The sequence below is a fragment of the Bartonella tribocorum CIP 105476 genome (assembly GCF_000196435.1).
GTDB lineage: Bacteria > Pseudomonadota > Alphaproteobacteria > Rhizobiales > Rhizobiaceae > Bartonella > Bartonella tribocorum.
Map to the genome: position 1 here is coordinate 1037126 of NC_010161.1, position 115343 is coordinate 1152468.

A 115343-nucleotide genomic window follows, 5' to 3' on the forward strand; every position below is an offset into this window, starting at 1 on the left:
ATTTGCGTAAGAAAGAAGATTATTTTCGTTCGTTCCAGTCTCTTTAATTAACTCTTTGATTTGTTCAAGCATGTCATAAGAAATGAGTTGTACTGGTGTGGTATTATTAATACGAGCCGCTTCATCTTCTTCATAAATACCGGAAAAACCGAAAGCATAGCGTGCACATTGTATAGTTGCTTTATGACGTAACATGCGTGCTGGATATTTTCCCCATAGGTCACTGTTTTCTTTTTTACATTCCGATAAATATTCAGTGACCTCGATAGGATCTTTAATGCCTTTGAGACGAATAGCGCATTTGATAGCAATCAACTTACCGTCTTTATCGAGTTGATCTTGAAAAGTCATGCCATCGAATTGAGAATTAGATTTGATGATTTTAATCCACCCATCAATAGAGACAACAGGGATAATACCGCCGCCTTTTTTAGGGAATGCATAGATTTCTTTTGTTAATGGGTTTAATCCATAAGTATTGGCAACAGAGATAAAAGCAGCGAATTCTTCATCAGAGAAGTTATGATTGATACATGTTTTGATAATTGTTTTACGAAATTCATCATGAGAAAACCCATATTTTTTTGCCATAGTGGCTAATTGTGCATTTGTCATTATTGTTTCCTTGATTTGCGCGCAATTCCCCCGTGGCGTGAATCACGCTTGTGTTAAAAGTTGTTTGGTTTGGTTGTTAGAAAGGATTGTAATCCTCTGTTGAAGGTTTGCGGTTATCGCCAATCATGGCTAGTCCAGAAAGTTCAAAGTCTCCATAAACATTTACATAACCACAGACCAATACCTTGTCGTAAATTTTTGTATTTCCGTAGATAGATGCACCGCAGCAAGCTTTTGCATTTCCATAAATCTGCGCATTTTCATAAATCACTGTACCGGAAACACATGCGTTGTCGTAGATACGTGCATTATCGGAAACTTTAGCACCATTGGTAACCTGCGCATTACCAAAAACCTTGGCATTTTTACTAACTTGCGAGGCAACATCAACTATCGCATTATCACAAACTACAGCATCATCATAAACAGCGGACAAACCACGAACCCAACAATTTCCATTATGCGAGAGGTTTCTTTCGTGCTCTACAAAACCACCTAAATCACCAGCCTTTACATCTCCAAAATCTCTCAATGCACGAATGCGATAAGTTAACTTATTTCCGTATATCCAAGTTGTCTCATCAGTAAGTTCGTATTTTTTTTCCATGGTTTATTGCTTCTCACGATCTAAGATCACGGTGGATCCACTAATTTTACAATCTCCAGCAATGTCTACACGACAGCGAATATATGCTTGATTATAAATTTTAGCATTTCCGTAAACGTGTACACTCCCCCCTATAACAGAATTTTCATAAATCCGTGCATAGCCATAAATTTTGGCATTATCTCTAACAGAAGAACCACCAACTTCGGCATAATCGGAAACTTGTGCATTTTCAGAAACGAGTGCATTCCCATAAATCCGCGCATCACCATAAACTTTGGCATTATCATAAACTTGTGCATTGCCAAAAATCCAACAGTCTCCCTTATGGCTTAAGTTGCTCTCTTTTTGTATAAAACCACCAAGGTCACCTTTTTTGACATATCCAAAATCTTTTAATGCACGTATGCGGTGTAGAGTATGTCTATTAACTTCGATTGTCTCATCAGTCAGTTCGTACTTCTTTTCCATGGTTTATTTCCTTATTAATGCATGTTTTGTCGTTTCATTTCTTGAGACAGTACCCCCATGCCTTTTGTGGTAATTTTAGCAGCTGGTACGACTTTTTCTGTTCCTTCTGTTGTTTGAATGGTGTGTGTAGGACAATCCATAAGACCTTTTTGGATTTTATCTTGATAAGGCAACAAAGGAGCCCCGAAAGTGCGTCGATACACCCATCCTTTTTTCTGTAGGAACTGAATGAACTGTTTTGGTTGCATTTCGAGAATTTTAGCCGCTTCAGTAAGACCGAAGAGCCCATCAGAGCGTTGCAAGCTTTCCAAAGCCATTGCTTTTGGTTTTAAATATTCAATGATAGTATCTTGTTGATCTATTTGTCCTTGTAGGTAATTCAAAAAGCCCATCATAGCTTTTGGACTTGAATAGTCGATTTGTTGTGGTATTGCTGCCTGCTTTGCACGTCGCTCGCATTCGATAAAGTATAAACGAGCTTGTTTTCCTTTTTCATTACGCTCTACCATGGAAAGTTCTTTTGCCATGTCTAATGTGAGAGCATAATCTTTAGAGGGACGACCACCTTGGAGGTTTTTCCCCAAATTGGGAAAAACTATATAATCTCTGTTTTCGACAAAATCATATTTGTTAATGCGTTCCATAATCCAGTCTGCAAACTTTTTACCTACTTCTAAAAAGGCATGCAATTCACGTGCGTTGACTGTTTGAACGCTTTCTTCGTTAATGGTGTTATTTGTAATAGCAATAGGATTATCCATAAGTTTACTCCATCCGATAATTGAATAAGAGGAAAGAGGAGGGCGCTGTTAAAAACGCCCTCTGTAGTGTGTATAGTATGGGTAGTTTGGAATGACATCCGAAAGAGTTAGACGGTGCTGCTGTTCATAAGTACCGTAAGTTTCATCTTCATATCGCTGCTGTTCGATTTCTTCTAAAAAAAAATCGTATGCGGAGCTGTGTAGAACAAAGTCGTGAGGTATATTTCCATTGAAGCACTGTTCTTCACGTTCTTTAAGATAGCATTCGGCAAGATCTTCAGAAATATCTTCACAACGATTAGTTGTTGGTTCCACACGGAAGATTTGAACAGCATTATCGGCTTGGTCGATAAATTTGATCATATCACTTTCTTCTAAGAAAGGACCCGATTTAGCGAGATTTTGTTCTTCATTTTCGCAGATGACTAAGAGAATTTCATCAGAATTTATAAACACTGGTTTTTTCACAAATGCCTCCATACAGCCTATTGGCAATGGTTGTTTTTTACGATATGGAGTGAACATATTTTCGTTTTACGGTAATGTCAATATCAAAAATACCGTATTACGAAAATTATTTTATGAATATTTATCTAAATTAGTGTATTTTTTTATAGATATTTGGAGATTTTATGAAAGGTTATAAGATTGCAAAAAGAAAATTTTCACAATTATCAAATGAAGAAAAAATAGCAACTATCGCTTTTTTGATTCGATTAAAGTATGAAGAAACGCTAAAGTTGCCCTCCGTTCTTCTTCATTACAAGACGAATATAGATCATAAAAATCTTGATCTATTTTGCTTAAAGCAGGATACGGAGGATACTCCTTAAAGAAACTGTGTAGATTCACTAGCTCTTCTGCGGTGATATCACGGTAGGCTTTAGAGTCAGAGTCATCAATCGATAATAAGCGCGTAATAGATGATGGACTCAATCCTAAATGTTGCCCTAAAGCCTTACGGCTTCCATGCCCCATTTCATTTAATTTTTCATTAATCCACACTTTTATTAGCTTTTGAAAATCCATTTTATTTTTCTCTATTAAAATTATTAAATAATCAATGTTGCGTATTACGAAAATTTTGTTTATATTTGCGTAATACGTAAATATATGACAGAAAATTTTGGATTACATGATTACTCCAGCAGTTATGATTATAAAGTATTTAGGCGGTGCAAAGCGTGTGTCGTTGATTTCTCAATGCCATGTGTCTGCTGTTTATAAATGGACTTATCCTTTTGAAAAGCGAGAGGGTAAAGGCGGCATTATCCCAGCTAAATACCAAATTGTACTTTTAAATTATGCGCGTGAACATGGGATAGATTTGCGTCCCGAAGATTTTTTTTATCCCGAGCGCTTGCAGTCATTAATGCAAGAGCAACGCCCCCCATTGTCGAAAATTTGCAAGAGCTGCGGTGTTGATCCCACCGGCGAGACTTTGCAGCATTAAGGAGCTTATGATGGCTGTTAAAAAGAAATATGAACTAACAGATGAAACAATTGAAGTTAATGGACGTACTTTACACCGTATCCGCGCCTTAAGAGACTTTGGTGATGTAAAAGAAGGTGACCTTGGTGGTTTTATTGAAAAGGAAGGCAATCTATCCCATGATGGTAATTGCTGGGTTGATGGAGATGCCAAGGTTTTTGATGATGCTTGTATTTTTGGCAATGCCCATGTTAATGGTTTTTCTCATGTTTTTGACAAAGCGCGTGTTTATGGCAATGCCCATGTTCTTTTAGCAGCTGCGATTTATGGCAATGCCAAGGTTTATGGTAATGCTATGGTTTTTAGCAATGCCTATGTTTATGGTGATGCACGTGTTTACGATAATGCTCAAGTTTTCGCTCATACCCATGTTTATGGCAATTCCCATGTTTGTGGTTTTGCCAAGGTTTGTGGTTTTGCCAAGGTGTTTGGTCATGCCGAGGTTTCTGGTAATGCCAAAATTTATGGAAATGCAAAAGTTTGTGGTAATGAAGATTTTCGCGATAACGACGAAGTTTACATGCGTAAACACGTTTCACAGAGCACAAATGAAGCGCATAAGAATGATGACGGCAAGGCGCGTTTAGAGCTTGTACCGCCGTTGGCACTGCTTGAAATCGGTAAAGTATTAGATTTTGGAGCCAATAAATACGGCGCAAACAATTGGCGTCATGGCATGGATTGGAGCCGTTTTCACGGTGCAGCTTTGCGTCATTTATTAGCATGGTTTGGTGGAGAAAGTAAGGATGCTGAGAGTGATTTATCACACTTGGCACATGCGGTTTGTTGCCTTCTTTTCTTAATGGAATGCGAAGCAAAACAGATTGGTCGTGATGACCGGTTTAAAGAAGAAAAGTAAGTGAGGAGAGAGAGATGGGCTTAATTGCGCTTATTATATCTTGTATTGCTAATTGGTGTTCATTTTATGCGGTTTATCGCGCTTTTAAAGCCACAAAAAGGCTTAGACAAGAGATAGATGAACAAGATGAAATAATAAAAGAGCAAGAAAATCTCATTAAAAAATTATCTCGTTCTAACGTTTCTTATTGTGTGAATTGCAGTAAAATTATGTGCAAAGAAGCCGTTTAAAGCACCATTCTAAGAAAAAACAATCATTAAATACAGGTTTTAGATGATTAACACGCTTCTTTGTTTTGATCTAGGCACGAAGACGGGGTGGGCGATACGTGGAGGGGACGATAGTATCATAAGTGGTACGATGAGTTTCCAACCCCGTCGTTTTGAAGGCGGCGGAATGCGTTATTTACGCTTTAAGCAATGGCTTACAGAAATAAAGCATACAGCCGGTGGCATTGACGCGGTGTATTTTGAAGAGGTGAGGCGTCATGTTGGAACTGATGCAGCGCATGTTTACGGTGGTTTGTTAGCAACATTAACGGCGTGGTGTGAACATCATCAGATACCGTATGAGGGGATACCAGTTAGCACGATTAAGAAAGCGACGACGGGTAAGGGGAATGCGTCGAAAGAAGAGATGATAGAGGCAATGTGTATTAAAGGACACAAGCCATGTGATGATAATGAAGCAGATGCTTTAGCGATTTTACATTTAGTTAAAGAGAGGGAGATCTCAAATGATGTCCAGTAATAGTAATAAAGTGTCGTTTGTAAAATTTAGTACAGATCATTTTTTAAAGGATCTTATGGGCTTAAAAGCGACCGAGAAGGCTGTTTATACAACACTTGTGTTGCTAATGAATGATAGGAAAGCGCCTCTTGTAAATAATGCGTCTTATTTATCGAGTTGGTGTGGGTGTTCAATAAGAACGTTTCAAAAGACATTAGAGACTTTAATAAGCACGGATCATATCACGCGTTTAGAGAATGGTCGCTTATGGCATAAGTCACTAGCCTTTGATTTTGAGACAATAGATAAAGCTTCAAAAAACGCTTCGAAAGCAGCTTTAGCAAGGTGGAGTAAGAAAAGAGAGGAGGCAATACATGTCAACTAAGTTGCCATGGACGAGGCTTTTTGCAGACAAGTGGCTACTTGATCTTGCACATTTGCCTTCTTTTGAAGGTTTTATCTATGTGAAGTTGCGATTTCAGATGCTTCGCACTGGTGAACCGCTTACGAATAATTTTCGAGTGTTATCTTTATTGGCTGGGTGTTCAATTAAAAGATTTCAGAAAGCATTAGATCTTTTATTGGAAACTGGACATATCATTTGTTTAGAAGATGGTCGCTTATGGAATCCAGATGTTGAATTAGAATTAAATGATAGCAAAGAAAAATCAGAAGCGGCATCAAAAGCAGCTCATTCTAGATGGCATAAAACAAAAGGTAAAAATGACAATAATCATGTAAATGAAACCGCCTATGCGGATTGTATGCAGACCGCATGCGTTTCGCAATGCGACCGCAATGCCATTAACAATAACATTAACATATATAATAAAAAAAATAAAACTATCGTTTTATCAAAAAAAGAAACTGAATTTGAAGATTTAGAAACAACCGATTTGGTTTACGAACCAATCGAGTGTGATGATGTTGATAGCCAATCAGAGCTAATCGAAACGATAGAAACAAACCAACCACCCATTCACGAGCAAGAAAGCGTTCCTAAGAAAGCAAAACGAGCGAAAGCTAATCGAGAGTGTCGATTGCCTGCTGATTTCGAACCTAATTTGCAATACGCAATCGATCAAGGGTTAACGCATGAGGAAGCGTTATTAGAGTTCGAAAGATTTAAACTTCATTGGCAAGATAATCCAAATCGAAATGCTAAAAAAAGTGATTGGCAAAAGGCTTGGTACAAGTGGATTACACATCCAGAATATGGACTTTTAGCCAAGAAAAAGGAAAAGTTAGAAAGGGAAAAACAATATGCAAAACAACGCATTGAAAAAACAGAACAGCAGCGTGGATGGAGTTATCGCGTTGCACAGCACATGTCCAATATTAAAAATTCAGACAGTGTGTACAAATTTTTATTCGAGGATGATAACCGAACCACCATTCCATTGGAAAACGGGGCAAAAGCCACTGATTGCAGAAGCGGAGAGGGTTACTTCACTAGTCCATGATGCGTTGCAAAAGCTTGAGAAAAAAGCAACCGAAGAAGAAATTCAAACAACGTATCTTGTCCTTTCAAACGGACTTAAGAGCCCCATGGGATCAGATGAGAAAGCGACAGCACTTGCGTATCTCTACACTCTTGAAGGCATAAGCAGCTGGGTATTGCAAGCAGCAACCAAGAACGCTTTGAAAGGCAAAGCAGAGGGTTTAAACGCAACCTTTATGCCATCAACAGCAGATTTTTATCGCTATTGTGAAAAACTTGAAAGCGATATTCGCTACCAAGCCAATCGCATTCTTAAGAGCCTTGAAAAGCCAGAGATAAATGCAACGGATCAAAAGCCACCGGTATCATCAGAGCGCATTGAAAAGCTTCAAAGAGAGCTTGAAGAGGTTTTAAAAGGAATTGAAGATGAATAGCAAAATAGTGAAGTTTGGTATTCATATTGGATTAGATATGCGTTTAAATCGATAAAAAGGTACTGTACAGAGCGATTTTAAGATTTTATGATAGAAACCACATTGAAATTAAAAACGCTTCTGTACAGCCCATTTCGAGGTAAATAAACCCATTGGTAAAGTTATGGATTTAAGCAAGGGGATATTAAACCAAATGTTTTTAAAAAAACGTAAACAGCCTATTCAAAAGAAATTTGTTGCAACGGCGGTGGGGCATGCACCATGGGGATTAGGGGTGGCAGAGTATTTTTACAACCTTTATGAATACGAAGATGGTATGAGAGAATACGAGGAATTCGATGGTGGGCAGTATCAAGAGATGCCTAACAAAGTTGATTACAGTACCAAAGCGCAAGTGAAAGCATGGATATACGGAGGTGATTTACCAAAAAGCGTTTTGAGTTGTGAGGCATTGATAGATGAGGTGAATGCGAAAATTAAAAAACGTACAGTGAAATCAGTGAGAACTTATGATGATATAGACAGTGAACTAGAAAAAGCACTTGGCATTCAATTAGGTATTTATCAAAATGAAAAAAAGTGAAAAAAATAAAAAATACGTATTGACTTTAAAGAAAAGGTCGTTTATTAAGGTCGGCAAGTGCTGAAAACACTTAACGTTAAGCGGTTAAACCACGTAAGGTTTCTCCCATTTCTTAAAATACTGGCTTTCTTTTATGCTATCATTGGCATATAACGATTATGTCGGGTGTAGTCGCACCATACAATACTCTTTATGAGAAAAGTGTGACGACGGACTTAACGCCGTGTTTTCAACGCCCGGCGCCCTTATAGGGTGTCAATTGAAAACTTCATTACGTTAAGAAAGAATTTCAAATGAACAATTTAGTAACAATCAATAATGGTATTGCTGTCACAACTTCTTTTAAAATTGCTGAGGGAGTGGGTAATACGCATAAAACAGTTATACAGTTGGTTCGTAAAAATATTAAAGATTTTGAAGAATTTGGAAGGGTCGCATTTGAAATGCTACCCTTTAAAACGAAGGGTGGAAAACAAAAAAGAGAAGTTGCTATTCTTAATGAATCGCAAGCAACTTTACTTATGACATATATGCGCAATAATGACACGGTGCGTGCATTTAAAAAGGCGCTTGTCAAAGCTTTCTATGAATTAAAAAGCCAATCAACAGCTCGTGATTTATTTTCTACGGAGCATGATTTGTTTTCTTATGAAAGTTTAAAGGCTCCTGAGGGAATTGGTAAAGTTTTGGGAATGATTGCAGCGCGTTTATCGTATGTAAATGATTTACAAAAAGAGCTTGATCATTACAAATTGGTTACAACAGAAGCCAAGCGTGTTTTAACAAACGCTGTTGCAAAAGCAGCATAAAAAAACAGCGGCGGTGCGGGGGCGCCTTCTTTAAACCTCTTATTAAAAATTTATTCAAATGTTAGATTAGGGAGCTACCTATGACCACTAAAAATGTATCCAAAAAATATGAACTCACAGATGAAAGCATAAAAGGCAATGATAAAGAACTTAAAAGGACTATAACGCTTTATCGCATACGTGCTTTAAGAGATTTTGCTGATGTCAAGGCTGGGGATCTCGGGGGCTTTATCGAAAAGGAAAAAAACTTAAGTCATGATGGCAATTGCTGGGTCTATGATGATGCCATGGTCGCTACAGATTCTGTAGTTTCTGACAATGCGCAAGTGCGCAATAATGCACGTGTTTTCAGAAGTGCAAAAGTATCTGATAATGCTGTTATTCTGGATAATGCATTGGTTTTTCATAATGCTAGGGTTTTTGAAAATGCAAAAATTTGTGATAACGCCATGGTCAATGGCACTGTTAGTGGCAATGCTGTTGTTTGTAATAATGCAAAGCTCTTTTTTATCGCTTTTGTTTCTGATAATGCACAAATTTATGATGATGCTTGTGTGAATGGTGAGGTTTTTGGCAATGCACGTATTTATGGCAATGCAACGGTTTATAGAAAGCCTCGTACTGATGGGTGGGTTGATCATACATATGTAAACATTTATGGCAATGCCGTTATTAATGGCAATCAAAAAATTTGTGATGATACTGATGGTAGTGAACAAATTTTAGATAAAACAGCATAAATAACGGGGCGGGGGGCTTCTTTATAGCAAAAAAGAAAGCCGTGTCCTTTAAAGACGCGGCTTTTGTTTTCACAGGAAATATATACATCACACTAAATACATATTACACAAAACGTGTAAAAACACAAGCCTTAATATATAAAAACCGTATCAAAATGAATTGATACGGCTTTTATTTTCAAAACATCTCATTAGTAAGGAATTTGCTATAAACAAACTAACTAATAAATCACATATTTTGTGTATAAACGCAAGTTTATTTTTTCTCAATTTGCATCTTAAAATAGATCATGTTACCATTCATTTGCAACGTTATTATAACGTTGCATGTTAACCGTTCCTTAGGTTAAAAAACTTTTTAAGAATCGCTACAAAACAAAGCCGTGTCAATTAATTTGACGCGGTTTTTTTGTGTCTTAACGCTTGTAATTTTCCACATAATATACTACATATTGTATGACCTGAGAAATTGAAAAGTCGTGAAAGCCTTGTTATGTGTTTACGTAACGGGGCTTTCTTTTATGCTGGGGTTTGGTTTTCTTTATTCCATTTAAATGCATTAAAGCCGTGCCAATTTCTTGACACGGCTTCTGTTTTACAATGCATGAATGTTGTTTTGTTATTCGAAAGTATACGAACATTCCTTTTATTACACAAAACGTATCAAAATGCAATATCAAAACAGCTTTTAAAACTTAATCTTTTATGTGAAAATATCTTTTTTATCAATTGAAAACATTGTAAAAACACATAAAGTATGTTATGATCTTTATATCATTTAATGGAACTTACAAATATGCTTAATAAAGTGATTTTAATTGGTCATTTAGGTGCAAATCCAGAAAGCAAAACAATGTCATCTGGCGCCGAGGTGGTCAATTTTCGTATAGCAACATCCGAAAGCTATACAGATAAGGCTACCAATAAGAAAATAGACAAAACAGAATGGCATTCCATTGTGGTGTTTAATCCACATCTTGCAAAAATAGCGCTTCAATATCTCAATAAAGGCAGATTCGATATAATATCAAAAAATACAATGAAGTCAATAGCTTGTTTGTAATTATTTTATATGAATCCACTTAAGAATCCATCTTTTTATGCATGATTCATTTGACTATTTTTTATATAAGATTGCCATGTATGAATAGATCATAAAAAGCAAATCATGATGCAAATATTATAACGCATATAAACGTTCAAATGAAATGAAAAGCAGTTATCACTCATAACAGTTTATAAATCTTATGATACGTTTTTATCACAGCACAAATCACATTGTTTAAAATTTAGTCGTTTAGAATTGTCGATAACACACGTTTAAAGATTATATCTTATTTTAAAGATTGGATTGTTAATCACATAAAAGAGTAAATTAACGTTCGCCAAAATTGGCGAGCGCAAAATAGAGAGTTGTTATAACAGCATCGTCATAACACCGAACATTTTAAAGATTGCATAATTGCATAAAGGATTTAAAGACACGATTGATTTTATAACCACGGTATTTTTTTACCGGGGTAGAAATAAAGGTAATGAAAATCACAATGTTATATCTTATGAAATGAAAAGCCTTTTAATGAATATAGTGCATAGCTAGTTTTGAAGAACGGAACTGTTCGCTTCCATAAAAAAATGGAGGCGCATAATGCCATAGAAGTAGAATACTATATACCTTAGACATGGTATAAAAAACGTTTTAAAAGTTATCGTTTTAAAATATGAAACCAAATGAGATCTCCTCAAATTTGAGGGCATCTATTTTAGACAAAGATAAGCAAGTAAAATTCAAAACCGTTGTAACATCATAAGGCACAGGATTTACTTAATTTTGCTAGCCAAATAGAGCGATTAATTTGCAAAGAAGCTTTGTTTAAAATACGCTTATTATGAAAGCCTTTCTAAATGAATGTTTAAACGTTTGAAACGGATGTTTATAATAATTTTTAAAACCTTCCATTTGATAAAAGCGGTTGTTTATTTATCTTATGAGAGCTTGTTTTAAAAACCAGCGTTTGCAAATGTAAAAAGAACGTTTTTATAAGACATTCATTTAAGATGCATTTTCTTTTGATTGAATTGATAAAGCTACCAAACGTTTTGATTTGTTTGATAGGTTTTGATTTTAGATAATGTGTTATTTGAATTCACTCAGCTCGATTTTGAGCTTAGTATATTGAAACGTTTTAAAAGAAGCATTGTGATCATGGGCTTTGTTTTAAATGACCACCTCACAAAGGAGGGTGTTATGATTGATACGTTTGAGATTAACAAAAAGCGTTTATAGGCTCTCTCATTCAAAAGAGTGATTAAAGATCATACGCATTATTTACATTCCTTTTGATAAGTTTTCATATCTCAATAGAGCGCTTGTAATATAATACGTTTTGTATATATGAATTCATTACTCCATTTGGAATGATTCATAAGGGTAGACATTTGAAAGCCGCGTCATATCATTTGGCACGGCTTTCTTTTTGAATTCTCTCTTTTATGATGGGTTTATAGCCATAAAGAAGGCACCCCCATGCCTATTTTTATTCTGTTTTATCAATAATCTTAACGACATTATCGCTTTGATAAACCTCACAATTTTTGGGAACTAACTTTGCTTTGCTTTTTGTATTGATTGTTGCATTGCCATAAGCACGCCCCCAGATCGTTGCACAATGTAAGATTTTTGCATTGCCATAGACAGAGCCATAAACCTCACAAGAGCCCCCCACGCGCGCATTGCCATAGACCTTGCCATAAATCTTTGCACGACCATTAATCACAGCATAATTATAAATTTTCGCATGGCTATAAATACAAGCAGAGCCACAAACCCTAGCATGACCATAGACGCGGGCATAACTAAAAACCGTAGCATCATAAGAAACATGGGCATGGTCATAAATATGAGCATCAGCAAGAACGCGGGCAGCACCACTCACATGAGCATTGCCATAAACATTGCCATACACATGAGCACTCCCATAAACACAAGCCTGATCATAAATCTTTGCATATTGAGAGATAAAAGCCTTGCTATAGACCTCGGCATTGCCATAAACTAGACCACAGACTTGCGAATAATGCCGTATTTTTGCATCATCATAAACACGGGCATGACCATAGATACAAGCATCATCATAGACCCAGCAGTTACCATCATGGGATAGGTTAACTTCCTTTTCGATAAAACCACCTAAAGCACCCGCTTTTATATCATCAAAATCTCTTAAAGCCCGAATGCGATAAAGGCTTGTAATATTTCGCGTAAGAGCATGTTTGATTTTTTTGATTTCGCTGGTTAATTCGTATTTTTTGCACATAGGAGTACCCTCACAATCTAATGTGATAAACGTTTTCTAAAATTTGAAATGGAAAATTGGATTGGAAAGCAGGCGCCCCCACAACGCCCGCCGCTGCTTTATTGATTAAACCCAGACAATTTCTAACTCGCCATAAGGAGAGAGACGTTCAGTATAGGTTTTTATTTTAGTAGAGCCGCCGACATTTTCACGAATAACAGCAATGCCATGGATATGAGCATTTTCATAAATATGCACGTCATTTGCTATACGCGCGTTTTCATAAACCCTAGCATTGTCATAAATATAGGCATTATCATAGATAATAGCCTTGCCATACACATGAGCATTGCCATAAACACGGGAATTATCAGAAACAACAGCATTGCCATAAACATGCGCATTATCATAAATATAGCCAGCAGCGATAGCATTATCATAAACGCGGGCATGACCATAGATATGACCACAAGCGACAGCCTTGCCAAAAACCCTTGCGTTTTCATAAACGTGACCATTTTTAAACACAAGAGCATCATCATAAACCCAGCAATTGCCATCATGAGAGAGGTTATCTTCCTTTTCGATAAAGCCCCCCAAGGCACCAGCTTTAACATAAGAAAAGTCTTTTAATGCTTGGATACGATAAAGGGTATGATTACCAAATACACGCGTTTCATTTGTGAGTGCAAACTTTTTTTGCATAACACTATTCCTTTATAAAGAAGATTAAATTTTAAAATGAAATGTTTAAAGAGGGGCGCCCCCGCCGCGCCCGCACGTTATTTACGCAGCGTCTTTTCTAGACTGATTATCATCACAAATATCATTCGTAATTTTTTCACGGCTATTAACCACGGCATTACCATAGATTTGTACATCATGATCAATATTGGATTTACCATAGACCTTTGCATTTTCATAAATTCTTGCAAAGGACCCCACCCGAGCCGAGCCAGAAACCTTTGCATCATCAAAAATACTTGCAAAACTCTTAATCCAAGCATTACAAAAGACATGGGCATTGCCATAAATACACGCCCCCCCATAAATGCGTGATTTACCATAAACATGGGAATTCCCATAAACAAAGCCACTCACATGAGCATTTTCATATACACGGGCATTATCATAAATATGTGCACTAGGAGAAACATTAGCATTATCACAAACCATGGCATTGCCATAAACTAGACCACAGATCCTAGCATTGTTACTAATTTTTGCATTGTCATAAATGCTAGCATCATGACCGAATACCCATGCCTTATCACAAACCACAGCATTCCCATAAACTTTAGCTTCCCTAGCAATAATGGCATCATGATGTATTTTTGCATTTTCAGAAACGACGGCATTGCAAAAAACGGTAGCATTATCGTAAACCCAGCAATTCCCATCATGAGAGAGATTGCTTTCATTTTCAATAAAACCACCTAATGCCCCCGCCTTAACATCATCAAAATCTCTTAAAGCACGAATGCGGTGTACAGTAATCCCTTCAAAAGTATGATTTTCATTAGTCAATTCATATTTTTTAGATACAGTTATAGTGGACATAGGTAACTCCCTAAGTTTATATTTGATAAATTTTAGAATGAGTTGTTTAAAAGGGGCGCCCCCGCCGCGCCCGCGCGTTATTTACGCAGCATCATTTTCATATTCGCTATCATCGTCATAATACCATTCACAATCAGCATAATACTCATGACGGTAATAATCATCTTCACTTCCAAATTCTGGATATGCCTCATCCCAAATATGATCATCAGCAGTTAAAGAGGCAGCGCTATGAACATAAGAATCGCCAGAGATAAGAGCCCCACAAACCACAGCATCATCAAAAACACGCGAGCCATCACAAATATGAGCAGCGCCGCTTATTTTAGCATTGCCCCCGACATGAGCATCATCACAAATAACGGCATCATCACAAATATGAGCATGATTAGTGACGCGGGCGTTATCATAAATTTTAGCATTACCTTCAATTACAACGGCATTGCTAACATGAGCATTGCCATAAAGCTTTGCATTGTCCTTTAATAACATGCCTTCAAAAATAGCATTACCATAAATTCTTGCATTACCACAAACATCAACAAAAAAGCTTTTTACTTTAGCATTGCCTGAAACCCTTGCATTTTGAAAGACGCGCGCTTTGTCATACACCCAGCAATTGCCTTTGTGAGATAAGTTACTTTCGTTTTCAATATACCCCCCAAGATCGCCCGCTTTGACATCACCAAAATCTCTTAAAGCACGTATACGGTATAATATGAGACCAGTCACAAAATCCATTTCGCCAGTAAACTCATATTTTTTAGATGTTTTTTTCTTATTAACGGGGGTAATTTTTGATATATTTTTCATAATTAAAGCCTTGATGTTAATATTGTTTTGAAATTGACACCCTATAAGGGTGTCGGGCGTTCAAAACACGGCATCAAGTCCGTCGTTACACTTTTCTCATAAAGAGTATTGTATGGTGTAACCACACCCGACATAATCGTTATATGCTAATGTTAGCATAAAAGAAAGCCAGTATTTTAAGAAATGGGAAAGGTTGTTTCGTAACCTACCCGCTTGATGTTTAAGTGTTTTGATCACTTGATTATTTATATAACAAAATACGTATTTATTGTCAAATAATATTCTATCTTTTTTGATATTTTTTTGTATTTTTTTAGATACGTTGTGTATTGATAATATCTTATGCTTCTGAATTGCTTCTTTTATATTTATGTGCTTTTAAAGCTATATTATGGGCTTTCTGAAATGATTGAGTTATGTTTTGAATCTATACATTTATAATATTTAGAAACGCTCTTATAATGCGTATTTTTATCTTTATAACCTATCAATTTTTTCACTAAATGAATTTTAATTTTTTTGTGAATTTCTTTTATAACGCATTTGCAACTTAACAGCTTTTTATAGGGACCGTCTTTATAATCAATGATTTCATTTGCATTATGATTGTAAAACCTTCTTTATAACTGTTATCTGTTTTATAGCCATCGCATCATTTTTCATTTTCATAAGAGAAACAATAAATAGGATAATTGCGATTTATAGACTGTTATGAAAATATCTAAAGAGAGATTGATAATTATAGAGATTAGAAAAATCCCTTTTAATAGGCTTTTGTCAGTTGTGTCAGTTTTGTCAGTTCTTTTTAGACCCTCTATTATTTTTTTAAATGAGAAAAATTAAAAACATTATATATCAATATGTTAATATCTTTAAAACATAACTCATATCAAGAGTACAATCTTTAAAGATAACCCATGATGTGAATTGATTAAAACCTGTCAGTTATGTGTCAGTAAATTGAACCGACAAATTAGATTATTTTAGTAAGTCATTAAAACGTGTCTTATGAAAAGTGTATGACCTTTTAAAACCTTTCAAAAGATAGCTTGTAACTCATAAGAGATGCTATCAAGATCATTAGGTTATGAGTTTTGACGGGGTTTTGAGTTTTGAGGGTTGCTGCTATTATGTAAAAAAACGATAAAAATAAAAACATTATATTTCAATGGATTAATATTTTATAGACCTTAAAAAAACAACTCATATTGATAATACAACCTCTAAATTCAACCAATAATATACGTTTTGAGGGGGTTTTGACGGTTTTTACACCTTCAAAACCTATAAGTAATATAAGAAAATGAATATACATAACTCTCTTTAAACAAAGCTTTTGAAAACAATAAAGCACTCATTTTAGATTACGGTATAATCTCTTAAAGGCAATGTAAAAAAATCTAATTTTATTTAAGATGGGGTTTCTTAAAAGTCTTAAAGCAATCCAAAGTAGAGTATCTAAAAGTGCAAATGATTTCTTTTTAGAATAACGCATATAAACACTCCTTTTAAAGATTAGATGTAAGCAATTTATAAAGGGGGTATAGATTATGGTTATAAGCTCTATACCCCTTATGCGTTTATCATACCCATTATGTGAGCATGCTTTATAAGTTATTCAGTTTCTCTTAATACCAAATTTGGTAAGTTTTTTACGATTTTCATTGTTTCTAAACTTACGGTAATAACCTTTTGAAATAACTCTAGAGGGTAGGCAGGGTTGCCAACGGTTTCAACAGCATAGCGATTGGCATCATTAACAATACCACTCTTTTTATCAGTCTTTACACATTGACGTCCCATAACCCATTCAAGAGCGGGTTTACCATTGACGATATACTTATAAGCTTCAAGAGGGATATCTGTTATTGTGATATTGCTATTATAAATAACAGTGGTTTTATCTTTCTCTTTACCTGCTTTTGCGAATTTCATTTCAGTTACATAATAGAATTTTTCGGGATTAGAGATCTCTGTTTGTTTTGGATTGCCCTTTTTAAAGGTCACTGGATAAGGCTCTACATCTTCATAATTCACGTGCAGATGACCCAATTTACGCCCTGCTGTTACAAATTTCCAAAAATCATCAGCATTCTTTACACAAGGGATACGAGGTAATTCTTTAGAGAGGTTATCAGCATAACGAGAGCGATAATCTTTTGAATGAAGTAAACCGTAAACATAATAGAATAGATCATCTTTAGTGATAGTCTCATTAGGATAAGCGGCTTTAAAATGTGCTAATCCTTCATCAGTAATGGCATCACGCTTCTGTAAACCAGCTGTTGTGTTTGCTTCTGTAAATAAATGGGATTGGTTTTCACTTTTACTTTTTGAAACCGAAGTGTCTTCGTAAATATAACGTGGAAAACATTGACCACTCTCTATTGTAGTAAGATTAGGTATACTTTTAGCCATCAAAACAGAAAAACCACTTCTTGCGCCTATACCTGTAACTTGTATTACCTTATTTTCGACTACTTGCCCCATCGGAAATATACGCGGCATTTGGTAAGTTCTTTCATTAAAAATACGATTGTAATAGAGCCATTGCTTTGTAAAGGGACGATAAAGACTTTGAACTGAACAATTACTTTCAAATTCGGAAACTTTTCCTCTTACAAACTCTTCTTTTAGACTACTACTCCAACTGATTTTTTTAGCATCAACGTTAACAAAATTGTCTACAGCATTTTTACGTATCCTGCTATCAACATGCCCATAAGCATTATTAAAACGTTCTACTTCACTATTATAGAAAGCAATCGTATTAGTCATATTTTTTGCTAAAACTTTACGGCTTGAATTGTACGCCCAAGCATCACGATTGGTTGAAACTCCAAGAGAAAAATTTTCAAAAAGTTTTTTACCATGACCTTTTTTAACACCTAGAGCTAAGAACGCTTTGAAATTTTCATCACGTTGATGAATCCAATCACCATGTTCATCCGGCGTAATTGTTTGCCATTTTTGTTTACGCGTAATGCCATCAATACTACCAAAGAACTTGATTATCTTAAGTTTTTTTGTAGTAGAAAGATTATCTCCAATGTCATGATAGTAAATTTTACAATCTCCAGAAACACTAGGATTTTTGATAAATAGTGTCACAGCAATACCGGTCATACTTCCATTGCAAAAAATATTTTCTCCTTCTTGAGCAGTTCCATTGCTTAACATATTTTTACGTATATCCCCTCGTAAATTAAGCACATAAATACTTGTAAATTCTTTGGCTAAAGATTTTCGTAAGCCAGCCATTGTCGACTTTTCTATATAACCAGAGCCAGAAACAAAGCCGATTACCCCAGCATTCTCAATACGGTCGCTTGCCCAGCGTATAGCACGAATATAACTGTCATATAACTTTTGCGTACTAGTTGCTCTAGATTGAGCGGCGTAAGTTTCACCGATACGTTTATTTAATATGGGATAGGGAGTATTCTTTGCATTATCATTTTCATTTTTTTGTCCTACGGAATAAGGGGGGTTACCAAAGATAACTTTAATATTTAGATTTTTCTGAAGTTCCAAATATTCACTGTTTTCTTTAAACAATTCCTGTAGCAGATTTTTCTCTTCAAGCATCCGAAATGTATCAGTCAAACCAATATGCTTGAAAGGGATATACTCACCTTTCATAAGACTATGATAAGTCGATTCAATGTTAATGGCTGCTATGTAATAGGCAAGCAAAACAATCTCATTGGCATGGATATCATGACGGAACTTATATTCCATATCCTCTGGTTTGATAAGATCTGATTGTAATAGCCTTGTGATAAAGGTTCCTGTACCTGTAAAAGGGTCAAGAATAGAGACACCCCGTGAACCAAGGCTTTTTCCAAATTCATTCCGCAATACATCATCAACAGAATGAATGATAAAATCAACAACCTTAACGGGCGTATAAACAATTCCAAGCTTATCCGTGGTTTTTTTAAATGCCTTGGCAAAAAAGCTTTCATAAAGTTTGATAATAAGATTCTGTTTTGCATGAGTTTCCGTAATGCCTGCTGTACAGAACGTGACACTTTTGTAAAATTTATCAAGATCTTTCGTTTTCTCTTCGATATTGGTTTTATCCAGTTCCGTTAAGATCTTATCCATAGCTTGCGAAATGGCATTGTTCTGTACAAATTCATTACCGTCAAATAAAGCTTCAAACACGGGACGCGTGACAAGATGTTGGGCTAACATCTCAATCGCTTCCTCTTTTTTGATTTCACTGTTGACGTTGTTCTTTAATTCCTTATGAAAGGCATCAAAAGCATGAAAGGCTTCACTCTTTTCATCGGAAATCATATCTTTAAGATGATTGATATGGTTTTGAGCAATCTCAGCAACATTGTTCGCCCATATGCCCCAATAATCCGTGATTTTAAAACTATCCAGAAAAATGGCTTTGACAAAATCAAAAAATTCAGAACGGCGGAATAAGTCTCCTTGTCCTCCAGATACCGGTTGAGATTTTCTTTCTGCTGTTCCAATGGTATGCCCAGAACTTTCTGTTTTTGATGGTATCGAGATCTCATCAACCGTTGTGGTAAGCTCTTTTAATTCATTGGCACGCTTAATTTCTATAATCTCAATCGTATGGCTGCTATCTTGTCCTAAAGACATTTGATTAATCGTCCGTGCAAGTCTCTCATCATGAGAATGTAAAGCATCCAAAACTTGCCAAACAACACGGTATCTCTTATTGTTTTTTAAAGCCTTTTTGGCTTCTAAGTGTGAAGGAATGATAATAGGTAAAATGATATAGCCCGTTTTCTTATTTGGAGCACGACGCATCACACGCCCCACCGCCTGTATCACATCCACTTGGCTATTGCGCGGGTGTAAAAACATGATGGCATCAAGAGCAGGGACATCAATCCCTTCAGACAGACACCGAACATTGCTTAAAATCCGACAAACGTTTTGACCCGTATCTTCTTTAAGCCAATCCAATTCCTCATTGCGTTTTTTGACGCTTTGCGTTCCGTCGATATGTCTTACTTCACAGTTCAAAAAAGGAACGGTTTGAAGGAAATCATCAATATGAGATTTGATAATTTTATTGAAGAGCTTTGTAATATATTGAGAGGTGTTGATATCTTTGCAAAAAGCTAAAGCACATTGCATGGGCTCTGTATCATCATCATCGATAGCTGCTTGCTTATCTATTTTAGTCAGTGCTCTATAACAGCCAATAATTTTTGCCGCATCATCTAAATCAATTTCACGGTTTTCATTGGCAATAATCTCCTGTATGGCTGGTGTGATATAGGTTTCATTAATACCCAAGACCACAATCTTGTAAGGAGTTAAAAGTTCATTATCGACAGCTTCCGCGAAGGTATAATGATGGAGTTGTTTTCCAAAAAGCGTTTCGTCATCCATAGATGCGAGAACGGCATTAATCTCATCAGCGCGCCTTTTGGCAGTGTCACTAAAGATACGAGGCGTTGCTGTCATATACAAACGTTTCTTGCCTCGAATAATGCTGTTATCGTGAACCTTGATAAATTCGGATTCATTGTCTTCATTTCCCAATGAAGCCCCAGTGGTTCTATGCGCTTCATCGCAAATGATCAGATCAAATTCGGGTAAACCATGATCCTTTTGCGCATCCGAAATCACTTGGATAGAATGGTAAGTTGAAAAGACCACGGTCATTGCATCGGCTAGGTTTTCGCAAGCTTCTTTGGCAAGGGCTTGTGCATCTGTGGTAGCAGGGAGAACAAGATCTGATGTTTCCATGCCAACGATATCCTCTTGGTTTTTACGACGCTTGCCTACTTTCGTATCCGAACACACCGCAAAGGAACGCAACGAGATTTGTGCATCGGCTGTCCATTCACGGATTGTTTGCGAGACTAAAGCCAGAGAAGGAACCAAAAACAAAACACGCTTGCCTTTCCCAGCAAGGGTTTCTGCTATCTTCAAACTGGTGAAAGTCTTCCCCGTACCACATGCCATGATCAGCTTGCCACGGTCTGCTTCTTTTAAACCTTCACAGACTTTCTTGATGGCTTCTTCTTGATGGGGACGAGGCTTTTTTGTTGATTTCAGAACCACTTCTTTTTTTGTTGCAAATATTTGCCAATCTATCCGACTGTTTTCCATATGACGAAGGTCAATGCGATAAATGGGTATCGCTTGTCCTTTAATCATGGCATTCACATTGTCACTTAATTCCACTTCCGTGCTGTCAACGAGAAGACGATATTTAAAGATGTCTTTTCCAGATGCCGCGATAAAGCTATCAATATCCTTTTTACTGATCTGATGATCTGCTTGATAAAACTTACATTGAATAGCGACATAGCCCTCTTGATGACGAAGCTTGGCAACCAGATCAATGCCGATATCATTTTTATTCCAATCTTCACGTTCTTTCGCCCATTCATAATAGCTCTCAACTTTTTCATATCGCCCATAATGGAGAGGGTCATGCATAAGATATTTTGTCACAAAATCTTCAAACACTTTCCCCCGTAGAGCATTTGATGTTGCCTGTTCACGATAGGATTGTAAAAGGGAGCGTAAAGTGACGTGTTCATGATCAGAGTTAAGAGATTGCAGCATATTATAACAGAGCTCCGTTTTGGTATGAGAGGGTTAATTCTTTTCAAAAGAATCAAAATGAAGCTTATTAAATCTATTTTGAACGAATTGAGAAAAAATGCAGAAAAATGCATAAAAACGGATAATTTTTTTTCAAAATGGTTTTTTAAAGGTTGTTTATCCACAGCTTATGACATGGAATAAGATCAGCAAAGTAGTAAAATTTGCTATTCGTTTCACGGGTTAATCAAGACAAATGCGCTATGGGCTTTAAAATATCAGAATGAGTATTTTGATAGGTTTTGTCTGTTCTTAAAACCCCCAAAACCCCTACAAAACCCCTTTTTATATATATCATAGATTGTATTTACTGATTGTATTTAATATAGGTTGTTTCTTTAAAACATTAACATATTGAAATATAATAACTTTTGTTTTTGTTTAAAAAAATAAAATAATACGTACAAAAAGCCCCCCCAAAACTCATAATGGGGAGTGCTTTGAAGAGTTCACTGTTATATTGTTAATGTTCTATAAGATTTCCAAATTGCCTCAGTGTGATGTTTTATGGCTTGTCACTAAGGGATTCCATTCATAGCGTATGGTAGGGCGACCGCCTTGTGAGCTCTTGTCTCCAGAGATTTCACGAATATAGTTACAACGGCATAAAAGCTCTAAAGCTTGCTTAACGGCTCCATTATCTTTGAAACATTTCCAATCACGTTTATAAATATCCCTTGTTGTAAAAACATCGGGTAAACAATCACAACGTTCGACAATTAATTTTGCCCCCTCTGTTGCTAAGCTATCCGCCGCCGCATAGAGCCTTTTGACATGACTTAATAGATAACTTGTCCAACGCAAGGCTGTTGTGATGGCATAGGGTCCAATTTCTAAACGACCACCGTCAAGAAGTTCAAAAATCAACGCAAGGCTTGCTATGGTCTTAGGCATTTTTAAAAGATGCGATTGTAAACTTTCTGAGTGAGCCCTCCATTATGATTTTTTATTAAAGGAAAAAAATAACAGTAATCATTTCAGATTTACACAATGAAAGAAAACTTTTTAGTTTTTCTGTTAGTGATGAAAATGTATTTCAAACAATAATGAGTATGTTTTCAATTAATTTAAGTGATCCATAATTACATTTCGAATACGAATTTGGTATATACAAAAATGACTTTAGACTTAGCTAAATATTGCTATGAAGAATACAAACAGAACTAAGAAAATGAGAAATAAAGATTTTTTTGATTTTATGAAGAAAGAAATAGCATGACTAATATCCAGTAGAAATATTTCGTTTGGTAGTTTTGCCCTTCAAAAAAGCTATATAAACGAGAGATTTTCATTTAACCATTATTTTTAAAGATGTGTAAAAACCTTTGTTATAAGTACTTTATTGAGTTAGAAATCTATACCAATAGCTTTGGCTTGCATTTTTTCGTAGAGTTTTTGCATTGCCTTGATATTTTCTCTTCGCACATCAATAATCGATTTTTCAATAGATGTTAAACGCGCTTTGTCCAGATTTCCTAGTCGTGTATAATGGGATGCCATCGCTTTCCGTGCTTCATCATAAGGCAATCCGCCTTTTCGGTGCTTTGATAGACTATGTCCCCTATTTATCGCATCATATTTCTCAGGATTGGAAACTAGTTTTATGTGATCCTTAACAACACCTATTTCAATTAATGCTGTTTCAAGGCTACTAACCATAGCTTTACTATTAGCATACCGAAGCAAATCATCCTTTATAAAGTCACTTTCCGTATCAATAAGCAATGGTAAATCACCATTTTTACCAACATCACGAATATGATCACACAAATTATTTCGTACATTGTGTAATTTTTGAGATACTAATGTCTTTTCAAGGTCTTGTACTAGTACACTTTGTTGTAAAAAAAGCTTTTCTAATTTATCAGAAATGATGACCTCCTATTACAACCCCTTTATCTAACCAGTCTGGACCATATTCCTCATCAGCATTCTTTGTAGAAAAGCCCATATCACGAATAAATTGTGCTCCACGTTGATGTCTAAGATGTAAAAGTGCATGTGCTGGATATTCAGCCATTGCTAACCACTCCCACGTTGTTTTGCTATCATTCGCCTTAGAAGCTGCTTCTGCCTCGACCATATAGATACTGTTTTGAGGGAGACCACCTGCTCGTAACTCCTCACGTTCAGCATCAGTCATATAACTTTTGGGTAATTTCTTTTGCATAGGAAATTCCTTTCTGTAATCTGTCTTAAAATACTAATCTAATGGTTAGATCTGATCAATCAAATTTCCTATGAATTTTTCAATTTGTTGTTGAAATTAAATAAAATATCTGTTTTTATCTTTGATCATTTTGATTTTTTGTATAAAAGAAAATTATCGTTTTTTCTGATACTAATGTATACACTTAATTGACGTTCTTTATTGCACGTGACACAATTTTATGCATACTTACGGATTTCTCCTGATGGACAAGATACAGAAAATCAAAAACTTGGATTGTTAGAATAAGCTAACAAAAATGGTTTTGCTTCACTCCATATTGAATAGAAACTGTAAATAGAAGGAAAGCTTAGTGCTTTAATCGAAAAAACAGAGCAGGGGATTGTTATTGACATTTGAGTTTTTTGTATAGCCGATTTTCTCTTAATGTTTTAGAACTTCTTAAAGATGTTAGTGAGCGTAATTTATAAGGTAAGCCAATTTATTAAGGGATAACAGCCTATCATCATGAGCAGGGCAATGAGCAAGTCCATAACGCCCATGCCAACCTCCACACAAGGCATGTGTAATACCCCGCGCATTCTTAAAAGAACACATCATTTTAAATCCTATAACGTTGCGTCACAGGACGGATTGTGCTAGCTCTAAGGTGATGAGTTTGAGAAAGCCTTGTCCGTCCTTACGTGACAAGGTTTTTTTATGCCACGTCGTTATAACGTTGCTGTTTCGCTTGTTCGATTACATTCAAGAGATCCGATTGTAACCAACGGGATAAAAAACCAAATTTTAAAGGTTTTGGGAGAGAGCCATTGGTAACATGACGGCGAAAAGTTGAGACACTCATATGAAGCAATTTTGCACTTTCACGGTCTGTTAAAAGAATATCATTTTCTGTCATTCTAAAATCCTTTCATAATAAAAAATAGAACCAAATCATGCCTATTTATTAAGCACATTTTGGTTCATTTTTGAAGGTATTTTATTTATAGAAAACAATATTTTATCATACAATTTCTGATGTGATAAATTATGAGTCTTATTGAGAAAGAATGAGAGAGAAGAGAGAGAAAGTTATCCACAGATCATGGGGTTATGCACCCCATATTCTAAGATTGACCAGTGACATAAGCCGCCCATTTATCCATATAGACACGGCGCTGTTCTAGATAGTCAGTACGACGATAGGCACGCTCTACTTGTCCTCCGACCGTATGACTTAGAATAGTTTCAGCGACCTCATAGGGGGCATCGGTTGTTTCAGCAAGCCAATCGCGTAAACTAGAGCGAAAACCATGGGGGCAGGCTTCAATTTTATTTTTTCTCATGTAAAGATACATACACTTCTCAGCAAGGGGACCGCGACCTTTAGCAGAAAAAAAGAAATCATTACGAGAAAGCAAGCGCGCTTGTTTTAAAATTTCTAATGCTTCAGATGATAAAGGCACACGAAATTCTGTTGTAGCATCACGCTTTCCTTTCATATTTTCGGCAGGAATAGTCCAGATATCATCTTCAATCTGATCTTCACGAATATGACGTAAAGGATTTGTGCGAACGCCTGTCAGAATAAGCAAACGCAAAGCCAATTGTGTCATAGTTATTTTTTGACAAAGTGTTTTATAAAAAGCGGGCACATCTCTCCAATCCATTGCAGGTAAGTTTTTTATTTTATGGCGTTGTTTACCTAAGAGAGCGCGTGCTTTTTCGGTTGCCTGTAAATCAACATCCAACCCTAAGGCAGCCGCATGTTTGAGACAAAGATGAAGACGATTAAGAGCTCTATAAGCAGTTCCAGCTTTTGTATGCCAAATAGGGGCAAGTGTATTGCGTATCTCTGTTTGGGTAATCTCAGAAACGGGCAGACAGCCTAATTTGGGGAGAATATGAAGGCGTAATGGTAAAAACCAACTTCCATTCTTACCATCATTTTTTAATTCAGATTTCCGACTTTCAAAAGCATCTAAAGCAATGTCTTTTAAATAATGGAGATTGCTTATTGCCTCACGCTTTTGTTTCTCACGTTCTTTAATGGGGTCACGACCCTCATGCAAAACAGAACGCCATTGATTTGCTAATTCACGGGCTTTTTTTAAAGAAACGTTTCGCAACGCACCCAATCCCATTTCGCGGCGCCGACCATGAATGGTATAACGGTAAATCCATTGAGCACCTCCATCTTTACGCTTGTGAAGTAACAAGCCGGCACCATCATTATATTTGCCAGCCCCCAATGTTGCGACAGATCTTGCATTAAGACGGTTCATAAGAGCCATTTTTAAATCCTTTCTTATACAAATTTGATCCACACACTCATCCCACTTGTTATGTGCAAATGAGTGGTTTTGATTGATTCAAGATAAACAGATTTGAAATGAGAGAATCCTACGTTATTCTGGTCTTTAATTCCATATGAATAATGCTAAATTATCATTATAAATCAATATCTTGTCAAAGGCAGCAAAGTTTATATTGAAGGACAACTTCAAACGCGTAAATGGCAAGATAAAAACGGTATTGACCGGTTCGTAACAGAAGTCATTTTGCCTAAGTACAAAGGCGACTTAAAGCTCTTAGATGGTAAAAATGATGATAATCAAGAGCAATCATCCCCTTATGACAGAAGCATTTACAGACCTCTTGATACACCCCATACCGTTATGAATGATGATGTTCCTTTTTAAACGAAAGGCGGTGTTGTGAAAAAAAACAAGAGGGGACGCCCTAAAATAACAGGGCAGCTAAGAGAAGCCAATGGGCGTATATCACGTTGCAAAACACCTCGTGAAGCTGCTGATCAATTGGCAATAGAAATACGTGCAAAGCGCTTCGGCTTAACGCTATACGAGGCAAAAAATCCACTTTCTGGTTCTTATATAGGGCGGCTTTGCTTGCAAGGTGTGCTTACACAAGAGCAATATGACGCCGCGCAACAGTATTTACAGATAAGAAACAACTACCTTTGTGCAAAAGGATTGCCTAATGCGATTTATGATGATGTGTCTACAAATTCAGATCCAGATAGTTTTGAACAATGGGTTCAAAAAGCAACAAATCGCTATCAAGCCGTACAAGAGGCATTAAAAGAAACCCAATGCCTCTATAGACAGTATAATCTTCATGCTGCGCTACAGTACCTCGTGATAGAAGATCAAATGCTACCACATCTTGTGAACTCATTGCGAGTTGCTCTTAATGTGCTTCAGAAGCGTTTTGATTGTTAATTTAAAAATTTGTTAAATATCGCTTCCATTTTTCAAAAGTGCTATATCTCACAGGTGGTCTTACATGTTCTTTGGGCATCATTTCAAGGTATACGTTTCTCGCAATAGCGCACATCATTGCTGTGTTTTGAAAACGAGTGAGTTCATTTTCTACGATCATTTGCTCTGTACGAATGGTTTGTTCTTTTCTACTAATGCCATTTGGAGAGTCTAAAAATTTTTCTGCGTATGCAAACATTGGATCATTAAAGTTGGTGTCAAATTTTGCTTTGAAGAAAATATGTTCTATATAAGCCCAATGTTTTCTATATTCCATTCCGTTAGCTTTAAAAGCTTCCAGTCTTATTGTTAAGTCATTAAATGTAAGTGTCGGCATACTTTTATCACCTTGCCATAAATCGGCAAAGCGCCCACAAAAAACAAGCAATATGTGATAATGTTTGAAAATATTAAATTCTGGAGGATTGTTTGGTAATGTTATTAAATACTTCCAAAATGGGCTATTATCATGGGGTATGTCTACAGTCTCTTCCATCTGCGTTTTTAAAAATTTTATCGATTCTTTTGCTTTTGCTAATTTCTTGTGGTATTCTAAGTTTTTATAATTTTTATGCACATATTCTTCGTAAAGTCTATCGTATTGTTCTAAACTATCTATGCTAGTATAGCTTGATAATACTGATATCGAAAATAAAGCTATAAATATTACTACGAGCATTATGGATAATAGCTTCATTATTTAATCCTTTAAACTATCATAATTAACGCTGTCTAACAGATTCCCTTTGAAATTATCAATATGTGTTATTTTTATGTTGACAAAGTGTTTCAAATCGTATTTAATGACAAATACGGCACTGGTCGTACTGTATCTAAATGAGGGTGTGGTACAGTCGAAAATCCCCGCATTTGCGGGGTTTTTTATTATCTGGAGGGTGTATTTTATGACATCACAAAATACAGAACAGATTTCTCAAACAAAGAAAAAATATAAACCCCCTAAGGCAGGAATGGGGCGGGTTAAAGGTGTACCCAATAAGAATACACATTGTAAATAAAAACACAATAAAGTCAATATGTTATTTGCAATTATTTTATATGAATCCACTTAAGAATCCACACTTTTATGCATGATTCATTTGACCATTTTTTATATAAGATTGCCATGTATGAATAGACCATAAAAAGCAAATCATGATGTAAATATTATAACGCATGTAAACGTTCAAATGAAATGAAAAGCAGTTATCACTCATAACAGTTTATAAATTTTATGATACGTTTTTATCACAGCACAAATCGCATTGTTTAAAATTTAATCGTTTGGAATTATCGATAACATACGTTTTAAAGATTACTTCTTATTTTAAAGATTGGATTGTTAATCGCATAAAATAACAAATTAACGTTCGCCAAAATTGGCGAGCGCAAAATCTAAAGAGTGTTATAGCAATATTAGATCATTCTATAAGAGGGTAATCGTTTGAAACTGTTATAAGGTAAATTGTATCAAAAGATACGCATTTATAGAAAATAGAGATCATATAATTTTTCCCCAAATTGGGAAAAACCTTTAAAATGGCATTAAAGAAATTAACTGTTTGAAGCATTCATAAGCTTATAGGATTAATTCATAAAGATTGCACAAAGGATTTAAAGACAAGATTGATTTTATAACCACGGTATTTTTTTACCGCGGTAGGAAATAAACAGATAATGAAATTCAAAACGTTATATCTTATGAAATCAAAAGCCTTTTAATGAATATAGTGCAAGCAAGTGAGCAAAAAACATTTTAAAAGTTATAGTTTAAAAATACGAAACCAAATGAGGTCTCCTCAAATTTGAGGGCATCTATTTTAGACAAAGATAAGCAAGTAAAATTCAAAACCGTTGTAACATCATAAGGCATAGGATTTACTTAATTTTGCTAGCCAAATAGAGCAATTAATTTGCAAAGAAGCTTTGTTTAAAATACGCTTATTATGAAAGCCTTTCTAAATGAATGTTTAAACGTTTGAAACGGATGTTTATAATAATTTTTAAAACCTTCCATTTGATAAAAGCAGTTGTTTATTGTCTTATGAGAGCTTGTTTTGAAAAATTAACGCTCGTAAATGTAAAAAGAACGTTTTTAAAAAAGATATTAGTCTAATAGGCATTTTCTTTTGATTGAATTGATAAAGCTACCAAACGTTTTAATATGTTTTGATTTTAGAAAATGCGTTATTTGAAATTCACTCAACTCAATTTTGAGCTTAGTGTTTTAAAATGTTTTAAAGAAGCATCTTGATTATGGGCTTTGTTTTAAATGCATCTCTTTAAGATAAAGACATTCTCATTCAAAAGAGTGATTAAAGATCATATGCATAATTTACGTTCCTTTTGATAAGTTTTCATATTTTTAATAGAGCACTTGAAATATGATACATTTTTTATATATGCATTCATTACTCCATTGTAGGTGGTTATTTTTATCATAAGAATCATTCTTTGAAAGCCGCGTCATATCATTTGGCACGGCTTTCTTTTATGAATTCTCTCTTTTATGATACGTTTATAGCTATCAAGAAGGCGCTCCCATACCTATTTTTATTCTGTTTTATCAATAATCTTAACGACATTATCGCTTTGATAAACCTCACAATTTTTGGGAACTAACTTTGCTTTGCTTTTTGTATTGATTGTTGCATTGCCATAAGCACGCCCCCAGATCGTTGCACAATGTAAGATTTTTGCATTGCCATAGACAGAGCCATAAACCTCACAAGAGCCCCCCACGCGCGCATTGCCATAGACCTTGCCATAAATCTTTGCACGACCATTAATCACAGCATAATTATAAATTTTCGCATGGCTATAAATACAAGCAGAGCCACAAACCCTAGCATGACCATAGACGCGTGCATAACTAAAAACCGTAGCATCATAAGAAACATGGGCATGGTCATAAATATGAGCATCAGCAAGAACGCGGGCAGCACCACTCACATGAGCATTGCCATAAACATTGCCATACACATGAGCACTCCCATAAACACAAGCCTGATCATAAATCTTTGCATATTGAGAGATAAAAGCCTTGCTATAGACCTCAGCATTGCCATAGACGAGACCACAGACTTGAGAATAATGCCGTATTTTTGCATCATCATAAACACGGGCATGACCATAGACACAAGCCTCATCATAGACCCAGCAATTGCCATCATGGGATAGGTTGACTTCCTTTTCGATAAAACCGCCTAAAGCACCCGCTTTTATATCATCAAAATCTCTTAAAGCCCGAATGCGATAAAGGCTTGTGATATTTCGCGTAAGAGCATGTTTGATTTTTTTGATTTCACTGGTTAATTCGTATTTTTTGCACATAGGAGTACCCTCACAATCTAATGTGATAAACAGTTGATAAAATTTGAAATGGAAAATTTATTTTGAAAGCAGGCGCCCCCGCCGCGCCCGCATTTTATTTACGTTACATTAGGTTAGACCCATACAATTTCTAACTCACCATAAGGAGAGAGACGTTCAGTATAGGTTTTTATTTTAGTAGAGCCGCCGACATTTTCACGAATAACAGCAATGCCATGGATATGAGCATTTTCATAAATATGCACGTCATTTGCTATACGAGCGTTTTCATAAACCCTAGCATTGTCATAAACATAAGCATTATCATAAATAATAGCCTTGCCATAGACATGAGCATTGCCATAGACACGGGAATTATCAGAAACAACGGCATTGCCATAAACATGCGCATTATCATAAATATAGCCAGCAGCGATAGCATTCTCATAAACGCAGGCATGACCATAGATATGACCACAAGCGACAGCCTTGCCAAAAACCCTTGCGTTTTCATAAACGTGACCATTTTTAAACACAAGAGCATCATCATAGACCCAGCAATTGCCATCATGAGAGAGGTTATCTTCCTTTTCGATAAAGCCCCCCAAGGCACCAGCTTTAACATCAGCAAAGTCTTTTAATGCTTGGATACGATAAAGGGTATGATTACCAAATACACGCGTTTCATTTGTGAGTGCAAACTTTTTTTGCATGGCACAATTCCTTTATAAAGAAGATTAAATTTTAGAATGAGATTTTTAAAGAGGGGCGCCCCCGCCGCGCCCGCGCCATTATTTACGCAGCGTTATTTTCAATAATCTTTACAACGTTATTGCCTTCATAAACCTCACAATTTATGGGAACCGAACATAAACCGCTATGTCTTTTTATCCTTGCATTGCCATAAACATTACCTCTAATCACGATATAACTAGAGATTTTTGCATTGCCATAAACAGAGCCATAAACATCAGTATGACAGCCCACGCTAGCATTCCCATAAACCTTGCCATAAATTTTTGCAGCGCCACTGATAACAGCATGATCATAAACCACAGCATTCCTATGAATACGAGCGCTTCCTGATAATTTTGCATTGCCATAAACCCGCGCCTGATGATAAACCCAAGCATTATAAGAAAGATGCGCATTGTCATAAACATGAGCATTTGCATAAACGCGGGCGTGATCACAGACATGAGCATTGCCATAAACAAAGCCCATTATAATAGCGTTATTAAAAACCTTGGCATTTTCATAAATATGGGCAGGATTTAAAACAAGAGCATCATTATAGACCCAGCAGTTGCCATCATGAGAGAGATTGTTTTCACTTTCAATAAAGCCACCCAATTGACCAGCTTTAACATCATCAAAATCTCTTAAAGCACGAATGCGATAAAGAGTTTGATTATTAAATACACGTGTCTCATTTGTGAGTGCAAACTTCTTTTGCATAACACTATTCCTTTATAAGAAGATTAAATTTTAAATGAAATGTTTTAAAGAGGGGCGCCCCCGCCGCGCCCGCGCATTATTTACGCAGCGTCTTTTATAGACTGGTCATTATAGACAATTTCTTTACTACAGACTTCAATATTATTGCGAACCCAAGTGTCACCTTTGATAACCGCATTGCGAAAAATCTTTACATTTGGAAAAATACAAGCATATCCGGAAATTTTCGCATTATCATAAATTTTTGTATCATTAAAAACACAAGCGTAATAATGAACATGAGCATTACCAAAAATATGAGCATCCGGATAAATACGTGCAAAGCCATACACATGAGCATTGCCATAAATATGGCCAGCCACAACCGCCTTGCCATAAACCCTTGCATTTTCATAAATACAAGCAATATTGTTCACATGGGCATAACCACTTACAACGGCATTATCGTAAACCCTTGCATTGCTATAAACCTTAGCTTTACCGCCAACCCAACAATTGCCATCATGGGATAAATTACTTTCACCTTGTATAAACCCGCCTAACTCACCTTTTTTGACGTCTCCAAAATCTCTTAAAGCTCTAATTCTATGAAGTGTTTTAAAGCCAACCTCTATTGTTTCACCTGTAAATTCGTATTTTTTTGCAGGCTCTTGTTGATTAACAGGCGCGGTTGCATTTGAAGATATAATGGGGGAGTTTTTTGATATATTTGTCATATTTAAATCCTACATGATTTAGTGTTTTCAATTGACAGCCTATAAAGGCGCCGGGCGTTGAAAACACGGCATGTAGTCCGTTGTTATGCCTTCCTCATAAGAGTATTGTATAGCATAACCACACCCGACAAAATCACTATATATGCTAACTAGAGCATAAAAAATAGTCAATTTTTATAACAGGATTAGGTTTATCGCAACCTCTTCGCTACATGTTTAGTGTTTTCATCACTTGATTATTTATATAACAAAATACGTATTTATTGTCAAATAATATTTTATCTTTTTTGATATTTTTTGTATTTTTTTAAATGCATTGTGTATTGATAATATCTTATGCTTATGAATTGCTTCTTTTATATTTATATGCTTTTAAAGCTATATTATAGGCTTTCTGAAACAATGGCGTTATTTTTTGAATCTATACATTTATAATATTTAGAAAGGCTCTCATAATGCGTTTTTTTAACTTTATAACCTATCAGTTTTTTTCACTAAATGAATTTTAATTTTTTTGTGAATTTTGTTTATAACATATTTGCAACTTAACTGCTTTTATAGAGATGGTCTTTATAACCAATGTTTTCATTTGCATTATGATTATAAAACCTTCTTTATAACTGTTATCTGTTTTATAGCCATCGCATCATTTTTCATTTTCATAAGAGAAACGATAAATAGGATAATTACGATTTATAGACTGTTATGAAAATATCTAAAGAGAGATTGATAATTATAGAGATTAGAAAAATCCCTTTTAATAGGCTTTTGACAGTGTTGTCAGTTTTGTCAGTTCTTTTTAGACCCTCTATTATTCTTTTTAAATGCGTAAAAACTAAAAACATTATATATCAATAGGTTAATGTCTTTAAAACACAACCCATATCAAAAATACAATCTTTAAAGATAACCAATGATATGAATTGATTAAAACCTGTCAGTTATCTGTCAGTAAATTGAACCGACAAAAGTGAGTGATTAAAGCGTGTCTTATGAAAAGCGTATGAAAGTAAAAACTGATTACGTTATCAAAATCCTTTTTATGAATTTTGTCAGTTCTTTTGAATGATAACCTTATGATTTAGAGAATTGATTACAACGTGCTTTTATGAAAGCATGTGACCCTTTAAAACCTTTCAAAAGATAGCTTATAACTCATAAGAGATGCTATCAAGATCATTATGGTTATGAGTTTTGAAGGGGTTTTGAGTTTTGAGGGTTGCTGCTATTATGTAAAAAAACGATAAAAAGTAAAAACATTATATTTCAATAGGTTAATATTTTATAGACCTTAAAAAAACAACCTATATTGATAACACAACCTATAAATTCAACCAATAATATACGTTTTGAGGGGGTTTTGACGGTTTTTACACCTTCAAAACCTATAAGCAAAATGAATATACATAACTCTCTTTAAACAAAGCTTTTGAAAACAATAAAGCTATCATTTTAGATTACGGTATGACCTCTTAAAGGCAATTCAAAAGAAGTGTATTCACTTTAAGAGTGGGTTTCTTTTTAGAATAACGCATATTAGGATTGTATCTAATCAACTTAACAAAAGAGGTATAGATTATGGTTATAAGCTCTATACCCCTTATGCGTTTATCATACCCATTATGTGAGCATGTTTTTAAGCTATTCAATTTCTCTTAATACCAAATTTGGTAAGTTCTTAACGATTTTCATTGTCTCTAAACTTACGGTAATAACCCTTTGAAATAACTCTAGAGGGTAGGCAGGGTTGCCAACGGTTTCAACAGCATAGCGATTAGCATCATTCACAATACCACTCTTTTTATCAGTCTTTACACATTGACGCCCCATAACCCATTCAAGAGCAGGCTTGCCATTGACTATATACTCATAAGCTTCAAGAGGGATATCTGTCATAATGATATTGCTGTTATAAATGACAGTTGATTTATCCTTTTCGGATTTTCCTTTCTCTTTAGCTGCTTTTGCGAATTTCATTTCAGTTACATAATAGAATTTTTCGGGATTAGAAATCTTTGTTAGTTTTGGATTACCTTTTTTAAAGGTCACTGGATAAGGTTCTATGCTTTCGTAATTCACATGCAAATGACCCAATTCACGTCCTGCTGTTACAAATTTCCAAAAATCATCAGCACTCTTTACACAAGGAATGCGAGGTAATTCTTTGCATAAATTATCAGCATAACGAGAGCGATAATCTTCCGAATGCAAAAGACCGTAAACATAATAGAATAGATCATCTTTTGTTATGGTGTCATTAGGATAAGCAGCTTTAAAATGGTCTAGACCTTCATCAGTAATAGCATCACGCTTCTGTAAACCAGTTGTTTGGTTTTCCTCTATAGAGTTTGTAAATAAATGGGATTGTTTTTCATTTTTACTTTTTGAAACCGTAGTGTCTTCATAAATATAGCGTGGAAAACATTGTCCATTTTCTATCACATGAAAATCAGATACTGTCTTAATCATAATAACAGAAAAATCTTTATTTGCTCCTATACCTGTAATTTGTATCACTCTATTTTCAACCGTTTGCCCTATAGGAAATATCCGCGGCATTTGATAAACTCTTTCATTGAAAACGCGATTATAATAAAACCACTGTCGTGTAAAAGGACGGTAAAGGCTTTGTGTGAAGCATTTTTCTTCAAGTTCAAAGATTGTTTCTCTTACCAATTCTTGTTTAACATTATGACTCCAACTGATTTTTTTGGCATTCGTATTGATAAAATCATTTACAGCCCTTGTACGTGCTTTATGATCAGCATGTACATAAGTATCATTAAAACGTTCCACTTCACTATTGTAGAATGCAATCATGTTATTCATATTCTTTGCTAAAGCTTCACGGCTTGCATTATATGCCCATGCATCACGGCTAGTGATAATTCCACAAGAAAAATTTTCAAAAAATTTTTTACCATGACCTTTTTTATCATCTTTATCACCTATAGCTAAAAATGATTTGAAACTATCATCACGTTGACTAAGCCAATCCCCATGCTTATCCGGTGTAATTATTTTCCAACCTTGTTTACTCCGTGTAATGCCATCAATACTACCAAGGGATTCTATTATCGTAAGCTTTTCTTTTCTCGTGAGAGAATCTCCAATATCACGGAAATATATTTTCCCATGTTGTTGAGATTCTGGATTTTTTACGAGAATAGAGATAGCAATAGGGGCACGAGAGCCTTCACCAAAAATTCCATCACCTTCTTTTTTACGCGGTTCTCCAGAAATTCGTGCATTTCCCCGTAAATGGAAAATATAAAGGCTTGAAAATTCCTCAACGAGGCATTTGCGTAAACTATCCATAGAATGTCCAGTAATAAAACCGGCATTTGTAACAAAACCAATAACACCACGGTCTTTTATACGGTCACTTGCCCAGCGAATGGCACGTATATAGCTGTCATACAGACCTCGTATAAGACTTGCTTTCGATTGAGCCGCATAAGTTTCACTGATCCGTTTATCTAAAATCGGATAAGGAGTATTTTTCGCATTATCGTTTTCACTCTTTTGTCCTATAGAATAAGGAGGGTTACCAAAGATAACTTCGATATTTAGTTTCTTTTGAAGTTCTAAATATTCACTGTTTTCCTTGAGCATACCGTCTATCAAATTTTTTTCTTTAAGCGTCTGAAACGTATCAGCCAAACCAATATGCTTGAAAGGAATGTAATCACCTTTCATCAATCCATGATAGGTTGCTTCAATGTTAATGGCTGCTATGTAATAAGCTAAGAGAACAATCTCATTGGCATGGATATCATGACGGAATTTATATTCCATATCCTCTGGTTTGATGAGATCTGATTGTAAAAGCCTTGTGATAAAGGTACCCGTTCCAGTGAAAGGGTCGAGAATGGAGACACCCCGTGACCCCAAGCTTTTGCCAAACTCTTTACGCAACACATCATCAATAGAATGAATGATAAAATCAACAACCTCAACGGGGGTATAAACAATCCCAAGCCTATCGGTGGTTTTCTTAAATGCCTTGGTAAAAAAATCTTCATAAAGCTTGATAATAAGGTTTTGTCTTGCTTGGGGGGAGGTAATCCCAGAGGCACGGAATTTCACACTGTCATAAAACTCTTGTAACTCTTTTGATACTTGCTTGATATTGGTTTTATCCAACTCAGCTAAAATCTTTTCCATGGCTTGCGAAATGGCATTGTTTTGTACAAATTCATTGCCCTCAAACAAAGCTTCAAACACGGGACGCGTCACAAGATGTTGCGCTAACATCTCAATGGCTTCCTCTTGCTTTATTTCACTGTTTAAATTGTTCTTTAATTCTTTATGGAAGGCATCAAAGGCGTGAAAGGCTTCACTGTTTTCATCAGCAAGCAGGTTTTGAAGATGGGTGATATGGTTTTGTGCAATCTCAGCAACATTGCCAGCCCAAATGCCCCAGTAATCGGCAAGGGTAAATTTCTTAGCCAAAAGGGTTTTAAGGGCATTGGGAAACTCTTTATAAAAGGGTAATCTTCCTGTAACACTATGAATGTATTTTTGTGGTTCATAGGCTGCTTTTCCAATCTCAAGCCCCGTGCTTTCTGGTTTCTCATAAACATAGATTTTATCCTCAACCGCTGTCATGCTCTTTAAGGCGCTAATCTCCAAAACATCACTAACGTCTTGCCCTAAAATCATCTGGTTAAGGGTGATTTCGAAATTCTCATCATGAGCAAGCAAAGCATTGATCACTTGCCAGACAACACTGTATCTCTTGTTGTATTTTAAAGCCTCTTCAGCAGAAATCCCAGCCGGCACCCCAACGGGTAAAATGATATAGCCTCTTTTCTTGCCTTTGGCACGGCGCATGATACGCCCCACCGCCTGTATCACATCCACTTGGCTTTTGCGCGGGTGTAAAAACATGATCGCATCAAGAGCAGGAACATCAACACCCTCAGAAAGACATCTTACATTGGTCAGCACACGACAAGTATTTTCCCCCGCATCTTCCTTTAACCAATCAAGGGCTTCATTGCGCTTCTTGGCACTTTGCGTTCCATCAATATGAGCAAAGGTACACTGAAGAGGCGGCGTCTCTTTATAGAGCTTATGAAGATTATATAATTCTTTCTGTATTTCTTGAGAATTGAATGTGTCACGGATACGTTCAGAAGTCTTGATATCTTTACAAAAAGCCAAAGCCCGACGCATAGGGTTAGGGTCATCACTCAGATCAACTTTTAGATCTATTTTGCTAAGAGCTTGATAACAGCCTATGATTTTGGTTTTATCATCAAGAGTAAGTTCATAATTCTCATCGGTCATCAGATGTTGAATGGATTCACTCACTTCCTCTTCATTAACGCCTAAGATAATAATCTTATAAGGAACTAAGAGTTCATTCTTAACGGCTTTTGAGAATGTATAGGTGTAAAGATTTTTTCCATAGAGGGCTTCATCATCCATAGACGCTAAAATGCCATTCATTTCATGGGCTTGTTTTTTAGCACTATCAGCAAAGATCTTAGGCGTTGCAGTCATATACAGACGTTTTTTACCCCGAATGATGCTGTTATCATGAACCTTGATAAATTCAGATTCATGCTTGTCTGTTCCTAACACAACCCCAGTTGTTCTATGCGCTTCATCGCAAATGATTAAATCAAATTCGGGTAAATCATATTCCTTTTGTGCATCCGAAATCACTTGAATGGAATGATAAGTTGAAAAGACCACCGTCATCACATCAAGAGAGGTCTTATTGGCTTTACGCGCAAGCTCTTGTGAATCCGTGGTCGCCGGCAAGACAAGATCTGATGCATCAAGACCAGATTCATCATCATGTTTGCCTTTACGACGCTTGCCTACTTGTGTATCCGAACACACCGCAAAGGAACGCAAGGGGATTTCTGTATCAAGGGTCCATTCACGGATTGTTTGTGACATCAAAGCAAGGGAGGGCACTAAAAACAACACACGCTTGCCTTTTCCTGCTATGGCTTCTGCTATCTTAAGGCTCGTAAAAGTCTTGCCCGTTCCACATGCCATAATCAGCTTGCCACGGTCTGCTTCTTGTAAACCTTCACAAACTCTTTCAAGCGCTTCTATCTGATGATCTAAAAGCTTTTTTTTCGGTTGCTCTTTAAGGACGGCTTGTCCTCGTTCTTTATAAGCGCCCCAATCGATTTGACTGTTTTCTAAATCAAACAGATTAATCTGTTGAATACGAACTTCTTGACCATCACAAGTGTTGTTAGCATTATCACTCCAATTGCTTTCGGTGCTATCAACGAGAATACGACGCGTAAAAATCTTTTTGCCTGAGGCAGCGATAAAGCTATCAATATCTTCTTTTTTAATGATGTGAGAAGCATCATAGCATTTACATTGAATGGCAGCATAGCCACCTTCATCACGGATTGTAGCCACCAGATCAATACCAATATCACGCCCATCTTCATCATGTTCCTTAGCCCATTCCAAATAAGTTTGAACCTTTTCGTATTCTTGGCATTGAAGAGGGTCTTCAGCTAAATAAACCTTTACAAGGTTTTCAAACAGCGTTCCCAATTCACGGGGTGATTTTGCTTGTCCGCGATAATATTCCAACAGAGAGCGTAGCGTGACATGTTCATGATCAGACTTAAGAGATTGCAGCATATTATAACAGAGCTCCGTTTTGGTATGAGAGGGTTAATTCTTTTCAAAAGAATCAAAATGAAGCTTATTAAATCCATTTTGAACGAATTGAGAAAAAATGCAGAAAAATGCAGAAAAACGGATAATTTTTTTCAAAAAGGGTTTTTAAAAGGCTACTTATCCACAGCCCATGACATGGAATAAGATCAGCAGAATAGTAAAATTTGCTATTCGTTTCACGGATTAATCAAGACAAATGCACTACGTGCTTTAAAATATCAGAATGAGTACTTTGATAAGTTTTATAGATAGGTTTTGTCGGTTCTTAAAACCCCCAAAACCCCTACAAAACCCCTTTTTATATATATTATAGATTGTATTTACGGATTGTATTTAATATAGGTTGTTTCTTTAAAACATTAACATATTGAAATATAATAACTTTTATTTCTAATTAAAAAAATAAAATAATACCTATAAAAAGCCCCCCCAAAACTCATAATGGGGAGTGCTTTGAAGAGTTCACTGTTATATTGTTAATGTTCTATAAGATTTCCAAATTGCCTCAGTGTGATGTTTTATGGCTTGTCACTAAGGGATTCCATTCATAGCGTATGGTAGGGCGACCGCCTTGTGAGCTCTTGTCTCCAGAGATTTCACGTATATAGTTACAACGGCATAAAAGCTCTAAAGCTTGCTTAACGGCTCCATTATCTTTGAAACATTTCCAATCACGTTTATAAATATCCCTTGTTGTAAAAACATCGGGTAAACAATCACAACGTTCGACAATTAATTTTGCACTCTCTGTTGCTAAGCTATCCGCCGCCGCATAAAGCCTTTTGACATGACTTAATAAATATTTTTCCCAATACAAGGCTCTTTCAAGGGCATCTCTATTGATTTCAAAACGCCCACCATCAGCCAGTTCAAAAATCAACGCAAGGGTTGGTATGGTTTGATTCATTTTCAAAAGATGTGCTTTTAAACTTGATGAGAAATGACCATTCTTTATTCTTTTCTGGAAATCTTCCCAGCATTCACGAAACATTTCTTGGGCTTCGGCAGAAAAGCGTATAGTTATCGGATATTTTGGTGATCCTAATGGTTTATCATAAAGAGAACGAAAAACCCCTTGATAACTTTCCCATGCCTTTTGATTGGGAGGTCTATCAATCCATAACTGCTCTTGTCGTTCATCGGGAAAGATCAGCATTTGAAACCGTTGCATAAGACCATCATCGTTTATTCCACGGTGCATGTCTTGAATAATGGGAATAATACGTGCAGGTTGAATACCCCCTATAATAGAGACAGTTGCATTGGGAATAAAAATGGTTCCCCGCCCTATACGGTCATAGGTGTATGACTTATTACCATTAAAAGCTGTTAGATAAAAAGAACGGTCTGATTGATATTCCTTTCTTGCCAGATTAGATAAAAAACCAGCCAGTTCATCACGAACCAACAAGAGACCACGGGGGTTTTCTTTTAAGAGTTCTCCAAGCTTTTCAACGGTCACATCATTGACGATAAGACGTCGTTTTAGAGAACTGTCATCTTCCTCACTTTCTTTGTGTTCAAGAGCTTGTGAAAGAAGAGCAAGGGCTTGTTCTTCGTCTTGATCTTTGAGTGCTTTATAGGCTTGTTTTTTCTTTTCTCGTTTATCTAATTCACTAAGAATCTCTTTTGTTTCTTGCTGTTTTTTCTTCTTTACCCACTCTTGATGCCATTCATCTTGAAAGGCATAAAGAGGTTCTAAAGCAGCGTCCATGGTACCTGTTTTCATGGTCGAAGGTTCCCCCACAATGACACCCCAGAGATTAGGAACAATTTTCCAATTGGCATGTTGTTTTGGGGCAACCCGCACGCCATTGCCAATAACAGCAGCCAAGGAACAGAGAGCAGAGATAGCAATAAAATCCATAGGGGCTTGTTGGCTATCCGCAACGTCATAAACATAGTTCATTAATGGCGTTGGCAACTGTAATAAGCTAAAAGGCTTGACGGGTAAGAGAGCCGTATTAATCGATTGCAATTCCCCCCCAACCATTTTGTTGCAATGCTTGTTTATAAAGAATGGCTTCTAAACAAGTATTTTCGTTTAAAGAGCCGTTATCATTATCATTTAAAGGAGTATTATTCTCTAAAATATTTTTGTTATCTTGTATCATGTTATTTACCTTAGAAAATAGAGGAGATCGTTAAATATGCATTATGCGGGGTTTGCCTCATAAGGACCTCAAAGGCTTGGCTATAAGCACGCGTAGCAAAGGTAAAATCAGCTAAAGTCTTTTTGATTGGTTGGCTTCCATAACACCCATGCCAAACCCCACGCAAAGCACGTGTGATGCCCCACGCATTCTTAAAAGAACACATCATTTTAAATCCTATAACGTTGCGTCACAGGACGGATTTTGCTATTGTGAGGGTGATTAGTTTGAGAAAGCCTTGTCCGTCCTTACGTGACAAGGTTTTTTTTATGCCACGTCGTTATAACGTTGCTGTTTTGCTTGCTCGATTACATTTAAGAGATCCGATTGTAACCAACGGGATAAAAAACCAAATTTTAAAGGTTTTGGGAGAGAGCCATTGGTAACATGACGGCGGAAAGTTGAGACACTCATATGAAGTAATTTTGCACTTTCACGGTCTGTTAAAAGAATATCATTTTCTGTCATTCTAAAATCCTTTCATAATAAAAAATAGAACCAAATCATGCCTATTTATTAAGCACATTTTGGTTCATTTTTGAAGGTATTTTATTTATAGAAAACAATATTTTATCATAGTTTTATTGATGTAATAAATTATGAGTCTTATTGAGAGAGAATGAGAGAGAAGAGAGCTAAAGTTATCCACAGATCATGGGGTTATTCACCCCATATCTTAAGATTGACCGGTGACATAAGCCGCCCATTTATCCATGTAGACACGACGCTGTTCTAAATAGTCCGTACGACGATAGGCACGCTCTACTTTACCGCCCACTGTATGAGCTAGGATAGTTTCAGCGACCTCATAGGGGGCATCGGTTGTTTCAGCGAGCCAATCGCGTAAACTAGAACGAAATCCATGGGGACATGCTTTTACTCCAGTTTGTTGCATGTATTGTGACATATTATTCTCACCGAGAGGACCGCGACCGGTTGCAGAAAAGAAGAAATCATTGCGAGAAAGCGGACGCGCTTGTTTTAAAATATCTAATGCTTCTGTTGATAAGGGCACACGAAATTCTGTTGTAGCATCACGCCTTCCTTTCATATTCTCAGCAGGGATAGTCCATATATCCCCCTCAACTTGATCTTCACGAATATGACGCAAGGAATTGGTACGAACCCCTGTAAGGATAAGCAGACGCAAAGCCAGTTTTGTTATGGTTGATGCTTCACAAAGTGTTTTATAAAAAGCCGGAACATCTTTCCAATCCATAGCTGGTCTATTAGTGACCTTATGACGTTGTTTTCCTAAGAGAGCTTTTGTTTTTTCTATTGCCTGTAAGTCAACATTCAATCCTAGAGCAGCCGCATGTTTAAGACACATATTGAGACGTTTCAGTGCAGCATGAGCAGCTCCAGCTTTTGTATGCCAAATAGGAGCGAGGGTATTGCGTATCTCTATTTGCGTAATCTCAGAAACGGGAACACAACCTAACTTAGGGAGAATATGAAGGCGTAATGGTAAAAACCAATCACTAGCCTTACCATCATTCTTTAATTCAGCTTTACGACTTTCAAAAGCATCTAGTGCAATGTCTTTTAAATAATGGAGATTACGCATTGCCTCACGCTTTTGTTTATTGCGTTCTTTAATGGGGTCACGACCCTCACGTAAAACAGCACGCCATTGATTTGCACATTCGCGAGCTTGTTTTAAAGAAACATCTCTCAAGGCACCCAAGCCCATTTCGCGGCGGCGCCCGTGAAGGGTATAACGATAAAGCCATTGAGCACCTCCATCTTTACGCTTATGAAGTAACAAGCCGGCACCATCATTATATTTGCCAGCCCCCAATGTTGCGACAGATCTTGCATTAAGACGGTTCATAAGAGCCATTTTTAGTCCTTTCTTATACAGTTTTTACCCACACACCAGCCCCGCTTTTGACGTGCAAGGGAATGGTTTTGATTGATTCAAGATAAACAGCTTTGAAATGAGAGAATCTTACGTTATTCGGGACTCTCATTCAATATGAATAATGCTAGATTATCATTATAAATCAAAGTGTTATCCAAATAAGAATACACGACTTTTGAAAGAGGCAATTCTTAAAGCGGCTGAATTGGCAGGCAATAAGTATGGGAAAGAGGGGTTAATCTCTTATCTCGAAAAGCAGGCAATAAGATGCCCTGCGGCTTATCTAGCGTTGCTTGGTAAGATCTTGCCTTTACAGGTAACAGGAGAAGATGGGGGGGCGATTAAGATCATAGGGCGTGTAGAAATTGCTCCTTTAATGAATGACGACAAGACAGATTAAGATTGTACCAAAACTTATCCCTATTTTTGCAGGGGATGCTTTGGTACGCGCGGCTTGGGGTGGACGAGGGTCTGGTAAAACAAGATCATTTGCCTTGATGGCTGCTTTAAAAGGCTATCAATTTGGTATGCAAGGGATATCGGGGACTATTCTTTGTGCACGTCAGTTTCAAAATTCGCTAGCAGAGAGTTCATTGGAGGAGATTAAGCGGGCGATTGAAGCCCATGACTTTTTAAGCGAATATTACAAGGTTGGAGAGGCTTCGATTAAGTCAAATGATGGTCGTATAGCTTTTCAGTTTTCTGGACTGGACCGTAATATAGCCAGTATCAAATCCATGGGGCGTATTTTGCTCTGTTGGGTTGATGAGGCAGAGCCGGTAACAGAAACAGCTTGGCAGACGCTTATACCAACTTTGCGTGAAGAGGGAGATGGGTGGCGAGCAGAGTTATGGGTGACATGGAACCCATTGCGAGATAATGCACCGGTTGAAAGTCGGTTTCGCTTTTCAGACAATGAAGCCATTAAGCGTGTAGAGATCAATTGGTCAGACAATCCGAAGTTTCCCAAGATCTTGAATGAAGCGCGGCTTGATGATTTGAGAAACCGCCCCGAGACCTATAAGCATATATGGGAAGGGGCTTATCTTACAGCGGTTCAAGGTGCTTACTATCAAAAAGAAATGTTGGCAGCGGAGCAAGAGGGGCGGATAGGGCGTGTTGCGCGTGATCCTTTAATGCAGATACGCGCCTTTTGGGATATTGGGGGCACAGGAGCCAAGGCAGATGCGACAGCGATATGGATAGCGCAATTTGTAGGCAGAGAGATTAGAGTGCTTGATTATTATGAAGCACAAGGACAGCCGTTATCAGAGCATATCGGTTGGTTGCGTCACAATGGCTATGAGAAGGCACTGATGGTCCTCCCCCATGATGGTGCGACCAGAGACCGTGTGCACAATGTGAGTTTTGAGAGCGCTTTAAATGATGCGGGTTTTGAAACGCAGGTCATTCCTAATCAAGGGGCTGGGGCTGTCAAAATGCGAATAGAGGCAGTGCGACGTATTTTGCCTTCAGTTTGGTTCAATGAAGAGACGACTGTAGCAGGGCGTAAGGCACTGAATTGGTATCATGAGAAATGGGATGAGAAGCGTAATATTGGTTTGGGAGCAGAACATGATTGGTCCAGTCATGGTGCAGATGCTTTTGGATTAATGTGTGTGGGGTATGAACAACCGATGCAGAGACAAAAGAGACAAGCTTATAGCGGTAGAGAAGCCTATGAGAGTACGTCATGGATGGCAGAATGATGGATGATGAAGAGCATTTAGAAAAAGAACATAATGCATCAGATCTGTCAACAGAAGGTTTGTTTCGCAAGTTAGTCAGTTGGTACAAAGAAGATGTGGAGCATGTGAACAAATGGCGTGAACACGCAAGGGAGGATTTTCAATTTTACAATGGTGATCAGTGGAATGATCAAGATTTAGCGGCTTTAAAAGAGCAACGCCGCCCCGTTATGACCTTTAATCGCATTGCCCCACTTGTGAATGCTGTTGTGGGTTCAGAACGCAACAATAAGCGCGAAGTGCAATTTATTCCCCGTCAAATAGGCAAGGCATTGCCCAGTGAATTGCTTACAGGGGCAGCAGAATGGTTTCGTGATATGGCACATGCGGAATACGCAGACAGTGATGCTTTCCAAGATGCTGTCATCTGCGGTATGGGGTGGACCGATACGCGGCTTGATTACGAAAATAGTCTTGATGGTGAACCGGTCATTACGCGTTTAGACCCTTTGAAAATGGTTTGGGATAGTGCGGCAGTGCAACCGAATTTAACGGATGCACAACGCATGTGGTATGTAGACCGCAAGCCATTAGACGTAGCCAAGCAAATGTTTCCCAAAGCTCATTGGAGTGAACTTAGTGCGGATTGGGCGCGTGATGGGGCTGCTTATGAAGGGGTTCATCATAATGATCTTGAAGCTTACGATGATGAGAAGGGCATTGATGTTGAAAACGGTCGACGGATGGTCACACTAGTGGAATGCCGTTGGTTTGAAAGCGAGAGATATTACAAGGCGCCCGATTTGGAAACGGGTGAACTTCGTGATTACAGCGAAGAGGAGTTTAAGCAGCTCCAATGCATGATGCCCGATATCCAAGGGGCGGCTTTCAATAAAAAGGTTGTAAAACGCGCCTTTTTAGGGAGAAAACTGCTTGAATGCCCTGATCAACCTTTGGTTCCAGCGGGTCAATTGGGTTGGGAGTGTATCACGGGGTATTTTGATAAGATAGAACGGCAATTTTATGGGGTTGTCCGTCCGACAAAAGACCCACAACGGTGGGCGAATAAATATTTTAGTCAGGTGATGCATATTCTCAATAGCCAATCCAAAGGTGGGATTATGGCTGAGAGGGGTGCATTTGAAGATGAGAGAGAAGCTGTAAAGAGTTGGAGCAGGGTAGATAGTATTACGGTTTTAAAAAATGGCGCTTTGGCAGGGGGTAAGATACAGCCCAAACCCGTAGCACAGTTTCCAACCGGTTTTTTCCAACTGTTTAATGAAGCGAAAGAAGCAATTAATCAAGTTACAGGTCTCTCACCAGAGTTTATTGGAACGAGAGAAGTTTCACAAGCAGGGATTTTAGAGGCACAACGGCGTCAATCCAGTCTTAACCTGCTTGCTTGTTTGTTTGATGGTTTGCGTTTGTATCGCAAAAGGCAGGGCAAGATCATTTTGCACCTGATACAGAATTATTTGTCTGATGGTCGCTTGGTACGGATATCGGGTGAGGAGAATGCGCAATATATTCCGTTGACCCGTGAAGCGGTAATGAGTGTTGATTATGATATTGTGGTGGATGATGCGCCCACCAGCCCGAATGAGAAAGAGCGGACCTTTGGCATTATCACGCAATTATTACCGTTGCTTCAAAATGCTGTTACACCGGATATTATGCTTGATTTGCTTCGTTACTCACCCTTGCCTGCGTCTCTGCTTAATCGTGTGAGCGAGAAGATGCAACAGCAGCAAATGGCACAACAAGCCCAGCAACAGCAAATGAATCCGGAACAAGAAATGAAGTTGCAAGAAAAGCAGCAGGATATTGCTGCTAAAAGTCAGATGCAACAGATGGATTTGCAAGGCAAGCAGATTGAATTGGTCATGCGTCAAGAGAGAGCAAAATTGGAAGCGGAATTGATGCAACAACGCATTATAAATAAAAATACAATAAAGTCAATATGTTGAGCGTAATTATTTTATATGAATCCACTCAAGAATCCACACTTTTATACGTGTTTAAATTGACCATTTTTTATAGAAGATTGCCATGTATGAATAGACCATAAAAAGCAAATCATGGTGCAAATATTATAACGCATGTAAACATTCAAATGAAATGAAAAGCAGATATCATTCATAACAGTTTATAAATTTTATGATACGTTTTTAATCACAGCACAAATCACATTGTTTAAAATTTAGTTGTTTGGAATTATCGATAACATACGTTTAAAGATCACATCTTGTTTTAAAGATTGGATTGTTAATCGCATAAAATAACAAATTAACGTTCGCCAAAATTGGCGAGCGCAAAATAGAGAGCTGTCATAACAGCATCATCATAACAGCGAACATTTTAAAGATTGCATAAAAAGATTTAAAGATAAGATGGATTTTATAACCACGGTATTTTTTTACTGGGGGAGGAAATCAAGGTAATGAAATTCAAAACGTCCTGTCTTATGAAATTGAAAGCCTTTATGATATAGGCAAGCAAGCGAATAGCAAAATCGTTATAAAGTTTGAAACGCTTTCTTTTAAGACTGGTCAATGCAAATTTGGATTGAGTGATTTTAGTCTCCTCAAATTTGAGGGCACCTATTGAGATAAAGATAAGCAAACAAATTTCAAAATCGTTATAACATCATAAGGTACGGAATTTTTCTAAATTTTTAGACAAAACGCCATTGTTTAAAGAATGCTCTATTCTAAAGATAACGAGCTTGAATTTGAGCTGGTTGATTTTTCCAACTCAAAATTGAGCCAGCTTATTTGTAAAAAGTTACATTTAAAGAAAAGTAAAAATACGCTTATGAGAACCTCTCTAAATGAATGCTTAAACGTTTGAAAAGTAAAATAAGATTTTTATAAGAAACGTTTGAAACGGATGTTTATAACAGTTTTTAAAGCCTTGCGTTTGATAAAAGCGGTTGTTTATTGTCTTATGAGAAATTGTTTTGAAAACTAATGCTCGTAAATGTAAAAAACGGATTTTGTTAAAGCTACCAAGTATTTTGATTTGTTTGATAGGCTTTGACTTTAGACAATGCGTTATTTCAATTTACTCAACTCAATTTTAAAGTCAGTATATTGAAACGTTTTAAAAGAAGCATTTTGATCATGTGCTTTATTTCAAATGACCACCTCACAAATGAGGGCGTTATGATTGATATATTTAATAGCAACGAAAAGCGTTTATAGGCTTTCTCATTCAAAAGAGTGATTAAAGATCATACGCATCATTTACATTTCTTTTGATAAGTTTTCATATCTCTAATAGAGCGCTTGTAATATAATACGTTTTGTATATATGTGTCATCACTCCATTGTGGATGATTAATTTTAATCATTAGAATCACATTTGAAAGCCGCGTCATATCACTGACACGGCTTTTTTTAATTCTCTCTTTTATGATGGGTTTATAACCATAAAGAAGGCGCCCCCCATGCCTGTTTTTTATTCTGTTTTATCAGTTATATTGACCACATTATCGCTTTCATAAACTTCACAATTTTTGGGAACTAATCTTACTTTGCTTCTTTTATCGAGCTTTGCATTGCCATAAGCACGCCCCCAGATCGTTGCATAATATGAGATTTTTGCATTGCCATAGACAGATCCATAAACCTCACAAGAGCCACCCGCGTGCGCATTGCCATAAACCTTGCCATAAATCTTTGCACGGCCATTAATCACAGCATAATTATAAATTTTCGCATGGCTATAAATGCAAGCAGAGCCAGAAACCTTGGCATGACCATAGACGCGTGCATAACTAAAAACCGTAGCATCATAAGAAACATGGGCATGGTCATAAATATGAGCATCAGCAAGCACGCGGGCAGCACCACTCACATGAGCATTGCCATAAACATAGCCATACACATGAGCACTCCCATAAACACAAGCCTGATCATAAATCTTTGCATATTGAGAGATAAAAGCCCTGCCATAGACCTCAGCATTATCACAGACTTGACCACAGACTTGAGAATAATGCCGTATTTTTGCATTATCACAAACGCGGGCATGACCATAGACGCAAGCATCATCATAGACCCAGCAGTTGCCATCATGGGAAAGGTTGACTTCCTTTTCGATAAAACCGCCTAAATCCCCCGCCTTTATATCATCAAAATCTTTTAAAGCCCGAATGCGATAAAGGCTTGTGATATTTCGAGTAAGAGCATGTTTGATTTTTTTTATTTCACTGGTTAATTCGTATTTTTTACACATAGAGATACCCTCACATAATAGATATGTGTTAAACGTTTTCTAAAATTTGAAATGGAAAATTGGATTGGAAAGCAGGCGCCCCCACCGCGCCCGCATTTTATTTACGTTACATTAGGTTAGACCCATACAATTTCTAATGAACCATAAGGAGAGAGACGCTCAGTATAGGTTTTAATTTTAGTAGACCCGCCGACATTTTCACGAATAACAGCAATGCCATGGATATGAGCATTTTCAAAAATATGCACGTCATTTGCTATACGAGCGTTTTCATAAACCCTAGCATTGTCATAAACATAGGCATTATCGTAAATAATAGCCTTGCCATACACATGAGCATTGCCATAGACACGGGAATTATCAGAAACAACAGCATTGCCATAAACATGCGCATTATCATAAATATAGCCAGCAGCGATAGCATTATCATAAACGCGGGCATGACCATAGATATGACCACAAGCGACAGCCTTGCCAAAAACCCTTGCGTTTTCATAAACGTGACCATTTTTAAACACAAGAGCATCATCATAAACCCAGCAATTGCCATCATGGGAAAGGTTATCTTCCTTTTCAATAAAGCCGCCCAAGGCACCAGCTTTAACATCAGAAAAGTCTTTTAATGCTTGGATACGATAAAGGGTATGATTACCAAATACACGCGTTTCATTTGTGAGTGCAAACTTTTTTTGCATAACACTATTCCTTTATAAAGAAGATTAAATTTTAGAATGAGATTTTTTAAAGAGGGGCGCCCCCGCCGCGCCCGCGCATTATTTACGCAGCGTCTTTTATAGACTGGTCATTATAGACAATTTCTTTACTACAGACTTCAATATTATTGCGAACCCAAGTGTCACCTTTGATAACCGCATTGCGAAAAATCTTTACATTTGGAAAAATACAAGCATATCCGGAAATTTTCGCATTATCATAAATTTTTGTATCATTAAAAACACAAGCGTAATAATGAACATGAGCATTACCAAAAATATGAGCATCCGGATAAATACGTGCAAAGCCATACACATGAGCATTGCCATAAATATGGCCAGCCACAACCGCCTTGCCATAAACCCTTGCATTTTCATAAATACAAGCCATATTATTCACATGGGCATACCCACTTACAACGGCATTATCGTAAACCCTTGCATTGCTATAAACCTTGGCTTTACCGCCGACCCAGCAATTGCCATCATGGGATAAATTACTTTCACCTTGTATAAACCCGCCTAACTCACCTTTTTTGACGTCTCCAAAATCTCTTAAAGCGCGAATTCTATGAAGTGTTTTAAAGCCCACCTCTATTGTCTCACCTGTAAATTCGTATTTTTTTGCAGGCTGTTGTTTATTAACAGATGCAGTTTCATTTGAAATGTTAGAGAGAATGGGGGTGTTTTTTGAGATATTTGTCATATTTAAAACCTAACTGTAAAAAAGTTTTCAATTGACAACCCTATAAGGGCGCCGGGTGTTGAAAACACGGCAGTTAGTCCGTTGCTACGCTTTTCCCATAAGGGTATTGTATGGCATAGCTACACCCGACATGATCACCATATATGCTAACTAGAGCATAAAAGATAGTCAGTTTTTAATAGGATTAGGTTTATCGTAACCTAGTCGCTAACTGTAAGTGTTTTCATCACTTGAGTATTTATATAACAAAATACGTATTTATTGTCAAATAATATTTTATCTTTTTTGATATTTTTTGTATTTTTTTAAATACGTTATGTATTGACAATATTATATGCTTATGAATTGCTTCTTTTATATTTATGCGCTTTTAAAGCTATATTATTGGCTTTCTTAAACGATTGCGTTATTTTTTGAATCTATACATTTATAATATTTTAAAAAGCTCTCATAATGCGTATTTTTATCTTTATAACCTATAAAGTTTTTTACTAAATGAATTTAAGATTTTTTGTGAATTTTGTTTATAACGCATTTATCATTTGAACTATCTTAATAAGCGCCGCGCTCTTATAACCAACGCATTCATTATGATTATAAAACCTTGCTGTTTTTACACCTTCTCTATAGCTGTTATGTTCTTTATAGCCATGGCATCATTTTTCATTTTCATAAAAGAAACGATAAATAGGATAATTACGATTTATAGACTGTTATGAAAACATCTAAAGAGAGATTGATAATTATAGAGATCAGAAAAATACCTTTTAATAGACCGTGTCAGTGTTGTCAGTTTTGTCAGTTCCTTTTAGACACTCTATTATTTTTTTTAAATGCGTAAAAACTAAAAACATTATATTTCAATAGGTTAATTTCTTTTAAACATAACGCATATCAAGAGTACAATCTTTAAAGATAACCAATGATATGAATTGATTAAAACCTGTCAGTTATGTGTCAGTAAATTGAACTGACAAAAGTGATCATTTTAGTAAGTCATTAAAACGTGTCTTATGAAAAGCATAGGAAATTAAAAACTGATTACGTTATAAAAATCCCTTTTATGAATTTTATCAGTTCTTTTGAATGATAACCTTATGATTTAGAGAATGATTACAACGTGCTTTATAAAAAGCATGTGATCCTTTAAAGCCTTTCAAAAGATGGTTTATAACTCATAAGAAATGTTATCAAGATCATTAGGTTATGAGTTTTGGGGGTGTTTTTTATACGTATTATTTTATTTTTTTAATTAGAAATAAAAGTTATTATATTTCAATATGTTAATGTTTTAAAGAAACAACCTATATTAAACACAATCCGTAAATACAATCTGTAATATATAAAAAAAGGGGTTTTGTAGGGGTTTTGGGGGTTTTAAGAACCGACAAAACCTATAAGTAAAATGAATATACATAACTCTCTTTAAACAAAGCTTTTGAAAAGGATAAAGCTATCATTTTAGATTACGGTATAATCTTTTAAAGGCAATGTAAAAAAATTTAATTCATTTTAAGAGTGGGTTTCTTAAAAGTCTTAAAGCAATCCAAAGTAGAGTATCTAAAAGTGCAAGTTTCTTCTTTTTAGAATAATGCATATTAGGATTATATGTAAGCAATGTATAAAGGGGGTATGGAGTATAAAGGGGTATAGAACCTATAGGTATAAGACCTTATACCCCTTATGCGTTTATCATACTCATTATGTGAGCATGCTTTATAAGTTATTCAGTTTTTCTTAATACCAAATTTGGTAGGTTCTTAACGATTTTCATTGTTTCTAAACTTACGGTAATAACCCTTTGAAACAATTCTAGAGGGTAGGCGGGGTTGCCAACGGTTTCAACAGCATAGCGATTTGCATCATTGACAATACCACTCTTTTTATCAGTCTTAACACATTGACGCGCCATAACCCATTCAAGAGCAGGTCTACCATTGACGATATACTCATAAGCTTCGAGAGGGATATCTGTTATGGTAATATTGCTATTATAAATAACAGTTGATTTATCTTTTTCGGATTTTCCTTTCTCTTTAGCTGCTTTTGCGAATTTCATTTCAGTTACATAATAGAATTTCTCAGGATTAGAAATTTCTGTAAATTTTGGATTGCCCTTTTTAAAGGTCACTGGATAAGGTTCTACAGTTTCATAATTCACGTGCAGATGACCCAATTCACGCCCTGCTGTTACAAATTTCCAAAAATCACCAGCACTTTTAACACAAGGGATACGAGGCAATTCTTTACATAAATTATCCGCATAACGGGCACGATAATCTTCCGAATGCAAAAGACCGTAAACGTAATAAAAGATGTCTTCTTTTGTTATAGTCTCATTAGGATAAGCCGATTTAAAATGCGCTACCCCCTCATCAGTAATGGCATCACGAACTTTCTTTTGTGCATCTGTAGTAAATAAGCTATGGTCGTGAGTTTTTTTATAATTAGAACATAATAGAAGCGGATAGCATCTTGCTGTTTCTAATGTAGCATAGTTAATTGGTTTATTTGTCATGAGACATGAAAAATCTGATCGATTTCCTATGCCCGAAACACAAATCCCAAGATTATCAGGCATATCTGGATTAAAAAACTGATGTGTTTGTCCTAACATGTCATTAAGAAATGATGATGTATAATGCCACATTGTTACAAACGGACTATAGAGAGCAGGAACTATTAGATGGGGTTCAAAGATTGCATCATCTCCACGTTTTAAACGAGAAATAAGAGTATCCGTCCAACTAATTTTGGTAGCATCATAATCAATAATATTTTTTACTGATATAGATGGGTTTTCAGTAACAAGACGTTTTTGTTCATTAAAAAATTTAATCGTTTTTTGAATAGAGGTACTTAGTGCGTTATTCGAAAAATTACAAACCCAAGAATCACGAGTTGATTTTATACCAAGCGATACTTCCTCAAATAACTTAGCATCTATTGGGGTATTCCTATTCCCCATAGGTATGAATTGATCAAAATCAGCAACTCTTTGCTTTATCCAATCACCATGTTTATCTGGTGTAATTATTTGCCAACCTTTTTTATTTCGTGTAATGCCATCAATGCTCCTAAATTTTTCAATTATCGTGAGCTTTTCTTCTCTATTGAGATAGTCTCCAATGTCACGAAAATATATTTTTCCATGCTGCTGTGCATTTGGATTTTTTACGAGAATAGAGATAGCAATAGGGGCACGAGAACCTTCACCAAAAATCTTACCACCTTCTTTACGAGAAATTTCTCCAGAGGTTCGTTGATTACCACGCAAATGGAAAATATAAAGGCTGCTAAATTCTTCAACAAGGCACTTACGTAAACCATCCATAGAACTTCCATTGATAAAGCTTGCATTTGTGACAAAGCCGATTACCCCAGCATTATCAATACGGTCACTAGCCCAACGAATGGCACGAATATAACTATCATAAAGTTTGTTCCGATTTATAATTTTTGTTGATTTCAATATATATTTTTCACGGATACGTTCATCTAATATGGGGTAAGATGTATTCGGATTATTATCATTCTCACTTCTTTGACCAAAAGAATAAGGAGGGTTGCCAAAAATAACTTGGATATTGAGCTTTTTCTGATGCTCCAAATATTCACTGTTTTCTTTGAACAATTTTTGCAGAAGGTTCTTCTCTTCAAGCATGCGGAAAGTATCGGTCAAACCAATATGCTTGAAAGGAATATATTCACCTTTCATGATACTATGATACGTCGATTCTATGTTAATCGCTGCTATGTAATAGGCGAGTAAAACAATCTCATTGGCATGGATATCATGACGGAATTTATATTCCATATCCTCTGGTTTGATGAGATTGGATTGTAATAGCCTTGTGATAAAGGTACCCGTTCCAGTGAAAGGGTCAAGAATAGACACACCACGTGATCCCAAGCTTTTGCCAAATTCATTCCGCAACACATCATCAACAGAATGAATGATAAAATCAACAACCTCAACGGGCGTATAAACAATCCCAAGCCTATCCGTGGTTTTCTTAAATGCCTTGGAAAAGAAATCCTCGTAGAGTTTGATAATAAGGTTTTGTCTTGCTTGGGGTTCGGTAATCCCAGAGGCGCGGAATTTTACACTGTTATAAAACCCTTGGAGTTCCAAAGACTCTTGCTTGATATCGGTTTTATCCAACTCAGCTAAAATCCTTTCCATGGCTTGTGAGATGCTATTGTTCTGGACAAATTCATTGCCCTCAAACAAGGCTTCAAATACCGGACGCGTCACAAGATGTTGTCCTAACATCTCAAGGGCTTCCTCTTGCGTAATACTGTCATTTAAATTGCTCTTTAATTCCTTATGAAACGCCTCAAAAGCACACCGCGCTTTGCCTTTCTCATCAGAAAGAATATCTTTAAGATGATTGATATGGTTTTGTGCAATCTCAGCAACATTGTTCGCCCAAATGCCCCAATAATCAGAAAGGGTCGATCTTTTAATCAGAACGGTTTTAAGTGCATTAGGAAATGCTGCTACAAAATTGAAGTTTGTTTGTCCATGATGAGTAGAAAGCGCTTTACGGATTGGAGAGACATTGCTTGCGCTTGCATGCTCTGGTTTTGCTTGAAGAGGGATATCATCAACAACCGTGGTGACATTCTGTATATCAATATTTTGAGAAACCGTTATAATCTCTAAAATAGGGCTGACATCTTGTCCTAAATTCATTTGATTGAGCGTTTTACTAAAATTCTCATCATGAGAAAGCAGCGCATCGAGAACCTGCCAAACAACACTGTATTTCTTATTGTTCTGTAAAGCTTTTTCGGGGTCAATCCCAGCAGGGACCCCAACGGGTAAAATAATATAGCCTCTTTTTTTGCCCGGAGCGCGCCGCATTACACGTCCGACCGCCTGTATCACATCCACTTGGCTTTTACGCGGGTGTAAAAACATCACCGCATCAAGAGAAGGAACATCTACACCTTCAGACAGACATCTTACATTGGTGAGAACACGGCAATGATTTTCTCCCATATTTTCTTCAAGCCAATCCAGTTTTCTTGACCGTTCTTTTGCGCCATCCTTCCCATCAATATGGTCCACTTCACAGATCAGAGGAGGCGTATCGGGGTGGTTTTGATAAAGTCTGTTGAAAATCCTCTTAACACCTTTTCCTTGAAAGGTATCACGGATCTGTTTAGAGGTCTTGATATCTTTACAAAAAGCCAAGGCACGACGCATGGGAGCCGTATCATCCCCAAGATCAGTTTTCAGATCCAGTTTGGCTAAAGCTTGATAACAGCCAACAATTTTTGTTCTATAATCAAGAAGAAGTTCATAATCTTTACTTGTGGTAGGCATCTCCATGGTTTTACTGATTTTCCCCTCATCAACACCTAAAACAATAATCTTATAAGGGGTTAACAGTTCATTCTTGACCGCATCGGTGAAACTGTAGGTATAAAGCACTTTTCCATAAAGCGTTTCATTATCCATAGAGGCTAAAACAGCATCAACCTCATCAGCACGCCTTTTGGCATGGTTACTAAAGATACGAGGCGTTGCTGTCATGTATAGACGTTTCTTGCCTCGAATAAGACTGTTATCATGAACCTTGATAAAATCAGATTCATTGTCCTCTGTTCCTAATGAAGCCCCCGTTGTTCTATGCGCCTCATCACAAATAATCAAATCAAAGGCTGCTAAACCATGATCCTTTTGTGCATCAACAATGACTTGTATTGATTGATAGGTCGCAAAAATAACACTCATCGCATGGGGAGAAGAGTTGCCTACTTTCTCGACAAGCCTAGAGGCATCGGTTGTCGCAGGGAGGGCTAAATCAGATGCCGATATTTCCCCATCATCCTCTTGGTTTTTACGACGCTTGCCGATTTGCTTATCGGAACACACCGCAAAGCAACGCAAGGGCACTTGTGCATCGGCTGTCCATTCACGAATGCTTTGTGACATCAAGGCAAGAGAAGGGACCAAAAACAATACATGCTTGCCAGTTCCTGCTATGTGTTCAGCTATCTTCAAACTGGTGAAAGTCTTGCCCGTTCCACATGCCATAATCAGCTTGCCACGGTCTGCTTCTTGTAAACCCTCACAAACCGCTTTGAGCGCTTCTTTCTGATGATCTAAAAGCTTTTTCTTCTTTTGCTCGTAAAGAACAATGTTGCCCGTCTTATCAAAAATACCCCAATCGATTTGACTATTGTCCATATCAAACAGATTAATCCGATAAACCGGAACCGCTTGCCCTTCAATCATGGTATTGGCATTTTCGCTTAAATCTCTTTCTGTACTATCAATGAGCAGACGGTATTTAAATCTCTTTTTACCAGAAATAGCGATAAAGCTTTCAATATCATCTTGGGTAATCTGATGATTGGTCTCATAAAATTGACAGCGAATAGCAACGTAATCGTCTTGATCACGAATTTTAGCCACTAAATCAATATCGGTGTCTGTATCGCTTCCTTTCCATCCCTTTTCGTCAGCGACCTCTCTATAAGTTTGAACCTTTTCGTATTCTTGGCATTGAAGCGGGTCTTGCGTCAAATAGGCAATGACAAACTTTTCAAAAGCAGCCTGCTTTTCTTGCTCTGATATCGCTTGTTCACGATAAGATTGTAAGAGCGCGCGTAAAGAGACATGTTTGTTATCAGAATAAAGAGGGTGAGACATAAAGAACGACTCCATGACAATATATTCTAAAGATCGATTCTCTTCAAAAGAATCAAAATGAAGCTTATTAAATCCATTTTGAGTAAATGGTAAAAAAAATGTAGAAAAATGCGAAAAAACGGATAATTTTTTTCAAAAGGGTTTTTTAAAGGTTTTTTATCAACAGCCCATGACATGGGACAAGATCAGAAAAGTAGTAAAATTTGCTGTTTATTTTATGGAAAAAAGACAAATGTACTACGTGCTTTAAAATATCAGAATGAGTATTTTGAAGTGTTTTACGAGGCACTAAAATAGTCTATTTTGTCAGTTCAATTTACTGACACATAACTGACGAGTTTTAATCAACCCATATCATTGGTTATCTTTAAAGATTGTATTCTTGATATGGGGTGTGTTTTAAAGACATTAACCTATTGAAATATAAAGTTTTTAATTTTCACTCATTTGAAAAAATAATTATAGGGTCTAAAAGGAACTGATAACACTGGACAAAACTCTTTCTATAAGATCACTCAGATCATTTTTTAAGAGAAAAATTCTTTGATGAAAATGCCATTAAATATAACTTATTAGAAAATCAAGACTTTGTTTGCTCGCCAAATTTGGCGAGCAAAGGCAGGAAAAAGAGTTTTGCGTAATTGTCTTGAAAGGCTCTCAAAGAGATTTCTTATTGTTTTATGCTGTTGTTTTTGACGACTGGATGTACTTGATAGTATGATGTCTCGTTTATATGCGTGTTGAGTGGCTTAAAGGAACTGGAGAGTGAATTTATCTCTAATGATTGATAAGTATATTGTAGCGTTAAACTGGGGATATTGAGGCTTAGACATTGACTTGCCAAACAATTTTGGTTACGGTTTTTCTAGCGTAAATGTGGGGGAGAGATCTTCAGCAGTTAAAATAAAGCAGGGTTTTGGTGCGGATTGTCTTTGAATACAGAGATGGACCCTGTTATTAGAAATCTTCATAGGATAATACCCATTTTGAATGGTGTTATCAAAGGTTCGTGAAGTTTTTTTTAACAATGCTTCATGAATGATAAAAGCGGGGCAATCTGTATTGTTATTCATCTTTTTACATTGGAAGAGTTTTTTAAGGTTTTTTCTTGCCTTAGTGTTGTTTAGCATGTTGAGTGGTGTGAGTGTTTATGCGCGGTCCCCGGCTGTTTTTCATTCTCCAACAGATAATTTTTCTCGCGGATATTCAGAAAAGCAGCAATTAGAAAGAATTGAGAATTTACGCGCCTTAACGCCTAAAGGCATTCCAATGCCTTCTGAAGGAAATCAAGGAGCACTTTGGGGGAGTGGGTACTGCTTTCCAATTCATGATATAGTTGTTGATGGGGTTTATCATATCAAGAAGAGCGCTATAGCAGCTGTAACAAATCCCTATGTTGGAAGATGTATCGGTCTTGTCGATATCCAGCTCTTAATCAAGCAGTTAACCAAGGTTTATTTGGATCAAGGCTATGTAACGGCGCGTTTTTATATCCCAGATCAGGATATCAAAAACAGCAAGGTGCTCAAATTTGTTGTGGTTGAGGGCAAACTTTCGGATATTTATTACAACGGTTTACCGGCTTCTTCTCATAATTATGTTGTTTGGAGTGCTTTTCCGGGTTTGGAAGGGCATATTTTGAATATGCGCGATATTGAGCAGGGGCTTGATCAAATCAACAGGCTTTTTTCAGGGCACGCTCAAAGCGAACTTCTCCCAGGTCGTGAAGAGGGTAGCACCATTGTGAATATTAACAATCAGCCTAGTAAAGCTTTCAAGGTTCGTGTTTCCCATGACAATATGGGACAATCCTCCACGGGTTATGCGCGTTATAGTGCAGGCTTAAAGCTCGAAAATATTTTAGGTCTCAATGATGCGTGGAATTTTAGCTATCAACGCAGTCAAACAGATTATTGGGGTGGGAGCGAACAAGAAGGACATAGCAATAATATTTCAGCGAGTGTGAGCATTCCCTATGGTTATTGGACCTTTGGTTTAAATGGCACTGTTTATAATTATCAAAGCATTATCCATGGCAATTTTACCGATATTGAGACGACGGGGGATTCCAGTGAGTTACATGCCAGTACAAGCAGGGTTCTTCACCGTGATAGTGTTTCCCTGACAACTTTGAATGTGGGGCTTTCCTATAAAAGAACCAACAACTACCTTCTTGGCAATAAGATAGAGGTTGGCAGTCGTCAATATAGTGTCGCCAATTTTGGCATTTCGCATTCTCGTCAGATGTTCGGGGGGACTTGGACCTTTGATGTGAGTTATTTGCAAGGACCTCCCCTTTTCCATTCTGTAAAGAAACATACTCCAGGAGCGGGGGATGGGGAGCCTCAATTTGCAAAATTTACCGGCACACTGAGTGTTATGACGCCTTTTAAGGTTGGTGAGTGGAATTTTCTGTTGAGCAATCTTTTGAGTGGTCAATATTCACCACATAATTTATTGGCTGCAGAGCAGATTTCGTTGGGAGGCACTTCCAATGTTCGTGGCACGCGCGAGAGTTTGATTTTTGGCAATAACGGTTTTTTTACCCGTAATGACTTGATGCTGAGAACCATTCCGTGGAGCAATAGTGCGACGCTCAAAAAGACTTTGGGTGAACTTCGCCCTTATGTTGGTTTGGACTATGGTCGTGTTTTTTCGCAAGCTTTGTATGGATTTACGAGTGAACAGCTTGCGGGTTGGACAGCAGGCATCAAGCTTTCAGGGGGGATGGTTTCTCTTGATGCCAGTTATTCCAGTATTTTCTGGAGCACAGTCAAACATAAGAAGTCAGGCACATTTTTAATGACATTAGCAATGGAACTTTAAGCGTATTTATTGGGGAGTTAAAGCATGGGACATGAGAAGAGAGAACAAAGAACAACTTTATTAAGCGTTTTAGTTTCTAGTACGATGCTCAAGAAGGTTTTATTGGGGGGGCTTGGTTTTTCTTGTTTGTTAGTCCCTTCAGCGTTACAGGCACAAATTGCCGTTGATGCGAGCGCAGGTGCAGGCTATCGTCCAGATATTGTGGCAGCGCCCAATGGGGTTCCTTCCATTGATATTGTTACCCCAAACAGCAGCGGTTTATCGCACAATAAATATAATGATTTTAATATTGGCAATGGAGGTGTGATTTGGAACAATCATGCGCAAGAAGTAGGGCAATCGCAATTGGGGGGTATTATGCCGGGCAATCCGCATTTGCGTGTTACCGGTTCAGCGAAGGTTATTTTAAATGAAGTGACCAGCAGTAAGCGCAGTGCCTTGAATGGTCCAGGAGAGGTTTTTGGGCGTCCAGCCGATGTGATTATAGCCAATCCCAATGGGATCAGTTGTGATGGTTGTGGGTTTATCAATACGCCCCATGCGACCTTAACCACTGGTGTTCCTGAAATTGATGCTTCTGGTTTTCTGAAAGGTTTTGTGGTACGAGGTGGGGATATCACTTTTGGGACAAAGGGCGCGAATTTTTTCTCAGGCAAGGGAGCGGTTGATATCGTTGATATTGTTTCTCGCACAGTGCATTTTGAAGGTCCTGTTGCGGGGAAGGATATTGGGGTTGTTGCTGGAACGGGTCGTTATGATTATGCTTCGCGTGAAATGAAAGAGCTCACCGATATCACTGGTAAACCAGAATATGCGATAGATGGTTCTGCTTTGGGGGCTCTTCAAGCGGATCAGATTAAACTTGTGGCAACCGAAAAAGGTGTTGGGGTTCGCATGCGCCATGATATGGCAGCCAATGCAGGGCAGTTACACCTTTCTGCGGATGGAAAAATTTCCCTACAGAGTGCTTTTGGTCATGGGGGTGTTGTTCTCAAGTCGAAAAGCCAGAGCATCTTGGCAAAACGCATCACTTCCAAAAGGCATGTTGATATTGCTGCAAAAAAAGATGTGACGTTAGAAACCGTTGGGGCGGATGGCCATTTTACAGCAGAGGCACAAGAAGGGCTTTTAACCATTGCAGGGCAAGCGACCTCTGGGGGCAATATGAAACTGTCTTCACGCGAAGCCATCAAAGTCTCAGGGCTAGGGTCTGGGGCTGATATGGCATTTGAAACGGGCGGTGATCTGACCCTTGCTGGCACTGTTTTGTCTGGGGGCAATTTAAAAGCCCATGCCGGTGGTGATATCAGGGCGGATCTTTTAGCTGGTGGGGTTGATATGGCAGCAACGGGGGCAGCAGGCAGTTTGATTTTGGGCAACCAAGGGGGCGTTGATCTCCAGAGTCGTCAAGGTGCGATAGCCGCGGAAAGCATTTATGGAGCGGGAGATATCACATTGGTTTCTCATAACGGGATTTCGGTTTCTCAAACAATCCTCTCTCATGATCATGTTGTCATTCATACCCAACCTGATGCTAGAGTTCATTTTGGACAACTGATTGCTTATGGAAAGGTAGATATTGATGGTGGAGCGATTGATTTTTCTTCGTTGATGGCGGGTGGAGATGCTGTTTTAAAGGGTGGCAGCCTTAATGCTGGCACCCTGATGACAGGGTTAGATTTTGTTCGCTCTCAGGTGAGCCCTTGGAATCCTACAGGTGCTCTTGTTTTTTATGATAAAGGTTCCCTTTCTATCACAGTACAAAGGGGGATAAAGGTTGGACATATTATCAGTGGTGAAAATATTGACCTTTTTGCTGGCAACGACATTTATTATGATCAGATCATAGGGTACGGCAGTGCAACATTAACATCGGTATCAGGAGGGATCAGTGTGGAGAATGTGCTGTCTGTTATGGGGGATGTGAGGTTGACAGCAAAGACACTGGATTTAAGCAATAATCGTTCTCATATTTACACGCCGCAAACGCTGTATTTAAAGGGGGATCATATTGATGTTTCGGGGAGTGAATTGACTTATGGTGGTTTGGACTTTCAAAGCACCAATGTCCTTGATATTCACCATGCACGGTTGCAAGCTGTGATAGATCAGGGGGGGACGGGAGATATTCTTTTTGTTGCACCAGGTGTTATGATTGATGAGACAACGTCGGTTTTAGCGGCACGAGATTTTGTCATCAAAACAGGAGAGTTGCACAATAGTGGTCAATTGGCAGCAGGTCAGAATTTAGCATTCAGCGTGACAGGGAATGCGACCAACAGCAAAACAGGTTTAATCTACGTGAAGGGCAATGGTGCTCTCAAAGTTGATGGGGCTTTGTTGAATGATGCTGGTGTCGTTATGGCAGAGGGTGATTTATCTTTCACCAATGCGGTGGGTACTGGAAAGAGCCTTTCCCTTGTCAATAAAGCGGGTTTAATTCAGGTAGGGGGAAACTTAAATATCCAAACCAAAACCTTGCAAAATGAAACCGATAGTACGCCTAAAATAGAGGAAAAAACTGAAGAAATTACCATCGCATTCGAAAAACCAGATAAATATAATTTTCTCGATGGTAGGCCATTATACCATGATACAAACTGGGATCGTTGGGGCAAAGGAAAGCTTTCTAAGAGAAAGCATGGGAAAGTAGGACCAAAACACTTTATATTTGAGCAACAACTTTGGAATAACAAAGAAGGAACCTATGGTACGGCAACTTTAAAAGATGGGACAGTCTATAAGGCATTTACTTGGGAACGTAATGCTCTAAAAGGAGACATAGAAGAATTTGTATGGAATGGTTCTCGGCGAAGAGGAGGATGGTTCGGGTCAAACAATAATAACTGGTCTCATATGACGGAGGAGACTGTCACGCAGACGTTTTCGCATAAACCGGCGGCTCAGGGGATGATACAATCTCACGGCAATCTGATCATTAACGCTGATAATATTGAGAATAACTATAGCATCATGAGAGCTGGGGGCAATGCGGATATCCATGCCGAGACGCTGACCAATGTAGGAGCAACAGCCTATAAAAATACCTTTATGCATTGTCATGCTAATACAGATGCTTATTGTTATGCCTATAACGCCGATGGCAGCCGCAATGGTAGCCTCGATATAGCCAATGGCAAGGATCGCCAGACTGGCTCGGAAGTTCTCGATACTGTTCCTGGTCTTGTTCAAGCGGGTGGCACGTTGAATTTGGTGGTCGATCAACTCAACAACAAGGCAGCGGAAGGGTCCATTACAGGGGATGCGCATTTTGAAGCAAAAGCAGCTGGAGGTAATCCACTGGAGGCGCTGAGTGGTTTGACTGGGGCTGGTGCTTTGTTTACACCAAAAGTGGATCTCAATGGTACAGAAGAACTAGCTGAGGGCAGTACTTTGCCTTTGCCAAAGCCCCAATCGGGCGGTGTTGGGGGCACGCTGCCCAACCAGAATTTCATTTATGAAACGCGGGCAGATTTCCTTGATGTCGGTAAGTTTTATGGTTCAGCCTATTTTTTGAACAGAATTGGTTATAAGCCAGATCGGGAGATTTTCTTCTTAGGGGATGCTTATTTTGAAAAGCAACTGATTGAAAAACAAATGCGTGATCTTGTGGGGCAAGGTTTGGGTAAAGGCTCCTTTATTCCAGGAAGTGATGCCATTGAACAAGTCAAAAGTTTGCTGGATGTCGGGGCAGACTATGCCAAAGCACACAATCTTGTTTTTGGTGAGCCTTTAAGTGAAGAACAATTGGCAAGTTTAGAAGCACCGATGGTGATTTATGTTCGTCAACAGGTCAAGGGCATGGATGTTTATGCACCGGTGCTTTATATCCCTGAAAAAGACAGAGCCTCCTTTGTTTCTGCTGGGGCTTTGATCATGGGCGATGATGTCAATATCACCAGCCCAAATACAAGCACTTCAACGATTATCAATTCAGGTCGTATTGCGGCAAATCACCAATTGAATGTGCATGGCGGGGATATTCTCAGTCAAGGGGGGCATTTTGCAGCTGGTGGTGATGCTGTTTTGCTTGCGGAGAAGAATATTCGTTTAGATGCAGGGCGCACAACGGTTGACGGTGTGGAGACTATTTTAAACACCAATGCCTTGTCTTCTGGGGGCAATGCGACAGTTCTTGCTAAAAAAGATATGACAGCCTCAGGGGTAAAGATCACCACGAAGGGTGATCTTGCCATGGTTACAGAAGAAGGTAACTTAACGATAGGCGCAACAGAAACCCATCACTACAGCCAGCATAGTGATGCCACCATGCACCAACAATCAGAAGTTAATTCTGGGGGCTCAACAACGTTTCTTTCTGGAAAAGATCTGAATATTTTAGGCTCTGAGGTTCAAACAAAGGATAATCTTTTCTTACAAGCAAAAGAAAATGTTTCGATTGATGCCACACGCAACAGTGCCAATAGCCATCGGGGGGATCAAACATCTCATGTTGCTGTGCACAATGGCTCTCATTTAAGTTCTGGAAAAGAGACCACTGTTCTCTCTGGAAAAGATATCCATGTTTCTGCGTCCGATATCGATGCGAAGGGCAATGTTGCTCTTGGTGCTCAAGGGGATATCACAATAGATACCAAATCCGATGAGATGGCGTATCATCTTCAGAATAAAAACCTAAAAGTGGATATGCAAGGCTCGCGAGCCGTTGGCTCTTCGATCAATGCTGGGGGTGATTTTACCGCTATTGCAGGGCAAGATGGCAAACCACATGATCTCACCATCACGGGCAGTTCCATTGCGGCTGATGGCAAGGTAGGGCTGAAATCCAGCAACGATATTCTCATCAACAATGCAGAAAATAGTTTACATTATGAGATGTCGTATCATAAAGAGGGGGGAGCATTTAGTAGCAGTAAATCTCAGCATAACAAGACTGATGCGTCCCAAGTTGTGGGTTCACTCATATCGGGGGGCAAAGGCGTTGCTCTTGAAGCAGCAAACAACACGGAAGTTGTTGCCTCGATGCTCACAGCCGGAAAAACAGGAGAAACGCCAGAAGACCAAACAAAAGCGGATATTAAAATTTACTCTGGTGGCAATATTCTCATCAAAGGGGCGCAAGAAAAGTATGATCAGCAAGCACAATCCTCAAAAAGTGGATTTTTGAGTAGCAAATCTTCCGATACATCTCAATCCCATACAACAACGGTTTCCTCTATTCTGGGGGCGACGGGCAATATTGTGTTAGACGCACAAGGGGATGCCACAATCACGGCTTCTCATATGATTGCCAATGGAGATATCAATGTGGCAGGACAAAGCGTGACGATTGATGGCATGACAGATCACCATGAGAGCCATTCAGAAACCCATAAAACAGGTTTTGGTGTGGGATCAGGCAAGGGCTTTGCTTCGATCTTTGGGAGTAAATCAAAGACAGAGAATGAAGAAAGTTTTGAACATCAAGGTTCTTCGCTCAATGGAAAAAATATCACCATCACCGCCAAAAAAGAAGATGTGAATGTGGTGGGCTCTGACTTTATTGCAGAGGAAAATATTAATGTTTCGGCAGTCCATAATGTGAATGTTTTGCCTGGTCACAATAGTCATAGCACCAACTCAAAGGAAGAACGTACAGGCTTTGGGATTCAGTTTGAAAAGAACAAAAGTGGTGTTTCTGTAGGGATTGGGGTTGCAGGCGCCAAGGATAAAGGCGATCAATGGGAAAAGTTCAATACAGCGTCCAATTTCAAAGCAGGTAATGATGCACAGTTTAATGCTGGCAATGATGTAAATTTACAAGCGACAAATGTTTTAGCAAATCGTGATGTCAACATTAATGCTGGAAATAATATCACACTATCGGAAAGCTATGATACCTCTCATGCACAAGAAAAGCATGAAAAGTTCTTTGCTGGTGTGACAGGTTCTGTCAATGTTGGCATTCTTGGTAGTGTACAAGATATAAGGGATGCCGGAAAACGTTTTGGTCATGGGGATACAAAACACAAAATCGGCAATGGTTTGCTTGGTGGTTTAAAAGGTTATGATCTCTATAACAAAGGCAAAGGCCTTTACAATGGGATAAAGGGTGGAGCAAGCAAAAGTGACCTTCGTAATATGGCGGATGTTTCAGCCAGCATTACGGCAGGCTTTAAGGCTGAAAAGGCAGAGGCCTCTTCTCAAGTTTCCACCGCGGTGACCACAACAATAGAAGGTGGGCGTTCTATCAACATGCATGCCAACAATGGGAGTATCCATGGTGTTGGCGCTGATCTTATCGCTGGCACAAACCCTCTGAGCAATGATGAACAGAGCGGGAATATCACCTTGGATGCAAAAGAACATATCCTCTTTGAAAGTGCGCAAAACACGCAAAGCACGAAAAACCATTCGCAAAATATTTCTGCAAATGTTGGTTACAGCTACGGGAGTGGCGGTTCTGGGTGGATGGGCAATGCTTCTTTTGGAAAAGGAAAGGGCTCCAGTGAACAGGTTCAACACAAGAATAGCCATATTATAGGCACCAGCACTGTTCATACCAACAGTGGGGGAAATACTACATTTGCAGGCGCCGTGGTTTCTGCAAACCGTGTAGAGATGAATGTTGGTGGTGATTTCACCATTACCAGCCTCAGTGATACGGGACAAAGTTCCAGCAAGCAAAACTCTGTTTCTGTTGGCTTTAATGGTGGAAAAAAGGATGATGTGGCGACAACCAATATTGCCTTTAACAAGGATAAAACCTCTAGTGATTATCACAGCGTTGTGGAACAATCCGGCATTAAAACCGGTGATGGCGGCTTTGATATTACAGTGGCGGGTGCAACAACCATGACCGGAGGTATTATCGGCAGCACCGCACCGGCGAACAAAAATAAACTGACTACAGGAACCATTAAAACGAGTGATATCACCAACAGTGCTGATGCTCAAGCTAACAGCGATGGGATTAGCATTTCTGCGGGTGGCCCCATGTATCAAGGCAAATACGGCGTTGGGAAAAACATTGTTAAAAATATCTTAGATCATGCAAAAGCCAAAGATTCAGAGGAAGGTTATACCAAATCGGCCATTAGTGATAGCACCATTGTGCTGACAAATGAAGCAGGGCAAAAGGCGTTGACGGGGCAAGATGTGGAACAAGCCATCGCCTCCCTTAACCGTGATACTGCCAACGCCCATAAGGGTGTACAACAGCTTGATGTTGCCAAGCTGGAACAAATCGTCCATGAAAACCGTGAAATGGCAATACAATTGCTGGAAGAAGGGTTTAAATACAGCGATGACTCCTATAGAACCATGTTTATCAAAGAACACCCCATCGCTGTGGTCGACCGTGATGAACAGGGCAATACAATCTATAAAACAGATGAAAATGGTGTACCTATAAGAGACGCTCGAGGACAAAAAATCCCTAAGTTTCATTATTTAACCGATGAAGAAAAGCAGCATTTGCAAGCCGGCTCTGATGGCAAGGTGCATGTGTCCTTTAATGGCATTTTTACTCCACCCTATGAGGCCGCTGTTTATGCAGAGCAACATGCAGAGAATAAAAATGAACCACTTTATTTTGTTGTGTTTCCAGAAGCCGATTCTGCTATTTCAGAGCTTCTGGTCGCGGGATACCAGAAGTTTCTGGAAAATAACTTTTGGGGTTTGACTAATTCAACACAAGAAGCAAAAGGTTTGATGTATAGCTATGGTCTTACAGGGTTAGAACTTTACGGCCATAGCCGTGGGACGATGACATTGGGGAATATGCTGAATTCTTTCAAACAAGAAGGTGTGCACGGGATAGCCAACGAAAATACGAATATCAATCTTTATGGACCAGCCTTTAATGTTTTAGTTGCATCCGGTCTGTTAGGGTATGTGAGTGATGGCAAACAAACCACGATTGGCTTTGATGGTCATAGATACGATTTTGTCAGCAGAATTATTGGAGGCAATGGCTATACCTACGAGACAATACCTGCTGGTAGTAACATGTTGAAAGAATGGTGGAGAGTGATCACAAATCCCGTAAGTCCCCATACTTGCCTTGGAGATGTGAGTGATAAGTGTAAAGTGCGCTATGGCTCATCTCATCGTGAACAAAAACCTTGAATTAGATCGTGGAGTAAAAAATGAAACAAACTATAAAACTATTAGGTGCTGTAACTTTGTTAGGTATTGCAGGATGTCAGTTTAATAAAACTCCTGGAGGGTATTTGAGCGCGTGGGAGAAAAATGGTGTTACTGATTTTACGGAGGTAGGAAAAGCCTTATTAGAATGTGGCATGCCAACCCCTTATGATGTCGATCCAGAAAACAGAAAGCAGAGCATCAATGCAAAAGCAACCATTTATGCTTGCATGCTTCAATCAGGTTTCCGTTATAAAGATGAAGAGGTAGCAAGAGCGGGTGGGTGGTGTTACACTTTTAGAGCCGAAAACTTGCCCATTTGTCGTCCAGGCGCTGTTGTTCCAAGGCCTAGTGTCAAAAAGCGCTTAAACAGCCCTTTTTGTAAAAAATATAAAAAAGCACCGGAATGCCAACCTTAAGCTATTTGTGGAAATCACAATCCCCACATTCATGTGTTCCCATGCTTGTACGGGATTGTTCCTTCAATTAATCCATTCAAAGAGGGGAAAAATGAAAAAAATCTTGAAATTATTGAGCAGCATGGCTTTTCTTATTATGGCTGGATGTATTAACCAACCTCCTCCATCAACTTTAGCATTATGGGAAAAACCAGGTGCCGATAAAGCGATGCTCCAACAAGCCTTGTCAAAATGTGGTTGGAAACCAGTCTATGCTTCTTCTGACAATATGGATTCGTATGCGAGTGAATTTGCTTCAGTTTATGAGTGCATGAAAAAAGCCGGTTTCCGGTACAAAATGCAAGATTCAAAAGGGATCTATTTTATCCCCCCTGTGAAAAGTGACTCGTTTTTAGTTAATTTGATGGTAGCTGGATATCAGCAATTTATGGACAATGACACTTTTGGTGTGACCAACAAAACGAAGAAGGAACGGGCTTTACTAGCGCATTTTGAGGATGAAAGAAAACATCAGCAAAAGACAAAAGCTTTACAAAAGCGACCATTAAAGCGTCCTACCCATCGTTAAAAAGGGCTCCAGTGAACAAGTACAACACAAGAACAGCCATATTATAGGTACCGGCACTGTTCATAGCAATAGTGGAGGAAACACTACACTGAATGGCGCCGTGGTTTCTGCAAACCGTGTAGAGATGAATGTTGGTGGTGATTTCAGCATTACTAGCCAGAGCGATACCGGAAAAACTTCCAGCAAGCAAAACTCTGTTTCTGTTGGCTTTAATGGTGGAAAAAAGGATGATGCAGCGACAACCAATATTGCCTTTAACAAAGATAAATCCTCTAGTGATTATCACAGCGTTGTAGAGCAATCCGGCGTCAAAGCGGGTGATGGTGGCTTTGATATTACAGTGGCGGGTGCAACAACCATGACCGGAGGCCTTATTGACAGCAGCGCATCAGCGGATAAAAATAATCTGACCACCGGAAGCATCAGTACCAGTGATATCACCAACAGTGCGCATGCTCAAGCCAACAGCGATGGGATTAGTATTTCTGCGGGTGGACCCATGTACCAAGGCAAATATGGTGTTGCAAAAAACATTGCTAAAAATGTCTTAGATCATGCAAAAGCCAAAGATACAGAGGAAGGCTATACCAAATCTGCCATCAGCGATAGCACCATTGTGCTGACAAATGAAGCAGGGCAAAAGGCATTGACAGGGCAAGATGTGGAACAAGCCATCGCTTCCCTTAACCGTGATACTGCCAACGCCCATAAGGGTGTACAACAGCTTGATGTTGCCAAGCTGGAACAAATTGTTCATGAAAACCGTGAAATGGCAACGCAATTGTTGGAAGAAGGGTTTAAATACAGTGATGACTCCTATAGAACCATGTTTATCAAAGAGCACCCTATCGCCGTGGTCGACCGTGATGAACAGGGACATATCCTCTATAAGACAGATGCAAATGGGGAGCCTATAGAAGACGCTCGTGGACAACCAATTCCTAAGTTTCATTATTTAACGGATGAGGAAAAGCAGCATTTACAAGAAGGTGCTGATGGTAAGGTGCATGTCTCCTTTAATGGCATTTTTACACCACCAGAGGAAGCTGCTGTTTATGCAGAGCAACATGCAAAGGATAAAAATGCACCGCTTTATTTTGTTGTGTTCCCAGAAGCCGATTCTGCTATCTCAGAACTTCTGGTAGCGGGATACCAGAAGTTTCTGGAAAATAACTTTTGGGGTTTGACCAATTCCACACAAGAAGCAAAAAATCTGATCTATCGCTATGGTCTTACAGGATTAGAACTTTACGGCCATAGTCGCGGGACGATGACATTGGGGAATATGCTGAATTCTTTAAAACAAGAAGGTGTGCACGGGATAGCCAACGAAAACACAAATATCAATCTCTATGGACCAGCCTTTAATGTTTTAGTTGCATCTGGTCTGTTAGGTTATGTGAGTGATGGCAAACAAACCATGATTGGTTTTGATGGTCATAGATATGATCTTGTCAGCAGAATTATTGGCGGCAATGGCTCTACTTACGAGACAATACCTGCTGGTAGTAACATGTTGAAAGAATGGTGGAGAGTGATCAGAAATCCCGTAAGTCCCCATACTTGCCTTGGAGATGTGAGTTATAAATGCCAAAAGTTTTACGGCACATCTCATCTAAAACAATTTCCTTTAAGTAAATCATGGAGTAAAAAATGAAACACATTTTAAAGTTATTAAGTGGAATAGTTTTGGTGAGTGTAACTGGGTGTAATATCGATAAACCTCCTCTAGGAGAGATAGCTACGTGGGAGAAAAATGGTGTTACTGATTTTACAGAGGTAGGAAAAGCCTTATTAGAATGTGGAATGCCAACCCCTTATGATCGCGATCCAGAAAGCAGAAAGCTCAGCTACAATGCAATAGCAACCATAGAAGCTTGTATGATTCAATCAGGTTTTCGTGATAAAGTGGGAGGGGGGACTTGGTGTGAAAACCATAAAGCCGAAAACTTGCCCATTTGTCGACTAGGCGCTGTTGTTCCAAGGCCTAGTGTCAAGAAGCGCTTAAACAGCCCTTTTTGTAAAAAGCATCCAGAACAATATGAATGCTATCCTTAAATTTTACTGTTGATGGAAACAATCCCCACATTCATGTTTTTAATGCTTGTGCGGGATTGTTCTCTCAACCAACAATCTCAACACTGTATGTGAAGCAGTATAACGTAGGGAATACACTTAGTAATCCTATAACGTTGCGTCATAGGATGGATTGTGCACTCTCTAGGATTGTGAATTTGAGAAAGCCTTGTCCGTCCTTACGTGACAAGGTTTTTTTATGCCACGTCGTTATAACGTTGCTGTTTTGCTTGTTCGATTACATTGAGAAGATCCGATTGTAACCAACGGGATAAAAAACCAAATTTTAAAGGTTTTGGGAGAGAGCCACTGGTAACATGACGGCGGAAAGTTGAGACACTCATATGAAGCAATTTTGCACTTTCACGGTCAGTTAAAAGAATATCATTTTCTGTCATTCTAAAATCCTTTCATTTTCAAAAAAATAGAAACAAATCATGCCTATTTATTAAGCACATTTTGGTTTATTTTTGAAGGAATTTTATTTATAGAAAACAGTATTTTATCATATAATTTCTCATGTGATAATTTATGAGTCTTATTGAGAAAGAATGAGAGAGAAGAGAGAGAAAGTTATCCACAGATCATGGGGTTATGCACCCCATATCTTAAGATTGACCGGTGACATAAGCCGCCCATTTATCCATATAGACACGGCGCTGTTCTAGATAGTCCGTACGACGATAGGCACGCTCTACTTTACCGCCTACCGTATGACTTAGAATGGTTTCAGCGACCTCATAGGGGGCATCGGTTGTTTCAGCGAGCCAATCGCGTAAACTAGAACGAAAGCCATGGGGGCAGGCGTTTAGTCCAGTTTTTTGCATATACCTTGCCATATTACTTTCACCAAGAGGAGCACGACCGGTTGCAGAAAGGATAAAATCACTTTTGGAAAGACAGCGAGCATGTTCAATCACTTTCATTGCTTCTGTTGATAAAGGTACGCGAAATTCTGTTGTAGCATCGCGCTTTCCTTTCATATTTTCAGCAGGAATTGTCCATATATTTCCATCAATCTGATCTTTATGAATATGACGTAAAGGAAAAGTACGAACGCCTGTCAGAATAAGCAAACGTAAAGCCAGTTGTGTTATAGCTGTTATTTGGCAAAGTGTTTTATAAAAAGCAGGAATGTCTCTCCAATCCATAGCTGGTATATTTTGTGCTTTATGGAGTTGTTTTCCTAAGAGAGCTTGTGCTTTTGTTACTGCTTGTAAATCAACATCCAAACCCAAAGCAGCCGCATGTTTGAGACAAAGATTGAGACGAATGAGAGCTCTACGCGCTGTAACAGCTTTTGTATGCCAGATAGGGGCAAGTGTGTTGCGTATCTCTGTTTGGGTAATCTCTGAAACGGGTAAACAGCCTAATTTAGGGAGAATATAAAGACGTAAAGGTAAAAACCAATCACAAGCCTTGCCATCATCTTTTAATTCAGCTTTACGACTTTCAAAAGCATCCAAAGCAATATCTTTTAAATAATGAAGATTGCTTATTGCCTCACGCTTTTGTTTATTGCGTTCTTTAATGGGGTCACGCCCCTCATGCAAAACAGAACGCCATTGATTTGCCAATTCACGTGCTTTTTTTAAAGAGACATGTCTTAAAGCACCCAATCCCATTTCACGACGGCGCCCGTGAAGGGTATACCGTAAAATCCATTGAGCACCTCCATCTTTACGCTTATGAAGTAACAAGCCGGCACCATCATTATATTTGCCAGCCCCCAATGTTGCGACAGATCTTGCATTCAGACGGTTCATAAGAGCCATTTTTAATCCTTTCTTATACAAATTTTATCCACACACAAATCCCGCTTGTTATGTGCAAATGAGTGGTTTTGATTGATTCAAGATAAACCGCTTTGAAATGAGAGAATCTTACGTTATTCGAGACTCTCATTCAACATACAAAACAGTGAATTATCATTATAAATCAATGCATTGCCTTGATGCAACAACGCCATGAGCTTGAACGGGAGCGTATTCTTAATGAACGAGCGCAAAATCAGATTATGCGGGAGAGAGCCGCAACGTACAGGGGAAGAAGCATTTAAGAGAGGTTAGAGAATGAATGCAGAAATGAACGAAGTGATGAATGAAGATTATAGGGTTGCAGCACCGGTTTTTGATGATGATGAGAGCTCTTTTGATGTTGATCATGAGGTCGAGACAGTTGAGAGTCATGATGCAACATCTCCAGAGCCGATTACAGAGCCCGTTGAAAAGCCTTCAGAAATCGTTCCTAGTATAGAGCAGCAACAGCGTGTGGAGCAAAAAGCTAATGAGGCGCGTGAAGCGCTTAAAAGGTTCTACGAAGCACAATCCCAAACGCCGAAAGTTGAAGGAGAAAGTGCGCCCCCAGACTTACGTGAGGACCCAATTCTCGCATTAACGTGGATGTTAGATAAGATTCAAAAGCAAGATGCGTATATTCGTGCACAGCAAGAAGAACAAAGACAAGCCATTGAATACCAAGAATTTAATGGACATTTGAACCAGTTTTTAGAAAGTTCTGCTGAAACTGCGAAGAAGAAGTACAGTGATTTTGATGCGGCAGCAAATTTTCTTTATGAAGAGCGTGCAAAGCAGTTGAATGCATGGTCCTCTGTTTATCCGGATTATGCACAAAAGAGCACGATAGATGCGATTATAGGGGATGAATTGCGTACAATTGTAGCAACTTGCGCCCAAAAAGGGATTAATCCGGCAGAAGAGCTTTATAGGATAGCGCAAAATCTTGGCTATCAGATTCAAGATATTGATTTATAATGATAATTTAGCGTTATTCATATTTAGTTAGAATCCCGAATAACGTAAGATTCTCTCATTTCAAACCTGCTTATCTTGAATCAATCAAAACCACTCATTTGCACATAACAAGTGGGATGAGTGTGTGGATCAAATTTGTATAAGAAAGGAATAAAAATGGCTCTTATGAACCGTCTTAATGCAAGATCTGTCGCAACATTGGGAGCTGGTAAATATAATGATGGTGCCGGCTTGCTTCTTCACAAACGTAAAGATGGAGGTGCTCAATGGATTTACCGTTATACCATTCACGGGCGTCGTCGTGAAATGGGCTTGGGTGCTTTAAGAGATGTCTCTTTAAAACAAGCCCGTGAATTGGCAACTGGGTGGCGTTCTGTATTACGTGAGGGGCGTGACCCTATTAAAGAACGCAATAAACAAAAGCGTGAGGCAATAAGCAATCTCCATTATTTAAAAGATATTGCCGTGGATGCTTTTGAAACTCGTAAAGCTGAACTCAAGAATGATGGTAAAGATGGAGATTGGTTTTTACCATTACGCCTTCATATTCTCCCTAAATTAGGTTGTCTGCCGGTTTCTGAGATTACCCAAACAGAGATACGCAACACTATTGCCCCTATCTGGCATACAAAAGCTGTTACAGCGCGTAGAGCTCTCATTCGTCTCAATCTTTGTCTCAAACATGCGGCTGCTTTGGGTTTGGATGTTGATTTACAAGCAGTAACAAAAGCACAAGCTCTCTTAGGTAAACAACGCCATAAAATCAAAAACTTACCTGCCATGGATTGGAAAGATGTACCCGCTTTTTATAAAACGCTTTGCCAAACAACAAACCCCACACAACTGGCTTTGCGTTTGCTTATCCTTACAGGGGTTCGTACCAATCCCTTGCGTCATATTCGTGAAGATCAGATTGATGGAGATATATGGATTATACCTGCTGAAAATATGAAAGGAAAGCGCGATGCTACAACAGAATTTCGCGTCCCCTTATCATCAGAGGCAATGAAAGTGATAGAACAAGCCCGTTGTATCTCTAAAAGTAATTTCATCTTTTCTTTTTCTAGTCGGGCTCCTATTTCACCTATGGTTATGTCAAAGTATATGAGAGACAATAACCTTGAAGCCTGCCCCCATGGCTTTCGCTCTAGTTTACGCAATTGGCTTGCTGAAACAACCGATGCCCCCTATGAGGTCGCTGAAACTATTCTAGCTCATACGGTCGGGGGGCAAGTAGAGCGTGCCTATCGTCGTACGGACTATTTAGAACAGCGTCGTGTCTACATGGATAAATGGGCGGCTTATGTCACCGGTCAATCTTAAGATATGGGGTGAATAACCCCATGATCTGTGGATAACTTTAGCTCTCTTCTCTCTCATTCTCTCTCAATAAGACTCATAATTTATTACATCAATAAAACTATGATAAAATATTGTTTTCTATAAATAAAATACCTTCAAAAATGAACCAAAATGTGCTTAATAAATAGGCATGATTTGGTTCTATTTTTTATTATGAAAGGATTTTAGAATGACAGAAAATGATATTCTTTTAACAGACCGTGAAAGTGCAAAATTACTTCATATGAGTGTCTCAACTTTCCGCCGTCATGTTACCAATGGCTCTCTCCCAAAACCTTTAAAATTTGGTTTTTTATCCCGTTGGTTACAATCGGATCTCTTAAATGTAATCGAGCAAGCAAAACAGCAACGTTATAACGACGTGGCATAAAAAAAACCTTGTCACGTAAGGACGGACAAGGCTTTCTCAAACTAATCACCCTCACAATAGCAAAATCCGTCCTGTGACGCAACGTTATAGGATTTAAAATGATGTGTTCTTTTAAGAATGCGTGGGGCATCACACGTGCTTTGCGTGGGGTTTGGCATGGGTGTTATGGAAGCCAACCAATCAAAAAGACTTTAGCTGATTTTACCTTTGCTACGCGTGCTTATAGCCAAGCCTTTGAGGTCCTTATGAGGCAAACCCCGCATAATGCATATTTAACGATCTCCTCTATTTTCTAAGGTAAATAACATGATACAAGATAACAAAAATATTTTAGAGAATAATACTCCTTTAAATGATAATGATAACGGCTCTTTAAACGAAAATACTTGTTTAGAAGCCATTCTTTATAAACAAGCATTGCAACAAAATGGTTGGGGGGGAATTGCAATCGATTAATACGGCTCTCTTACCCGTCAAGCCTTTTAGCTTATTACAGTTGCCAACGCCATTAATGAACTATGTTTATGACGTTGCGGATAGCCAACAAGCCCCTATGGATTTTATTGCTATCTCTGCTCTCTGTGCCTTGGCTGCTGTTATTGGCAATGGCGTGCGGGTTGCCCCAAAACAACATGCCAATTGGAAAATTGTTCCTAATCTCTGGGGTGTCATTGTGGGGGAAACTTCGACCATGAAAACAGGTAGCATGGACGCTGCTTTAGAACCTCTCTATGAATTTCAAGATGAATGGCATCAAGAGTGGGTAAAGAAGAAAAAACAGCAAGAAACAAAAGAGATTCTTAGTGAATTAGATAAACGAGAAAAGAAAAAACAAGCCTATAAAGCACTCAAAGATCATGATGAAGAACAAGCCCTTGCTCTTCTTTCACAAACTCTTGAACACAAAGAAAGTGAGGAAGATGATAGTTCTATAAAACGACGCCTTATCGTCAATGATGTGACCGTTGAAAAGCTTGGGGAACTCTTAAAAGAAAACCCCCGTGGTCTCTTGTTGGTGCGTGATGAACTGGCTGGTTTTTTATCTAATCTAGAAAGAAAGGAATATCAATCAGACCGTTCTTTTTATCTAACAGCTTTTAATGGTAATAAGTCATACACCTATGACCGTATAGGGCGGGGAACCATTTTTATTCCCAATGCAACTGTCTCTATTATAGGGGGTATTCAACCTGCACGTATTATTCCCATTATTCAAGACATGCACCGTGGAATAAACGATGATGGTCTTATGCAACGCTTTCAAATGCTGATCTTTCCCGATGAACGACAAGAGCAGTTATGGATTGATAGACCTCCCAATCAAAAGGCATGGGAAAGTTATCAAGGGGTTTTTCGTTCTCTTTATGATAAACCATTAGGATCACCAAAATATCCGATAACTATACGCTTTTCTGCCGAAGCCCAAGAAATGTTTCGTGAATGGTGGGAAGATTTCCAGAAAAGAATAAAGAATGGTCATTTCTCATCAAGTTTAAAAGCGCATCTTTTGAAAATGCCTAAGACCATAGTAAGTCTTGCATTGATTTTTGAATTAACTGAAGGGGGGCGTTTTGAAATCAATAAAGATGCCCTTCAAACAGCCTTGCGATGGGAAAAATATTTGTTCAGTCATGTCAAAAGGCTCTATGCGGCGGCGGATAGCCTAGCAACAGAGGGGGCAAAATTGATTGTCGAGCGCTGTGATCATTTACCCGATGTCTTTACTTTACGTGATATTCATCAAAGAAGTTGGACGCATTTAAAAGATAATCAAACCGTTAAGCAAGCTTTAGAGCTCTTATGTCGCTCCAATCATATTCGTCCAATAGCCAATGAAAATAGCTCTCAAAGCGGTCGCCCTACCATACGTTATGAATGGCATCCTTTCGTTAAAAACAACAGCATCAAACAATGAAGTCATTGTCATCTTTTGTTATCCTTAAAACCTTCAAAGATCTTATCGTACCAACAAAGGGTTTACGTAGTATCTTTGAGGGTTTTTGTTTTATCATTTTTAAAAAAAAAGACATACAGAGGTTCTTTTAAATCTTGTGTCTAAAGATATCCAAAACACAACCTCTATAGGTTTTGAAGGGGTTTTGAGTTTTGAGGGTTGCTGCTATTATGTAAAAAAACGATAAAAAAATAAAAACATTATATTTCAATAGGTTAATATTTTATAGACCTTAAAAAAACAACTCATATTGATAATGCAATCTCTAAATTCAACTAACAATATACGTTTTGAGGGGGTTTTGACGATTTTTACACCTTCAAAACCTATAAGCAAAATTCGTAATAAAACTTATCAAAATACTCATTCTGATATTTTAAAGAACATAAGTGCATTTATCTTGATTAACCCGTGAAATGAATAGCAAATTTTACTACTTTGCTGATCTAACCATGCATCATAGGCTGTGGATAAACAACCTTTAAAAACCCCTTTTGAAAAAAATTATCCGTTTTTATGCATTTTTCTGCATTTTTTCTCAATTCGTTCAAAATGGATTTAATAAGCTTCATTTTGATTCTTTTGAAAAGAATTAACCCTCTCATACCAAAACGGAGCTCTGTTATAATATGCTGCAATCTCTTAAGTCTGATCATGAACATGTCACGCTACGCTCTCTGTTGGAATATTATCGTCAACAAGCTAAATCACCCCGTGAATTGGGAACGCTGTTTGAAAACCTTGTCATGGTTTATTTGAGTGAAGACCCGTTGCAAAAGCAAGAATACGAAAAGGTTCAAACTTATTTGGAATGGGCTAAGGAACATGATGAAGATGGGCGTGATATTGGGATTGATTTGGTGGCTACAATCCGTGATCAAGGAGGATATGCGGCTATTCAATGTAAATGCTATGATGCTTCTCACATCATTAAAAAAGAAGATATTGATAGCTTTATCGCTGCCTCAGGGAAAAAGATTTTTACGCGTCGTATTCTCGTTGATAGCACCGAAAGCAATTGGAGTGATAATGCTAACAACACTTGTGATGGTCAAGAAGTTCGTATTCAACAGATTAATCTGTTTGATTTAGAAAACAGTCAAATTGATTGGGGCGCTTATAAAGAACGAGGACAAGCCGTCCTTAAAGAGCAACCGAAAAAAAAGCTTTTAGATCATCAGATAGAAGCGCTTGAAAGAGTTTGTGAAGGTTTACAAGAAGCAGACCGTGGCAAGCTTATTATGGCATGTGGTACGGGTAAAACATTCACCAGTCTTAAGATAGCAGAAACCATAGCAGGAAAAGGCAAGCGTGTGTTGTTTTTAGTGCCCTCCCTTGCTTTGATGTCACAAACAATCCGTGAATGGACCCTTGATACAGAAATCCCCTTGCGTTCCTTTGCGGTGTGTTCGGATACACAAGTAGGCAAGCGTCGTAAAGGCAAACATGATGATGAATCTGGTCTTGATGCATCAGATCTTGTCTTGCCGGCGACCACGGATTCACAAGAGCTTGCGCGTAAAGCCAATAAGACCTCTCTTGATGTGATGACGGTGGTCTTTTCAACTTATCATTCCATTCAAGTGATTTCGGATGCACAAAAGGAATATGATTTACCCGAATTTGATTTAATCATTTGCGATGAAGCGCATAGAACAACTGGGGTTGTGTTAGGAACAGACAAGCATGAATCTGAATTTATCAAGGTTCATGATAACAGCATCATTCGGGGTAAAAAACGTCTGTATATGACTGCAACGCCTAAGATCTTTGCTGATAGTGCTAAAAAACAAGCCCATGAAATGAATGGCATTTTAGCGTCTATGGATGATGAAGCCCTCTATGGAAAAAATCTTTACACCTATACATTCTCAAAAGCCGTTAAGAATGAACTCTTAGTTCCTTATAAGATTATTATCTTAGGCGTTAATGAAGAGGAAGTGAGTGAATCCATTCAACATCTGATGACCGATGAGAATTATGAACTTACTCTTGATGATAAAACCAAAATCATAGGCTGTTATCAAGCTCTTAGCAAAATAGATCTAAAAGTTGATCTGAGTGATGACCCTAACCCTATGCGTCGGGCTTTGGCTTTTTGTAAAGATATCAAGACTTCTGAACGTATCCGTGACACATTCAATTCTCAAGAAATACAGAAAGAATTATATAATCTTCATAAGCTCTATAAAGAGACGCCGCCTCTTCAGTGTACCTTTGCTCATATTGATGGAACGCAAAGTGCCAAGAAGCGCAATGAAGCCCTTGATTGGTTAAAGGAAGATGCGGGGGAAAATACTTGTCGTGTGCTGACCAATGTAAGATGTCTTTCTGAGGGTGTTGATGTTCCTGCTCTTGATGCGATCATGTTTTTACACCCGCGCAAAAGCCAAGTGGATGTGATACAGGCGGTGGGGCGTATCATGCGCCGTGCCAAAGGCAAGAAAAGAGGCTATATCATTTTACCCGTTGGGGTGCCGGCTGGGATTTCTGCTGAAGAGGCTTTAAAATACAACAAGAGATACAGTGTTGTCTGGCAAGTGATCAATGCTTTGCTTGCTCATGATGAGAATTTCGAAATCACCCTTAACCAGATGATTTTAGGGCAAGACGTTAGTGATGTTTTGGAGATTAGCGCCTTAAAGAGCATGACAGCGGTTGAGGATAAAATCTATGTTTATGAGAAACCAGAAAGCGCGGGGCTTGAGATTGGAAAAGCAGCCTATGAACCACAAAAATACATTCATAGTGTTACAGGAAGATTACCCTTTTATAAAGAGTTTCCCAATGCCCTTAAAACCCTTTTGGCTAAGAAATTTACCCTTGCCGATTACTGGGGCATATGGGCGGGCAATGTTGCTGAAATTGCTCAAAACCATATCAATCGTCTTAAAGATATACTTTCTGATGAAACCAGTGAAGCTTTTCATGCTTTTGAGAGCTTTCACAAAGAACTCAAAAACAACTTAAACAGTGAAATAAAACAAGAGGAAGCGCTTGAGATGTTAGCACAACATCTTGTGACGCGTCCCGTATTTGAAGCCTTGTTTGATGGCAATGAATTTGTGCAAAACAATGCCATTTCGCAAGCGATGGAAAAGATTTTAGCTGAGTTGGATAAAACCAATATCAAGCAAGTATCAAAAGAGTTACAAGAGTTTTATGACAGTGTGAAATTCCGTGCCTCTGGGATTACCTCCCCCCAAGCAAGACAAAACCTTATTATCAAGCTTTATGAAGATTTTTTTACCAAGGCATTTAAGAAAACTACGGATAGGCTTGGGATTGTTTATACGCCCGTTGAGGTTGTTGATTTTATCATTCATTCTGTTGATGATGTATTGCGGAATGAGTTTGGAAAAAGCCTTGGGTCACGTGGTGTTTCTATTCTTGACCCTTTCACTGGAACTGGAACCTTTATCACAAGGCTTTTACAATCCAATCTCATCAAACCAGAGGATATGGAATATAAGTTCCGTCATGATATCCATGCCAATGAGATTGTTTTGCTTGCTTATTACATAGCAGCGATTAACATTGAATCGACTTATCATAGTCTTATGAAAGGTGAATATATCCCTTTCAAGCATATTGGTTTGACCGATACGTTCCGAATGCTTGAAGAGAAGAACCTGCTACAGGAATTATTCAAAGAAAACAGTGAATATTTAGAGCATCAAAAGAAACTGGATATCAAAGTTATCCTTGGTAACCCTCCTTATTCAACAAAGCAAAAAAACGAAAATGATAATGCAAAGAATACTCCTTATCCTATTTTAGATAAACGTATTAGTGAAACTTATGCTGCTCATTCAAAAGCAACCAATATGCAAGCTCTTTACGATAGCTATATCCGTGCTATACGCTGGGCTAGTGACCGTATTGGTAATGCTGGGGTAATCGGATTTGTTACAAATGCCGGTTTTATTACTGGACATTCTATGGATAGTTTACGCAAATGCCTCGTTGAGGAATTTTCAAGCCTTTATATTTTCCATTTGCGGGGGAATGCTCGGACTTCTGGAGAACAACGTAAGAAAGAAAGTGGTGGAATTTTTGGTTCTGGCTCTCGTGCCCCTATAGCGATTTCTATTTTGGTTAAAAATCCAAATGCACAGCAGCATGGTAAGATATATTTTCGTGATATTGGCGACTATCTCAATAGAGAAGAAAAACTCACGATAATTGAAAAACTTAGAAGTATTGATGGCATTACACGAAGCAAAAAAGGTTGGCAAATAATAAAACCGGATAGACATAATGATTGGCTTAGTCAACGCGATGATAGTTTCAAGACGTTTCTAGCTTTAGGTGTTAAAAAAGGGCATGATCAAAAGCTTTTTGAAAATTTTTCTCGTGGTATTATGACAAGCCGTGATGCTTGGGCATATAACTCAAGCCGTGAAACACTAGCAAAAAATATGCGTAATATGATTGCCTTTTATAACAGTGAGGTTGAACGTTTTAATAATAGCTATTCACATGCTGATCATAAGTTACGTACCAATGCTATAGATAGTTTCGTAAACTCAGATGAAAGAAAAATCAGTTGGAGTTATAATCTCAAACGAGACTTGGTAAAAGGAAAGTCTTTCAACTTTGAAGAAGCTTGCCTTACACAAAGTCTTTATCGCCCTTTTACACGACAGTGGCTTTATTGTGATGCTGCTCTAAATTGCGATGGCGCTTATCAGATGCGAATATTTCCGATAGGACAAGCGGTTGAAAACAGAATGATACAAATTACAGGCATAGGAGCAAAGAAAGACTTTTCTGTGCTTATGACTAAAGTTGTATCTGATGTTAATATGATGGAAGGTGGTAGTCAATGCTTTCCACGCTATATTTACGAAGACACTACGGTTTCAAAAAATAAAAACAAGGAACAATCCCATTTATTTACGAATTCTACAGAAAATAGTAAAACAGCTGGTTTGCAACGCCGTGATGCTATTACTGATGAAGGATTAGCACATTTTAAAGCTGCTTATCCTAATGAAAAAATCGCTAAAGATGATTTATTCTATTATGTTTACGGTTTACTTCATTCAAAAGATTATCGCTCTCGTTATGCTGATAACCTTTCTAAAGAACTGCCTCGTATCCCTTGTGTAAAGAGTACTGATGATTTTTGGAAGTTTGTAACAGCAGGACGTGAACTCGGTCATTTGCACGTGAATTATGAAACTGTAGAGCCGTATCCAGTAACTTTTAAAAAGGGTAATCCAAAATTTACAGAGATCTCTAATCCCGAAAAATTCTATTATGTGACTGAAATGAAATTCGCAAAAATTAAGAATAGTAAGGAAAAGGATAAATCAACAGTTATTTATAATAGCAATATTACCATAACAGATATCCCTCTTGAAGCTTATAAGTATATCGTCAATGGAAAACCCGCTCTTGAATGGGTTATGGGGCGTCAATGTGTAAAGACTGATAAAAAGAGTGGCATTGTTAATGATGCTAATCGCTATGCTGTTGAAACCGTTGGCAACCCTGCCTACCCTCTAGAATTGTTTCAAAGGGTTATTACGGTAAGTTTAGAGACAATCAAAATTGTTAAGAATTTACCAAAATTAGAAATAAGAGAAACTGAATAACTTATAAAGCATGCTCACATAATGGGTATGATAAACGCATAAGGGGTATAGAGCTTATAACCATAATCTATACCTCTTTTGTTAAGTTTATTACATCTAATCTTTAAAAGGATAATTTGTCATGCGTTATTCTAAAAAGAAAAAACTTGCACTTTTAGATACTCTCATTTGGATTGCTTTAAGACTTTTAAGAAACCCCATCTTAAATAAAATTAGATTTTTTTACATTGCCTTTAAGAGGTTATATCGTAATCTAAAATGAGTGCTTTATTGTTTTCAAAAGCTTTGTTTAAAGAGAGTTATATATATTCATTTTGCTTATAGGTTTTGAAGGTGTAAAAACCGTCAAAACCCCCTCAAAACGTATATTATTGGTTGAATTTAGAGGTTGTGTTATCAATATGGGTTGTTTTTTTAAGGTCTATAAAATCTTAACATATTGAAATATAATGTTTTTACTTTTTATCGTTTTTTTACATAATAGCAGCAACCCTCAAAACTCAAAACCCCGTCAAAACTCATAACTATAATGATCTTGATAGCATCTCTTATGAGTTACAAGCTATCTTTTGAAAAGCTTTAAAGGATCACATGATTTTCATAAAGCACGTTGTAATCATTCTCTAAAATCATAAGGTTATCATTCAAAAGAACTGATAAAAATTCATAAAAGGGATTTTGATAACGTAATCAGTTTTTAATTTCATACGCTTTTCATAAGACACGTGTTAATCACTCACTAAAAATATAATTTTATCTTTTAAAAAGAACTAATCAAAATAACAAAAGCCTATTAAAAGGGACTTTGCTAATCTCTATAATTATCAATCTCTCTTTAGATATTTTCATAACAGTCTATAAATCGTAATTATCCTATTTATCGTTTCTCTTATGAAAATGAAAAATGATGCCATGGCTATAAAGCATATAACAGCTATAAAGAATGCATAAAAACAGTAGCTTTGTTTGAATAAAGCAAAAATGCAAATGAATGCATTGGTTATAAGAGCGCGGTGCCTATTAAGATAGTTCAAATGATAAATGCGTTATAAACAAAATTCACAAAAAAATTAAAATTCATTTAGTGAAAAAAACTGATAGTTTATAAAGATAAAAATACGCATTATGAGAGCGTTTCTAAATATTATAAATGTATAGATTCAAAAAACAACGCAATCGTTTTATAAAGCCCATAATATAGCTTTAAAAGCACATAAATATAAAAGAAGCAATTCATAAGCACATGATATTATCAATACATAATGTATCTAAAAAAATACAAAAAATATCAAAAAAATAAAATATTAATTGACAATAAATACGTATTTTGTTATATAAATAATCAAGTGATGAAAAACACTTTAAACAGTAAGCGGATAGGTTACGAAACAATCTTTCCAAAGCTTTTAAAACTGACTATCTTTTATGCTTTAATTAGCATATATGATGATTTTGTCGGGTGTGGTCACACCATACAATACTCTTTATGAGAAAAGTGTGACGACGGACTTACTGCCGTGTTTTTCAACGCCCGGCTCCCTTATAGGGTTGTCAATGAAAAACGTATAATCAGTAAGGTTTAAATATGAAAAATATCTCAAAAAACACCCCCATTAATAAGAAAAAAACATCTAAAAAATATGAGTTTACTGGCGAAATGGATTTTGTGACTGGTCTCATATTATACCGTATACGTGCTTTAAGAGATTTTGGGGATGTCAAAGCGGGCGATCTTGGGGGGTATATTGAAAACGAAAGTAACTTATCTCACAAAGGCAATTGCTGGGTGTATGACAAAGCGCGCGTCTTTCAAAATGCAAGGGTTTCAGGCAATGCTAAAGTAAAAAGCTTTTTTGTTGACGTTTGTGGTAATGCAAGAATTTATGGTAATGCTATTTTTGAAGGCATGTTATTAAAGGACAATGCAAAGCTTTATGGCAATGCTCATGTTAGCAATGCCGTTGTAATTGAAGGTAATGCTAAAATTTATGATAACGCCCGCGTCACTAATCATGCTCATATTTGTGATGGCTCGCGTGTTTTTGATGATGCCGTGGTTTGTGGCGCTCTTATCTCTGGCGATTCTTATGTTCATAGCGCCGCCTCTTTAACTGCTGATGATCATATTTGGGATGAGGCATATCCAGAATTTGGGAGTGAAGATGATTATTACCGTCATGAATATTATGCTGATTGTGAGGGGTATTATGACGATGATAACGAATATGAAAATGATGCTGCGTAAATAACGCGCGGGCGCGGCGGGGGCGCCCCTCTTTAAAAATCTCATTCTAAAATTTATCAAATATAAACTTAGGGAGTTACCTATGTCCACTATAACTGTATCTAAAAAATATGAATTGACTAATGAAAATCACACTTTTGAAGGGATTACTGTACACCGCATTCGTGCTTTAAGAGATTTTGATGATGTTAAGGCGGGGGCATTAGGTGGTTTTATTGAAAATGAAAGCAATCTCTCTCATGATGGCAATTGCTGGGTTTACGATAATGCTACCGTTTTTTGCAATGCCGTCGTTTCTGATAATGCAAAAATACGTAATGACGCCATTATTGCTAGGGGGTCTAAAGTTTATGGGAATGCCGTGGTTTGTGATAAGGCATGGGTATTCGGTCATGATGCTAGCATTTATGACAATGCAAAAATTAGTAACAATGCTAGGATCTGTGGTCTAGTTTATGGCAATGCCATGGTTTGTGATAATGCTAATGTTTCTCCTAATGCACATATTTATGATAATGCCCGTGTATATGAAAATGCTCATGTGAGTGGCTTTGTTTATGGGAATTCCCATGTTTATGGTAAATCACGCATTTATGGGGGGGCGTGTATTTATGGCAATGCCCATGTCTTTTGTAATGCTTGGATTAAGAGTTTTGCAAGTATTTTTGATGATGCAAAGGTTTCTGGCTCGGCTCGGGTGGGGTCCTTTGCAAGAATTTATGAAAATGCAAAGGTCTATGGTAAATCCAATATTGATCATGATGTACAAATCTATGGTAATGCCGTGGTTAATAGTCGTGAAAAAATTACGAATGATATTTGTGATGATAACCAGTCTATAAAAGACGCTGCGTAAATAATGCGCGGGCGCGGCGGGGGCGCCCCCTTTTAAATTCTTCATTTTAAAATTTAATCTTTTTTATAAAGGAATTGTGCCATGCAAAAAAAGTTTGCACTCACAAATGAAACGCGTGTATTTGGTAATCATACCCTTTATCGTATCCAAGCATTAAAAGACTTTTCTGATATTAAAGCTGGTGCCTTGGGGGGCTTTATCGAAAAGGAAGATAACCTCTCTCATGATGGCAATTGCTGGGTTTATGATGATGCTCTTGTGTTTAAAAATGGTCACGTTTATGAAAACGCAAGGGTTTTTGGCAAGGCTGTCGCTTGTGGTCATATCTATGGTCATGCCCGCGTTTATGAGAATGCTATCGCTGCTGGCTATATTTATGATAATGCGCATGTTTATGGCAATGCCGTTGTTTCTGATAATTCCCGTGTCTATGGCAATGCTCATGTGTATGGCAAGGCTATTATTTATGATAATGCCTATGTTTATGACAATGCTAGGGTTTATGAAAACGCGCGTATAGCAAATGACGTGCATATTTATGAAAATGCTCATATCCATGGCATTGCTGTCATTCGTGAAAATGTCGGCGGGTCTACTAAAATAAAAACCTATACTGAACGTCTCTCTCCTTATGGCGAGTTAGAAATTGTCTGGGTTTAATCAATAAAGCAGCGGCGGGCGCGGCGGGGGCGCCTGCTTTCAAAATAAATTTTCCATTTCAAATTTTATCAACTGTTTATCACATTAGATTGTGAGGGTACTCCTATGTGCAAAAAATACGAATTAACCAGCGAAATCAAAAAAATCAAACATGCTCTTACGCGAAATATCACAAGCCTTTATCGCATTCGGGCTTTAAGAGATTTTGATGATATAAAAGCGGGTGCTTTAGGCGGTTTTATCGAAAAGGAAGTCAACCTATCCCATGATGGCAATTGCTGGGTCTATGATGATGCTTGTATCTATGGTCATGCCCGTGTTTATGATGATGCAAAAATACGGCATTATTCGCAAGTCTGTGGTCTCGTTTATGGCAATGCTGAGGTCTATGGCAAGGCTTTTGTCTCTCAATATGCAAAGATTTATGATCAGGCTTGTGTTTATGGGAGTGCTCATGTGTATGGCAATGTGTATGGCAATGCTCATGTGAGTGGTGCTGCCCGCGTTCTTGCTGATGCTCATATTTATGACCATGCCCATGTTTCTTATGATGCTACGGTTTTTAGTTATGCACGCGTCTATGGTCATGCTAGGGTTTGTGGCTCTGCTTGCATTTATAGCCATGCCAAAATTTATAATTATGCTGTGATTAATGGTCGTGCAAAGATTTATGGCAAGGTCTAAGGCAATGCGCGCGTGGGGGGCTCTTGTGAGGTTTATGGCTCTGTTTATGGCAATGCAAAAATCTTACATTGTGCAACAATCTGGGGGCGTGCTTATGGCAATGCAACAATCAATACAAAAAGCAAAGCAAAGTTGGTTCCCAAAAATTGTGAGGTTTATCAAAGCGATAATGTCGTTAAGATTATTGATAAAACAGAATAAAAATAGGCATGGGGTGCCTTCTTGATAGCTATAAACGTATCATAAAAGAGAGAATTCATAAAAGAAAGCCGTGCCAACTGATATGACGCGGCTTTCAAATGTCTACCCTTATGAATCATTCCAAATGGAGTAATGAATTCATATATACAAAACGTATTATATTGCAAGCGCTCTATTGAGATATGAAAACTTATCAAAAGGAATGTAAATGATGCGTATGATCTTTAATCACTCTTTTGAATGAGAAGCCTATAAACGCTTTTCGTTGCCATTAAATATATCAATCATAATGTCTTTAACTTAAAGAGATTCATTGAAAACAAAGCCCATGATCATGATGCTTCTTTAAAACATTTTAAAACACTAAGCTCAAAATTGAGTTGAGTGAATTTCAAATAACGCATTTTCTAAAATCAAAACATATTAAAACGTTTGGTAGCTTTATCAATTCAATCAAAAGAAAATGCCTATTAGACTAATATCTTTTTTAAAAACGTTCTTTTTACATTTACAAGCGTTAATTTTTCAAAACAAGCTCTCATAAGACAATAAACAACTGCTTTTATCAAATGGAAGGTTTTAAAAATTATTATAAACATCCGTTTCAAACGTTTAAACATTCATTTAGAAAGGCTTTCATAATAAGCGTATTTTAAACAAAGCTTCTTTGCAAATTAATCGCTCTATTTGGCTAGCAAAATTAAGTAAATCCTGTGCCTTATGATGTTACAACGGTTTTGAATTTTACTTGCTTATCTTTGTCTAAAATAGATGCCCTCAAATTTGAGGAGATCTCATTTGGTTTCATATTTTAAAACGATAACTTTTAAAACGTTTTTTATACCATGTCTAAGGTATATAGTATTCTACTTCTATGGCATTATGCGCCTCCATTTTTTTATGGAAGCGAATATAGTTCTGTTCTAAAAACTAGTCTGCAATCTATTCATTAAAAGGCTTTTCATTTCATAAGATATAAAAGACCTCTTTATCGTTTTCTAAACTTTTAGAAAGCGTTTAAAAGCGATCTTGTCCTTAATCCTTTTATGCAATCTTTATAAATTAAACCTATAAGCTTATGAATGCTTCAAACAGTTAATTTCTTTAATGCCATTTTAAAGGTTTTTCCCAATTTGGGGAAAAATTATATGATCTCTATTTTCTATAAATGCCTATCTTTTGATACAATTTACCTTATAGCAGTTTCAAACGATTACCCTCTTATAGAATGATCTAATATTGCTATAACACTCTTTAGATTTTGCGCTCGCCAATTTTGGCGAACGTTAATTTGTTATTTTATGCGATTAACAATCCAATCTTTAAAATAAGAAGTAATCTTTAAAACGTATGTTATCGATAATTCCAAACGATTAAATTTTAAACAATGTGATTTGTGCTGTGATAAAAACGTATCATAAAATTTATAAACTGTTATGAGTGATAACTGCTTTTCATTTCATTTGAACGTTTACATGCGTTATAATATTTGCACCATGATTTGCTTTTTATGGTCTATTCATACATGGCAATCTTCTATAAAAAATGGTCAAATGAATCACGTATAAAAGGATGGATTCTTAAGTGGATTCATATAAAATAATTACGCTCAAAATATTGACTTTATTGTGTTTTTTGATATTATATCTTACATATCAGAACCAAGCGGTCCAAGCCAATGATCAAGTTGCAGCGCTTCAAAGCCGTCAGAATTCTGCGCGAACCTTAACGGCATCTGGTGGAGGAGGGAGTACTGGACCAATGACTAAAGAAACTCTTGCGAATATGTCAGAGAAAGAATTTAACGCGTGGATATCCAATCCAAAAAATGAAGCCCGTTTTTATGAAATTATGGGTGCAGACCCCGATGAGATATAAGTTTTACAGTATAATCCGCCTTTGAAGCGGGTTTTCCACCGGCTTTTAAGCCGGTTTTTTTATAGCAAAGAAAGGTGAAACAATGGCAACAACACATATAGGAACCCATGATCCGCAATCGGTGAAATTGTGGTCACAGAAATTAAGCAATGAAGTTTTGAAAGCAACGAAAATTGCCCCTCTGATTGGCAAAAGTTCGAACAGTATTATCCAGCTTTATAACGAAACCCATAAGAGTGCAGGGGATAGTGTCACATTCAGTTTGTTGGTCAATCTGTTTGGAGATGGTGTCACGCAAGGTGAAACCTTAGAGGGCAATGAAGAAGCCCTTCAATTTATGAATGATCGGTTGGTTATTAATGAGCTTTTACATGCGGCGCGTGTTGCCAATAATGACTCGATTGACCAACAGAGAATCCTCCCAAATTTACGTAAGAAAGCCAAAGAAGGCTTGGTTCGCTGGTACGCCAATCGTTTAAGCATCATGTTCTTTTTGCAGGTGTGTGGTTATACAGCACGTACGATCAGTATTGATGGTCGAGAAGTATATATTAAACCAGTTTATTACGGCTTTAATGAAATTATGGCACCAAGCAGTGAACGGATTATTCGACCTGATGGGAAAACCAAGGATGAAGACCTTACCGATAAAGCCAAACATAGCTTTAGTTTGAAGCTTATTGATGAAGCGGTTAAACAAGCGAAACTTGCCAATCCACAAATTTCGCCGGTTCATGTGAATGGTGATGATGTTTACGTTCTCTATTTGCACCCAACACAAGTAATGCAATTGCGCACCAATACAGAAACCGGTGAATGGTTAGATATCCAAAAATCGGTTTATGCAACCTCTCGTGCGAAGAACCCAATCTTTGATGGCTCTCTTGGCATGTATAATGGTGTTGTATTACGTGAAGCTATTCATGTCACTCACGGTGTAAAATTCACATTATGCATAAAAACACAATAAAGTCAATATTTTGAGCGTAATTATTTTATATGAATCCACTTAAGAATCCATCCTTTTATACGTGATTCATTTGACCATTTTTTATAGAAGATTGCCATGTATGAATAGACCATAAAAAGCAAATCATGGTGCAAATATTATAACGCATGTAAACGTTCAAATGAAATGAAAAGCAGTTATCACTCATAACAGTTTATAAATTTTATGATACGTTTTTATCACAGCACAAATCACATTGTTTAAAATTTAATCGTTTGGAATTATCGATAACATACGTTTTAAAGATTACTTCTTATTTTAAAGATTGGATTGTTAATCGCATAAAATAACAAATTAACGTTCGCCAAAATTGGCGAGCGCAAAATCTAAAGAGTGTTATAGCAATATTAGATCATTCTATAAGAGGGTAATCGTTTGAAACTGCTATAAGGTAAATTGTATCAAAAGATAGGCATTTATAGAAAATAGAGATCATATAATTTTTCCCCAAATTGGGAAAAACCTTTAAAATGGCATTAAAGAAATTAACTGTTTGAAGCATTCATAAGCTTATAGGTTTAATTTATAAAGATTGCATAAAAGGATTAAGGACAAGATCGCTTTTAAACGCTTTCTAAAAGTTTAGAAAACGATAAAGAGGTCTTTTATATCTTATGAAATGAAAAGCCTTTTAATGAATAGATTGCAGACTAGTTTTTAGAACAGAACTATATTCGCTTCCATAAAAAAATGGAGGCGCATAATGCCATAGAAGTAGAATACTATATACCTTAGACATGGTATAAAAAACGTTTTAAAAGTTATCGTTTTAAAATATGAAACCAAATGAGATCTCCTCAAATTTGAGGGCATCTATTTTAGACAAAGATAAGCAAGTAAAATTCAAAACCGTTGTAACATCATAAGGCATAGGATTTACTTAATTTTGCTAGCCAAATAGAGCAATTAATTTGCAAAGAAGCTTTGTTTAAAATACGCTTATTATGAAAGCCTTTCTAAATGAATGTTTAAACGTTTGAAACGGATGTTTATAATAATTTTTAAAACCTTCCATTTGATAAAAGCAGTTGTTTATTGTCTTATGAGAGCTTGTTTTGAAAAATTAACGCTCGTAAATGTAAAAAGAACGTTTTTAAAAAAGATATTAGTCTAATAGGCATTTTCTTTTGATTGAATTGATAAAGCTACCAAACGTTTTAATATGTTTTGATTTTAGAAAATGCGTTATTTGAAATTCACTCAACTCAATTTTGAGCTTAGTGTTTTAAAATGTTTTAAAGAAGCATCTTGATTATGGGCTTTGTTTTAAATGCATCTCTTTAAGATAAAGACATTCTCATTCAAAAGAGTGATTAAAGATCATATGCATAATTTACGTTCCTTTTGATAAGTTTTCATATTTTTAATAGAGCACTTGAAATATGATACATTTTTTATATATGCATTCATTACTCCATTGTAGGTGGTTATTTTTATCATAAGAATCATTCTTTGAAAGCCGCGTCATATCATTTGGCACGGCTTTCTTTTATGAATTCTCTCTTTTATGATACGTTTATAGCTATCAAGAAGGCGCTCCCATACCTATTTTTATTCTGTTTTATCAATAATCTTAACGACATTATCGCTTTGATAAACCTCACAATTTTTGGGAACTAACTTTGCTTTGCTTTTTGTATTGATTGTTGCATTGCCATAAGCACGCCCCCAGATCGTTGCACAATGTAAGATTTTTGCATTGCCATAGACAGAGCCATAAACCTCACAAGAGCCCCCCACGCGCGCATTGCCATAGACCTTGCCATAAATCTTTGCACGACCATTAATCACAGCATAATTATAAATTTTCGCATGGCTATAAATACAAGCAGAGCCACAAACCCTAGCATGACCATAGACGCGTGCATAACTAAAAACCGTAGCATCATAAGAAACATGGGCATGGTCATAAATATGAGCATCAGCAAGAACGCGGGCAGCACCACTCACATGAGCATTGCCATAAACATTGCCATACACATGAGCACTCCCATAAACACAAGCCTGATCATAAATCTTTGCATATTGAGAGATAAAAGCCTTGCTATAGACCTCAGCATTGCCATAGACGAGACCACAGACTTGAGAATAATGCCGTATTTTTGCATCATCATAAACACGGGCATGACCATAGACACAAGCCTCATCATAGACCCAGCAATTGCCATCATGGGATAGGTTGACTTCCTTTTCGATAAAACCGCCTAAAGCACCCGCTTTTATATCATCAAAATCTCTTAAAGCCCGAATGCGATAAAGGCTTGTGATATTTCGCGTAAGAGCATGTTTGATTTTTTTGATTTCACTGGTTAATTCGTATTTTTTGCACATAGGAGTACCCTCACAATCTAATGTGATAAACAGTTGATAAAATTTGAAATGGAAAATTTATTTTGAAAGCAGGCGCCCCCGCCGCGCCCGCATTTTATTTACGTTACATTAGGTTAGACCCATACAATTTCTAACTCACCATAAGGAGAGAGACGTTCAGTATAGGTTTTTATTTTAGTAGAGCCGCCGACATTTTCACGAATAACAGCAATGCCATGGATATGAGCATTTTCATAAATATGCACGTCATTTGCTATACGAGCGTTTTCATAAACCCTAGCATTGTCATAAACATAAGCATTATCATAAATAATAGCCTTGCCATAGACATGAGCATTGCCATAGACACGGGAATTATCAGAAACAACGGCATTGCCATAAACATGCGCATTATCATAAATATAGCCAGCAGCGATAGCATTCTCATAAACGCAGGCATGACCATAGATATGACCACAAGCGACAGCCTTGCCAAAAACCCTTGCGTTTTCATAAACGTGACCATTTTTAAACACAAGAGCATCATCATAGACCCAGCAATTGCCATCATGAGAGAGGTTATCTTCCTTTTCGATAAAGCCCCCCAAGGCACCAGCTTTAACATCAGCAAAGTCTTTTAATGCTTGGATACGATAAAGGGTATGATTACCAAATACACGCGTTTCATTTGTGAGTGCAAACTTTTTTTGCATGGCACAATTCCTTTATAAAGAAGATTAAATTTTAGAATGAGATTTTTAAAGAGGGGCGCCCCCGCCGCGCCCGCGCGTTATTTACGCAGCATCATTTTCATATTCGTTATCATCGTCATAATACCCCTCACAATCAGCATAATATTCATGACGGTAATAATCATCTTCACTCCCAAATTCTGGATATGCCTCATCCCAAATATGATCATCAGCAGTTAAAGAGGCGGCGCTATGAACATAAGAATCGCCAGAGATAAGAGCGCCACAAACCACGGCATCATCAAAAACACGCGAGCCATCACAAATATGAGCATGATTAGTGACGCGGGCGTTATCATAAATTTTAGCATTACCTTCAATTACAACGGCATTGCTAACATGAGCATTGCCATAAAGCTTTGCATTGTCCTTTAATAACATGCCTTCAAAAATAGCATTACCATAAATTCTTGCATTACCACAAACGTCAACAAAAAAGCTTTTTACTTTAGCATTGCCTGAAACCCTTGCATTTTGAAAGACGCGCGCTTTGTCATACACCCAGCAATTGCCTTTGTGAGATAAGTTACTTTCGTTTTCAATATACCCCCCAAGATCGCCCGCTTTGACATCCCCAAAATCTCTTAAAGCACGTATACGGTATAATATGAGACCAGTCACAAAATCCATTTCGCCAGTAAACTCATATTTTTTAGATGTTTTTTTCTTATTAATGGGGGTGTTTTTTGAGATATTTTTCATATTTAAACCTTACTGATTATACGTTTTTCATTGACAACCCTATAAGGGAGCCGGGCGTTGAAAAACACGGCAGTAAGTCCGTCGTCACACTTTTCTCATAAAGAGTATTGTATGGTGTGACCACACCCGACAAAATCATCATATATGCTAATTAAAGCATAAAAGATAGTCAGTTTTAAAAGCTTTGGAAAGATTGTTTCGTAACCTATCCGCTTACTGTTTAAAGTGTTTTTCATCACTTGATTATTTATATAACAAAATACGTATTTATTGTCAATTAATATTTTATTTTTTTGATATTTTTTGTATTTTTTTAGATACATTATGTATTGATAATATCATGTGCTTATGAATTGCTTCTTTTATATTTATGTGCTTTTAAAGCTATATTATGGGCTTTATAAAACGATTGCGTTGTTTTTTGAATCTATACATTTATAATATTTAGAAACGCTCTCATAATGCGTATTTTTATCTTTATAAACTATCAGTTTTTTTCACTAAATGAATTTTAATTTTTTTGTGAATTTTGTTTATAACGCATTTATCATTTGAACTATCTTAATAGGCACCGCGCTCTTATAACCAATGCATTCATTTGCATTTTTGCTTTATTCAAACAAAGCTACTGTTTTTATGCATTCTTTATAGCTGTTATATGCTTTATAGCCATGGCATCATTTTTCATTTTCATAAGAGAAACGATAAATAGGATAATTACGATTTATAGACTGTTATGAAAATATCTAAAGAGAGATTGATAATTATAGAGATTAGCAAAGTCCCTTTTAATAGGCTTTTGTTATTTTGATTAGTTCTTTTTAAAAGATAAAATTATATTTTTAGTGAGTGATTAACACGTGTCTTATGAAAAGCGTATGAAATTAAAAACTGATTACGTTATCAAAATCCCTTTTATGAATTTTTATCAGTTCTTTTGAATGATAACCTTATGATTTTAGAGAATGATTACAACGTGCTTTATGAAAATCATGTGATCCTTTAAAGCTTTTCAAAAGATAGCTTGTAACTCATAAGAGATGCTATCAAGATCATTATAGTTATGAGTTTTGACGGGGTTTTGAGTTTTGAGGGTTGCTGCTATTATGTAAAAAAACGATAAAAAGTAAAAACATTATATTTCAATATGTTAAGATTTTATAGACCTTAAAAAAACAACCCATATTGATAACACAACCTCTAAATTCAACCAATAATATACGTTTTGAGGGGGTTTTGACGGTTTTTACACCTTCAAAACCTATAAGCAAAATGAATATATATAACTCTCTTTAAACAAAGCTTTTGAAAACAATAAAGCACTCATTTTAGATTACGATATAACCTCTTAAAGGCAATGTAAAAAAATCTAATTTTATTTAAGATGGGGTTTCTTAAAAGTCTTAAAGCAATCCAAATGAGAGTATCTAAAAGTGCAAGTTTTTTCTTTTTAGAATAACGCATGACAAATTATCCTTTTAAAGATTAGATGTAATAAACTTAACAAAAGAGGTATAGATTATGGTTATAAGCTCTATACCCCTTATGCGTTTATCATACCCATTATGTGAGCATGCTTTATAAGTTATTCAGTTTCTCTTATTTCTAATTTTGGTAAATTCTTAACAATTTTGATTGTCTCTAAACTTACCGTAATAACCCTTTGAAACAATTCTAGAGGGTAGGCAGGGTTGCCAACGGTTTCAACAGCATAGCGATTAGCATCATTAACAATGCCACTCTTTTTATCAGTCTTTACACATTGACGCCCCATAACCCATTCAAGAGCGGGTTTTCCATTGACGATATACTTATAAGCTTCAAGAGGGATATCTGTTATGGTAATATTGCTATTATAAATAACTGTTGATTTATCCTTTTCCTTACTATTCTTAATTTTTGCGAATTTCATTTCAGTCACATAATAGAATTTTTCGGGATTAGAGATCTCTGTAAATTTTGGATTACCCTTTTTAAAAGTTACTGGATACGGCTCTACAGTTTCATAATTCACGTGCAAATGACCGAGTTCACGTCCTGCTGTTACAAACTTCCAAAAATCATCAGTACTCTTTACACAAGGGATACGAGGCAGTTCTTTAGAAAGGTTATCAGCATAACGAGAGCGATAATCTTTTGAATGAAGTAAACCGTAAACATAATAGAATAAATCATCTTTAGCGATTTTTTCATTAGGATAAGCAGCTTTAAAATGTGCTAATCCTTCATCAGTAATAGCATCACGGCGTTGCAAACCAGCTGTTTTACTATTTTCTGTAGAATTCGTAAATAAATGGGATTGTTCCTTGTTTTTATTTTTTGAAACCGTAGTGTCTTCGTAAATATAGCGTGGAAAGCATTGACTACCACCTTCCATCATATTAACATCAGATACAACTTTAGTCATAAGCACAGAAAAGTCTTTCTTTGCTCCTATGCCTGTAATTTGTATCATTCTGTTTTCAACCGCTTGTCCTATCGGAAATATTCGCATCTGATAAGCGCCATCGCAATTTAGAGCAGCATCACAATAAAGCCACTGTCGTGTAAAAGGGCGATAAAGACTTTGTGTAAGGCAAGCTTCTTCAAAGTTGAAAGACTTTCCTTTTACCAAGTCTCGTTTGAGATTATAACTCCAACTGATTTTTCTTTCATCTGAGTTTACGAAACTATCTATAGCATTGGTACGTAACTTATGATCAGCATGTGAATAGCTATTATTAAAACGTTCAACCTCACTGTTATAAAAGGCAATCATATTACGCATATTTTTTGCTAGTGTTTCACGGCTTGAGTTATATGCCCAAGCATCACGGCTTGTCATAATACCACGAGAAAAATTTTCAAAAAGCTTTTGATCATGCCCTTTTTTAACACCTAAAGCTAGAAACGTCTTGAAACTATCATCGCGTTGACTAAGCCAATCATTATGTCTATCCGGTTTTATTATTTGCCAACCTTTTTTGCTTCGTGTAATGCCATCAATACTTCTAAGTTTTTCAATTATCGTGAGTTTTTCTTCTCTATTGAGATAGTCGCCAATATCACGAAAATATATCTTACCATGCTGCTGTGCATTTGGATTTTTAACCAAAATAGAAATCGCTATAGGGGCACGAGAGCCAGAACCAAAAATTCCACCACTTTCTTTCTTACGTTGTTCTCCAGAAGTCCGAGCATTCCCCCGCAAATGGAAAATATAAAGGCTTGAAAATTCCTCAACGAGGCATTTGCGTAAACTATCCATAGAATGTCCAGTAATAAAACCGGCATTTGTAACAAATCCGATTACCCCAGCATTACCAATACGGTCACTAGCCCAGCGTATAGCACGGATATAGCTATCGTAAAGAGCTTGCATATTGGTTGCTTTTGAATGAGCAGCATAAGTTTCACTAATACGTTTATCTAAAATAGGATAAGGAGTATTCTTTGCATTATCATTTTCGTTTTTTTGCTTTGTTGAATAAGGAGGGTTACCAAGGATAACTTTGATATCCAGTTTCTTTTGATGCTCTAAATATTCACTGTTTTCTTTGAATAATTCCTGTAGCAGGTTCTTCTCTTCAAGCATTCGGAACGTATCGGTCAAACCAATATGCTTGAAAGGGATATATTCACCTTTCATAAGACTATGATAAGTCGATTCAATGTTAATCGCTGCTATGTAATAAGCAAGCAAAACAATCTCATTGGCATGGATATCATGACGGAACTTATATTCCATATCCTCTGGTTTGATGAGATTGGATTGTAAAAGCCTTGTGATAAAGGTTCCAGTTCCAGTGAAAGGGTCAAGAATAGAAACACCACGTGACCCAAGGCTTTTTCCAAACTCATTCCGCAATACATCATCAACAGAATGAATGATAAAATCAACAACCTCAACGGGCGTATAAACAATCCCAAGCCTATCCGTAGTTTTCTTAAATGCCTTGGTAAAAAAATCTTCATAAAGCTTGATAATAAGGTTTTGTCTTGCTTGGGGGGAGGTAATCCCAGAGGCACGGAATTTCACACTGTCATAAAACTCTTGTAACTCTTTTGATACTTGCTTGATATTGGTTTTATCCAACTCAGCTAAAATCTTTTCCATCGCTTGCGAAATGGCATTGTTTTGCACAAATTCATTGCCATCAAACAAGGCTTCAAATACGGGACGCGTCACAAGATGTTGTGCTAACATCTCAAGCGCTTCCTCTTGTTTTATTTCACTGTTTAAGTTGTTTTTGAGTTCTTTGTGAAAGCTCTCAAAAGCATGAAAAGCTTCACTGGTTTCATCAGAAAGTATATCTTTAAGACGATTGATATGGTTTTGAGCAATTTCAGCAACATTGCCCGCCCATATGCCCCAGTAATCGGCAAGGGTAAATTTCTTAGCCAAAAGGGTTTTAAGGGCATTGGGAAACTCTTTATAAAAGGGTAATCTTCCTGTAACACTATGAATGTATTTTTGTGGTTCATAGGCTGCTTTTCCAATCTCAAGCCCCGCGCTTTCTGGTTTCTCATAAACATAGATTTTATCCTCAACCGCTGTCATGCTCTTTAAGGCGCTAATCTCCAAAACATCACTAACGTCTTGCCCTAAAATCATCTGGTTAAGGGTGATTTCGAAATTCTCATCATGAGCAAGCAAAGCATTGATCACTTGCCAGACAACACTGTATCTCTTGTTGTATTTTAAAGCCTCTTCAGCAGAAATCCCAGCCGGCACCCCAACGGGTAAAATGATATAGCCTCTTTTCTTGCCTTTGGCACGGCGCATGATACGCCCCACCGCCTGTATCACATCCACTTGGCTTTTGCGCGGGTGTAAAAACATGATCGCATCAAGAGCAGGAACATCAACACCCTCAGAAAGACATCTTACATTGGTCAGCACACGACAAGTATTTTCCCCCGCATCTTCCTTTAACCAATCAAGGGCTTCATTGCGCTTCTTGGCACTTTGCGTTCCATCAATATGAGCAAAGGTACACTGAAGAGGCGGCGTCTCTTTATAGAGCTTATGAAGATTATATAATTCTTTCTGTATTTCTTGAGAATTGAATGTGTCACGGATACGTTCAGAAGTCTTGATATCTTTACAAAAAGCCAAAGCCCGACGCATAGGGTTAGGGTCATCACTCAGATCAACTTTTAGATCTATTTTGCTAAGAGCTTGATAACAGCCTATGATTTTGGTTTTATCATCAAGAGTAAGTTCATAATTCTCATCGGTCATCAGATGTTGAATGGATTCACTCACTTCCTCTTCATTAACGCCTAAGATAATAATCTTATAAGGAACTAAGAGTTCATTCTTAACGGCTTTTGAGAATGTATAGGTGTAAAGATTTTTTCCATAGAGGGCTTCATCATCCATAGACGCTAAAATGCCATTCATTTCATGGGCTTGTTTTTTAGCACTATCAGCAAAGATCTTAGGCGTTGCAGTCATATACAGACGTTTTTTACCCCGAATGATGCTGTTATCATGAACCTTGATAAATTCAGATTCATGCTTGTCTGTTCCTAACACAACCCCAGTTGTTCTATGCGCTTCATCGCAAATGATTAAATCAAATTCGGGTAAATCATATTCCTTTTGTGCATCCGAAATCACTTGAATGGAATGATAAGTTGAAAAGACCACCGTCATCACATCAAGAGAGGTCTTATTGGCTTTACGCGCAAGCTCTTGTGAATCCGTGGTCGCCGGCAAGACAAGATCTGATGCATCAAGACCAGATTCATCATCATGTTTGCCTTTACGACGCTTGCCTACTTGTGTATCCGAACACACCGCAAAGGAACGCAAGGGGATTTCTGTATCAAGGGTCCATTCACGGATTGTTTGTGACATCAAAGCAAGGGAGGGCACTAAAAACAACACACGCTTGCCTTTTCCTGCTATGGTTTCTGCTATCTTAAGACTGGTGAATGTTTTACCCGTACCACATGCCATAATAAGCTTGCCACGGTCTGCTTCTTGTAAACCTTCACAAACTCTTTCAAGCGCTTCTATCTGATGATCTAAAAGCTTTTTTTTCGGTTGCTCTTTAAGGACGGCTTGTCCTCGTTCTTTATAAGCGCCCCAATCAATTTGACTGTTTTCTAAATCAAACAGATTAATCTGTTGAATACGAACTTCTTGACCATCACAAGTGTTGTTAGCATTATCACTCCAATTGCTTTCGGTGCTATCAACGAGAATACGACGCGTAAAAATCTTTTTCCCTGAGGCAGCGATAAAGCTATCAATATCTTCTTTTTTAATGATGTGAGAAGCATCATAGCATTTACATTGAATAGCCGCATATCCTCCTTGATCACGGATTGTAGCCACCAAATCAATCCCAATATCACGCCCATCTTCATCATGTTCCTTAGCCCATTCCAAATAAGTTTGAACCTTTTCGTATTCTTGCTTTTGCAACGGGTCTTCACTCAAATAAACCATGACAAGGTTTTCAAACAGCGTTCCCAATTCACGGGGTGATTTAGCTTGTTGACGATAATATTCCAACAGAGAGCGTAGCGTGACATGTTCATGATCAGACTTAAGAGATTGCAGCATATTATAACAGAGCTCCGTTTTGGTATGAGAGGGTTAATTCTTTTCAAAAGAATCAAAATGAAGCTTATTAAATCCATTTTGAACGAATTGAGAAAAAATGCAGAAAAATGCATAAAAACGGATAATTTTTTTCAAAAGGGGTTTTTAAAGGTTGTTTATCCACAGCCTATGATGCATGGTTAGATCAGCAAAGTAGTAAAATTTGCTATTCATTTCACGGGTTAATCAAGATAAATGCACTTATGTTCTTTAAAATATCAGAATGAGTATTTTGATAAGTTTTATTACGAATTTTGCTTATAGGTTTTGAAGGTGTAAAAATCGTCAAAACCCCCTCAAAACGTATATTGTTAGTTGAATTTAGAGATTGCATTATCAATATGAGTTGTTTTTTTAAGGTCTATAAAATATTAACCTATTGAAATATAATGTTTTTATTTTTTTATCGTTTTTTTACATAATAGCAGCAACCCTCAAAACTCAAAACCCCTTCAAAACCTATAGAGGTTGTGTTTTGGATATCTTTAGACACAAGATTTAAAAGAACCTCTGTATGTCTTTTTTTTTAAAAATGATAAAACAAAAACCCTCAAAGATACTACGTAAACCCTTTGTTGGTACGATAAGATCTTTGAAGGTTTTAAGGATAACAAAAGATGACAATGACTTCATTGTTTGATGCTGTTGTTTTTAACGAAAGGATGCCATTCATAACGTATGGTAGGGCGACCGCTTTGAGAGCTATTTTCATTGGCTATTGGACGAATATGATTGGAGCGACATAAGAGCTCTAAAGCTTGCTTAACGGTTTGATTATCTTTTAAATGCGTCCAACTTCTTTGATGAATATCACGTAAAGTAAAGACATCGGGTAAATGATCACAGCGCTCGACAATCAATTTTGCCCCCTCTGTTGCTAGGCTATCCGCCGCCGCATAGAGCCTTTTGACATGACTGAACAAATATTTTTCCCATCGCAAGGCTGTTTGAAGGGCATCTTTATTGATTTCAAAACGCCCCCCTTCAGTTAATTCAAAAATCAATGCAAGACTTACTATGGTCTTAGGCATTTTCAAAAGATGCGCTTGTAAGCTTTCAGAAAGGTTGTTCTCTTTGGCTTCTTTAAAAATCTTTTGCATCCATTCACGAAAGATCTCTTGAGCTTCAGCAGAAAAGCGCATCACAAGCGGATATTCTGGTGAACCAAGGGGGTTATCATAAAGAGAACGAAATGCCCCTTCATACGTTTCCCATGCCTCTTGATTGGGAGGTCTATCAACCCATTTCCAATCTTTTGTCTCATCGGGAAAGACCAGCATTTGAAAGCGTTGTAAGAAACCATCATTGCCTTTGCCATATAAAACATTGCGTATAAAGGGGAGAATGCGAGAGGGTTGAATGCCCCCTATAATAGAAACGGTTGCATTAGGAATAAAAATGGTTCCACGCCCAATCCGGTCATAAGTAAATTGACCATCTCCATTAAAAGCTTCCAAATAAAAGGCACGCTCTGTTTGATATTCCTTGCGTTCCATATCTGTTAAGAAACCGGATAATTCATCACGCACCATCAAGAGACCGCGGGGATTTTCTTTTAAGAGTTCCCCAAGCTTTTCCACGCTCGTATCATTGACAATAAAACGAGAGACATCATCGTCACTTTTACGAGTAAGAAACTAAATGGTGTGCAAAGCGATCATGCAATCATATTCTCGCAATATTAGAAAAGTAATAATTTATCATTACTTACTGATATAGAGTGCAGTATTTAAAAAAATAATTTGCTTCAATTACCAAATAAATAAAAATACAGTTGATTAAGGGAATTTTTGCTTTGTATGAAGCACACGTAAAATACGAACAACGCCATCTGAAATATCATAAATCATGATATAATTTGGATGTACAATAAATTCACGTGTATTTACAACTCGTCCTAAACGACCAAGAGTAGAAAACTTAACGAGTTTTTCTATCTTTTCAGATAAAAGTTGATCAAACTTTAAGGCAGCAGAAGGATTATTTTGTGATATGTATTCACGTATCTTTTTGCGGTCAACGCGTGCTACTTGTGTCCAAATTAGCTTCATAAAGTTGATCTATCTAGTTTACTTTGTATTTTTAAGCGCCATTCCTTTGCTTCTGCTTCGATTTCCTCAGAAGATATTATATCGCCTGCATTAGCAGAATTTATCCCTAATTGAACCTGTTCCCGAAACCATAAATCGTGTGCACTTCTTTCTTTTTGTTCTTTTACGATATCGCGCATATAATCTCGCAACAATTGTGCACCAGATCTATCACACGCTTTTGCTGCTTTGGAAAATTCATTTTTCAATACATCATCAACGCGAAAGGTAAATGTCGTCTCAGCCATTTTATTACCTCTTAATGTGTTACAAAATAATTCTAATGTAATACATTTTGACTATTTCTTCAATAGGTACTGTTAGAATAGATATTTTCTATCTATCTTGCATTTTCATATCCAAAACATGATTGTTGTTTACATATAAAAAACTTATAATTTAATTCACATTATTTTATGGGATAAAATATTAATTTTGATCTAAATTAATATTTTTACTTAATATGATACAATTTTGTGCATATTTATGAGTTTCTCGTGATTACAAGATACAGAAAATCAAAAACTTGGATTGTTAGAATACGCTAACAAAAATGATTTTGCTTCACTCCATATTGAATAGAAACTGTAAATAGAAGGAAAGCTTGGTGCTTTAATCGAAAAAACAGAGCAGGGGATTGTTATTGACACTTGAGTTTTTTGTATAGCCAATTTTCTCTTGATGTTTTAGAACTTCTTAAGGACGTTAGTGAGCGTAATTTATAAGGTACGCCAATTTATTAAGGAATAACAGCCTATCATCATGAGCGGGGCAATGAGTAAGTCCATAACGCCCATGCCAAGTACCACGCAAGGCACGTGTAATGCCCCGCGCATTCTTAAAAGAACACATCATTTTAAATCCTATAACGTTGCGTCACAGGACGGATTGTGCTAGCTCTAAGGTGATGAGTTTGAGAAAGCCTTGTCCGTCCTTACGTGACAAGTTTTTTTATGCCGCGTCGTTATAACGTTGCTGTTTCGCTTGTTCGATTACATTCAAAAGATCCGATTGTAACCAACGGGATAAAAAACCAAATTTTAAAGGTTTTGGGAGAGAGCCATTGGTAACATGACGGCGGAAAGTTGAGACACTCATATGAAGCAATTTTGCACTTTCACGGTCTGTTAAAAGACTATCATTTTCTGTCATTCTAAAATCCTTTTATTTTCAAAAAATGGAAACAAATTATGCCTATTTATTAAGCACATTTTGGTTTATTTTTGAAGGTATTTTATTTATAGAAAACAGTATTTTATCATATAATTTCTGATGTGATAATTTATGAGTCTTATTGATAAAGAATGAGAGAGAAAGTTATCCACAGATCATGGGGTTATGCACCCCATATCTTAAGATTGACCGGTGACATAAGCCGCCCATTTATCCATATAGACACGACGCTGTTCTAAATAGTCAGTACGACGATAGGCACGCTCTACTTTACCCCCTACCGTATGAGCTAAAATGGTTTCAGCGACCTCATAGGGGGCATCGGTTGTTTCAGCAAGCCAATCGCGTAAACTAGAGCGAAATCCATGCGGGCAGGCATCAAGTTTATTTTTTTCATATATTTTGACATAACATTCTCAGCAAGGGGACCTCGACCAGTTGCAGAAAAAAAGAAATCATTACGAGAAAGCAGACGCGCTTGTTCAATAATTTTCAGTGCTTCTGTTGATAGAGGCACGCGAAATTCTTTTGTTGTATCACCCTTCCTTTCATATTCTCAGCAGGAATAGTCCATATATTCCCATCAACCTGATCCTTATGAATATAACGTAAGGAATGCGTACGAACGCCTGTCAAGATGAGCAAACGCAAAGCCAGTTGTGTTATAGCTGTTGTTTGGCAAAGTGTTTTATAAAAAGCGGGTATATCTCTCCAATCCATTGCTGGTCTATTAGTGATCTTATGACGTTGTTTTCCTAAAAGAGCGCGTGCTTTTTCTGTTGCTTGTAAATCAACATCCAAACCCAAAGCAGCCGCATGTTTGAGACAAAGTTTGAGACGCATCAGTGCTGTCCGAGCAGCTCCAGCTTTTGTATGCCAAATAGGGGCAAGGGTATCGCGTATCTCTGTTTGCGTAATTTCTGAAACGGGTAAACAGCCTAATTTAGGGAGAATATGAAGGCGTAAAGGTAAAAACCAAATTCCATCTTTCCCATCCCCTTTTAATTCAGCTTTATGGCTTTCAAAAGCATCTAAAGCAATATCTTTTAAATAATGGAGATTGCTTATTGTCTCACGCTTTTGTTTATTGCGTTCTTTAATAGGGTCACGCCCCTCACGTAATACAGAACGCCACCCAGTTGCCAATTCACGGGCTTGTTTTAAAGAAACATGTCTTAAAGCACCCAAGCCCATTTCACGACGACGCCCGTGAAGGGTATACCGTAAAATCCATTGAGCACCTCCATCTTTACGCTTATGAAGTAACAAGCCAGCACCATCATTATATTTGCCAGCCCCCAATGTTGCGACAGATCTTGCATTAAGACGGTTCATAAGAGCCATTTTTTAATCCTTTCTTATACAAATTTGATCCACACACTCATCCCACTTGTTATGTGCAAATGAGTGGTTTTGATTGATTCAAGATAAGCAGGTTTGAAATGAGAGAATCTTACGTTATTCGGGACTCTCACTCAACATGAATAACGCTAGATTATCATTATAAATCAATACGTTGTATCTTTAAGGAGAAAATTAGTTCCTTTATATGAAGTGATCAATGATCGTTCAGATGATGTGGTGAATTTTTTTCGGGTGTTGCAACGCCATTATTACCCTTTCATGGATCTGTTGGAGTTCCAGGTGAGTAGCCGTGAGGCGTTTGAACGGTTACGCACCCAAGATCCCAAGAGCCTGACAGATTTAGAGCGGGCATTGCGGTTTTTATATCTGCAGCGGTTGAGTTTTGGTGGCAAAGTGGCAAAACAGACGTTTGGAGTTGATCCACACCGTGGTGCACGGTTTAATAGTCTCAAACTTGAATCCTCCTTAAAGCTTATTTACCGTCGTTTAGCAGGTGTGACCATTGAACATTTAGATTGGTTTGAGTTTATTAGGCGCTATGATCGTCCCAACATCTTGTTTTACCTTGATCCGCCTTATTGGGGTGTTGAGGATTACTATGGCAAGGATTTTTTTAAGCGAGAGGATTATCAGAGGATGTCCACACTGCTTGCACAATTAAAGGGAAAGTTTCTTCTGTCACTCAATGATGTGCCGGAGATTCGCAAAAGCTTTAGCCCATTTAAGATAAAAGAGGTCACCATATCTTATACATGCAGTTCAAATAATCCAATTCCAGCTCAAGAACTCATCATCTCAAATTGCGACTTTTAGCAAAGGAGAAAAAGCTGCCTTAAAGGGTCTTTAAATGATCTTTGAAAGGTCTTTGAAGACCCTTTGAAAACCCCTTTAATTTTTTAAAAAAGACGTGAATTTTAAAAATGAATTGCTGCAAAACCTGCTGTCAAATTCTGCAAAACCTGCTGACAAGCTACATACAAGACATATAGAATCAATAATTTATAGCACGACAAAAGTGCTGTGGCGGAGGGGGTAGGAATGCTATATTTATATAAAATCAATAGATTATATAGAAGTTCGGGAATTTTGATTCCGTTGATTCTTTTAACTTATTTTCTGCCTATCCCGAACCTTTTTAGAGCTTATTCTCGATCATTTAGTTCTAAATTTATCTTTTATTTTCTCTTCTTTCAGATATTAAGAAAGATGGCTGTGAGAGAAGGAATTGTGTTAGAGATCTGCTAAGGTTATTGTGTTTCAAAGGTTGCTTTTTAACACCTTTTGAACTATATTACCACCTTATTGTAGGGTAGGAGTATAGTCATGGCTACAACTGTTAAACTGTCTGATGATCTCATTAATGAGGCTAAGCGTTACGCGTCTGTTTATAGCCGCTCGGTTCCTAAGCAAATTGAATATTGGTCGCGTATGGGCAAAATAGCCGAAGAAAATCCAGATCTCTCCTTTCAATTTATTCAAGCAATCTTACTTGGACAACAAGAAAATGCAGATGGCGATGTAACAGCATTCGAATTTGGCTGAATCTATGCAAGTTTTACAAACCCATTCATTTAAAAAAACTGTCAAAAAACTGCATGCCAACCAAAAACAAGATCTAGACCAAGCTGTTCGCGTCATTATGAAAACGCCCACCATTGGTCAAGCCAAAACAGGTGATCTTTCTGGTGTTTTTGTCTATAAATTTAAAATGGCCAAGCAATTGACGCTGCTTGCTTACAGCTATGAAGATCACACGATTACTTTGACCTTGTTAGCACTTGGCTCTCATGAAAATTTTTACCGAGATCTTAAAGCATAATATATTTTACAACTTGATAGAGGCACACAGCATTAATTTTACTAAAGTTCTCCAGTGCTAAAGGTATTAAACCAAAATTTATAGACATGATCAAGCTATATTGGGCACCTAATTGCGGCATAATATTTTTAGCTAAACCGATTGGAGGACTTTGCAGCAAAGGAGTACTGCACTCATCTGCTATTACATACCTCTAACTTGAGTTAAAAACAAAGCTCTTCCGTACACCCCAACAAATGGCTTTGTCATGATAGAACTTTACTAGATTAGAGGTAAGTCAGTAGCATCTGTTATAAATTAACGCTTCGCACTTTCCTCGGTAAATTCAAGCCGCAAAATACTAAATACAACTAAGTCCTATAGCTCAATGCGCACATAATCATGCATGGTGTTTCTACGCTCAACAAGTTACACCTCAGTTCTCTTGCGCAAATACGAATAAGAAGGGTTTAATTTGCTAATTTTAGCTCAGTCTTAAGTACAACGTCTGGAAAGGCTACACGTGCCTGCTGCATCAACGTAATATTAATGCCATAGAAAAATCCCTTACTATCTGCTATAGCTTCATAAGGATTGCCTATAATGTAAAAAATGAAAAATAATATAAAATAAATTTACAAAAATGATTGACTAGGATATTAAAGCACGATAACGATTCATGCAACGCAAGTCCGCAAGAGGAGATAAGGTATTGCATTTTAATTGAAGGTTTAGTTTTTAAGGAAAGTAAAAGCCTTATCCAACTAAGGCTCCGTGGGGAGGGGGCCGTTACATGCAAGAACAAACATTTGTAAATTATAAGAAAAATGCTTATGAATTGGGCGTGGAGCGTTTACGCTCTATGGAATTGGTCGAGCCCCTTCGATTCTTGAAGAAATGGTCGATCTTGCCCCTGATCTCGCAAAATTCATCATCTCTTTTGTGTATGGAGAAATTTATGAGCGACCTCACTTAACAAGCCGTGTTTGTTCAATCCAAGTTGATAAAGTTAATACGGATTTTCGTCGCAATTTTAAAGGATTCCCAGAGATACCTCCAGAGAATTTTGCCAAAATGCTTCACCCAGATGACATTGCTTCCGCGGTCAACTTTATTCTTTCCTCATCTAATACCGCACAAATTTCTTCTATACGTCTCGATGCTCCACTTTGGTATCAAGTATAAGGATCTATCCAATGAAAATCACGCCCAGAATAGCTCTTGTCTTAACCCTCGTAGGAACCTTTTTTTGGGGTTCCAATTTCCAAGCCACTAAGATAGCTTTAACGACTGTTTCTCCATGGACAGCTTCTTTTGAGCGGTTTCTCATTGCCGTAATCGCCATATTTTTAATTATGATTTTCAAAGAAGGCTTGCGGTGGCATGTTTTATCGCAAAATTTTATTTCTTATATTTTCCTAGGGATTATCGGTGTGGCAGGGTTTAATGGCGCTTTATTTGTTGGCTTGCAAACGTCAAATCCCATAACAGCCTCCCTCATCATGGCGACAACCCCTATTAGTGCTAATATTATTGAAGCTATCATGAATAAATCTTTCCCAACCTGTGAGAGGGTTATAGGGATGCTCATTAGCATGTTCGGGGTCTATTTAGTCATAACAAATGGGAGATTTTTGTCTAACCATGTTTCCTTTGCCAAAGGAGATATTATGATTCTTTTAGGTTCCATTGGTTGGGCGTTCTATACCGTGGGCACGCGGTCATTTGTCAAGAACGCAACCCCGCTTGAAACAACAAGCTGGACGATGCTCTCTGGCACCGTCGCCCTTGGCGTCCTAACCTTTTTATTCGAATCCCCTCTTCAAGAAACGATGTCTATGTCCGGCGCTAGTTTATTCGCACTCCTTTGGATAGGGGTTGCAGGATCAGTTTTAGCCTACCTATTTTGGAATATTGGAATAGCGATCCGAGGTCCGGGTAAGACGGCGATATTTTTCAATTTTGTACCTATTTCAGCCTTATTGGTGCAAATCCTGTTCGGCTTCATCCCTCAAATCATGCAAATCATAGGCGTTTTTGTTACGATTTTTGGAGTTCTAATCGGACAAGGCTATATATTCAGCTTACTAGGATCTAGAAAAGCCGTTCCCAATGCGCATAAAGAGTAATATACTTTTTAAGATGAATGGAAATTGGCGTGTTATTTTTCGCTTTATCGGAACAGATGTGGAGCTTGTTGATTATCAAGATTACCATTGATGAAAGGAATGAAAACAAATGACGCATAACCCCGCCCATTCTAGTGAAGTTCTAAAAGTAGCTTTTTTAGAAGAAATGGGGATAACAATAAAAAAATTAACGTATCGTCTTCATATAACAAAATACGTATTTATTGTCAAATAATATTTTATATTTTTTTGTATTTTTTAAATACGTTGTGTATTGATAATATCTTATGCTTATGAATTGCTTCTTTTATATTTATATGCGTTTAAAGCTATATTATGGGCTTTATGAAACGATTGCGTTATGTTTTGAATCTATACATCTATAATATTTAAAAAGGCTCTCATAATGCGTATTTTTATCTTTATAACCTATCAGTTTTTTTACTAAATGAATTTAATTTTTTTTGTGAATTTTGTTTATAATACATTTAAAATTTAATAGCCTCTTATAGGTGCTCTCTTTATAATCAATGCGTTCATTTACAGTTTAGTTATTTGAAGCTGCTGTTTTTACGCATTTTCTATAGCTGTTATATGCTTTATGGCCATGGCATCATTTTTCATTTTCATAAGAGAAATGATAAATAGAATATATGATAATTGCGATTTATAGACTGTTATGAAAACATCTAAAGAGAGATTGATAATTATAGAGATCAGTAAAATTCCTTTTAATAGGCTTTTGTCAGTTCTTTTTAGACCCTCTATTATTTTTTTGAATGGTAAAAAATTAAAATCAATATATTTCAATATGTTAATATCTTTAAAACATAACTTATATCAAGAATACAATCTTTAAAGATAACCAATGATGTGAGTTGAATAAAACTTGTCAGTTATGTGTCAGTAAATTGAACCGACAAAAGTGATCATTTTAGTGAGTGATTAACACGTGTCTTATGAAAAGCATATGACCCTTTAAAGCTTTTAAAAAGATAGCTTGTAACTCATAAGAGATGCTATCAAGATCATTAGGTTATGAGTTTTGGGGGTGCTTTTTATAGGTATTATTTTATTTTTTTAATTAGAAATAAAAGTTATTATATTTCAATATGTTAATGTTTTAAAGAAACAACCTATATTAAATACAATCCGTAAATACAATCTATAATATATATAAAAAGGGGTTTTGTAGGGGTTTTGGGGGTTTTAAGAACCGACAAAACCTATAAGTAAAATGAATATATATAACTCTCTTTAAACAAAGCTTTTGAGAACAATAAAGCACTCATTTTAGATTACGGTATAATCTCTTAAAGGCAATGTAAAAAAATCTAACTCTATTTAAGATGGGGTTTCTTATAAATCTTAAAGCAATCCAAAGTAGAGTATCTAAAAGTGCAAATGATTTCTTTTTAGAATAACGCATATAAACACTCCTTTTAAAGATTAGATGTAAGCAATTTATAAAGGGGGTATAGATTATGGTTATAAGCTCTATACCCCTTATGCGTTTATCATACCCAGTATGTGAGCATGCTTTATAAGTTATTCAGTTTCTCTAATTTCTAATTTTGGTAAATTCTTAACAATTTTGATTGTCTCTAAACTTACCGTAATAACCCTTTGAAATAACTCTAGAGGGTAGGCGGGGTTGCCAACGGTTTCAACAGCATAACGATTGGCATCATTAACAATGCCACTCTTTTTATCTGTTTTTACACATTGACGCCCCATAACCCATTCAAGAGCAGGCTTGCCATTGACGATATACTCATAAGCTTCAAGAGGGATATCTGTCATGGTAATATTGCTATTGTAAAAAACAGTTGATTTATCCTTTTCGGATTTTCCTTTCTCTTTAGCTGCTTTTGCGAATTTCATTTCAGTTACATAATAGAATTTTTCGGGATTAGAGATCTCTGTAACTTTTGGATTGCCTTTTTTAAAGGTCACGGGGTAAGGCTCTATGCTTTCGTAATTCACATGCAAATGACCCAATTCACGCCCTGCTGTTACAAATTTCCAAAAATCATCAGCACTCTTTACACACGGGATACGAGGCAATTCTTTAGAGAGGTTATCAGCATAACGGGCACGATAATCTTCCGAATGCAAAATTCCATAAACATAATAAAAGATATCTTCTTTTGTTATATTCTCATTAGGATAAGCGGCTTTAAAATGTGCTAATCCCGCATCTGTAATGCCATCACGAACTTTCTTTTTTACACTTGCAGCAAATAAACTCTGGTTATGATGTTTTTTTTCATCAGAATATAATAAAAGTGGATAGCATCTCGTTTTTTCCAATGTATCAAAACTGATTGGCTTATTTGTCATAAGACAAGAAAATCCTGATCGATTTCCTATTCCAGAAACACAAATTCCAAGGTTGCCAAGAATATTTGAGTTAAAAAATTGATGCGTGTGTCCTAGACCTTCATTTAAGAATGGTGATGTATAATGCCATAGTGTCATAAACGGGCGATAAAGAATGAGAGCTTTTAGATGAGATTCAAATGTTGCTTCTATGCTCCGTTTTAATTTGGAGATAAGAGCATCCGTCCAACTGATTTTTGTAGTATCATAATCAATGATTTTTTTCATAGATATAGACGGATTTTCAGCAACGAGACGCCTTTGTTCATTAAAAAAATCAATTGTCTTTTGCACAGATGTACTTAGTGCATCTGTTGAAAAATTACAAACCCAAGAATCTCTTGCTGTTCTCATACCAAGCGACACTTCCTCAAAAAGCTTAGTATCTATCGACGTATTCCTATCTCCCATAGGCATAAATTGATAAAAATTGACATCTCTTGGTTTTATCCAGTCATGCTTTTCATTAGGAGTAATTTCAATAAATTGTTTGGAGTGTGTTATTCCTTTTATACTCTTAAATTCACGCAATTGTTTTAATTTTTCCTTTGTAGAAAGGTTATCCCCAATATCATGATAGAAAATCTTACAAGGCTGTTGTTTTTTTGGATTACGTACAAAAAGAGTTATTGATATTCCATTTTGACATCCAGAGCCAAAGACGTTTTGTCCTTCTTTTGCCATTCTGTTCGATAATCTGTTTTTTCGAATATCTCCACGAAGATTAACGATATAAATAGAGGAATATTCATTTTCTAAACAACTACGCATACCATCCGCAGAGATTTTATCTATCCATCCATTCCCAGAAATATAAGCGACAATACCTCCTTGTGAACTTAAGCGATTACTTGCCCACCTAATTGCTCGAATATAGCTATCATAAAGCTTATTTCGATTCATTTTTTCTGATGATCTCGTTATATATTGTTTATAGATACTATCATTAAGCGTATCATAACGCACATTTGGATTATTATCATTGGCATTTTTTTGCCCTACGGAATAAGGAGGGTTGCCAACAATAACTTGGATATCTGCTTCCTGCTGTTTTTTACACCGCTCTGAATTCTCAAACATATAGCGTGTAAAAAAATCTTTTTCCTCTAACATCAGAAACGTATCAGTTAAACAAATTCCTTCAAAGGGTATATAATCTCCTTTCATAAGACTATGATAAGTCGATTCAATGTTAATGGCTGCTATGTAATAGGCTAGGAGAACAATCTCGTTGGCTTTGATTTCATTTCGGAACTTATATTCCATATCCTCTGGTTTTATCAGTCCAGATTGTAAAAGCCTTGTAATAAAGGTTCCTGTACCTGTAAAAGGGTCAAGAATAGAGACGCCTCGAGAACTTAAGCTTTGTCCAAACTCTTGCTCTAAAACATCATTGACGGAATGTAAGATAAAATCAACTATTTCAATAGGCGTATAAACAATCCCAAGCTTATCTGTTGTCTTTTTGAATGCCTTGGTAAAAAAATCTTCGTAAAGTTTGATAATAAGATTCTGTTTTGCTCGCGTCTCAATAATCTCCTCTGTATCATCCTTTACACTTTGATAAAACTTTTCAAGATCTTTGGCTTCGTCTTTAATATTCATCTTATCAAGTTCAGATAAGATCTTTTCCATCGCTTGCGAGATGGCGTTTTTACTCACAAACTCATTTCCATCAAACAAGGATTCAAAAATAGGTCGTGTCACAAGGTGTTGCGCCAACATCTCGAGTGCATCCTCTTGTTCGATACTGTCATTTAAACCGTTCTTTAATTCTTTATGAAAGGCATGAAAGGCGCGATAAGCTTCACTCTTTTTATCAGCGAGTATGCTTTTAAGACGGATAATATGATTTTGTGCAATTGCAGCCACATTGCCAGCCCATTTTTCCCACTGATTAGGCTCCCCACATTTTTTGACAATGATGGGCTTAATAGCACGCGATAATTCATCAACATAAAACTCGAATTCTTTTTGTCCTTCATAGCTATGAGAATTTTCACTTGCTACTGAACCAATATGAAGCCCAGCACCTTCCGATTTCGTGTGGAAAGAGAGTTCGTCAACAACTGCGGTCATTGCTTGTAAAGCAGGGTCAAAAGTGACTCCTACAATCTCAAACACATGACGAACATTTTGGTCTAGCTCTAAGGCTTTTATTTTGTTTTTAAAGTTGTCATCATGAGCACGCAAAGCATTGAGAACTTGCCAGATGACATCATACTTTGTATTGTTTTCTAAAGCCTGTTGTGGTGGAATATTAAAGGGAATACCAACGGGTAAAATAATATAGCCTGTTGTTTTACCTTCTGCGCGACGCATCACGCGCCCCACCGCCTGTATCACATCCACATGACTTTTACGCGGGTGTAAAAACATAACCGCATCAAGAGCAGGGACATCGACGCCTTCAGAGAGACAGCGGACATTGGTTAACACACGGCAGTTATTCTCATCTGTATCTTCTTTAAGCCAATCAAGTAATTTATTACGATTTTTGCCATTAAAAGAGCCATCAATGTGCTTAACATCAAAGATAAGAGAAGTCTTACTTTCTGGAACAAATTTATGATATTCATCAATGGCGTCATTGAATAGTTCGCTAACGAGTTGAGACGTTTTGATATTTTTACAAAAAGCCAGAGAACGACGCATAGGTTTTATGCCATCTTCTTCTTTCTTTTCTATTTGGGAAAGTGCTTTGTAGCAGCCAATGATTTTGGTTGTATCATCAAGGATAAGTTCGGAATTTTTATCTTTAAGGCGTTTCTGAATCGTTGCGTTAATAATTGCTTCATCAACAGCCAAGACGATAACTTTATAGGGTGTTAAAAGTTTATCTTTTAGAGCTTTTGAAAAAGTATACGTGTAAAGATTTTTTCCATAGAGCTTTTCATCATCCATGGACGCCAGAACAGCATCAGATGCGTCAGCCTTCTTTTTCAACTTGTCGGTAAAGATCTTAGGGGTTGCCGTCATGTACAGACGTTTTTTGCCAAAAATGATACTGTTATCGTGAACCTTGATAAATTCA

At 37.3% G+C, this 115343-nt stretch carries 77 protein-coding genes and 10 pseudogenes (2 of these 87 running past the window's edge); 42 read left to right on the forward strand and 45 right to left on the reverse strand.

Annotated features, from left to right (window positions below; genetic code table 11):
* The 6 genes from bet to BTR_RS04705 all read right to left on the reverse strand — a co-directional run.
* Positions 1 to 615, reverse strand: partial view of a phage recombination protein Bet gene (gene bet / locus BTR_RS04680; protein WP_012231603.1) — the 5' portion only. Its footprint begins 201 nt before the window's first position; only the first 615 of its 816 coding nucleotides appear in the window; its start codon is at positions 613 to 615; its stop codon lies beyond the left edge, outside the window.
* A gap of 76 nt (positions 616 to 691) precedes the next feature.
* The gene (locus BTR_RS04685; RefSeq protein WP_012231604.1) at positions 692 to 1222 is read right to left on the reverse strand and encodes a hypothetical protein; all 531 of its coding nucleotides are present in this window, start codon (positions 1220 to 1222) and stop codon (positions 692 to 694) included.
* 3 nt (positions 1223 to 1225) lie between these two features.
* Complete coding sequence (locus BTR_RS04690; protein WP_012231605.1) at positions 1226 to 1693, reverse strand: hypothetical protein; 468 nt, start codon at positions 1691 to 1693, stop codon at positions 1226 to 1228.
* A gap of 14 nt (positions 1694 to 1707) precedes the next feature.
* Positions 1708 to 2454 carry a phage antirepressor Ant gene (locus BTR_RS04695; RefSeq protein ID WP_012231606.1) on the reverse strand — a complete coding sequence of 249 codons (747 nt, stop codon included), beginning with the start codon at positions 2452 to 2454 and terminating at the stop codon, positions 1708 to 1710.
* 48 nt (positions 2455 to 2502) lie between these two features.
* Positions 2503 to 2922 carry a hypothetical protein gene (locus BTR_RS04700; RefSeq protein ID WP_012231607.1) on the reverse strand — a complete coding sequence of 140 codons (420 nt, stop codon included), beginning with the start codon at positions 2920 to 2922 and terminating at the stop codon, positions 2503 to 2505.
* 228 nt (positions 2923 to 3150) lie between these two features.
* Positions 3151 to 3483 (reverse strand): hypothetical protein, encoded by a 333-nt coding sequence (locus tag BTR_RS04705; RefSeq protein WP_038473488.1) that lies wholly within the window; start codon positions 3481 to 3483, stop codon positions 3151 to 3153.
* A gap of 106 nt (positions 3484 to 3589) precedes the next feature.
* Between BTR_RS04705 and BTR_RS04710 the strand changes: the two genes are divergently transcribed.
* The 11 genes and pseudogenes from BTR_RS04710 to ssb form a co-directional block, all read left to right on the forward strand.
* Positions 3590 to 3907 (forward strand): hypothetical protein, encoded by a 318-nt coding sequence (locus BTR_RS04710; RefSeq protein ID WP_038473490.1) that lies wholly within the window; start codon positions 3590 to 3592, stop codon positions 3905 to 3907.
* 559 nt (positions 3908 to 4466) lie between these two features.
* A complete protein-coding gene (locus BTR_RS13220) occupies positions 4467 to 4805 on the forward strand; it encodes a dATP/dGTP diphosphohydrolase domain-containing protein (RefSeq protein ID WP_171815237.1) in 339 nt (112 codons plus the stop codon).
* A 14-nt stretch (positions 4806 to 4819) separates the two neighbouring features.
* Positions 4820 to 5035, forward strand: a complete 216-nt coding sequence (locus tag BTR_RS04720; protein WP_038473493.1) for a hypothetical protein — start codon at positions 4820 to 4822, stop codon at positions 5033 to 5035.
* A 43-nt stretch (positions 5036 to 5078) separates the two neighbouring features.
* On the forward strand, positions 5079 to 5555 hold the full coding sequence (locus BTR_RS04725; protein ID WP_012231610.1) for a crossover junction endodeoxyribonuclease RuvC: 477 nt from the start codon (positions 5079 to 5081) through the stop codon (positions 5553 to 5555).
* On the forward strand, positions 5542 to 5919 hold the full coding sequence (locus BTR_RS04730; protein WP_012231611.1) for a DUF1376 domain-containing protein: 378 nt from the start codon (positions 5542 to 5544) through the stop codon (positions 5917 to 5919). The genes BTR_RS04725 and BTR_RS04730 overlap by 14 nt, the downstream gene beginning before the upstream one ends.
* Positions 5909 to 6997 carry a DUF1376 domain-containing protein gene (locus BTR_RS04735; protein WP_012231612.1) on the forward strand — a complete coding sequence of 363 codons (1089 nt, stop codon included), beginning with the start codon at positions 5909 to 5911 and terminating at the stop codon, positions 6995 to 6997. The genes BTR_RS04730 and BTR_RS04735 overlap by 11 nt, the downstream gene beginning before the upstream one ends.
* Entirely contained in the window at positions 6912 to 7409 is a 498-nt protein-coding gene (locus BTR_RS04740; protein WP_038473496.1) for a hypothetical protein, read from the forward strand. Before BTR_RS04735 ends, BTR_RS04740 begins: the two co-directional genes overlap by 86 nt.
* Positions 7410 to 7602: 193 nt before the next feature.
* Positions 7603 to 7992 (forward strand): hypothetical protein, encoded by a 390-nt coding sequence (locus BTR_RS04745; protein ID WP_012231614.1) that lies wholly within the window; start codon positions 7603 to 7605, stop codon positions 7990 to 7992.
* A 293-nt stretch (positions 7993 to 8285) separates the two neighbouring features.
* Positions 8286 to 8801 carry a Rha family transcriptional regulator gene (locus BTR_RS04750; RefSeq protein ID WP_012231615.1) on the forward strand — a complete coding sequence of 172 codons (516 nt, stop codon included), beginning with the start codon at positions 8286 to 8288 and terminating at the stop codon, positions 8799 to 8801.
* Between the two features lie 80 nt (positions 8802 to 8881).
* A complete protein-coding gene (locus BTR_RS04755; RefSeq protein ID WP_012231616.1) occupies positions 8882 to 9541 on the forward strand; it encodes an LbetaH domain-containing protein in 660 nt (219 codons plus the stop codon).
* Between the two features lie 796 nt (positions 9542 to 10337).
* Positions 10338 to 10553, forward strand: a pseudogene (ssb, locus tag BTR_RS04765) (single-stranded DNA-binding protein); the annotation flags it as partial.
* Between the two features lie 1525 nt (positions 10554 to 12078).
* On the opposite strand, the gene BTR_RS04770 reads toward ssb, so the two are convergent.
* The 8 genes and pseudogenes from BTR_RS04770 to BTR_RS04810 all read right to left on the reverse strand — a co-directional run bounded on the left by BTR_RS04770 (position 12079) and on the right by BTR_RS04810 (position 23992).
* Entirely contained in the window at positions 12079 to 12858 is a 780-nt protein-coding gene (locus tag BTR_RS04770; RefSeq protein ID WP_012231618.1) for a hypothetical protein, read from the reverse strand.
* 105 nt (positions 12859 to 12963) lie between these two features.
* Positions 12964 to 13542 carry a hypothetical protein gene (locus tag BTR_RS04775; protein ID WP_012231619.1) on the reverse strand — a complete coding sequence of 193 codons (579 nt, stop codon included), beginning with the start codon at positions 13540 to 13542 and terminating at the stop codon, positions 12964 to 12966.
* Positions 13543 to 13623: 81 nt separating this feature from the next.
* On the reverse strand, positions 13624 to 14397 hold the full coding sequence (locus BTR_RS04780) for a hypothetical protein (protein ID WP_012231620.1): 774 nt from the start codon (positions 14395 to 14397) through the stop codon (positions 13624 to 13626).
* Between the two features lie 81 nt (positions 14398 to 14478).
* A complete protein-coding gene (locus BTR_RS04785; protein WP_012231621.1) occupies positions 14479 to 15210 on the reverse strand; it encodes an LbetaH domain-containing protein in 732 nt (243 codons plus the stop codon).
* A 1614-nt stretch (positions 15211 to 16824) separates the two neighbouring features.
* The gene (locus BTR_RS04790) at positions 16825 to 21783 is read right to left on the reverse strand and encodes a DEAD/DEAH box helicase (protein WP_012231622.1); all 4959 of its coding nucleotides are present in this window, start codon (positions 21781 to 21783) and stop codon (positions 16825 to 16827) included.
* Between the two features lie 531 nt (positions 21784 to 22314).
* Positions 22315 to 22731: pseudogene (locus tag BTR_RS04800) on the reverse strand (DUF3987 domain-containing protein); the annotation flags it as partial.
* A gap of 438 nt (positions 22732 to 23169) precedes the next feature.
* Entirely contained in the window at positions 23170 to 23592 is a 423-nt protein-coding gene (locus tag BTR_RS04805; RefSeq protein WP_012231624.1) for a hypothetical protein, read from the reverse strand.
* Between the two features lie 94 nt (positions 23593 to 23686).
* Positions 23687 to 23992 carry a hypothetical protein gene (locus BTR_RS04810; RefSeq protein ID WP_012231625.1) on the reverse strand — a complete coding sequence of 102 codons (306 nt, stop codon included), beginning with the start codon at positions 23990 to 23992 and terminating at the stop codon, positions 23687 to 23689.
* A gap of 207 nt (positions 23993 to 24199) precedes the next feature.
* On the opposite strand from BTR_RS04810, the pseudogene BTR_RS13405 reads away from it, so the two are divergent.
* A pseudogene (locus BTR_RS13405) lies at positions 24200 to 24459 on the forward strand (recombinase family protein); the annotation flags it as partial.
* On the opposite strand, the gene BTR_RS12875 reads toward BTR_RS13405, so the two are convergent.
* From BTR_RS12875 to BTR_RS04820, 3 genes are all read right to left on the reverse strand, one after another.
* Positions 24443 to 24592: a hypothetical protein gene (locus BTR_RS12875; protein ID WP_012231626.1), complete on the reverse strand. Its 150-nt coding sequence runs from the start codon at positions 24590 to 24592 to the stop codon at positions 24443 to 24445. The pseudogene BTR_RS13405 and the gene BTR_RS12875 sit on opposite strands and share 17 nt — an antisense overlap.
* A 97-nt stretch (positions 24593 to 24689) precedes the next feature.
* The gene (locus BTR_RS04815) at positions 24690 to 24890 is read right to left on the reverse strand and encodes a helix-turn-helix transcriptional regulator (RefSeq protein WP_007347430.1); all 201 of its coding nucleotides are present in this window, start codon (positions 24888 to 24890) and stop codon (positions 24690 to 24692) included.
* Positions 24891 to 25098: 208 nt separating this feature from the next.
* Complete coding sequence (locus BTR_RS04820) at positions 25099 to 26265, reverse strand: tyrosine-type recombinase/integrase (RefSeq protein WP_012231627.1); 1167 nt, start codon at positions 26263 to 26265, stop codon at positions 25099 to 25101.
* A gap of 165 nt (positions 26266 to 26430) precedes the next feature.
* Here BTR_RS04820 and BTR_RS12250 point away from each other — a divergent pair.
* Positions 26431 to 26673 (forward strand): annotated as a pseudogene (locus BTR_RS12250) (single-stranded DNA-binding protein); the annotation flags it as partial.
* Positions 26674 to 26688: 15 nt separating this feature from the next.
* A complete protein-coding gene (locus BTR_RS04825; protein ID WP_012231628.1) occupies positions 26689 to 27213 on the forward strand; it encodes a hypothetical protein in 525 nt (174 codons plus the stop codon).
* Between the two features lies 1 nt (position 27214).
* Here the strand turns inward: BTR_RS04825 and BTR_RS04830 are convergent, their stop codons facing one another.
* The 11 genes from BTR_RS04830 to BTR_RS04885 all read right to left on the reverse strand — a co-directional run bounded on the left by BTR_RS04830 (position 27215) and on the right by BTR_RS04885 (position 43403).
* Positions 27215 to 27949, reverse strand: coding sequence for a hypothetical protein (locus BTR_RS04830; RefSeq protein ID WP_012231629.1), 735 nt, complete (start codon positions 27947 to 27949; stop codon positions 27215 to 27217).
* A 1856-nt stretch (positions 27950 to 29805) separates the two neighbouring features.
* Positions 29806 to 30585, reverse strand: a complete 780-nt coding sequence (locus BTR_RS04840) for a hypothetical protein (protein ID WP_012231630.1) — start codon at positions 30583 to 30585, stop codon at positions 29806 to 29808.
* A 113-nt stretch (positions 30586 to 30698) separates the two neighbouring features.
* The gene (locus BTR_RS04845; protein ID WP_012231631.1) at positions 30699 to 31277 is read right to left on the reverse strand and encodes a hypothetical protein; all 579 of its coding nucleotides are present in this window, start codon (positions 31275 to 31277) and stop codon (positions 30699 to 30701) included.
* A gap of 82 nt (positions 31278 to 31359) precedes the next feature.
* Positions 31360 to 32022: a hypothetical protein gene (locus tag BTR_RS04850; RefSeq protein ID WP_012231632.1), complete on the reverse strand. Its 663-nt coding sequence runs from the start codon at positions 32020 to 32022 to the stop codon at positions 31360 to 31362.
* 80 nt (positions 32023 to 32102) lie between these two features.
* Positions 32103 to 32738 (reverse strand): LbetaH domain-containing protein, encoded by a 636-nt coding sequence (locus BTR_RS04855; protein WP_012231633.1) that lies wholly within the window; start codon positions 32736 to 32738, stop codon positions 32103 to 32105.
* Between the two features lie 1641 nt (positions 32739 to 34379).
* Positions 34380 to 39368, reverse strand: coding sequence for a DEAD/DEAH box helicase (locus tag BTR_RS04860; protein ID WP_012231634.1), 4989 nt, complete (start codon positions 39366 to 39368; stop codon positions 34380 to 34382).
* Between the two features lie 544 nt (positions 39369 to 39912).
* Positions 39913 to 41400, reverse strand: coding sequence for a YfjI family protein (locus BTR_RS04870; protein WP_012231635.1), 1488 nt, complete (start codon positions 41398 to 41400; stop codon positions 39913 to 39915).
* Positions 41372 to 41521, reverse strand: coding sequence for a hypothetical protein (locus BTR_RS13770; protein WP_169309787.1), 150 nt, complete (start codon positions 41519 to 41521; stop codon positions 41372 to 41374). The genes BTR_RS04870 and BTR_RS13770 overlap by 29 nt, the downstream gene beginning before the upstream one ends.
* Before the next feature lie 10 nt (positions 41522 to 41531).
* Positions 41532 to 41729: a hypothetical protein gene (locus BTR_RS13410; protein ID WP_038473516.1), complete on the reverse strand. Its 198-nt coding sequence runs from the start codon at positions 41727 to 41729 to the stop codon at positions 41532 to 41534.
* A 98-nt stretch (positions 41730 to 41827) separates the two neighbouring features.
* On the reverse strand, positions 41828 to 42028 hold the full coding sequence (locus BTR_RS04880; RefSeq protein WP_007347430.1) for a helix-turn-helix transcriptional regulator: 201 nt from the start codon (positions 42026 to 42028) through the stop codon (positions 41828 to 41830).
* A gap of 208 nt (positions 42029 to 42236) precedes the next feature.
* The gene (locus BTR_RS04885) at positions 42237 to 43403 is read right to left on the reverse strand and encodes a tyrosine-type recombinase/integrase (RefSeq protein WP_012231636.1); all 1167 of its coding nucleotides are present in this window, start codon (positions 43401 to 43403) and stop codon (positions 42237 to 42239) included.
* Positions 43404 to 43545: 142 nt separating this feature from the next.
* Here BTR_RS04885 and BTR_RS04890 point away from each other — a divergent pair, with 142 nt between their 5' ends.
* The 3 genes from BTR_RS04890 to BTR_RS04900 are packed head-to-tail and all read left to right on the forward strand — an operon-like array spanning position 43546 to position 47079.
* Positions 43546 to 43824 carry a hypothetical protein gene (locus BTR_RS04890; protein WP_012231637.1) on the forward strand — a complete coding sequence of 93 codons (279 nt, stop codon included), beginning with the start codon at positions 43546 to 43548 and terminating at the stop codon, positions 43822 to 43824.
* Positions 43805 to 45133: a PBSX family phage terminase large subunit gene (locus BTR_RS04895; protein ID WP_012231638.1), complete on the forward strand. Its 1329-nt coding sequence runs from the start codon at positions 43805 to 43807 to the stop codon at positions 45131 to 45133. Before BTR_RS04890 ends, BTR_RS04895 begins: the two co-directional genes overlap by 20 nt.
* Positions 45118 to 47079: a portal protein gene (locus tag BTR_RS04900; RefSeq protein WP_012231639.1), complete on the forward strand. Its 1962-nt coding sequence runs from the start codon at positions 45118 to 45120 to the stop codon at positions 47077 to 47079. Before BTR_RS04895 ends, BTR_RS04900 begins: the two co-directional genes overlap by 16 nt.
* Before the next feature lie 1492 nt (positions 47080 to 48571).
* Here the strand turns inward: BTR_RS04900 and BTR_RS04905 are convergent.
* The 4 genes from BTR_RS04905 to BTR_RS04920 all read right to left on the reverse strand — a co-directional run bounded on the left by BTR_RS04905 (position 48572) and on the right by BTR_RS04920 (position 57437).
* Entirely contained in the window at positions 48572 to 49351 is a 780-nt protein-coding gene (locus BTR_RS04905; protein ID WP_012231640.1) for a hypothetical protein, read from the reverse strand.
* A gap of 116 nt (positions 49352 to 49467) precedes the next feature.
* Entirely contained in the window at positions 49468 to 50046 is a 579-nt protein-coding gene (locus BTR_RS04910; RefSeq protein ID WP_012231641.1) for a hypothetical protein, read from the reverse strand.
* Between the two features lie 82 nt (positions 50047 to 50128).
* Positions 50129 to 50770, reverse strand: coding sequence for an LbetaH domain-containing protein (locus BTR_RS04915; RefSeq protein ID WP_012231642.1), 642 nt, complete (start codon positions 50768 to 50770; stop codon positions 50129 to 50131).
* A gap of 1723 nt (positions 50771 to 52493) precedes the next feature.
* The gene (locus tag BTR_RS04920) at positions 52494 to 57437 is read right to left on the reverse strand and encodes a DEAD/DEAH box helicase (protein ID WP_012231643.1); all 4944 of its coding nucleotides are present in this window, start codon (positions 57435 to 57437) and stop codon (positions 52494 to 52496) included.
* Between the two features lie 1038 nt (positions 57438 to 58475).
* On the opposite strand from BTR_RS04920, the gene BTR_RS04925 reads away from it, so the two are divergent.
* From BTR_RS04925 to BTR_RS04950, 6 genes and pseudogenes are all read left to right on the forward strand, one after another.
* Positions 58476 to 60263, forward strand: coding sequence for a ShlB/FhaC/HecB family hemolysin secretion/activation protein (locus tag BTR_RS04925; protein WP_012231644.1), 1788 nt, complete (start codon positions 58476 to 58478; stop codon positions 60261 to 60263).
* A 24-nt stretch (positions 60264 to 60287) separates the two neighbouring features.
* On the forward strand, positions 60288 to 68333 hold the full coding sequence (locus tag BTR_RS04930) for a hemagglutinin repeat-containing protein (protein ID WP_012231645.1): 8046 nt from the start codon (positions 60288 to 60290) through the stop codon (positions 68331 to 68333).
* Between the two features lie 20 nt (positions 68334 to 68353).
* A complete protein-coding gene (locus tag BTR_RS04935; protein ID WP_012231646.1) occupies positions 68354 to 68770 on the forward strand; it encodes a hypothetical protein in 417 nt (138 codons plus the stop codon).
* 91 nt (positions 68771 to 68861) lie between these two features.
* Positions 68862 to 69338, forward strand: coding sequence for a hypothetical protein (locus BTR_RS04940; protein WP_038473522.1), 477 nt, complete (start codon positions 68862 to 68864; stop codon positions 69336 to 69338).
* A gap of 1 nt (position 69339) precedes the next feature.
* Positions 69340 to 70995: pseudogene (locus tag BTR_RS04945) on the forward strand (hemagglutinin repeat-containing protein); the annotation flags it as partial.
* Positions 70992 to 71396: a hypothetical protein gene (locus tag BTR_RS04950; RefSeq protein WP_012231649.1), complete on the forward strand. Its 405-nt coding sequence runs from the start codon at positions 70992 to 70994 to the stop codon at positions 71394 to 71396. The pseudogene BTR_RS04945 and the gene BTR_RS04950, both read left to right, overlap by 4 nt.
* Positions 71397 to 71611: 215 nt before the next feature.
* Here the strand turns inward: BTR_RS04950 and BTR_RS04955 are convergent, their stop codons facing one another.
* Both BTR_RS04955 and BTR_RS04960 read right to left on the reverse strand, forming a co-directional pair.
* Positions 71612 to 71812 carry a helix-turn-helix transcriptional regulator gene (locus tag BTR_RS04955; RefSeq protein WP_012231650.1) on the reverse strand — a complete coding sequence of 67 codons (201 nt, stop codon included), beginning with the start codon at positions 71810 to 71812 and terminating at the stop codon, positions 71612 to 71614.
* 210 nt (positions 71813 to 72022) lie between these two features.
* Positions 72023 to 73189 (reverse strand): tyrosine-type recombinase/integrase, encoded by a 1167-nt coding sequence (locus BTR_RS04960; protein ID WP_012231651.1) that lies wholly within the window; start codon positions 73187 to 73189, stop codon positions 72023 to 72025.
* A 297-nt stretch (positions 73190 to 73486) separates the two neighbouring features.
* Between BTR_RS04960 and BTR_RS04965 the strand changes: the two genes are divergently transcribed.
* The 13 genes and pseudogenes from BTR_RS04965 to BTR_RS05030 all read left to right on the forward strand — a co-directional run.
* Positions 73487 to 74188: a hypothetical protein gene (locus BTR_RS04965; protein WP_012231652.1), complete on the forward strand. Its 702-nt coding sequence runs from the start codon at positions 73487 to 73489 to the stop codon at positions 74186 to 74188.
* A 156-nt stretch (positions 74189 to 74344) separates the two neighbouring features.
* Positions 74345 to 75511, forward strand: a complete 1167-nt coding sequence (locus tag BTR_RS04970; protein WP_012231653.1) for a tyrosine-type recombinase/integrase — start codon at positions 74345 to 74347, stop codon at positions 75509 to 75511.
* A gap of 208 nt (positions 75512 to 75719) precedes the next feature.
* On the forward strand, positions 75720 to 75920 hold the full coding sequence (locus BTR_RS04975) for a helix-turn-helix transcriptional regulator (protein WP_007347430.1): 201 nt from the start codon (positions 75720 to 75722) through the stop codon (positions 75918 to 75920).
* 98 nt (positions 75921 to 76018) lie between these two features.
* On the forward strand, positions 76019 to 76216 hold the full coding sequence (locus BTR_RS13415) for a hypothetical protein (RefSeq protein WP_038473516.1): 198 nt from the start codon (positions 76019 to 76021) through the stop codon (positions 76214 to 76216).
* A 10-nt stretch (positions 76217 to 76226) separates the two neighbouring features.
* Complete coding sequence (locus BTR_RS13120) at positions 76227 to 76376, forward strand: hypothetical protein (RefSeq protein WP_169309787.1); 150 nt, start codon at positions 76227 to 76229, stop codon at positions 76374 to 76376.
* Positions 76348 to 77835, forward strand: coding sequence for a YfjI family protein (locus BTR_RS04985; protein WP_012231654.1), 1488 nt, complete (start codon positions 76348 to 76350; stop codon positions 77833 to 77835). The genes BTR_RS13120 and BTR_RS04985 overlap by 29 nt, the downstream gene beginning before the upstream one ends.
* Positions 77836 to 78503: 668 nt before the next feature.
* Positions 78504 to 83477 carry a DEAD/DEAH box helicase gene (locus BTR_RS04995; RefSeq protein ID WP_012231655.1) on the forward strand — a complete coding sequence of 1658 codons (4974 nt, stop codon included), beginning with the start codon at positions 78504 to 78506 and terminating at the stop codon, positions 83475 to 83477.
* A 1585-nt stretch (positions 83478 to 85062) separates the two neighbouring features.
* On the forward strand, positions 85063 to 85722 hold the full coding sequence (locus BTR_RS05005) for an LbetaH domain-containing protein (protein WP_012230502.1): 660 nt from the start codon (positions 85063 to 85065) through the stop codon (positions 85720 to 85722).
* Positions 85723 to 85804: 82 nt separating this feature from the next.
* Positions 85805 to 86578: a hypothetical protein gene (locus BTR_RS05010; RefSeq protein ID WP_012231656.1), complete on the forward strand. Its 774-nt coding sequence runs from the start codon at positions 85805 to 85807 to the stop codon at positions 86576 to 86578.
* A gap of 81 nt (positions 86579 to 86659) precedes the next feature.
* Entirely contained in the window at positions 86660 to 87238 is a 579-nt protein-coding gene (locus BTR_RS05015) for a hypothetical protein (protein ID WP_012231657.1), read from the forward strand.
* Between the two features lie 105 nt (positions 87239 to 87343).
* Positions 87344 to 88123, forward strand: a pseudogene (locus tag BTR_RS05020) (hypothetical protein).
* A gap of 1647 nt (positions 88124 to 89770) precedes the next feature.
* Positions 89771 to 90001 (forward strand): annotated as a pseudogene (locus BTR_RS05025) (hypothetical protein); the annotation flags it as partial.
* 82 nt (positions 90002 to 90083) lie between these two features.
* A pseudogene (locus BTR_RS05030) lies at positions 90084 to 90950 on the forward strand (N4-gp56 family major capsid protein); the annotation flags it as partial.
* A gap of 1611 nt (positions 90951 to 92561) precedes the next feature.
* Here the strand turns inward: BTR_RS05030 and BTR_RS05035 are convergent.
* From BTR_RS05035 to BTR_RS05085, 10 genes and pseudogenes are all read right to left on the reverse strand, one after another.
* A complete protein-coding gene (locus BTR_RS05035) occupies positions 92562 to 93341 on the reverse strand; it encodes a hypothetical protein (RefSeq protein WP_012231630.1) in 780 nt (259 codons plus the stop codon).
* 113 nt (positions 93342 to 93454) lie between these two features.
* A complete protein-coding gene (locus BTR_RS05040; protein WP_012231631.1) occupies positions 93455 to 94033 on the reverse strand; it encodes a hypothetical protein in 579 nt (192 codons plus the stop codon).
* An 81-nt stretch (positions 94034 to 94114) separates the two neighbouring features.
* Positions 94115 to 94774, reverse strand: coding sequence for an LbetaH domain-containing protein (locus tag BTR_RS05045; protein ID WP_012230502.1), 660 nt, complete (start codon positions 94772 to 94774; stop codon positions 94115 to 94117).
* Between the two features lie 1585 nt (positions 94775 to 96359).
* Positions 96360 to 101333 (reverse strand): DEAD/DEAH box helicase, encoded by a 4974-nt coding sequence (locus tag BTR_RS05055; protein WP_012231655.1) that lies wholly within the window; start codon positions 101331 to 101333, stop codon positions 96360 to 96362.
* A gap of 668 nt (positions 101334 to 102001) precedes the next feature.
* Positions 102002 to 102970 (reverse strand): DUF3987 domain-containing protein, encoded by a 969-nt coding sequence (locus BTR_RS05065; RefSeq protein ID WP_081458160.1) that lies wholly within the window; start codon positions 102968 to 102970, stop codon positions 102002 to 102004.
* 180 nt (positions 102971 to 103150) lie between these two features.
* Positions 103151 to 103423, reverse strand: a complete 273-nt coding sequence (locus tag BTR_RS05070) for a type II toxin-antitoxin system RelE/ParE family toxin (RefSeq protein WP_012231080.1) — start codon at positions 103421 to 103423, stop codon at positions 103151 to 103153.
* Complete coding sequence (locus tag BTR_RS05075; RefSeq protein ID WP_012231079.1) at positions 103420 to 103710, reverse strand: CopG family ribbon-helix-helix protein; 291 nt, start codon at positions 103708 to 103710, stop codon at positions 103420 to 103422. The genes BTR_RS05070 and BTR_RS05075 overlap by 4 nt, the downstream gene beginning before the upstream one ends.
* A 457-nt stretch (positions 103711 to 104167) precedes the next feature.
* Complete coding sequence (locus BTR_RS13125; RefSeq protein ID WP_169309788.1) at positions 104168 to 104317, reverse strand: hypothetical protein; 150 nt, start codon at positions 104315 to 104317, stop codon at positions 104168 to 104170.
* Positions 104318 to 104413: 96 nt separating this feature from the next.
* Positions 104414 to 104614 carry a helix-turn-helix transcriptional regulator gene (locus tag BTR_RS05080; RefSeq protein ID WP_012231078.1) on the reverse strand — a complete coding sequence of 67 codons (201 nt, stop codon included), beginning with the start codon at positions 104612 to 104614 and terminating at the stop codon, positions 104414 to 104416.
* A gap of 200 nt (positions 104615 to 104814) precedes the next feature.
* Positions 104815 to 105979 (reverse strand): annotated as a pseudogene (locus BTR_RS05085) (tyrosine-type recombinase/integrase).
* Positions 105980 to 106129: 150 nt separating this feature from the next.
* Between BTR_RS05085 and BTR_RS05090 the strand changes: the two are divergent.
* From BTR_RS05090 to BTR_RS13425, 6 genes and pseudogenes are all read left to right on the forward strand, one after another.
* Entirely contained in the window at positions 106130 to 106813 is a 684-nt protein-coding gene (locus BTR_RS05090; protein ID WP_244393520.1) for a DNA adenine methylase, read from the forward strand.
* Between the two features lie 510 nt (positions 106814 to 107323).
* On the forward strand, positions 107324 to 107542 hold the full coding sequence (locus BTR_RS05095; RefSeq protein ID WP_005773872.1) for a TA system antitoxin ParD family protein: 219 nt from the start codon (positions 107324 to 107326) through the stop codon (positions 107540 to 107542).
* Between the two features lie 4 nt (positions 107543 to 107546).
* Entirely contained in the window at positions 107547 to 107819 is a 273-nt protein-coding gene (locus tag BTR_RS05100) for a type II toxin-antitoxin system RelE/ParE family toxin (RefSeq protein WP_012231665.1), read from the forward strand.
* Between the two features lie 876 nt (positions 107820 to 108695).
* Complete coding sequence (locus BTR_RS05105; RefSeq protein WP_012231666.1) at positions 108696 to 108983, forward strand: hypothetical protein; 288 nt, start codon at positions 108696 to 108698, stop codon at positions 108981 to 108983.
* A gap of 11 nt (positions 108984 to 108994) precedes the next feature.
* Positions 108995 to 109927, forward strand: a complete 933-nt coding sequence (locus tag BTR_RS05110) for a DMT family transporter (RefSeq protein WP_012231667.1) — start codon at positions 108995 to 108997, stop codon at positions 109925 to 109927.
* A 13-nt stretch (positions 109928 to 109940) separates the two neighbouring features.
* A pseudogene (locus tag BTR_RS13425) lies at positions 109941 to 110018 on the forward strand (type II toxin-antitoxin system RelE/ParE family toxin); the annotation flags it as partial.
* Positions 110019 to 111475: 1457 nt separating this feature from the next.
* Here BTR_RS13425 and BTR_RS05125 read toward each other — a convergent pair.
* Positions 111476 to 115343 carry the 3' portion of a DEAD/DEAH box helicase gene (locus BTR_RS05125; RefSeq protein WP_012231668.1) on the reverse strand. It continues 1064 nt past the right edge of the window, so 3868 of the gene's 4932 nt are visible here — the last part of the coding sequence; its start codon lies off the right edge, out of view — the gene reads right to left on this strand; it ends in the stop codon at positions 111476 to 111478.

Bases quoted from the DNA above. Each gene is read 5' to 3' on its own strand.
- BTR_RS05015 (WP_012231657.1), top strand. From the start codon at position 86,660: ATGCAAAAAAAGTTTGCACTCACAAATGAAACGCGTGTATTTGGTAAT.
- BTR_RS05055 (WP_012231655.1), bottom strand. From the start codon at position 101,333: ATGCTGCAATCTCTTAAGTCTGATCATGAACATGTCACGCTACGCTCT.
- BTR_RS13415 (WP_038473516.1), top strand. From the start codon at position 76,019: ATGATGTGTTCTTTTAAGAATGCGTGGGGCATCACACGTGCTTTGCGT.
- BTR_RS04935 (WP_012231646.1), top strand. From the start codon at position 68,354: ATGAAACAAACTATAAAACTATTAGGTGCTGTAACTTTGTTAGGTATT.
- BTR_RS04855 (WP_012231633.1), bottom strand. From the start codon at position 32,738: ATGACAAATATATCAAAAAACTCCCCCATTATATCTTCAAATGCAACC.
- BTR_RS05110 (WP_012231667.1), top strand. From the start codon at position 108,995: ATGAAAATCACGCCCAGAATAGCTCTTGTCTTAACCCTCGTAGGAACC.
- BTR_RS04735 (WP_012231612.1), top strand. From the start codon at position 5,909: ATGTCAACTAAGTTGCCATGGACGAGGCTTTTTGCAGACAAGTGGCTA.
- BTR_RS04925 (WP_012231644.1), top strand. From the start codon at position 58,476: ATGATAAAAGCGGGGCAATCTGTATTGTTATTCATCTTTTTACATTGG.
- BTR_RS04900 (WP_012231639.1), top strand. From the start codon at position 45,118: ATGGATGGCAGAATGATGGATGATGAAGAGCATTTAGAAAAAGAACAT.
- BTR_RS04840 (WP_012231630.1), bottom strand. From the start codon at position 30,585: ATGTGCAAAAAATACGAATTAACCAGTGAAATCAAAAAAATCAAACAT.
- BTR_RS04970 (WP_012231653.1), top strand. From the start codon at position 74,345: ATGGCTCTTATGAACCGTCTTAATGCAAGATCTGTCGCAACATTGGGA.
- BTR_RS04730 (WP_012231611.1), top strand. From the start codon at position 5,542: ATGATGTCCAGTAATAGTAATAAAGTGTCGTTTGTAAAATTTAGTACA.
- BTR_RS04785 (WP_012231621.1), bottom strand. From the start codon at position 15,210: ATGAAAAATATATCAAAAATTACCCCCGTTAATAAGAAAAAAACATCT.
- BTR_RS04815 (WP_007347430.1), bottom strand. From the start codon at position 24,890: ATGACAGAAAATGATATTCTTTTAACAGACCGTGAAAGTGCAAAATTG.
- BTR_RS04975 (WP_007347430.1), top strand. From the start codon at position 75,720: ATGACAGAAAATGATATTCTTTTAACAGACCGTGAAAGTGCAAAATTA.
- BTR_RS04750 (WP_012231615.1), top strand. From the start codon at position 8,286: ATGAACAATTTAGTAACAATCAATAATGGTATTGCTGTCACAACTTCT.
- BTR_RS04890 (WP_012231637.1), top strand. From the start codon at position 43,546: ATGCTAGATTATCATTATAAATCAAAGTGTTATCCAAATAAGAATACA.
- BTR_RS04860 (WP_012231634.1), bottom strand. From the start codon at position 39,368: ATGCTGCAATCTCTTAAGTCTGATCATGAACATGTCACGCTACGCTCT.
- BTR_RS04950 (WP_012231649.1), top strand. From the start codon at position 70,992: ATGAAACACATTTTAAAGTTATTAAGTGGAATAGTTTTGGTGAGTGTA.
- BTR_RS04790 (WP_012231622.1), bottom strand. From the start codon at position 21,783: ATGCTGCAATCTCTTAACTCTGATCATGAACACGTCACTTTACGCTCC.
- BTR_RS04880 (WP_007347430.1), bottom strand. From the start codon at position 42,028: ATGACAGAAAATGATATTCTTTTAACAGACCGTGAAAGTGCAAAATTA.
- BTR_RS05010 (WP_012231656.1), top strand. From the start codon at position 85,805: ATGTCCACTATAACTGTATCTAAAAAATATGAATTGACTAATGAAAAT.
- BTR_RS04705 (WP_038473488.1), bottom strand. From the start codon at position 3,483: ATGGATTTTCAAAAGCTAATAAAAGTGTGGATTAATGAAAAATTAAAT.
- BTR_RS04695 (WP_012231606.1), bottom strand. From the start codon at position 2,454: ATGGATAATCCTATTGCTATTACAAATAACACCATTAACGAAGAAAGC.
- BTR_RS04710 (WP_038473490.1), top strand. From the start codon at position 3,590: ATGATTACTCCAGCAGTTATGATTATAAAGTATTTAGGCGGTGCAAAG.
- BTR_RS04870 (WP_012231635.1), bottom strand. From the start codon at position 41,400: ATGGTTGGGGGGGAATTGCAATCGATTAATACGGCTCTCTTACCCGTC.
- BTR_RS05040 (WP_012231631.1), bottom strand. From the start codon at position 94,033: ATGCAAAAAAAGTTTGCACTCACAAATGAAACGCGTGTATTTGGTAAT.
- BTR_RS04930 (WP_012231645.1), top strand. From the start codon at position 60,288: ATGGGACATGAGAAGAGAGAACAAAGAACAACTTTATTAAGCGTTTTA.
- BTR_RS04830 (WP_012231629.1), bottom strand. From the start codon at position 27,949: ATGAAGCTATTATCCATAATGCTCGTAGTAATATTTATAGCTTTATTT.
- BTR_RS05105 (WP_012231666.1), top strand. From the start codon at position 108,696: ATGGTCGATCTTGCCCCTGATCTCGCAAAATTCATCATCTCTTTTGTG.
- BTR_RS04685 (WP_012231604.1), bottom strand. From the start codon at position 1,222: ATGGAAAAAAAATACGAACTTACTGATGAGACAACTTGGATATACGGA.
- BTR_RS04845 (WP_012231631.1), bottom strand. From the start codon at position 31,277: ATGCAAAAAAAGTTTGCACTCACAAATGAAACGCGTGTATTTGGTAAT.
- BTR_RS04915 (WP_012231642.1), bottom strand. From the start codon at position 50,770: ATGACAAATATCTCAAAAAACACCCCCATTCTCTCTAACATTTCAAAT.
- BTR_RS04960 (WP_012231651.1), bottom strand. From the start codon at position 73,189: ATGGCTCTTATGAACCGTCTGAATGCAAGATCTGTCGCAACATTGGGG.
- BTR_RS04995 (WP_012231655.1), top strand. From the start codon at position 78,504: ATGCTGCAATCTCTTAAGTCTGATCATGAACATGTCACGCTACGCTCT.
- BTR_RS04770 (WP_012231618.1), bottom strand. From the start codon at position 12,858: ATGTGCAAAAAATACGAATTAACCAGCGAAATCAAAAAAATCAAACAT.
- BTR_RS04745 (WP_012231614.1), top strand. From the start codon at position 7,603: ATGTTTTTAAAAAAACGTAAACAGCCTATTCAAAAGAAATTTGTTGCA.
- BTR_RS13770 (WP_169309787.1), bottom strand. From the start codon at position 41,521: ATGATACAAGATAACAAAAATATTTTAGAGAATAATACTCCTTTAAAT.
- BTR_RS04850 (WP_012231632.1), bottom strand. From the start codon at position 32,022: ATGCAAAAGAAGTTTGCACTCACAAATGAGACACGTGTATTTAATAAT.
- BTR_RS13125 (WP_169309788.1), bottom strand. From the start codon at position 104,317: ATGATGTGTTCTTTTAAGAATGCGCGGGGCATTACACGTGCCTTGCGT.
- BTR_RS04940 (WP_038473522.1), top strand. From the start codon at position 68,862: ATGAAAAAAATCTTGAAATTATTGAGCAGCATGGCTTTTCTTATTATG.
- BTR_RS04725 (WP_012231610.1), top strand. From the start codon at position 5,079: ATGATTAACACGCTTCTTTGTTTTGATCTAGGCACGAAGACGGGGTGG.
- BTR_RS05095 (WP_005773872.1), top strand. From the start codon at position 107,324: ATGGCTACAACTGTTAAACTGTCTGATGATCTCATTAATGAGGCTAAG.
- BTR_RS12875 (WP_012231626.1), bottom strand. From the start codon at position 24,592: ATGATGTGTTCTTTTAAGAATGCGCGGGGTATTACACATGCCTTGTGT.
- BTR_RS04895 (WP_012231638.1), top strand. From the start codon at position 43,805: ATGACGACAAGACAGATTAAGATTGTACCAAAACTTATCCCTATTTTT.
- BTR_RS04690 (WP_012231605.1), bottom strand. From the start codon at position 1,693: ATGGAAAAGAAGTACGAACTGACTGATGAGACAATCGAAGTTAATAGA.
- BTR_RS04720 (WP_038473493.1), top strand. From the start codon at position 4,820: ATGGGCTTAATTGCGCTTATTATATCTTGTATTGCTAATTGGTGTTCA.
- BTR_RS05070 (WP_012231080.1), bottom strand. From the start codon at position 103,423: ATGAAGCTAATTTGGACACAAGTAGCACGCGTTGACCGCAAAAAGATA.
- BTR_RS04920 (WP_012231643.1), bottom strand. From the start codon at position 57,437: ATGTCTCACCCTCTTTATTCTGATAACAAACATGTCTCTTTACGCGCG.
- BTR_RS04985 (WP_012231654.1), top strand. From the start codon at position 76,348: ATGGTTGGGGGGGAATTGCAATCGATTAATACGGCTCTCTTACCCGTC.
- BTR_RS13220 (WP_171815237.1), top strand. From the start codon at position 4,467: ATGCGTAAACACGTTTCACAGAGCACAAATGAAGCGCATAAGAATGAT.
- BTR_RS04780 (WP_012231620.1), bottom strand. From the start codon at position 14,397: ATGTCCACTATAACTGTATCTAAAAAATATGAATTGACTAATGAAAAT.
- BTR_RS04965 (WP_012231652.1), top strand. From the start codon at position 73,487: ATGAATGCAGAAATGAACGAAGTGATGAATGAAGATTATAGGGTTGCA.
- BTR_RS05100 (WP_012231665.1), top strand. From the start codon at position 107,547: ATGCAAGTTTTACAAACCCATTCATTTAAAAAAACTGTCAAAAAACTG.
- BTR_RS04885 (WP_012231636.1), bottom strand. From the start codon at position 43,403: ATGGCTCTTATGAACCGTCTTAATGCAAGATCTGTCGCAACATTGGGG.
- BTR_RS05080 (WP_012231078.1), bottom strand. From the start codon at position 104,614: ATGACAGAAAATGATAGTCTTTTAACAGACCGTGAAAGTGCAAAATTG.
- BTR_RS04755 (WP_012231616.1), top strand. From the start codon at position 8,882: ATGACCACTAAAAATGTATCCAAAAAATATGAACTCACAGATGAAAGC.
- BTR_RS05035 (WP_012231630.1), bottom strand. From the start codon at position 93,341: ATGTGCAAAAAATACGAATTAACCAGTGAAATCAAAAAAATCAAACAT.
- BTR_RS04905 (WP_012231640.1), bottom strand. From the start codon at position 49,351: ATGTGTAAAAAATACGAATTAACCAGTGAAATAAAAAAAATCAAACAT.
- BTR_RS04955 (WP_012231650.1), bottom strand. From the start codon at position 71,812: ATGACAGAAAATGATATTCTTTTAACTGACCGTGAAAGTGCAAAATTG.
- BTR_RS05005 (WP_012230502.1), top strand. From the start codon at position 85,063: ATGAAAAATATCTCAAAAAACACCCCCATTAATAAGAAAAAAACATCT.
- BTR_RS04740 (WP_038473496.1), top strand. From the start codon at position 6,912: ATGATAACCGAACCACCATTCCATTGGAAAACGGGGCAAAAGCCACTG.
- BTR_RS13120 (WP_169309787.1), top strand. From the start codon at position 76,227: ATGATACAAGATAACAAAAATATTTTAGAGAATAATACTCCTTTAAAT.
- BTR_RS04775 (WP_012231619.1), bottom strand. From the start codon at position 13,542: ATGCAAAAAAAGTTTGCACTCACAAATGAAACGCGTGTATTTGGTAAT.
- BTR_RS05045 (WP_012230502.1), bottom strand. From the start codon at position 94,774: ATGAAAAATATCTCAAAAAACACCCCCATTAATAAGAAAAAAACATCT.
- BTR_RS04820 (WP_012231627.1), bottom strand. From the start codon at position 26,265: ATGGCTCTTATGAACCGTCTTAATGCAAGATCTGTCGCAACATTGGGG.
- BTR_RS05075 (WP_012231079.1), bottom strand. From the start codon at position 103,710: ATGGCTGAGACGACATTTACCTTTCGCGTTGATGATGTATTGAAAAAT.
- BTR_RS04910 (WP_012231641.1), bottom strand. From the start codon at position 50,046: ATGCAAAAAAAGTTTGCACTCACAAATGAAACGCGTGTATTTGGTAAT.
- BTR_RS13410 (WP_038473516.1), bottom strand. From the start codon at position 41,729: ATGATGTGTTCTTTTAAGAATGCGTGGGGCATCACACGTGCTTTGCGT.
- BTR_RS04810 (WP_012231625.1), bottom strand. From the start codon at position 23,992: ATGCAAAAGAAATTACCCAAAAGTTATATGACTGATGCTGAACGTGAG.